Annotated in this window: 85 protein-coding genes and 2 pseudogenes; 56 read left to right on the top strand and 31 right to left on the bottom strand. The window is 63.8% G+C overall.

From position 1 onward, the window contains the following. Positions 1-233 precede the first annotated feature (233 nt). Positions 234-1184, top strand: coding sequence for a LysR family transcriptional regulator (locus tag QTI51_RS37095; protein WP_286518092.1), 951 nt, complete (start codon positions 234-236; stop codon positions 1182-1184). A 3-nt stretch (positions 1185-1187) separates the two neighbouring features. On the opposite strand, the gene QTI51_RS37090 is transcribed toward QTI51_RS37095, so the two are convergent. Beyond that, the gene (locus tag QTI51_RS37090; protein ID WP_286518093.1) at positions 1188-2072 is read right to left on the bottom strand and encodes an SMP-30/gluconolactonase/LRE family protein; all 885 of its coding nucleotides are present in this window, start codon (positions 2070-2072) and stop codon (positions 1188-1190) included. A 397-nt stretch (positions 2073-2469) separates the two neighbouring features. Between QTI51_RS37090 and QTI51_RS37085 the strand changes: the two genes are divergently transcribed. The 8 genes from QTI51_RS37085 to QTI51_RS37050 are packed head-to-tail and all read left to right on the top strand — an operon-like array spanning position 2470 to position 11343. Then, complete coding sequence (locus QTI51_RS37085) at positions 2470-3240, top strand: enoyl-CoA hydratase/isomerase family protein (RefSeq protein ID WP_286518096.1); 771 nt, start codon at positions 2470-2472, stop codon at positions 3238-3240. A 4-nt stretch (positions 3241-3244) separates the two neighbouring features. Beyond that, on the top strand, positions 3245-5386 hold the full coding sequence (locus QTI51_RS37080; RefSeq protein ID WP_286518097.1) for an acetate--CoA ligase family protein: 2142 nt from the start codon (positions 3245-3247) through the stop codon (positions 5384-5386). A gap of 8 nt (positions 5387-5394) precedes the next feature. Beyond that, positions 5395-6603, top strand: a complete 1209-nt coding sequence (locus tag QTI51_RS37075) for an acyl-CoA dehydrogenase family protein (protein WP_286518099.1) — start codon at positions 5395-5397, stop codon at positions 6601-6603. Beyond that, positions 6600-7562, top strand: a complete 963-nt coding sequence (locus QTI51_RS37070) for an acyl-CoA dehydrogenase family protein (RefSeq protein WP_286518102.1) — start codon at positions 6600-6602, stop codon at positions 7560-7562. Before QTI51_RS37075 ends, QTI51_RS37070 begins: the two co-directional genes overlap by 4 nt. A 19-nt stretch (positions 7563-7581) precedes the next feature. After that, the gene (locus QTI51_RS37065) at positions 7582-8343 is read left to right on the top strand and encodes an SDR family NAD(P)-dependent oxidoreductase (RefSeq protein WP_286518104.1); all 762 of its coding nucleotides are present in this window, start codon (positions 7582-7584) and stop codon (positions 8341-8343) included. Positions 8344-8363: 20 nt separating this feature from the next. Beyond that, entirely contained in the window at positions 8364-9590 is a 1227-nt protein-coding gene (locus QTI51_RS37060) for an SDR family oxidoreductase (RefSeq protein WP_286518106.1), read from the top strand. Continuing rightward, positions 9587-10384 (top strand): carboxymuconolactone decarboxylase family protein, encoded by a 798-nt coding sequence (locus QTI51_RS37055; RefSeq protein WP_286518108.1) that lies wholly within the window; start codon positions 9587-9589, stop codon positions 10382-10384. Before QTI51_RS37060 ends, QTI51_RS37055 begins: the two co-directional genes overlap by 4 nt. Before the next feature lie 32 nt (positions 10385-10416). After that, on the top strand, positions 10417-11343 hold the full coding sequence (locus tag QTI51_RS37050; RefSeq protein ID WP_286518110.1) for a tripartite tricarboxylate transporter substrate binding protein: 927 nt from the start codon (positions 10417-10419) through the stop codon (positions 11341-11343). Between the two features lie 379 nt (positions 11344-11722). On the opposite strand, the gene QTI51_RS39040 is transcribed toward QTI51_RS37050, so the two are convergent. From QTI51_RS39040 to QTI51_RS37035, 4 genes are all read right to left on the bottom strand, one after another. Further along, the gene (locus QTI51_RS39040) at positions 11723-12277 is read right to left on the bottom strand and encodes a DUF427 domain-containing protein (protein WP_353506574.1); all 555 of its coding nucleotides are present in this window, start codon (positions 12275-12277) and stop codon (positions 11723-11725) included. Positions 12278-13773: 1496 nt separating this feature from the next. After that, the gene (locus QTI51_RS37045; protein ID WP_286518113.1) at positions 13774-14166 is read right to left on the bottom strand and encodes a hypothetical protein; all 393 of its coding nucleotides are present in this window, start codon (positions 14164-14166) and stop codon (positions 13774-13776) included. A 517-nt stretch (positions 14167-14683) separates the two neighbouring features. Continuing rightward, the gene (locus QTI51_RS37040) at positions 14684-14902 is read right to left on the bottom strand and encodes a hypothetical protein (protein ID WP_286518114.1); all 219 of its coding nucleotides are present in this window, start codon (positions 14900-14902) and stop codon (positions 14684-14686) included. Between the two features lie 79 nt (positions 14903-14981). Beyond that, on the bottom strand, positions 14982-15254 hold the full coding sequence (locus QTI51_RS37035) for a hypothetical protein (RefSeq protein WP_286518116.1): 273 nt from the start codon (positions 15252-15254) through the stop codon (positions 14982-14984). A gap of 1117 nt (positions 15255-16371) precedes the next feature. On the opposite strand from QTI51_RS37035, the gene QTI51_RS37030 reads away from it, so the two are divergent. Next, on the top strand, positions 16372-16608 hold the full coding sequence (locus QTI51_RS37030; RefSeq protein WP_286518117.1) for a hypothetical protein: 237 nt from the start codon (positions 16372-16374) through the stop codon (positions 16606-16608). Here QTI51_RS37030 and QTI51_RS39035 read toward each other — a convergent pair. From QTI51_RS39035 to QTI51_RS37020, 3 genes are all read right to left on the bottom strand, one after another. Beyond that, positions 16597-16878, bottom strand: a complete 282-nt coding sequence (locus QTI51_RS39035) for a DUF3606 domain-containing protein (protein WP_353506573.1) — start codon at positions 16876-16878, stop codon at positions 16597-16599. The two genes, QTI51_RS37030 and QTI51_RS39035, sit on opposite strands and share 12 nt — an antisense overlap. Before the next feature lie 99 nt (positions 16879-16977). After that, positions 16978-17241, bottom strand: coding sequence for a hypothetical protein (locus QTI51_RS37025; RefSeq protein ID WP_286518119.1), 264 nt, complete (start codon positions 17239-17241; stop codon positions 16978-16980). Continuing rightward, complete coding sequence (locus QTI51_RS37020) at positions 17238-17414, bottom strand: DUF3606 domain-containing protein (RefSeq protein ID WP_286518122.1); 177 nt, start codon at positions 17412-17414, stop codon at positions 17238-17240. The genes QTI51_RS37025 and QTI51_RS37020 overlap by 4 nt, the downstream gene beginning before the upstream one ends. A 999-nt stretch (positions 17415-18413) precedes the next feature. Between QTI51_RS37020 and ku the strand changes: the two genes are divergently transcribed. The 3 genes from ku (at position 18414) to QTI51_RS37005 (ending at position 20756) form a co-directional block, all read left to right on the top strand. Further along, positions 18414-19349, top strand: a complete 936-nt coding sequence (gene ku, locus QTI51_RS37015; protein WP_286518123.1) for a non-homologous end joining protein Ku — start codon at positions 18414-18416, stop codon at positions 19347-19349. A gap of 37 nt (positions 19350-19386) precedes the next feature. Continuing rightward, on the top strand, positions 19387-20190 hold the full coding sequence (locus tag QTI51_RS37010) for a tetratricopeptide repeat protein (protein WP_286518125.1): 804 nt from the start codon (positions 19387-19389) through the stop codon (positions 20188-20190). A gap of 332 nt (positions 20191-20522) precedes the next feature. Further along, on the top strand, positions 20523-20756 hold the full coding sequence (locus tag QTI51_RS37005; RefSeq protein WP_286518127.1) for a hypothetical protein: 234 nt from the start codon (positions 20523-20525) through the stop codon (positions 20754-20756). A 127-nt stretch (positions 20757-20883) separates the two neighbouring features. Here the strand turns inward: QTI51_RS37005 and QTI51_RS37000 are convergent. Further along, positions 20884-21071: pseudogene (locus QTI51_RS37000) on the bottom strand (hypothetical protein); the annotation flags it as partial. A 40-nt stretch (positions 21072-21111) separates the two neighbouring features. Here QTI51_RS37000 and QTI51_RS39125 point away from each other — a divergent pair. Beyond that, the gene (locus QTI51_RS39125) at positions 21112-21483 is read left to right on the top strand and encodes an efflux RND transporter permease subunit (RefSeq protein ID WP_503011586.1); all 372 of its coding nucleotides are present in this window, start codon (positions 21112-21114) and stop codon (positions 21481-21483) included. Between the two features lie 8 nt (positions 21484-21491). Here QTI51_RS39125 and chrA read toward each other — a convergent pair whose 3' ends face one another. Both chrA and QTI51_RS36985 read right to left on the bottom strand, forming a co-directional pair. Then, positions 21492-22874, bottom strand: coding sequence for a chromate efflux transporter (gene chrA / locus QTI51_RS36990; RefSeq protein ID WP_286518129.1), 1383 nt, complete (start codon positions 22872-22874; stop codon positions 21492-21494). A 339-nt stretch (positions 22875-23213) separates the two neighbouring features. Then, complete coding sequence (locus QTI51_RS36985) at positions 23214-24608, bottom strand: MFS transporter (protein ID WP_286518130.1); 1395 nt, start codon at positions 24606-24608, stop codon at positions 23214-23216. A gap of 96 nt (positions 24609-24704) precedes the next feature. Here QTI51_RS36985 and QTI51_RS36980 point away from each other — a divergent pair, with 96 nt between their 5' ends. After that, the gene (locus QTI51_RS36980; RefSeq protein WP_286518131.1) at positions 24705-25586 is read left to right on the top strand and encodes a LysR family transcriptional regulator; all 882 of its coding nucleotides are present in this window, start codon (positions 24705-24707) and stop codon (positions 25584-25586) included. 139 nt (positions 25587-25725) lie between these two features. Next, positions 25726-25914 (top strand): hypothetical protein, encoded by a 189-nt coding sequence (locus tag QTI51_RS36975; RefSeq protein WP_286518132.1) that lies wholly within the window; start codon positions 25726-25728, stop codon positions 25912-25914. Positions 25915-26121: 207 nt separating this feature from the next. Here the strand turns inward: QTI51_RS36975 and QTI51_RS36970 are convergent, their stop codons facing one another. Together QTI51_RS36970 and QTI51_RS36965 are read right to left on the bottom strand one after the other, a co-directional pair. Further along, positions 26122-27264 (bottom strand): ParB/RepB/Spo0J family partition protein, encoded by a 1143-nt coding sequence (locus QTI51_RS36970; RefSeq protein WP_286518134.1) that lies wholly within the window; start codon positions 27262-27264, stop codon positions 26122-26124. Between the two features lie 877 nt (positions 27265-28141). Continuing rightward, the gene (locus tag QTI51_RS36965; RefSeq protein WP_286518136.1) at positions 28142-29389 is read right to left on the bottom strand and encodes an AAA family ATPase; all 1248 of its coding nucleotides are present in this window, start codon (positions 29387-29389) and stop codon (positions 28142-28144) included. A 521-nt stretch (positions 29390-29910) separates the two neighbouring features. Here QTI51_RS36965 and QTI51_RS36960 point away from each other — a divergent pair. After that, positions 29911-31245: a replication initiation protein gene (locus QTI51_RS36960; RefSeq protein ID WP_286518137.1), complete on the top strand. Its 1335-nt coding sequence runs from the start codon at positions 29911-29913 to the stop codon at positions 31243-31245. A 740-nt stretch (positions 31246-31985) separates the two neighbouring features. On the opposite strand, the gene QTI51_RS36955 is transcribed toward QTI51_RS36960, so the two are convergent. From QTI51_RS36955 to QTI51_RS36915, 9 genes are all read right to left on the bottom strand, one after another. Continuing rightward, complete coding sequence (locus QTI51_RS36955) at positions 31986-34313, bottom strand: EAL domain-containing protein (RefSeq protein ID WP_286547703.1); 2328 nt, start codon at positions 34311-34313, stop codon at positions 31986-31988. A 524-nt stretch (positions 34314-34837) separates the two neighbouring features. Continuing rightward, entirely contained in the window at positions 34838-35254 is a 417-nt protein-coding gene (locus QTI51_RS36950; RefSeq protein WP_286518140.1) for a BLUF domain-containing protein, read from the bottom strand. A gap of 337 nt (positions 35255-35591) precedes the next feature. Continuing rightward, positions 35592-35795 (bottom strand): hypothetical protein, encoded by a 204-nt coding sequence (locus QTI51_RS36945; RefSeq protein WP_286518142.1) that lies wholly within the window; start codon positions 35793-35795, stop codon positions 35592-35594. Between the two features lie 1006 nt (positions 35796-36801). Beyond that, entirely contained in the window at positions 36802-37194 is a 393-nt protein-coding gene (locus tag QTI51_RS36940; RefSeq protein ID WP_286518143.1) for a helix-turn-helix transcriptional regulator, read from the bottom strand. A 28-nt stretch (positions 37195-37222) separates the two neighbouring features. Further along, positions 37223-37453 carry a hypothetical protein gene (locus QTI51_RS36935; RefSeq protein WP_286518145.1) on the bottom strand — a complete coding sequence of 77 codons (231 nt, stop codon included), beginning with the start codon at positions 37451-37453 and terminating at the stop codon, positions 37223-37225. Positions 37454-37468: 15 nt separating this feature from the next. Then, on the bottom strand, positions 37469-38257 hold the full coding sequence (locus tag QTI51_RS36930; protein ID WP_286518224.1) for a YadA-like family protein: 789 nt from the start codon (positions 38255-38257) through the stop codon (positions 37469-37471). Between the two features lie 11 nt (positions 38258-38268). Beyond that, complete coding sequence (locus QTI51_RS36925) at positions 38269-39435, bottom strand: hypothetical protein (protein ID WP_286518147.1); 1167 nt, start codon at positions 39433-39435, stop codon at positions 38269-38271. A 330-nt stretch (positions 39436-39765) separates the two neighbouring features. Beyond that, entirely contained in the window at positions 39766-40584 is an 819-nt protein-coding gene (locus tag QTI51_RS36920) for a winged helix-turn-helix domain-containing protein (RefSeq protein ID WP_286518149.1), read from the bottom strand. 122 nt (positions 40585-40706) lie between these two features. Continuing rightward, positions 40707-42440 (bottom strand): EAL domain-containing protein, encoded by a 1734-nt coding sequence (locus tag QTI51_RS36915; RefSeq protein ID WP_286518151.1) that lies wholly within the window; start codon positions 42438-42440, stop codon positions 40707-40709. Positions 42441-43642: 1202 nt separating this feature from the next. Here QTI51_RS36915 and QTI51_RS36910 point away from each other — a divergent pair. From QTI51_RS36910 to QTI51_RS36865, 10 genes are all read left to right on the top strand, one after another. Beyond that, positions 43643-44284, top strand: a complete 642-nt coding sequence (locus QTI51_RS36910; RefSeq protein ID WP_286518153.1) for a hypothetical protein — start codon at positions 43643-43645, stop codon at positions 44282-44284. An 867-nt stretch (positions 44285-45151) separates the two neighbouring features. After that, positions 45152-46720: an EAL domain-containing protein gene (locus tag QTI51_RS36905; protein WP_286518155.1), complete on the top strand. Its 1569-nt coding sequence runs from the start codon at positions 45152-45154 to the stop codon at positions 46718-46720. Next, positions 46717-47028, top strand: a complete 312-nt coding sequence (locus QTI51_RS36900; RefSeq protein WP_286518156.1) for a hypothetical protein — start codon at positions 46717-46719, stop codon at positions 47026-47028. Before QTI51_RS36905 ends, QTI51_RS36900 begins: the two co-directional genes overlap by 4 nt. Positions 47029-47070: 42 nt before the next feature. Beyond that, on the top strand, positions 47071-47844 hold the full coding sequence (locus QTI51_RS36895; RefSeq protein ID WP_286518157.1) for a Crp/Fnr family transcriptional regulator: 774 nt from the start codon (positions 47071-47073) through the stop codon (positions 47842-47844). Between the two features lie 53 nt (positions 47845-47897). Next, on the top strand, positions 47898-48494 hold the full coding sequence (locus tag QTI51_RS36890; RefSeq protein WP_286518158.1) for a response regulator transcription factor: 597 nt from the start codon (positions 47898-47900) through the stop codon (positions 48492-48494). A gap of 51 nt (positions 48495-48545) precedes the next feature. After that, positions 48546-49268 (top strand): Crp/Fnr family transcriptional regulator, encoded by a 723-nt coding sequence (locus QTI51_RS36885; RefSeq protein WP_286518160.1) that lies wholly within the window; start codon positions 48546-48548, stop codon positions 49266-49268. A gap of 448 nt (positions 49269-49716) precedes the next feature. Then, positions 49717-50760 carry a LysR family transcriptional regulator gene (locus QTI51_RS36880; RefSeq protein ID WP_286518161.1) on the top strand — a complete coding sequence of 348 codons (1044 nt, stop codon included), beginning with the start codon at positions 49717-49719 and terminating at the stop codon, positions 50758-50760. 137 nt (positions 50761-50897) lie between these two features. After that, a complete protein-coding gene (locus QTI51_RS36875; RefSeq protein WP_286518162.1) occupies positions 50898-52466 on the top strand; it encodes an AMP-binding protein in 1569 nt (522 codons plus the stop codon). A gap of 14 nt (positions 52467-52480) precedes the next feature. After that, complete coding sequence (locus QTI51_RS36870) at positions 52481-53752, top strand: acyl-CoA dehydrogenase family protein (RefSeq protein ID WP_286518163.1); 1272 nt, start codon at positions 52481-52483, stop codon at positions 53750-53752. Positions 53753-53789: 37 nt separating this feature from the next. After that, on the top strand, positions 53790-54782 hold the full coding sequence (locus QTI51_RS36865; protein WP_286518164.1) for a Bug family tripartite tricarboxylate transporter substrate binding protein: 993 nt from the start codon (positions 53790-53792) through the stop codon (positions 54780-54782). Between the two features lie 346 nt (positions 54783-55128). On the opposite strand, the gene QTI51_RS36860 is transcribed toward QTI51_RS36865, so the two are convergent. After that, positions 55129-56112, bottom strand: coding sequence for a helix-turn-helix transcriptional regulator (locus QTI51_RS36860; protein ID WP_286518165.1), 984 nt, complete (start codon positions 56110-56112; stop codon positions 55129-55131). Between the two features lie 210 nt (positions 56113-56322). On the opposite strand from QTI51_RS36860, the gene QTI51_RS36855 reads away from it, so the two are divergent. Continuing rightward, positions 56323-58458: a hypothetical protein gene (locus QTI51_RS36855; RefSeq protein WP_286518167.1), complete on the top strand. Its 2136-nt coding sequence runs from the start codon at positions 56323-56325 to the stop codon at positions 58456-58458. Between the two features lie 527 nt (positions 58459-58985). On the opposite strand, the gene QTI51_RS36850 is transcribed toward QTI51_RS36855, so the two are convergent. Both QTI51_RS36850 and QTI51_RS36845 read right to left on the bottom strand, forming a co-directional pair. Further along, on the bottom strand, positions 58986-59270 hold the full coding sequence (locus tag QTI51_RS36850; protein WP_286518168.1) for a hypothetical protein: 285 nt from the start codon (positions 59268-59270) through the stop codon (positions 58986-58988). Between the two features lie 67 nt (positions 59271-59337). Continuing rightward, positions 59338-61404: an ATP-binding protein gene (locus QTI51_RS36845; protein WP_286518170.1), complete on the bottom strand. Its 2067-nt coding sequence runs from the start codon at positions 61402-61404 to the stop codon at positions 59338-59340. 1209 nt (positions 61405-62613) lie between these two features. Here QTI51_RS36845 and QTI51_RS39120 point away from each other — a divergent pair. The 8 genes and pseudogenes from QTI51_RS39120 to QTI51_RS36810 form a co-directional block, all read left to right on the top strand. Beyond that, positions 62614-62742 (top strand): annotated as a pseudogene (locus tag QTI51_RS39120) (ESPR-type extended signal peptide-containing protein); the annotation flags it as partial. 30 nt (positions 62743-62772) lie between these two features. Continuing rightward, positions 62773-68871 carry an autotransporter outer membrane beta-barrel domain-containing protein gene (locus QTI51_RS36840; RefSeq protein ID WP_503011587.1) on the top strand — a complete coding sequence of 2033 codons (6099 nt, stop codon included), beginning with the start codon at positions 62773-62775 and terminating at the stop codon, positions 68869-68871. Positions 68872-69273: 402 nt separating this feature from the next. Continuing rightward, a complete protein-coding gene (gene gcvA / locus QTI51_RS36835) occupies positions 69274-70179 on the top strand; it encodes a transcriptional regulator GcvA (RefSeq protein ID WP_286518172.1) in 906 nt (301 codons plus the stop codon). Positions 70180-70252: 73 nt separating this feature from the next. Next, positions 70253-71080 (top strand): EamA family transporter, encoded by an 828-nt coding sequence (locus tag QTI51_RS36830; protein ID WP_286518173.1) that lies wholly within the window; start codon positions 70253-70255, stop codon positions 71078-71080. A gap of 47 nt (positions 71081-71127) precedes the next feature. Then, positions 71128-72033 carry an oxidoreductase gene (locus QTI51_RS36825; protein ID WP_286518175.1) on the top strand — a complete coding sequence of 302 codons (906 nt, stop codon included), beginning with the start codon at positions 71128-71130 and terminating at the stop codon, positions 72031-72033. A gap of 524 nt (positions 72034-72557) precedes the next feature. Beyond that, on the top strand, positions 72558-73535 hold the full coding sequence (locus tag QTI51_RS36820) for a ferritin-like domain-containing protein (RefSeq protein ID WP_286518177.1): 978 nt from the start codon (positions 72558-72560) through the stop codon (positions 73533-73535). Positions 73536-74403: 868 nt separating this feature from the next. Continuing rightward, positions 74404-75015 (top strand): TetR/AcrR family transcriptional regulator, encoded by a 612-nt coding sequence (locus tag QTI51_RS36815; RefSeq protein ID WP_286518180.1) that lies wholly within the window; start codon positions 74404-74406, stop codon positions 75013-75015. A 48-nt stretch (positions 75016-75063) separates the two neighbouring features. After that, on the top strand, positions 75064-76032 hold the full coding sequence (locus tag QTI51_RS36810) for a quinone oxidoreductase family protein (protein WP_286547701.1): 969 nt from the start codon (positions 75064-75066) through the stop codon (positions 76030-76032). 149 nt (positions 76033-76181) lie between these two features. On the opposite strand, the gene QTI51_RS36805 is transcribed toward QTI51_RS36810, so the two are convergent. The 5 genes from QTI51_RS36805 to QTI51_RS36785 all read right to left on the bottom strand — a co-directional run bounded on the left by QTI51_RS36805 (position 76182) and on the right by QTI51_RS36785 (position 80726). Beyond that, positions 76182-76583: a hypothetical protein gene (locus QTI51_RS36805; RefSeq protein ID WP_286518183.1), complete on the bottom strand. Its 402-nt coding sequence runs from the start codon at positions 76581-76583 to the stop codon at positions 76182-76184. Positions 76584-76867: 284 nt separating this feature from the next. Then, a complete protein-coding gene (locus QTI51_RS36800) occupies positions 76868-77416 on the bottom strand; it encodes a cytochrome b (protein ID WP_286518186.1) in 549 nt (182 codons plus the stop codon). Then, positions 77413-78483 carry a catalase family peroxidase gene (locus QTI51_RS36795; protein ID WP_286518188.1) on the bottom strand — a complete coding sequence of 357 codons (1071 nt, stop codon included), beginning with the start codon at positions 78481-78483 and terminating at the stop codon, positions 77413-77415. The genes QTI51_RS36800 and QTI51_RS36795 overlap by 4 nt, the downstream gene beginning before the upstream one ends. Before the next feature lie 580 nt (positions 78484-79063). Further along, a complete protein-coding gene (locus QTI51_RS36790) occupies positions 79064-79528 on the bottom strand; it encodes a hypothetical protein (RefSeq protein WP_286518189.1) in 465 nt (154 codons plus the stop codon). 688 nt (positions 79529-80216) lie between these two features. Further along, on the bottom strand, positions 80217-80726 hold the full coding sequence (locus QTI51_RS36785; RefSeq protein ID WP_286518192.1) for a GGDEF domain-containing protein: 510 nt from the start codon (positions 80724-80726) through the stop codon (positions 80217-80219). A 513-nt stretch (positions 80727-81239) separates the two neighbouring features. On the opposite strand from QTI51_RS36785, the gene QTI51_RS36780 reads away from it, so the two are divergent. The 6 genes from QTI51_RS36780 (at position 81240) to QTI51_RS36750 (ending at position 98556) form a co-directional block, all read left to right on the top strand. Next, positions 81240-83414, top strand: coding sequence for a sensor histidine kinase (locus QTI51_RS36780; RefSeq protein ID WP_286518193.1), 2175 nt, complete (start codon positions 81240-81242; stop codon positions 83412-83414). Continuing rightward, positions 83405-84130, top strand: coding sequence for a response regulator transcription factor (locus tag QTI51_RS36775; protein WP_286518196.1), 726 nt, complete (start codon positions 83405-83407; stop codon positions 84128-84130). Before QTI51_RS36780 ends, QTI51_RS36775 begins: the two co-directional genes overlap by 10 nt. A 922-nt stretch (positions 84131-85052) precedes the next feature. After that, positions 85053-95789, top strand: coding sequence for an autotransporter-associated beta strand repeat-containing protein (locus QTI51_RS36770; protein WP_286518197.1), 10737 nt, complete (start codon positions 85053-85055; stop codon positions 95787-95789). Between the two features lie 240 nt (positions 95790-96029). Next, a complete protein-coding gene (locus QTI51_RS36760; RefSeq protein ID WP_503011585.1) occupies positions 96030-96248 on the top strand; it encodes a TetR/AcrR family transcriptional regulator in 219 nt (72 codons plus the stop codon). A gap of 1061 nt (positions 96249-97309) precedes the next feature. Beyond that, complete coding sequence (locus QTI51_RS36755; protein WP_286518198.1) at positions 97310-98047, top strand: hypothetical protein; 738 nt, start codon at positions 97310-97312, stop codon at positions 98045-98047. Positions 98048-98421: 374 nt separating this feature from the next. After that, complete coding sequence (locus QTI51_RS36750) at positions 98422-98556, top strand: hypothetical protein (protein ID WP_286518199.1); 135 nt, start codon at positions 98422-98424, stop codon at positions 98554-98556. A 217-nt stretch (positions 98557-98773) separates the two neighbouring features. On the opposite strand, the gene QTI51_RS36745 is transcribed toward QTI51_RS36750, so the two are convergent. Continuing rightward, positions 98774-99052 (bottom strand): helix-turn-helix domain-containing protein, encoded by a 279-nt coding sequence (locus tag QTI51_RS36745; protein ID WP_286518201.1) that lies wholly within the window; start codon positions 99050-99052, stop codon positions 98774-98776. A 997-nt stretch (positions 99053-100049) separates the two neighbouring features. Between QTI51_RS36745 and QTI51_RS36740 the strand changes: the two genes are divergently transcribed. The 14 genes from QTI51_RS36740 to QTI51_RS36675 all read left to right on the top strand — a co-directional run bounded on the left by QTI51_RS36740 (position 100050) and on the right by QTI51_RS36675 (position 111488). Continuing rightward, positions 100050-100349, top strand: a complete 300-nt coding sequence (locus QTI51_RS36740; RefSeq protein ID WP_286518202.1) for a hypothetical protein — start codon at positions 100050-100052, stop codon at positions 100347-100349. Positions 100350-100672: 323 nt separating this feature from the next. Beyond that, positions 100673-100894, top strand: a complete 222-nt coding sequence (locus QTI51_RS36735; protein WP_286518205.1) for a hypothetical protein — start codon at positions 100673-100675, stop codon at positions 100892-100894. 840 nt (positions 100895-101734) lie between these two features. Continuing rightward, complete coding sequence (locus QTI51_RS36730) at positions 101735-102061, top strand: hypothetical protein (RefSeq protein ID WP_286518206.1); 327 nt, start codon at positions 101735-101737, stop codon at positions 102059-102061. Positions 102062-102380: 319 nt separating this feature from the next. Beyond that, a complete protein-coding gene (locus tag QTI51_RS36725; protein ID WP_286518207.1) occupies positions 102381-103211 on the top strand; it encodes a metallophosphoesterase family protein in 831 nt (276 codons plus the stop codon). Beyond that, entirely contained in the window at positions 103211-103549 is a 339-nt protein-coding gene (locus QTI51_RS36720; RefSeq protein ID WP_286518209.1) for a hypothetical protein, read from the top strand. Before QTI51_RS36725 ends, QTI51_RS36720 begins: the two co-directional genes overlap by 1 nt. Before the next feature lie 75 nt (positions 103550-103624). Continuing rightward, entirely contained in the window at positions 103625-104074 is a 450-nt protein-coding gene (locus tag QTI51_RS36715) for a hypothetical protein (RefSeq protein ID WP_286518211.1), read from the top strand. Between the two features lie 306 nt (positions 104075-104380). After that, on the top strand, positions 104381-104620 hold the full coding sequence (locus QTI51_RS36710) for a hypothetical protein (protein ID WP_286518212.1): 240 nt from the start codon (positions 104381-104383) through the stop codon (positions 104618-104620). After that, positions 104617-105477, top strand: a complete 861-nt coding sequence (locus QTI51_RS36705; protein WP_286518213.1) for a metallophosphoesterase — start codon at positions 104617-104619, stop codon at positions 105475-105477. Before QTI51_RS36710 ends, QTI51_RS36705 begins: the two co-directional genes overlap by 4 nt. Next, on the top strand, positions 105474-106343 hold the full coding sequence (locus tag QTI51_RS36700) for a metallophosphoesterase (protein WP_286518215.1): 870 nt from the start codon (positions 105474-105476) through the stop codon (positions 106341-106343). The genes QTI51_RS36705 and QTI51_RS36700 overlap by 4 nt, the downstream gene beginning before the upstream one ends. 30 nt (positions 106344-106373) lie before the next feature. Beyond that, positions 106374-107042 (top strand): HAD domain-containing protein, encoded by a 669-nt coding sequence (locus QTI51_RS36695; protein WP_286518217.1) that lies wholly within the window; start codon positions 106374-106376, stop codon positions 107040-107042. A gap of 69 nt (positions 107043-107111) precedes the next feature. Next, positions 107112-107537 carry a hypothetical protein gene (locus tag QTI51_RS36690; protein ID WP_286518218.1) on the top strand — a complete coding sequence of 142 codons (426 nt, stop codon included), beginning with the start codon at positions 107112-107114 and terminating at the stop codon, positions 107535-107537. 60 nt (positions 107538-107597) lie between these two features. Further along, on the top strand, positions 107598-107969 hold the full coding sequence (locus QTI51_RS36685; RefSeq protein WP_286518220.1) for a hypothetical protein: 372 nt from the start codon (positions 107598-107600) through the stop codon (positions 107967-107969). Positions 107970-108238: 269 nt separating this feature from the next. Continuing rightward, on the top strand, positions 108239-109792 hold the full coding sequence (locus tag QTI51_RS36680; protein WP_286518222.1) for a Fic family protein: 1554 nt from the start codon (positions 108239-108241) through the stop codon (positions 109790-109792). A 451-nt stretch (positions 109793-110243) separates the two neighbouring features. Further along, positions 110244-111488, top strand: a complete 1245-nt coding sequence (locus QTI51_RS36675; RefSeq protein ID WP_286518223.1) for a type II toxin-antitoxin system HipA family toxin — start codon at positions 110244-110246, stop codon at positions 111486-111488. Positions 111489-111864 lie beyond the last annotated feature (376 nt).

Here is a 111864-nt window from a genome sequence, read left to right as displayed (position 1 = left end):
CCAGGCGTTGTTGAATCCCGCCTGTTCCGCCACCACGGTCTGTTCAATGGAATTATTGATGACCTGCTGTGAAGTCTGGTGATAGCCGCGCTGCTGGGCCAGAATGAAGACTCCGAATTCCATGTATTGCTCCACAAAAGTTTCTGCCCACGAGGGTTGCCAAATTCTAGGCAGCGGCCGTGATTTGGCCTTCGCGAAAACTGCAGATCTGAACTGCAGGAACTGGAGGATTCATGGATAAATTGCGCGCCATGGAGCTGTTTCAATCCATTGCACAAACCCGGAATTTTTCCGAGACAGCGCGGCGCTTCGGCATCTCGGCAACGGGCGTGTCGCGCATGATCACCGAGATCGAGGAAGAGCTGAAGGTCAAACTGCTGCTGCGCTCCACGCGCCAGGTGGCGCTGACGGAGTCGGGCCAGGAGTATGCGCGCCAGCTCGACGACATCCTGTGGCGCATCAACGAGCTGAAGGACAACATCACCGCCATCAGCACCGCACCGCAGGGCGCGCTGCGCGTGCATTCGCGCATGATGTTTGGCTTGGGCGTGCTTCCGCCGCTGATCGCGGCCTTCCGCAAGCTCTACCCGGCGATCCATATCGAGCTGACGCTGGCCGAAGCGCCCGTGGACCTGCGGCGCAGCCAGGTGGACATCGACTTCCGCATCTCGCCGCCAGTGGAAGCCGGCGTGAAGCGGCGCATGCTCTTCCAGAGCGACCGGCACTTGGTGGCCTCGCCGTCCTACCTGGCCGGCAAGCCCGCGCTGCGGATGCCCGAGGACCTCCTGGCGCATGACCTGCTGGCCTACCAACTGCCCGGCGACATCTATGTATGGCACTACCAGCAGCCCGCCCAGCTGCGCGAGATTGCCTTCAAGCCGCGCCATGCCAGCAACAACGGCATCGCGCTGCTGGAGCTGGCCCGCCTGGGTGAAGGCATTGCGCTGCTGGACGACTACACCGTGCACAACGACATCCGCCAAGGCCGGCTCCTGAGGGTGTTGAGCGACTACCGCATCAGCAACAAGGGCTTCGATGAGGGGATGTACGCCACCATCCTCGATACGCCCATCATTCCCGCCAAGATCCGGCTGTTCCTCGATTTCGTGGCTGAGCATGTGGCAGGGCCTGAACTGCGTTTCGCGGCCCATGGCAAGGCCGCCGGGCTCGACGCCACGCCCTAGCCTTCAGGCCCGAGGCAGCGGGATGCGGCACTCGGGGCGGGCCACCCCGCGAAAGCCCAGCCCGGTCAGCTTGAGCACGGCGCCATCGAGCGGCCCGGCGGCGCGCAGGCGACCACTGTCGCTGATGGTCGTGACGAAGAGCGTGTCCATGTGCGCGCCGCCGAAGCACAGGGCGCTCGGGTGCGCGACCGGCAGCTCGATCCTGTGGCTCAACTCGCCGCGCGTGTCGAAGCGGGCCAGCGCGCCCACGCGCACCAGCGCGGTCCACAACCCGCCCGCGTCGTCGAAGCAGCAGCCGTCCGGCCCGGACCCCAGGGCCTCGGTGCTGACGAACAGTTGCTTGTCCGCCAGCGTGCCGTCCGGTTGCATGGCATAGGAATAGATGCGCCGCGCCTCGCTGTCGGCCACGTGCAGACGGCCATCGAGCGGGTTCACGCACGGGCCATTGGCAATGCCCAGCCCGTCGTCGAGCTTGTGCAGGCGCAATTGCGTGTCCAGCCGGTACAGGCCGCCCAGCGGCGCCTCGCCGGGCCGACGGAACACATGCATGGTGCCGACCACGAAGCTGCCGTCGGCCAGCGAGATGCCGTCGTTCAAGCGCAGGTCCGGATGGCTGTGCTCGATGCGCGCCAGCGTGTGCAGCCTGCCGCTGCGCAGGTCGAGTGCCGCGATCTCTTCCTTCAATGCCAGCACGATGCGGTCGCTCCCGTTGAAAGCGAACGATCCGAGCGGCGCCGGCACGTCGTGGAGGGCCGTGACCTCGCCCGTCTCGGGGTCCAGCGCATGGACGTGGCCCTTGCGGCAGTCCAGCAGCCAGAGCTGCCCCCCGTGCCAGACCGGGCACTCGCCCAACGCAGTGGTCAGTTCGCCGAGGCGCTCGATTTTCATCTTTTCGACTTCCAATGCAGAAAAAATCAATTCAATTCAAATGGACGCCGATGAATACCGTCAATTCGATTGATTTCAACAAATGCGAATTCACCGCCCTCGACTCAATGCCGGAAAACGGGCTCGGCCCATGGTAGCCACTCCGTAGCAGAGCGGCCGCCGGCGAATGCTTCATTTTTTGCAGAACACTCCGGCGGATTATTGAGAGATCAATTGCAATGTGATTTCTATAATTTATCCAGCATATTGAAATGGCGACAAACAGGTAAGCGCTCATTCGGCCTCCTGGATAAAACAGAAGCTCCCCGGCGTGGGAATGGCTGCTTGCCGCCAAGCGAATGCTTCTTCTTTTATCTGGTCCGTGCCGCAGCAAGCCGGCTTCTTACAGAGGTGGTGTATGAGTGATAAATGGGTTCGTCTGGAAGTCTCCGACGGTGTGGGCTTGGTCACCATGGACCGCAAGCCGGTCAATGCGCTGAGCCGCGAAATGCGCCGCGAACTCGTGGCCACCTTCGACGCCATCTCCGAGCGCGAGGACGTGCGTTGCGCGGTGCTGACCGGCGCCGGCAACGTGTTCTGCGCGGGCGCCGACCTGAAGGACCGCCCCGACGCCGAAGTGGCCGGCGACTTTCTCGAGCACAACCGCATCACCCGCGAAACCGGCAACGCGATCCGCGAGTGCGCCAAGCCGGTGATTGCCGCCATCAACGGCGCCGCGCTGGGCGCGGGCTTCGGGCTGGCCGCGGCGTGCGACATCCTGTACGCCTCGGAGAGCGCCACGGTGGGCATGCCCGAGATCAATGTGGGCCTGGCCGGCGGCGCGTCCATGCTCAAGACGATGTTCGGCCGCTCGACCCTGCGGCGCATGTTCTTCACCGGCCAGCGCCTGAGTGCGCAGGACCTGCTCCAGCGCAACGTGATCGAAGACGTGCTCGCCGAAAAAGACCTGCTGCCCGTGACGATGGCGCTGGCCCGCGAGATCGCGGCCAAGGCGCCGCTGGCCATTGCCTATGCCAAGCGCGCGGCCAACATGGTGGACGTCATGCCCCAGCGCGACGCCTACCGCTTCGAGCAGGAATTCACCATGGCCCTGTCCAGGACGGAGGACGCGCGCGAAGCCCGCATGGCCTTCCTGGAAAAGCGCGCCCCGGTCTTCAAGGGACGCTGAGCCCATGTCGACCCTGGTTCAAGCCGCCCCGGGCGCCGGGCTGGACGCCTTCTTCAAGGCCGACGGCGTGGCCGTGATCGGCGCCTCCGAAGACATCACCAAGATCGGTGGCCGACCGGTCCAGCTGCTGCGCAAGTACGGCTACGCGGGCGCCATCTACCCCGTCAACCCCAAGGGCGGCACCGTGCAGGGGCTGCAGGCCTACGCCTCGGTGCTGGACACGCCCACGGCGCCCGAGCTGGCCATCGTGGCGGTGCCCGCACCGGCCACGCTGCAGGCCGTGCGCGAGTGCGCGCGCCGCGGCGTGCGCGGCGTGGTCGTGCTGTCCACCGGCTTTGCCGAGAGTGGGCCCGAGGGCGCGGCGCTGCAGGCCGAGCTGGTGAACGTGGCGCGCGCGCACGGCATGCGGCTGCTGGGCCCCAACTGCCTCGGCGCGGTGAATGTGGTGGACAAGGTGGTGGCCTCGTTTTCCATCGCGCTCGAACAGAGCCTGCCGCCGGCCGGCCAGGTGGGCATCGTCTCGCAGTCGGGCAACATCGGCAGCTTCACCATGCGCAACATGGCCGAACGCGGCATGGGCGTGAGCCGCTTCATCGCCACCGGCAACGAAGCCGACGTGGACGTGGCCGACGGCATCGCTGCGCTCGCCAGCGACGCCGGTACCCGCATCATCCTGTGCTGCATGGAGACCTGCCGCGATGCCGGGCGTCTGGTCGAGGCGCTGGACATGGCCCGTCGCCAGCACAAGCCGGTGATCGTGCTCAAGATCGGCGCCACCGCGCAAGGGCAGGCCGCGGCCGCCTCCCACACCGGCGCGTTGATGGGTTCCGACGCCGTGTTCGACGCCGTCTTTCGCCGCCATGGCGTGCTGCGCGTGCGCTCGTTCGAGGAACTGCTCGACGTGGGCCACGCGGCCGTCCTGATCGGTGCGCAGCGCCTGCCCGCCACCGACGCCGTGACGCTGGTGGCCGCTTCGGGTGGCTTCGGCATCATGATGGCCGACGCCATGGTGCAGGCCGGCATGACGCTGCCGCCGCTGGCCGAGCGGACCCGGGCCCGGATCCGCGAAGCCGTACCCACCGCCGGCACCAACAACCCCGTCGACGCTTCTGCGCAGATGTCGGCGCGCCCGGACATCCTGCTGAAGATGCTCAGCGCGCTGCAGGAAGACGCCAACGGCAGCACGCTGGTGCTGCTGCTGGCCCTCTCGCTGTACAACCCGCGCCTGCGCGGCGTGTACCTCGAGGCGCTGTCGAAGGTGCGCGCCAGCCATCCCGACCGCTTGCTGGTCATCATCAGCCAGGGCCCCGCCGACGCGGTGGCCGAGATCAATGCACTGGGCATCCCGGTGTTCCCCAGCATTCCCGCGGCGGCCACGGGGCTGGCCGGGCTGGTGCGCCTCGGCCAGCTCGCGAGCCTGGCCGCCGCGCCCACGTACACGGGCCCGGTCGACCGGGTCGACGCGGCGGTGTTCCGCAACGAGCTGCACGCTAAGAAGGCACTGCAGGCCGCCGGCATCAGCGTACCGCGCGAAGAGGTCGTGGCTTCGGCCGATGAGGCCGTGCGCAGCGCGCGCGCCACGGGCTATCCGGTGGTGTTGAAGATCGCCTCGGAGGACATCTCCCACAAGACCGAGATCGGCGGCGTGGCGCTCGGCCTGAAGGACGACGACGCCGTGCGCCAGGCCTATGGCCGCCTCATGGACAACGCCCGGCAGCATGCGCCCCGGGCACGCCTGGACGGCGTGCTCGTGGCGCCGATGGCCAGCGGCGGCGTCGAGTTGATTGCGGGGGTGTCGCGCGACCCGGTGTTCGGCCCGGTGGTCATGGTGGGTTTCGGCGGCATCTACGCGGAGATCCTGAAGGACGTCGCGGTGCAGGTCGCCCCCGTGTCGGAAGACGAGGCGATGCGCATGATTCGCGGCCTGCGCATGTTCCCGCTGCTGGACGGGCCCCGGGGCCAGCCCAAGGCCGACGTGGCCGCCGCTGCGCGCACGGTGGCCCGGCTGTCGGAGTTCGCATGCCGCCATGCCGCGGACGTGGCCGACATCGACCTGAACCCCATCCTGGTCAGGCCGCGCGGCGAGGGTGTCCTCGTGCTCGACGCCCTGATGGTTGCAAACCCCGGCAGCCGCGCTGCCCACTGAAGACGATCATGCACATCGACAAACACCCGGGCGCTCCGGACGCCGCGGCGGGCCCCGCCGCCTACCGCAACTACGCGCGCCAATGGCTCGGCGCCCACCTGCCCGAGCACATGCGCGCCGACAGCCTCGACTACCGCGCGCCCACGCTGGACGAGTGCCGCGACTGGGAGGCCTCCATGTACGACGCCGGCCTGGCCGGCATGACCTGGCCCAAGGCCTATGGCGGCCTGGGCCTCACGCTGCGCGAGCACCTGGTCGTGAACAAGGAAGTGGGCGCGCTGCCCATGCCCGAGAGCGTGAGCTCGATCGGCAAAGAACTGGCCGGCCCGATCATCCAGACGGTGGGCACCGAGGAACAGAAGCAACTCTTCCTGCCGCGCATCCTCGCCATGCGCGACTACTGGTGCCAGGGGTTCTCCGAGCCCGACGCCGGGTCCGACCTCGCGCGCCTGCGGACCAAGGCCGTGCCCGAGGGCGACACCTGGCGCATCAACGGCCAGAAGATCTGGACCAGCGGCGCCGCCAAGGCGCGCTACTGCCTGCTGCTGACACGCACCGGCACGGTCGCCGACAAACACCGCGGCCTGCTGATGTTCGCGGTGCCCATGGACACGCCCGGCATCCGCGTGGTGACCATCAAGTCGATCGACGGCAAGGACTCGTTCGCCGAGGTGTTCTTCGACAACGTGGTCGTGCCCGACAGCGCCCGCCTGGGCGCGCCGGACGAAGGCTGGAACGCGGCGATCCGCGTGCTGTCGATCGAGCGTGCCACCAACCGCATGTACCGCGCATGGCGCTTCGACTGCGAGCTGCGCCAGCTTGTCGCCGCCTGCAAGTCGGACCCGCAGCTCGCCAGGCTGCTGGACGACGGCATCTACCAGCGGCGCATCGGCGACGTGGTCGGCGAGATCGACGCGCTCAAGGGGCTGGTCGAGCGCACCGTGGAGCAAATGGTGGCGGGCGACCGCATCGGGGCGCGCGGCTCGCTCACCAAGCTGTACTGGTCGGAGTGCCACCAGGCCTTCGCGGGCATGGCGCTGTCGCTGGTGGCGCACGTGACGCCGCGCTCGAGCGCGCTGGCCCGGCGTGCGCGCAAGCACTTCACCACGGCCTATTTCTACGCGCGCGCCGAAACCATCTACGCCGGCACCACCGAAGTGCAGCTGGACATCATTGCGCAACGCATCATGAATTTGCCGAAGGACCTCGAGAAATGAGCACGCCAGACCACACCAGCGAGATCGAGGCATTCGCCCAGGCGGCGGCCGAGGCGATCAAGGACGCACAGACCCGCGGCATGCGCGACGCGGCCAAGGTGCTGGCCCATGCAGGCCTGTGCGGCGTTTGCGCCCAAGAGGAGGCCGGCGGCCTGGGGCTGGACATCGGCTTTGCTCTGCCCGTCGTGACCGAGGCCGGCAAGCTGCGGCTCCAGTGGCCGCTGCTCGAAATCATCTTGGTCGCCAAGGCGCTGGGCGACTCGCCCCTTGCGGCCGAACTGGTCAGCGGCGAGCGCATGGCCACGTGGGCGCTGCAGGGCAGCCTGCAGGAAAAGGTGGCGGGCCATGCGCGCCATGCCATGGACTGCGACTGGGTGCTCGTGGCGGACGGCGATGGCGGCGGGGCCTTGCTCGACGTGGCCTCGCTCGAGCTGCAGCGCGACGACGCGCTGGACCCCGAACATCCGCAGTGGTGGCTGGGCCTCGAGGGCGCCACGGTGCTGGCCGTGCTGGACGCCGCGCGCTTCGCGACTCTGCAGCGCGACAGCCACATCCTGATTGCGGGCCTCGTCAACGGCGCCGCCGAATCCGCCCTGCTCACCACGGCCGAGTACATGTCGACTCGCGTGCAGTTCGGGCGCCCGCTGTCGGCCAAGCAGGCGGTGCGCCACTTGCTGGCGCGCATGCGCCTGCTGCAGGAGGCCTCGCATGCGGGCATCCAGCGCCTGCTGGCCACCGACGAGTTCGGCGGCGTGCGCGACACCCGCCCGGTGCTGGCCAATGCCCTGGGCAACGCGGCCTTCGTGCTGGAGAAGTCCATCCACCTGCACGGCGGCATGGGCTTCACCTGGGAGGTGCCGCTGCACCACGCCTTGCGCGAAGTGCACAAGTTCGATGCCGCCTTCGGCGCCGGCGCGCTCGCCAGCGAGATCGGTCGCGACTTCATCCGCTCGGTGTGACATGAACCAAGGAACAGCAATGAACAACAAGGATCTTCTCGGCCGCGTGGCCCTCATCACCGGCGCGGGCGCCGGCATCGGCCGCGAGACCGCCCTGCAGATGGCGGCGCGCGGCGCCACCGTCTGCGTGAACGACCTCAAGGAGGAACTGGTCGCCCCCGTGGTCGAGGACATCAGGTCGCGCGGCGGCCAGGCGGCGGCCATCGTGCAGAACATCGCCAGCCGCGAAGGCATCCGCGCGGCCATCCAGGCGTCCTTCGCGCACGGCAAGCGCTTCGACATCCTGGTGAACAACGCCGCCTGGGTGCGCTACCAGGCCATTCCCGAGATCATGTCCGAGACCGTCGAGCGCATGCTGGACGTGGGCTTCAAGTCGGTCATCTGGAGCCTGCAGGAGGCCGTGGCGGTGATGGACCCGCAGTGCGGCGGCTCGATCGTGAACGTGGCCTCGGTGGCTGCGATGCGCTCGGCCGCGAACTCGGTGGTCTATTCCGGCATCAAGTCCGGCATCCTGGGAATCACGCGCGCAGCGGCGGCTGAGCTTGGCGCGCGGAACATCCGCGTGAACGCCGTGTGCCCCTCGGCGGTTCCCACCGAAGGCACGCAGCGCAACCGCAACGCCGAGCGGGACGCCAACCGCATCGCCCGCACGCCGCTGGGTCGCCTGGGGACGGTGGAGGACATCGCGCGCAGCATCTGCTTTCTGGCCAGCGACGAAGCGGGCTTTCTCACCGCACAGTCGCTGGTGGTGGACGGCGGCATCACGTTCACCAACATCTGAGCTTTGCCGAAGGCGCACGCATGCAAACCGTTCTGATCACCGGCGCCGCGAGCGGCATCGGGCGCGACACCGCACGCCGGTTCGCCAGCGCTGGCTGGCAATGCGTGCTGGTCGACCACAACGCGCAGGCACTGGGCCAGTTGGGGGCAAGCCTGCCCGCGCCGGCCTCGGCACCGCATGTGTTGCGGTGCATCGACCTGACCGATGCGACGCAGGTCGCATCGCTGGGCGAGGGCATGCCCGCGCTGGACGCCGTGCTCAACAACGCCGGCATGTCGGATGCGTCGAACACGCCCCTTGCCGAGCAGGGGCCGGCGCACACTGCGCGCCTGCTTGCGCTCAACCTCGCCGCGCCCGCGGCCGTGGTCGATGCCTGCGCGCGGTGGCTCAAGCCCGGTGCGCGCGTGGTGAACGTGGCGTCCGGCGCCGGGCTGCATGCCATTCCCTGGCGCGGTGCCTACAGCCCGAGCAAGGCCGGGCTCATCGCGCAGACCCGGGCCTTGGCGCGCGCACGGCCCGACTGGTGCGTGACGGTGCTTTGCCCAGGCTTCGTTCGCACCGAATTGGTCGCGGGCCTGATCGAGGCCGGCCGCCTCAAGCCCGAGGGCGCGCTGGCCAAGATCCCGCTTGGGCGCATGGCGGCACCCGAGGAGATGGCACGCGCGCTCCAGTTCCTGGCCAGCGCCGACGCGGCCCCCCTGCACGGCCAGATGCTGGCGCTGAACGGCGGCTCGTCGGTCTATGGCGGCAGCCAGCCGTTGCCTGCGGCCACGCTGGCGCCACTCCCCCTGGACACGCCGATGGAACTCGAAGTCCGCGGCGGGGATGACAGGGCGTGGCGCGCCATCGCGCAGCCACAGCCGACGGCGCAACCGCGCTACGACGCCCGCCTCGACCTGTCGCCGCTGCATGCGCCTGCGGCTGGCTTGCTGGAGGCGGTGCATGCGTCTGCGGTCCGCTTCGCCGCACGCCACGCGCAGCAGGCGAGCCTGACGCTGCTGCTGCCCGCGGTGGGCGTGGGGCGCTGGCAGGACGCCGGGGATGGCGCGGCGGCGCGCATGCTGGTCGCCACCCTGGCTTGCGAATGGGGCAGCCGCGCGCTGCGCATCAACGCGCTGGAGGTGCAGCCCTCGTTCGACGCGCAGACGCTGCACTCGCTGCTGCGCTACGTCTGCGGGGCTGAAGCCCAGTTCCTCACTGGCCAGGTGCTCATGTGCGCCGGCAATGCACCGGAGGCATCGCGATGAGCACGACCGACAACGCCACCGAAGAGGAGCAAGCGCGGATCAAGGCATTCTTCATCGCGCAACGCGGCTACTGGCGCCCCTGGACCGACACGATGCTCCAGGCTTGCCCGGGCTTCGTGGCGCAGTACGCGCGCTACGCCGGCTACCCTGCGCGCACGGGCCCGTTGAGCGAGCGCATGGTGGAGCTCGTGTACGTGGCGCTCGATGCCTCCGGCTCGCACCTGTTCGAGGCGGGCCTGAACACCCACATGAAACGGGCGATCGAGGTTGGGGCATCGCAGGCCGACATCTTCGACGTGCTGCACCTGGTTGCCGTGCAGGGGATAGCCAGCGCATGCCAGGCCACCGACATCCTGGCAGAGCTCACCAGCCCGCGCGAGGCTGCGCAGGTTGAAAAGGCGCTGCAGGCCCGCATCGACAGCCTGGGCCCTGCCCATGCGCTCTCCCTGGCTTCCGTGGCGCAACTCGACGCAGGCTATGCCGACGTGCTCCTGGACTTCGTCGAGCAAGGTCGACCCGAAGCGGGCCTCACGCCGGCCGAACGCAGCATCGTGCAACTCGCATTGCATGCCTGCTTCACCGCCTTCAACCCCGCGGCGGTTCGGCAAATCGTGTCCACAGGGCTGTCGCAAGGCAGTTCGCCTGCCGAGTTGCTGCAGGCGATCCAGCTCGGGGCCCATCTGGCGGTGCACGGCAGCGCGCTGGGCGCCAATGCGTACCGGCACTTGCACGACACAGGGGTGACGGCGCAACAGGCCGCGAAGACCGCACCCGTTCGCCCGGAGTTGCCTTAAAGAAAAATTTCCGCCGTCTGTGCGCCATCGCCATGGTCCTCGCCGGACCCCACGTGCAGGCGCAAGAGCCGTTTCCGAAGCGCAGCGTCACCATCGTGGTTCCTTACTCAGCGGGGGGCGTGACGGACTACTTCGCGCGCCAGATCGCATTCAAGCTATCGAAGACATGGGGCCAACCGGTGATCGTCGACAACCGCGCGGGTGCCGGGACCATCATCGGCACGCAGATGGTGAGCCGAGCCCCGGCCGATGGCTACACGCTGCTTTTCACCAGCGATGGCTTCACAGCCAACGCAGTCCTGCGCAAGAACCTTCCCTTTTCGGCCGCGTCGTTTCGCCCTGTGGCGATGCTGGGCTCCAGCCACAACGTGCTCCTCGTCACCAACCGCCTGAGGGGCAAGTCGCTGAAGGAGTTGCTGGAAGACGCCAAGTCGCGGCCCGGCAGCCTGAAGCTGGCTTCGTCGGGCCTGGGCTCCAGTCCGCACATTGGCGCCGAACTGTTTGCGAAGCAAGTGGGCATCGACTTCGTCCACGTCCCTTACAAGGGCCAGGGCCCCGCCATGTCGGACCTGATCGCGGGCTCGGTGGACGGAATGTTGGACGGAATGTCTTCGTACTCGCAGGTCAAGGGCGGCCGCGTGGCTGCCGTCGCCATCGCGGCGTACAAACGACATCCCGCCGCGCCGGAGATACCGACCTTCCGCGAGCTGGGTGTGGATTTCGTGTCGGGTACATGGTTCGGCCTCATGGCGCCGGCCAGCACTCCCTACGCCATCGTGACCAAGATCAACGCCGACATGCGAGAGGGCTTGAAGGACAGCTTTATACGAGCACAGATCGAGAAAACAGGATTGAGCCTCTCGGCGTCTTCGCCTGAGGCGTTCGCTGACTTTCTGAATCATGAAGCACTGAAGCTCCAGAGCCTGGTCAACCAAGGTGTCAACATCGATCTGAACTGAGGTCGGAGTGGGCTCTCAGTCGGGCACGCCTTCCCCGTGAAGCCCGACGATCAGCGAACGAGGCGATGTGACAGTCGGATCCTTGTGACAGCGGCCATGCCAGAACAGGTTGATCGCGATTTCCGGCAGCTTGGCCCGATTGCGGATAGAGGCCAGTCCGAACGGCCCTGCTTCCCGCCGAGATCACGATGACGTGATCGGCCGAGGAGAACTCGCTCGATGACACCGTCTTCTTTTGTCCAGGGGATGCGAAGGGACATCACTCCGTTGAAGAAGGCTCACAGGAAGGGCCGCTAAGCAGCGATAGCGATCGGTCATAGGTCAGCTCGTCCATGGCGCTTTCTGGCGCGGAGGCGCTCGGGTTACCGAGACCGACCAGCTACCAACCTCCGCTACCGGGTCCGCCTTTGAAGGGCCCGGCCAAATCGGCGGTGATCCAGCCCCCATAGAAGGGACCCGCCTGTGGCCGGGCCTTCGATCCGCCGACACGGCAGTCAAGGTTGTGGGCATAGAAGGCTACACAGCGGGCGAGCGGCTCTGTACCAGACAAGGGATGGGGGTAACTCCAAGCGACCTGGTCCAAGCGGCGTGCGCCGTCGACCAGATTCCAATAGCGCGCCGGACCCTTCCACTCACAGAACGAACCATTGCCAGCAGGCTGCAACAGTCCAGGCCGTACGTCGGCCAGCGGCAGGTAGAAGGTAGGTGGGTGGGCCGTTTCTCGGACTGCCCAGGCGGCGCAGGTCCGCGCGACCTCGAGATGGCCCCAGAGCACGACGATCTCACGTGCCTCGCGTACAAGCTCTGGCGGCCTCGGAAAATCCCAGACCGAAACCTGCCCTGACGCAGGGACATCGGCGAACGGGGGGCGCTTCTCCCCTCGCCAAAGCCACTGCGCGCGGGCGCTATCAAGCCAGTTGGAATCGCTGCTCATGATGGATTGGAAGATACATGACGACGCCCAGTGCCGGTTGAACGCCGACAAACCAGGGTAGTTCGGAACAACGAGCTTTTGGCAGAGACCATGATGCGCGATCAGCGTGGTCCGCTCGGCGCGGAAGTTCAAAGAGTGCCCATCATCGGGGGATGGAAGGACTTGTGCTCATTCTTCGAAACGTATCATGCCGCAACGAGTGGCGGCATCATCCATCAACGTCCTTCGCCGATGTTGAAGCTGTCTGAGGAAACTGATAAAGGCCGTCAGGTTCCCTGCAAACTTTGGGCGACTGCGGGCAGACATCGAAGCTGAAGGTACGTGTGCTGTCGAATGTGGAGCACTCAACTTCTCTGCATGTCGAACGGGCATTGGGTGGAACGCACGCGCATGCTTTTCCCCGAGCTTGCGGAACACCTCTCGGGTCCAGAACATCTTGTCATCGATCTCGAGGCCCAGACGCGTTGGCATCCGGCAGCACGGTCGCCTCTGCCGCAAACGGATGTGAAGGACGTGTTGCTGATGGGCTGTGCGGTGGGCCCCGGGAAACAAACGCCAATGCGCCGAAGGTGATCGGATGCCTGCTCGGATCGCTGCTTCTCAGCGACATCTCTCGTGGGCTCGACACGCGGCGCGAGCGGCTTGCAGGTAGCCATGGGTGGCAGCTCCGAGGAGGCACGTGACCTGTTGCATCGGGTGCCGACCCCGCGCATGGGTAGCGCGTGAGTCCGCGAGGGGCCGGCGACGACGCCCCTTCCCGGCATGGCGCACACCTCACACAGCAATGCGGGGATGCCCACTCCGCCGCAAAGCGCATCATGCAGCAGTGCCGGGTCGCTGGCCACGACCGCCGGATGACCCGATTCAGGCAGGAGGGCGACCGAGTGAACGCCCGGGCTCGTGGCGTCAGCAAGCACATGAGCCATCAAGGCATCGTGGAGCGGTACGAGAAGCAGAGGGCCCAGTTCAGAACCGCCGCATTACGGACGTCCAAGTGGCACTTGGACGCCTACAAAGGCATGCTGCTGACTGTGGAACGGATTGAGGGTGCGAAGCTCGCGGACAGCATTCGGCGTCCACCGACGTGGAGCCGTGGAAATCTATGCGAACGAGCTCGTGGCTGACGAATAGCGTCAGCCGCCCGAAACTCAAAACGCGCTGAAAATCGAGCGGGATAGGCCTTGGTCGATGCCCGAGCACCAGAAGTACACGGCCGAATGGCTTCGCATTCAAAAGATGTGGGGTGCACCAGGCCGAAATGCGACAGAGGCCGAATTGAACGCGGCGGCGCAGGCGAGCCAGCTGCGCAACGCCCTAACTTTGCACTACGCGGATTCGACTTCGCGGTTACGCTGGTGGACGAGGCCTTCCCCAGGGTCACGGCCAGTTTGCCGCGGCCTGTGCGTCAACCGGGCCTTCAAAGGCTTGCGCGGGCCAAGCAGTCAGGATTTCACGAGCACCCATCGCAAGTGTCGTGGTTGATCCGGCGTCGATCCTCAGTGACGGGGCTCATCCTGCATGAGAAGGAAGACTTCGAAGTGCACGTCCAAATCGCCCTCAGGCAGCTTCACCATATCGGTGACGCATTGGAAGACTTTCAGGGCCAGGTTTTCATTCATGGACTCACAGAAGGCTGTCTCGGAAGCGAACCGTGCACGCTTGCTTCCGACGAACTTGAAATTCAGGTCAGCCGACACCGTTTCAGGCCGGACCTCGTCAAGGCGGATGTGATCGTTCGTGAGAACGATGGGGTTTACCACCTGTCCCAGCATGCCCATCAAGGCCTCAAACCGGCTGGAGATAGTGTCCTTGTCGATGTCTGAAATGCTGATGGACATGGCCCCTGTGGTTGTCTCAACCCGGGCAACGAATGTGCTGGGAGCGGTCATGGTCGAGCCTCCTTCACCTTGATATGCAGCATACTGTACAAAAATACAGTATAGCCAAAGCTCTCATGAATGGAAGCAGGGATGGGAGCCTTGCATGGTCGCCAGCGCCTTCGCAGCTCCAACTTGCACCCAGGCTCCTTCACAGCTCAAGGTGCGTCAATCAGCAATGCCGGGACTGCGCTGTCGCGGCGTTGCCTGCGAGCCGGTGCTTCGCTGGCTCGCCACCTTCGGGCTCCATCGTGGCGCCTCCGCGCGGCGTTCCGCGCTGCACGCTGCACGCTGCGCTTGCGACGGTGTCTTGAGAGAGTCATTCGCTCCAGGCATAGGCCAAGCTCGCAGGTGCAAAGCACCATAGGCGACTTCGCGAGAAAGCGGATATGGTGCAGCAGCGCTCATGACCGAGGGTTGGACAGGGCGAGTGCCGCTGACGAACTCGCCGAAGCCTGGCGGCCAGGCCTTCTTATCTTCGCTCCTTAAGACGGCTTCGGTCATCGAGAGATACAGCGATGCCAGCGCGTCAGGCCTTCGCACGCTCGCGGATGATCTCGACCGGCCCGATGCCGTCGTAGATCACCTCGTTTGTCTTCAGGGACGTGACGGTCCAGCGGTCGCCAGGCGTCACCTTGTAGTCGCCAGGGCTCAGCGGAATCGGGCGGTCTTCGCTCACGTCCCGGCCCAGCCAAGACGGCGCACGCAGGATCGTGATTTGATCTTTGAAAAAGTCAGGTCGGCTCATGGAACGATTGTCGTCGGCGGACGGAAGTGGTCGTCTGCGGCGCGCGAAGAGCACTCGCGCGTCGCGAACTGTTTTGCCCCTATGCGGGAAGCGGCTGACCAGTCGACGTCGCGGCCGGATGCAACTGGAAGCGAAATGTCTGCTGCATGGGATTACTGAGCCATGCTCGTCCCGCGTGTTCCGCTGCGTTGTGCGTCTTTTGCCACCTCAGCGAACGGTCGGATTCGACGTAAGAATAGCCGTCTCGATGCGGGCGCTCTTCCTGCTGCCAGGCGCAGAAGCATGCGATCAGTTCGGCGGCGTCGGGAAACGCTTCCTCCAGGTGCCCGACATAAACGCTGGCAGCCACCATCGTGTCTCGGAGGGTCGGACGCGGCCCTTCAACCGTGCGGAGAAGAGGCGTCCGCTGCCAGCCTGAATGTTCCGCATAACGCTGTGCTTGCGCTTCCGGTCGTGTTGCACAGCGACTAGGGGCGGTGTGCGAGATTGGGTGAGATGCCACTCGAAAATGAGAATCGAGGTACGAACACGGTGCTCATGAAAACGGCGCAAGCCGCGAAAAGCAGCATCTCGACGCCGACCCTAGTTGTTTCAGCGTGTTTCCACTGTAAGCAAAAGGCCGCAAAACCCTAATTGTCGAAAACGGAACCTGTGGGCTGCGGTTGCCTCAGCTTGCTCAGCCGCTCAAAGCCGCTCAGGTGCACGAGTCTCCTCAATTCCCTAACCCACCACATCCCACCAGACGTGATCCGGACCAACGCGGCGAATTGAAGTGCGCTGTTCGATGCAGAGTGCTGGGGAGGCAGGACGTTGCGCCACCGTCCTACCTAGAGAGCGTGAAAAAGTAGTACGTTGGTTTCTATGGGTAAAAAGAAACCAGACAATCTGACGTCGATTCGCGCCAAGTTCGGCGTCCCTGCCCGGCGAGGCGGCGTCGTCCAGATCAACGGCCGTTCAGGGAACATTACAGGCATGAGCGGGGACTTGGTTCGCGTCAGGCTCGCAGGGAATGATGCAGGACTTCCCTTTCATCCTCTTGAAATTGTTTACTGCCAACCCACCGGCGCGCATTGAAGCGCGGCGTGTCGCCTTCGGCGGGATAGGACGGTAGGGAAGCCAGCGCTTTCACCCTGTTTCCTTCCACCGAAGCTGTGCGTTTGCACACGCGACTTTTGAAGTCCGGAAGTGCTGTTGTCGTCGCGGAATCCCCCTTCGCGGGTGAGGCGCGGATCAAAAAGAAGCCCCGCCGGAGCGGGGCCAAGGAGGCAGGCTTGTGGTCAAGGGAGGTTCGGAAGCGCTGCCCCACGCGCAGTCTAGGAAAGGCAAAGAAGCGTAATTTGTAGGTCAACTGCTCAACTCTCCGCGTTACGTCAGCAGGTTGCGGTTTTGATTTGGGACATTGACACTCCATTGGGAGCGGCATACAAAACTTCGTGCCGTACCAAACGACGAGGAGTGATGTAGTGCCCATGAATTTCCTGCGACGCATCGAGCACGCGTCGTTTCCGCTGGCAGTCCACGAGGAGGGCGACATTCAGTGCGCGGCCGTTTTGGCCGCGGCTCAACTTGTTGAGGCGAACCTTCCGGACCCTGGCGCTGTTCCTGGGAAAAGCGGTGTTGTGCTTCGGATCACACCCATGGGGCGGGCAGAATTGAGCCGACTCAGTGAACAAGGAAAAAGTGGCGTTGATTTCTCAGGAATTTGACGGCCATGCAGGCGGCAAAGGCGGCGGAGTCGTCTCGATCGACTGGGATGCCGCTACGCTGGCAACTGCTTGTTGGGCTGAAGCAGGTCCTTGCGTTCGCGCATCGCCACCTAAGGCGTCAAGGTAAGCTCGGACGTTCTCGGCCGAGTTTCCAACTGCGCGCATTGCAATGCGCAACTCTGCGACGCTGCAGCCAAGGTGCTTTGCCCAAGCTTTTGCTTCGCTCGCAGTTCCTGCAAAAATGTTTTGCGTTCTGGTACGGGGCCGCATAGTAAAACAGCGCGAAAAAGGTTAGGCGAGCGGCCCTCTGCGCCAATGCCGTGCCATCTTTCGCCAGCCGCACAACAAGGCGTAGAGAGCCATTTCGAATCACGTCAAAGGTAGGCCTACGGGCGCCGCATCTTCATCGTCGCTGCTCTCCTCACGCGGGCCGATGCGTTCGTCTGGCGCATACCTGACGAGTGCAGTTGTCCCGGCCTGCAGCGCGTCAAGCCACATGTCGTAGCCCTCGGGCGCCGACTCTAGTTCGCGCCACTGCGAAGCGTCGTCACCTTCTTCCATGAGCACCCAGTAGAAGCGCCCCGGGTCGGGCTCGTCGACGTGGACAGCGATGCGTCGGATGTGCGAATTCATTTTTTCTTCAGGTAGACGCGCACGGCTTCTGCTGAGTTGCCTACGGCTCTAACAGCTTCTCGGAGTTGCGCCTCCGTGCAGCCAAGGGACTTGGTCCACGAGAGAACCTCGTGCGGCTCATTCAGGGCGATGAGCTTCCTGTCGAGGCCGGTCTTTTTCGGGTCGTCGGTCATGGTGTTCCTCTGATGTTCGGCACGGCGCCGAGCCATGAACATGGGACCGCGGCAGGGCCCTGCCTATCGTCGAAAAGCGATTCCGGCTGACAGCGGGTCTCCTACGCGCCCACGAATTTGCAGCCATGCCGCACCTTGCCGGCTGTCCGCCCATGCTGCGAACGGCCCCTCGACTTCGAGGAGCCAGGGTGAATCTACGAGATCAAGTGCGACGGCTACAGGCGACGGCAGAGTTCAACCGCGGCACGGTGCAGCTGCGCAAGCGCAACGGGTCGGACGCCACAAGATGGTTCTCTGAAACAACCCAGGCGATGGGCGGCGTGAAGGGCGGTTCGGCGCCGCGCCCTCACGCTGGGCGCTGACGCGACGTTCGACAAGTCCACCGAGGTGGACAGCCTGCTTGATTTCCTGGAGCGCCTTTCGCCTCCGAGCCAGAGGTCGGGGGGCCGTTCCCGGCGAGCGCGGCATGCCCTTCAGGGGTCATTCGAAGGACGATGGCGCAAGCTGCTTCGGGGTCACCATCCACCGCGTCAACCGTCTCTGCCTAGACCAGTCCGGCCGCCCGAAGGGCGGCCACACGGTTGACGTCAGCGAACTCTTCGACCGTCAACGGGAAGTCCGCCTTCTCGATCCTGCAAAAAAAAGTCCGTTGGCATTTTTCTGGCTTCCTCATTTTTTTGAACCGACGCGAGATGGGGACCTCTCGACGCGCTACAAGGTGCGAACAATGATGTCCCATGTCCGAGTTCGCCCAGCCAGCCGGCACCCAGCTGCCACCAACAAAGAGGCTCTGCCCTGCCCTCCGGGCCTGGCCGAAAGAGCGCTCGATCTGAAACGCGACGGTGCGTTGCCCCCCTCTTCGCCAGGCTGACCGTCCGGGGAGCTTTGTAACGGCATGGGCCATGCTGCCCGCCGGGACGCCGCAAGGAGGGGAATCCCGCCTCTTTCCGGGCGCTTCGAAAAGTGGCATGTTGTTATTCCCAGCACAAGGAGCACAACATGGCCGCCCCTCGCTCGATCGCTTCGCTTTCTCTCGGCTTCGGTCTCGTGTCGATCCCGGTGCGCCTCTACACCGCAACGGAGAGCTCAGCCGCAGTCCACTTCAACATGCTTTCCAAGGAAGGCTCAAGGGTCAAGCAGCAGTACGTCGCCGCGAACAACCCAAAGAAGATCGTGCCGCGCGCGGAGATGGTCAAGGGTTATGAATTCGAGGAAGACCGCTTCGTGATCTTCAAGCCGGAAGAATTGAAAGCGCTCGAGGAAGGCGCGAGCCATCTCATCGATATCGTGGCCTTCATCCCTGCAGATGCAGTCGATCCGATCTACTACGACAAACCCTACTTCCTGGCGCCGGACAAGCGCGGCGGCAAGCCGTACAACCTGCTCAAGAAGGCCATGCAGGAAAGTGGCCGTTGCGCGCTGGCGAAGTGGGCATGGAAGTCCAAGCAGTACGTGGTACAGGTGCGTGCCGAGGAAGACGGCCTGGTGCTCCAGCAGCTGCTGTACGCAGAAGAGGTGCGCTCGCTGAAAGACCTCAACATCGAAAAGCTCGAGCCCTCTGCGGCTGAGCTCAAGTTGGCGCTGCAGCTGATCGACCAGATTTCGCAGGACGCCTACGACCCGACGATGTTCGAGGACGAGGAAAAGAGGCGCATCCTCGAGGCGATCGACGCGAAGATTGCCGGTGAAGAAATCATCGCCGCGGAGCACACCGAGGATGGGGGATCGGCCCAGATCATCGACCTCACGCAGATGCTGATGGCCAGCCTGGAGAAGCAGTCCAAACCGGCACCGAAAAAACTACGAGCTGCGCAGGCGGCCTCGAGCCAGGTGGTCACACCGATCCGGCGCCCCGCGGCCAAGGCGCAGCGGGCACCCAAAGCGGTGGCGCCGACAAAGCCAACGCCCACCGCCCGCGCGAAGATGGAGCGGTGACCCGCACAAGACTTCCTCCACCGCTGCGAAGCACGCTGTGAGCCAATTCTTTGGCCTCTCAAGGCACGTCGTGCTCCGGCTCATCGAATTGGGGTTTGTCGCGCCCGAAAAGGAAGAAGGCAAGGGCTGGCGCTTTTCCTTTCAAGACCAGGTCCTTTTGCGCTCTGCCAACGAGCTGCGAGCAGCGCGCATTCCGACTAGGCAGATCCTGCGTTCATTGCGTCTCCTCAAGGCTTCGATGCCGCTGGAATTTCCTCTGGCAGGCATTCGCATCACCGCCGAGGGAGACAGGGTGACAGTGCGCTCTGCAGAAGCGCACTGGGAGCCTGAAACAGGTCAGCTGATCCTGGACCTGCAGCTTGCTGCCGCCGGCGGCTCCGTCAGCCGTCTGCCGGCGCCTCCGCTGCCCACGCAGAGCGGCGTCGACCTCGGTGACCTGTTCGCCCGGGCCGAAGCGTTGGAAGAGAGCGCACCGGATGCTGCCGAGGACATATACCGGCAGATCCTGGTGGAGGAGCCAACCCACGCGCATGCTTACCTGAATCTCGGATTCATCCTCTGTGAAGCAGGACGTTGCCACTCTGCGGTCGAGCTGTACGAGGATGGAGTTCGGTTTTGCCCCGACGATCCGTTGATGCATTTCAATCGCGCCGTCGCGCATGAAGGCACGGGCGACGTCGAAGGCGCGCTGGTGAGCTATGAGGAGGCGCTCCGGTTGCAACCGGATCTTCTTGATGCTCACCGCAATGCTGCCTTGCTCTACGCGGATGTCGGGGAGAAGCAAAAGGCCATCCGGCATTTCAGTGCGTTTCGGCGTCTTCAAGCTGGGCAGGCTCTCTAGCCAAGTGACGCCCCGCCACCCAGTGATTACTCACCATCATTTTTAGCGGTATGAAAGAAAACCATCAGCACGCTTTGAATCTCACTGCGCCTGTACTAGACGCACGAGGGCGGGCTGGAAAGCGGCGCGTGCAAAACCCGAAGCGAAAAATCCTGGTGATCGACTATCAGACCTGGCTTTCGCTCACCGAGCACCTGATTACCGGGCTGCCTTCGGAGCGCATCGCTAAGAGGCGGTGAGGCGGGAGTGCGCGGCCACGACCAAACAGGCCAGCGTCCGACATCATGGCATCTAGTGTGGGTAGAGGGTCGAAGTTTTCAGGATAAACACCTATGACCAATCGTTCGAAGCCCGAATCCGACCATGCGCTTCCCGCGCAGAAGGCGATGAAGCAGACAGCGAAGACTTCAAGCGAACGAGGTGAAGGGCCGGACGAGCAGGCCGGCACACCAGAGCCGTCGCAACCTGTGCGCAAAGGGGATGCTGGCGTAGGGACGACCGAGAACGTAGGCAGTTCTCCTTATTCCGATCGCTCGCGCAAGGAAAAGCCGCAGCGCGACGAGTGAGCGTGATTGGAAGCCGTCCACCTTGATTCGAATTCACTGACATAAGGCGACCATCTCCTGTGTGTTGGCGACTGCTTGTGCGCCGAATAGGCGCTATCGATAGCGCTTGGAGCGCCTAACCTCCCCTAATTGCTTCTTCGCCCGCGCGCCGGCGGAGGTAAGGGTGGACCCTCGGCCCTGGATCGTGCCCGGCCGGACAATGGCCATCACCTTAAATATCAGGTCATAGAAACGAACCGATTTCATGCGCGGGAGCATCGCCATATGCGCCCGGCTTTCGATCTGGAAAACGCCCACCGTGTCGGCGCGTTGAATAACTGACAGATCGGCGTGTCCTAGGCCGGGACGCGCGAACATGATGGTCATCGTGCTGTTCGCATCCCTGCGATCGGCGCGCATCAGTGTCATTTCGCGGGTTGCGATTCCGCTGTCACTGGCGGTCACCGCGCTGGCATTCAAGGTGCTCGGGCAACCGTTCAACGCGATGACGCTCGGCGACCTGTCCATTGCCGTCGGGGAGCTGGTCAGCGATGCCGTGGTCGACGTCGAGAGGCTCGTGCGAAAGCCTCAAGCCGAACCATGCGGCGCGGGCCGCTTCTTGTTCACGATGGACGTGGTGCGCCAGCCCGTAGAGCCACGCGTGGGCGCGCGATCGAGGAGGTGCTCATCGAACGGGGTTCAGCCCTGTCTGCGTCAACCTGCGAGGCTTGAATTCGAGCATCCATGACCACCCGATCAGCGCAGTTGGGGAAGCAACACCGTAACCGCCAACCCGATGGTCGCGCAGGCACCGAGCAGCGTCATCACGCCGACTTTGAAGCGGAACAGGGCCACCGCGGCCGCCACGGCAATCACCGCTGAGACCCTGTCGAAATGGCCGCCGAAGCCCTGAGGCCAGAGCACGTGGTACGCGAAGAAAAGCGCCAGGTTCAGGATCACGCCCACCACCGCCGCGGTGATGGCCGACAGCGGGGCCGTGAAGCCCAGCTTGCCGTGTGTGGCTTCGATGGCGGGCCCGCCAGCAAGAATGAAGATGAATGACGGCAGGAAGGTGAAGAAGGTCACGATGGTTGCGGCCAGCGCGCCCGCCAGGAACGCCGAGTCCGGCCCCAGCAACTGTTGGAGCCATCCACCGACAAAGCCGACGAAGGCCACGACCATGATGAGCGGACCTGGCGTCGTCTCGCCAAGCGCAAGGCCATCGATCATCTGCGCGCCGGAGAGCCAGTGATGGTGTTCGACGGCGCCCTGGTAGACGTAGGGCAGCACGGCATAGGCGCCGCCGAAGGTCAGCAAGGCCGCCTTGGTGAAGAACCAGCCCATCTGCGTGAGTGTGCCCTGCAGTCCCTGCGTGACGATCAGCACGCCCATGGAGAGCAGCCAAAGGCCCACGCCGATCGCGAGGATATTGATCAGGTGCGAACGTGAGAAGCGCGCGTGCGGTGGTGTCGGCGTGTCGTCGTCGATCAGCGCCGGGCCGTAGCTTTGGGCGGCGCCCCCATGCCCGCCGCCGAGTGCGAAAACCCCAGGAGCCCAGCGCGCCCCGACATGGCCGATCAGGCCGGCTGCCAGCACGATCGCCGGAAACTTCGTGTCGAACGCGAAGATCGCCACGAACGCAGCGGCAGCGATGCCCCACATCCACCGGTTTTTCAGCGCGCGGCTGCCGATGCGATGCGCCGCGTGCAGCACCAGCGCAGTGACGGCAGGCTTGATGCCGTAAAAGATGCCGGCTACCACCGGCACGTTGCCAAAACGCAGGTAAATCCAGGATAGCGCGATCAGGATGAACAGCGACGGCAACACGAACAGTGCGCCCGCAACGATGCCGCCGCGCGTGCGGTGCATGAGCCAGCCGATGTACGTGGCCAGTTGCTGCGCCTCGGGACCAGGCAGCAGCATGCAGAAATTCAGTGCGTGAAGAAAGCGCTTTTCGCTGATCCAGCGCCGCCGCTCGACGAGCTCGGTGTGCATGATCGCGATCTGCCCGGCGGGACCGCCGAAGCTGATGAAGCCAAGCTTGAGCCAGAAGCGAAGTGCTTCAACGAAGGAAACGGGCTGAGGGTGCACAGAAGGTGCGGGGGATGCGGAATGTGCGTCAGGCGATGCGGTGTCCACGGATAGCTCCGTTATGAGTGACCAGCGCTTGGACGGGACACCGTCTACTTTTTGCAGACCGGGACGCTGTATTCCCGATGCTTTTATCGTAGCACCGCTTGAATCAATCGCCCTACGGGCGGGCAGATCGGCGCTGGCGCGTGAGTCGAGAATGCAAGCGTTTGGAAGAAAGACTTCTTTCCGCCTTAGCAGTCGTTCCTACGGGAAGCCCTCAACGGCAGCGCAGCTTTTGCGAGATTGGAGGGAACGGCAGCTTCAGAGGAATCTGGATGGCGGCTTTGGGCCGATTCTGTTGAAAACTCGGGCGTCGGCCGGCAGCCGACGGTCGTTTTTGCCGGTTCAACCATGCTGCGCCGTCGTGTCTGCAAGGTTAGGCTTTTTCAACCCAAAGTAGCTGAGGATGCCACCCGCAGACAAGAGAACGACGGCCAAGGCAAGCGACACATGCATGCCGTGCAGAAAGATGCCTGGTTCAGTGTCGCGCACGAAGAACCCGCACACGGCCACCCCCAGCATTCCTCCAATCTGACGGGCCGAATTGAGGACACCGGACGCGATGCCCGCATGCGCTGCGTCGACTGATGACAAAGTCGCGTTGGTCATGGTTGGAACCACCAACGCGATGCCGCTTGCTGCAAGCAGCATCGGTAGCACCAGTGTCAGATACGCGCGGTCTGCGTCGACCCGAAGCAGCAGCAGATACCCGAGGGAGGCGAGCGCCAGTCCGGCGACCATCAAGGCTCGCGTACCTGCGCGGGTCACCAACCTTCCGGCGACGATGTTCATGACCATCAGGATGGCCGTCATAGGCAAGAAGGCCAACCCGGTCTGTTGCGGAGAGAGCTGCTGGACCGCTTGGAAGAACAGGCTGAAGACGAACACCAGCCCGTAGTAGGCAAAATTCACCACCACGCCCACCGCAGTCGCTATCGAGAAGGTCGTGCTGCGGAACAACGAGAGCGGAAGCATGGGTTCCTTGCTGTGCCGCTCCAGCCAGTAGAACGCGGTTGCGCTGATGAGTGATATTGCTATTCCCCCACAGACCAGGGGATGGAACCACCCCAGCCGACTCGCTTCTGTCAAAGCGGCGGTCAAGGAAGCGAGTGCAAGCATGGCCGCAAGCTGACCTGGCAGGTCAAGTCCACGGCTTGGCTTCGCAGCTGCGGTGGGTGCGTAGCACAGCGTTAGCGCCAATCCGAGCGCGCCAATCGGCAGGTTGATGAGAAAGATGCCACGCCATCCCACATGCGCAATGAGCAGTCCGCCCAGCACCGGTCCGGCTGCCAGGGCGATACCTCCGGCAGCTCCCCACCAACCTACCGCACGGCTGCGTTGAGCAGGATTGGGAAATGCCTGCTGCAGCAGCATCAGGGAGCTGGGAACCAGGAGAGCCGCCCCCATGCCCTGGACGACGCGCGAAACCACCAGCAACGCCAAGCTCGGCGCGAGACCGCAAGCGAGAGAGGCCAGTGTAAAAACGGCGAAGCCCGCCATGAAGACCCGCTTGGCCCCCATCCGGTCACCAAGCGCTCCGGAGGTCAAGAGCAGTGCCGCGAAGACCAGCGTGTATGCATTGACCACCCACTGCAGGCCGGCGACATCGGTGCCGAAGCTGACACGCAGGGTCTCGAGTGCGACGTTGACGACGCTGACATCCAGCAGCACCACGACGAATCCAAGGCCTGCTGCAACCAGGGTTCCGCGCTGGCGGTGACTCAAGGAAATGGTTTCCATCAAACTGTCCCGTGAAATAGCAAACTCGGATGCTAGGGGGGGAGTTCTGTGCGTAAACTCCATAAAACTGCAATCCATCCTGGAGAAAATGCACAGATGTTCGACTGGGAAGACCTGAGGCATTTCGTCGCTGTCGGCCGCATGGGCACCCTGTCGGGCGCGGCCCGCGAGTTGAAGGTTGACCATGCAACTATCAGCCGTCGATTGACCTCCCTGGAACGCGATCTGCAGGTGCGCCTCGTGGAGCGGCTGCCGCGAGCCTGTCGTCTGACCGATGTGGGGTCGCACGTGTTCACGCTGGCGCTGGCCTTGGAAGACGACGCGTTCACCATCGAGCGGGCCGTCCGTGCCAGCCAATCGCCACTCACCGGTAAGGTTTCTCTCAGCGTGCCGCCTGTCTTGGTTGCAAGCTTCCTGGCGCAGCATCTGACGGAGTTCCGCAAAAGGTTTCCCGGCATCCAGTTGTCCGTGTCCGGCCAAGCTCAGCACGTGTCGCTGGGTCGGCGCGAGGCGGACATTGCGGTGCGGCTGGTGCGTCCAACGGAACCGGGCAGCGTCGTGCGGAAGTTGGGAACAATGCCCTTCGCCCTGTACGCGAGCCGGAGCTACGAGGCGCTTCCGCACCCGGAGCTTTGGGAGTTCATTGCCTACGATGCGCGATTTGAAGATATGCCGCAGCAAAAATGGCTTCGTAGCGTTGCGGGCAAGCGCCCGATCGCCTGCGAACTCAGCGAGATAAATGGCCACCACGCGGCAGTTCGTGCGGGCGCAGGTGTGGGCGGGCTTCCCTGCTTCTTGGGCGAAGCTGACGAGACATTGCTTCGTGTCGCCAACAACGAGTCATCTTTTTCGCGAGACATCTGGCTGGTGGTCCATAGGGACGTGAAAAACGCGGGCCCGGTCCGGGCTGCCATGGACTTTCTCGTTGAGGTGATGGAACGAAGCTCCGCGTTCAACGCAGCCTTAACGCACGGCTGAGCGGGACGTCCGCTATCGACAGATGCGCCAAGGTTCATTGGCGCTCCGCCACAGCGGAGCGGGCCGACCGCAGGCCTCGACCCGCTCTGCCCTATCCCACTCCGCCCGGTTCAACATAAGCGAAGGGTGCCGGCATGGAGTGAAGGAAGATGCCGGCTTGGTGTTCAGCCGTCTGATCGCGGCCCTGAAAGAAATACCGTCCGAAATCCGCGCGGTGCCCAAACGGTGGAGCACCCTCTGGTTTTCGCAGGCGCAAGCGGCCAAGCCGCCGATGCAATTCGTCGGGCGTGGAGGCGCACTGCAGACACTTTTGCGGACCTGCGCCTGAGGGCGGGACAACTGCCATCTCGTAAAAATAATCATCTATGCGATAAATGGGTGCCAAACCGCCGATTTTCGTCGCATCCCCTCGTCAGCTGATAGAAGCAACCCGTGGGGTTCAGCAAGCATGCGCAATACGTTGATAGTAAGCGCAAACAAACAACAAGGCGAGCTCGTAGCGCGCCTGGCGCACGCCGACCGAGGCCCTGGCGCGCTACTCCGACTTGACCCCAAGAAAACCATCCAGGAGCTTGATCAAGCGCCGTAGTTGCCCCTCCTCAAGGCGGTCAACAGAAACGGTCACCCTCCCCTTTCGATCCGTGCTCATTGTGGCGATCTGATGGCCTTCACCATTGAGCCAAGTCGCCGAACCCAGTGGCCGCGCCTTGCCGGTCGACCTTTGGATCAGCGTCTTCAACGCCTCGGTGGACGACGGCCGCGGCGTTTGCGCAGCGACGATCCTGGCTCGCTCAAGCACCCCTTCAGGGTCTCGTTGCAGGGCCTCGGTGAGCAGCTTGCCCCAGCGGAACTGGAGGTCGAGCGGTGAGGCGAATGCATCGAGCACCTCCCGCGGGAGCGCGCTGAGCGTCCTTGCTTTCGAGACGGTGCCCATGTCGACGCCCAGCGCCGCCGCAAGCTGTTTGGCAGAAGGGAACAAACCCTCCTCCAGGGCGCGCGTGTACATCACGCCCTGCTCCCAAGGTGACAAATCCTCGCGCTCGCGATTCTCACGGTCCATCTCGACAAAAAGCTGGGCATCTTTCATGCCCTCCTCAACAAGCGCGAGAACCGGAATGCCGAGTTCAAGGCATGCTTGGTGCCGACGGTGCCCATACACAATCTCGAACTGTGGCGCTCCCTGGGCCGGACTGGCAATGGTGCGTACTTTAATGGGTTGAATGTTTCCGCCAGCGCTGTCGATTTCAGCCTTGAGTCTGGCAAACGCTTCTGTCGCGAAGTGCGCGCGATCCCGGTTCGCCCACTGGGAGACTGACACCAGCGCAGGATCAAGACGTCTCACCACGTCAGCGCCATCGAAAGCATTCAGTCGCTGACGCAGTTCCACAACTTCCTTGTGCACTTCGGACTGCTCCGCCATGAACGCGAGCATGGAACCCGGGCTCGTACGCGGCCCCGCGCTCTGTCGTTGGGCATGAGGGGTCTCCGCAGGCGCGGCGACCGATTCGAGGAGCCGCATCGGTCGTTCCTCGGACGCGGGCGCGTCTGGCGCGGGCACCGTTTGGCGGGCAATCGGCTCAAGCATTGCCGATCCAGTAGGGAGCGGCCCTTCAGCACGTTGCGAAGGGAGGTTGGCGGTGACGCTGAACGCACGCTTGATAAGGTTCTTGTTTGCCATCGATCAATCCTTTAAAAGCCCTGGCCTGTTTGCCGGTCCAGCGAGGCAGCCAGAAGGTCGGTTTGGTGCGTGCTCGCCAATTCTGGCGTCGAGCAACGCATGCCGCTGTGCGCTGCGGATGGCCGACATGTCACGGCATCCACGAGATACGTTCTAATCCATCCCCAGGGTTTGAACCGTTCAAACCCCCTGCCTCCTGAATACAAGAGGCCGCTGCTGACTGCACCTCGGCCTGCCATTTCATATTCAAACCGCAACCCTTCGTTGCTCCCCATTTTGGCGGGTGCTAGTTCTGTAAGCGCCAAAATTTGCGTCTTAGACGAGCACGAACCACCAAAGGCCGACCAGGGTTTGAACCGTTCAAACCCTCTGCCATCTGCGTACCACATGCCCTTGCTTGTCGCGCCCCGAGTCGCATTTTTGCCATCGAACTGCAGCCTTTCATGGCTCCCAATTTTGGCGGGTGCGGGCTCAGTGGGCGCCAGGGATCGCGTGTCATACAAAAACGAGCGATGAACCGCCGCCCAGGGTTTGAACCGTTCAAACCCCCTGCCTTCCGCGTACAAACTGCCGATACCTGCAGCGCCTCGAGTCGCGCCCTTACCGTCCCACCGCTGCCGTTCATCGCTCCCAATTTTGGCGATTACCGGCCCAGCGGGCGCTAAAAATTGCGCCTCACACGAGAACGAACCGTGAACTGGCGTCCAAGGTTTGAACCGTTCAAACCCCCAGCGCCGGAGCTTCGTGAATGGACTGAACTGCCTGCGCACTGACGTGGGAACGACGTGTTTACGATGACCAAACGCGTGCGACCGCAGCAATGAGGCGCGCATCGATACGCCTTGTCGGGAGCCACCAACCCCATAATCAGACGCCGTCAAACCGCCAACTCCTGGGGGTTTGAACGGTTCAAACCTGCCGAGACATCATCGGCCAGCAACTGCCGGTTCCATGCATTCCGCACTGACACCTCGACATGCTGCACAAAAAGGTCGTACGCATCCCGAGCCCGCTTGTACGTCTTGTCCTTAGCGTCACTCGCTTCGCTGTCGTAGACCGTGCCGAACCCGGACGATTTTTGAGACGCAATGGAGGTGCGCGGAATCTCCAGCGGAAGGACCTTTTCTTTATAGGTGGCTGAGATCCATTCGCGCACTGCGTCAGCGGTCGTAGACGCCCCTCTACCTGCTTTCGGCGGCACGCGGGAAAGTAGAACGTTGATGAAATCAAAACTTTTGGTTTGCCCTCTCGACTCCAGCATGCTTTCGGTCAAATCCGAGAACAGGGACCAGAACTGGGTCGACGATGCGAAGTCAAGCGTCTCAGGCGGAAGCGGCATGATGATGCCGTTCGCAGCCATCAATGCATTGATGGTGAGGTACGACAGGGCAGGGGGGCTGTCGATGATGATCACATCGTAGTCGGCGCGGACGTCATCGATTCCGAGGTCGAGAACTTTATAGAACTCAAAACCAGAAAGACCTTCCTTGCCCTGGCGCGAAGGCAGCATGAACTCCGCATCGAACAGCGAAGAAGCAGCTGGCACCAGGTCCAGGCCGTCCCAATACGTGCTTCGGATCAGCGGGCGCACGGTCGTGAGTGATCCATCTGCCAGTGACATGATGGTGTCCTTGGCATCGATCTCCACGTCAGGAAGGATCCCGAACAGGGTGGTGAGCGATGCTTGCGGGTCTGTGTCGATCACCAGGACCTTGTGCCCCATCAGGCTCAGTCCCTGTGCCAAGGTCATTGCCGTTGTCGTCTTTGTGGTGCCACCCTTGAAGTTCGCGATCGAGATCGTGACGGCTTCTGCACCTTCCGGTCGGAGCATGTCCTTGCGATACTCACGCACCCACTGGCGAGCCTCCGCCAATTCGAAGATCCGCTTGCGTCCATTGGAAACGAGGGTCCCCGCGGGCATGTCCTTGCGGCTGCCCAGTTTGTGCGCGAACGAGCCGCGTGAGGATGCTTCGCACATCGTGGCCACCTGGTCAGCGCTGAAGGTGGGTGAGGCCTTGCGAACCATGGGCGCCAACATCGCCGAGCGAATGCTGGCCAACATCTCGGCAGCTTCCTCCGCCTGTTGATGAACCCCTGCTAGCGTGATTTGCGGTCGTATTTCCATTGTTAAGCCGTTTCTTGTTTGATGGCGTGATTGTGCGGGTTGGACGTGTTTTGCGCAAACCAACCAAATCTCGTCCAACGTGGAGTGCAACTTTCCTGAAAAAGCTCCAAAGACCCCGCGCGCGGGTATTTCTAAGTCATATCCTTCAAATCCTTTATCTCTTTAAGCCGAAAAAGTTGTTCTTTATCAACAACTTACATGATCTACCGGAGCTTTTACAGTGAGCATCGGAGCCAATCCAGTAAGGAGCGGAGTGGATACGGCTTCAACTGGAGCCTGCACAGGGAGATCCAGCGGTGGATACGGTGAACGCCAAGAAGCGCCAAAAAACGCGCCCAGCGGCCCTGCAAGTGACCGTAAGAGCGCTGCCACGGAGCTTTTACAGTCAATATCGCTTGGCAAATTGCCCGTGAGGCGGGGTCGAAGTGGAGCTTTTTCAGTAGACAGGGGTGGGCTTGTCATCCAACGACAGGTGAATCGCCGATTCACCTGTCGGGCAGGGTGCGGTAAAGTTCCTGGCAATGAATCAAGGTGCGCGCGAACTCACATCGGTGGCCCGGGTGGCAGGACCCCTGCGCAAACCGGTGTTCTCGCTCGCGTTGGTGCCTCAGAACAGCAAGATCACCGCTCTGGGGCGCCGAACATGGAACGTGCTCCTTCACCTGGCGCAGAACCAGGGCCTCGAGCAGGAAACCTTTCGCGCCGCGTTGACCGATATCGTCCGCGGGCTGGACTACAACTCAGGGGACATGAAGATCATCAAGACGCATTTGCGCGCGATGGTTTCGACCTTGGTCGAGTGGCAGTCGCCGACCAGTGGAGAGTGGCAGACATGGGACGTGTGCGGGATGTTGTCGCACGCCCGTCTGAGCAAGGAACGCGGTCAGGTCTTCGTGGAATGGTCGTACGCGGTGAACATGCGCCACGAGCTGCTGGACCCGGAGATATTCGCCAAGCTCTCGCTGGATGTCATCTCACAGCTGGGGTCGCATCCGGCCGTGGCTTTGTATGAGATCTGCTCACGCTATATCGGCGTCGGCCAGACAGCCCGCAAGGCTTGGGGCTGGTGGCGGCCGGTGTTGCTAGGACGCCCCGATGACGAGCGGCTGCAGAAACTTGAGTACCGCATTTTCAAGCGTGACACCCTGCGCCCCGCAGTGGCCGAGATCAACGCCGTGGCGGACATCGAGATCGAGATGCTCGAATTCAAGTCCGGTCGCTTCGTGTCGGACTTGCAGTTCACGGTACGAAAGAAACCGCAAAAGGCGCTGGCGTTGCAGCAAAGGAGCGCAACAGAACCGGTCAATGTCAGCGTCCTGGCCAGCGCCCAACGCCTGGGGATCGACCACGCCCGCGTCGAGCGCCTCATCGACGAATTCGGCGAGGCAGCGGTCACCACCGGGCTTGAGGCCGTTGAGAAGCGCGCGGCCAGCGCATTTCCGGAACCGCTGCGCGATCCGCTGCGCTATTTGAAGAGCGTCTTGCCCGGGCACGCGGCCGAGCAGCTGCAGGTCCAGGAGGCGCAGGCCGAGGTCCACGCTTCCGTGCCAACGGCCTTGCCGCCCAGCGAGAGGCTGGCGCAATGGGAGAAGCGGTGGCTCGCCGAGCGCATTGAGCAGATCGTGCGGGAAATCGGCGCGTTGGCGCCCGCGCGCCAGTCCGAACTTGTCGAAGGCCTGCGAGAAGCGCTGGTGCACCGCAATGCGCATCCCGCTGTGATCCAGCGGCTCGCTGCCAAGGGATGGACGCACGGCATGGTGCGCCATGAGATGGTGAGCTTCTACGCGACGGCCGCGTATGGCGAGAACTGGGACAAGCCCACGGACCGCGACCTGTTGATGATCGCCACAGCGTAGGGGAGGGCGTCTGCAGGGCCCACATCACGGGCATGCATCGCCAAAACACGGTCCTCCAACGGTTCCCAAATCTGCTCACAACTGGCGGGCACCGCAGCCAGGGCTCGCGTATCGTATGGGCCGAAAGGCGTTGCGTCGCCCAGCTGGTCAATGCCGTCACAACTACGTGCTGATCGGTCCAGGTCACCAGCAAGCTGCCCGCGAACCGGCAGGTGCTGGACCGGCTCTCAAGCGCGAGAGCAGCCTCGTCCCCGGCTGGGTGGTGCTGCATGAACAGACCTTCGACAACCTTGGCGGCAGCGGCCAGGCTGGCCCGACCGAGCGGCAGGTAGTCGCAGACGTGTCAGGCAGCTTCGATGTCTGAGAGACGGAGTTCCGCCGTATCCCGCAAACCAGCAGCCGCGGCAGCTCGAGGACTACTGAAATCACGGACCATGTGCACTGGGCAGCACCGTGATGTTGGTTGCCACGGAAAGTTGCCGTGTATATCTATCGATCAGTCGCACGCAAGCGATAAAGCGTTGATCATGCGCATGAAAGCGATCGCCCAGACACGCGTGCACTACGACGACAGTGCGTGTGCACGTGAGGCTGCGGCGCGAGGACTTCAATGACCACAGGAGGATTTGTCGCCCTTACAGGGAGCAAGGGCTGGCGCTGCGCCGCATGCGGCCCAAGCGCAACAGGGCCGCAAGGCTGAGGCCAACCTCCACCAGACAGTGCAGCCAGATTTTTCCCAGCTACTGCTCCTTTTCACCGCCAAGCAGTTGTACGCCGATTGTTTGAGGGGTGGCAGGGTCGGAAAGGATCGCGTCCACCCGGTGTCTTGCCATCAAATGCTGTGCCTGCTCGGCATTGGTGGCCTCGAGCACCTGCCAGCCGTCGGTGAGCAGATGCCGACGCAGCGCTGCGGCGTTGGTTTCATCGTTGCAAACCAACAGCAGGGTGCGCTGCTCGGGGTTGGAGCGCTGTCCGAGCAGCGCCGCATCAACCCGACGTCCCTCGCGCAGCATGGTCTCCACCTCGGAGGCCGTCACCGCGGCGCTGAACCAATATCCCTGCATTTGGTCGCATCGGTTGGCGGCCAGCAGGATCGCCTGGCCTTCACTCTCGACACCTTCGGCAACCACCTTCATCTGCAGCCGGTGCGCCATGGTGATGATGGCCCGCGTGATCGACACATCTTCAGCCGGCGCAGCGACGTCCGGCACCAGAGAGCGGTCAATCTTCACCACGTCCACCGGCAGACGGCGTAGATAGCCCAGGCTTGAATAGCCCGTGCCGAAGTCGTCGAGCGAGACCTCGACGCCCAGCGCGCGCAGTGCCTGCAGGTGTTGCACCGCTTGATTGAAGTTGACGATCAGCGTGCTCTCGGTGACCTCGACACCGAAGAGTCGCGGGTTCAACCCGGCCGCGGCGAGCAGGTCTTCGATTCGCTGTGCCAGGTCATGCTGCAGCAACTGGCGCGCAGACAGGTTCACCGCCATGCGCAGGGGCGGCAGCCCGGCACGTTGCCAGGCCGCGGCCTGTTCTATCGCGCAACGCAATACCCAATCGCCGATGGCGACAATCAGACCGGACTCTTCTGCGATGGGGATGAAACGATCCGGGGCGATGGTGCCCAACGTGGGGTGATGCCAGCGTAGCAGGGCCTCGACGCCTACGATGCTTCCGTGTTTCAAGTCGATTTGCGGCTGGTAGTGCAGTTCTAACTGCTCGTCGCGCAGCGCATAGCGCAGCGCAGTCTCCAGCGTCAACCGTTCGGGATCGTCATCCTGTGCCGCGTCGGCATAGACGCAGAACTGATTGCGGCCCAGGCGCTGGGCCTGTTGCAGCGCGGCACTCGCGCGGCGCATCAATGGATCGACGCCGTCGCTGTCTTCTGGCGCCGTTGCGACGCCGATGCTGCAAGTCAGGTGGATTTCGTGGCCTTCGATCCTCAAGGGCTGGGCGATGGCCCCAAGCAGGGCCTGGGCCGTAGCAAATACCGAATCCGAAGGAGCGGGCATCACGATCACGAATTCATCGCTGCCCCTGCGCGCGACCAGGTCGACGTTGCGCACGGTCGAAACGATTCGCTGTGCCAATTCACGCAACGCCGCGTCGCCGATTTGGAGGCCGAGGCCATCGTTGACGCGCTTGAAGCGGTCGATTTCCAAGATCAGGACCGCCGTTTGGGCGCTGGTCTGCAAAGTGGCGACCAGGCTTTCATAGAGGCCCTGGCGGTTCGGAAGACCGGTCAGCTCGTCAAAGCGCAGCAGTTGCCGGATGCGGCGTTCGGCCGTACGGCGCTCCCGCAAGTCGTCCATGCAGACATGAGCGAATGTCTCGCCGTCACTCGTCACAAGGCTGACGGAGACAGAGACAGGTATCTCATGCCCCTCGTTGTGGCGAATGCTGGTCTCGAACCGCAGCGCACCCTGCTCGCACAACTGGCGCCAGCACTGAGGCCATGTCGTCCCCTCCATTTGGGTGTCGACGTCCGCCACGCGCAATCGCAGCACCTGTCGGCGATCAAGGCCCAGCAGTCGGCAGGCGGCTGCGTTGGCATCGTGAAATGCACTGTCGGGCCCCACCAGGAACAGCGCATCGTTGGCCTGTTCAACGGCATGGCGGGTCAGCAGCAATTGCCGCTGGGCATGCTCCCGTTCGCTGACGTCGAATGCGGAAGGGATCAGCCACACCACGCGTCCGTCAGGACCATACAGAGGCAGTAATGAGAAATCCATGACGAGTGTGTGAGCACCGTCCGTGACGACGCGCGCATCGAAGCGCGAGGCCTCCCCGCGCAGGGCGCTTGCCAATGCCCCCTTCAGACGTCGCCGGGACAGTTCGCACCCTTGCCACCATGGCGTGGTGTCGAAGCGCTGGCCGATCACCTGCTCAGGCGTGCAGCCGATGGCGCGCAGCGCCGCATGGTTGGCATACCGCAGAACACCCTCGCTGTCGAGGAGGCCCGCGAACACCGATGGCCCGAGCCGATCCAGCACGTCGTGGAGCGCGCGCTCGGCAGCGGGTGGGACGCGGCTGGCCGCAGACAGGGGCACGGCGTCGTCGCTGCCAAACATTTGCTGATCCGGGGCATGTTCCATTCGGGAAGTCTGCCCGGCAAACTGCATCGCCTGTGTGATCAGTTGCGGGCCTGAAGGACCAGATCAGATCGAGGGTTGCCGCCGGAATCAGCTCGCATGTCGGCGTTGTACGCATGAGGGGCTCCGGAGTGATGGGCTGGAGGTTCATGCTTGGCGCATCTGCGCGATGGCGCAACTGCCAGATCCGGCAGGGTCTGCAAGATCCTGAGATCAAGCGCCGGCACCCTGATTCGACCGTGTTCTTGTGCCCTGTACTTGCCCAAGTCGCGCACGAGCAAGCCTGTCGGCGAGCTGAGACAAGGCGCTTCGTCACAACGCGCTGACAGCAGCGTGTCGGGATGGCAGCGTTTCGCTGCGCTGAAGATCCGGCGCGTCAATGGCAGCGCGCGCATGAAGTCTGCACCCCGAGCTTCAGCCGTGCGCCGCCCCGGCTCGGTCCCTCCGCTGCTGGAGCAGTGACGGGGCCTGCGCCTGAATGCAACTGTCAGCGGTGGGCTGCTTCAGCCTGCGCAGCGCGCCCATTGCGCCGTCGACGCGAGTGCACGCACCGCCGGCGCCGCGCTGCTCGCCTGGATACCGAACAAACCCATGTCCCGCAGGGCGCCAAGCGATGCATTGATTTCGTCATCCGATTCCAATGCCGCCATTGACCACTGCGGAAATGCGCGCACTGCGATGAGGCGGTACTCCAGCACCACAAGCTGGCAATGTCTGGGATCGCGCCCGATGCGACCGAGCAGATGCTCCAGCGATGCCTCCTCCCCCTCGAGATACTGCATGAATGCGCCGCGGAGATGGCAGAGCGCGCCGGTGATCCCGAGCGAGGCGTTGTTCCTTCTGGAAGTGCGAAGAATGGCCGCGATGTCGTTGGGCGAAGGACTTTTCGAGATGCTGCGGTAGATGATGCGTGCCAGCATCTGGGCATTATCTTGCGGGGCGAATGGTCGATGCAAGATTCGACCTTATCGGTGTCGTCGCCTTCTCACCGCGCCTGCATCGCTCGATGAGGAAGGGGTCGCTGTCCTGCGAGCCCAGACTGCAATCCATCTCGTTTGATGAAATGGAAAATCGGCAAGCATTGCTCGATCACGGTGCGCGTGGGCAAGAAGCCCAGTGAGCTTTCGCAGGCCTCGCACGTGACGTTCTCGAAAAAACACGGCTTCCGCAATGGGTACAGCTGGACAGCTTCATGGAGGTCGTCCGGATGGCCTGTGATGTTGGCCGCTCGCTGGAATGCGCGCTCGCTCGGTGACTTCAGCGTGCGGCGGCCCTGCTTGGAAAGCTGCCGAGCACTTTCGAGAATGACTGGCTTTCGATCAGGCCAATCCCCGCTTCGCGCTCGCGCTGCACCGCCAAATGAAGCAAGCCAAGCATTGCAATCAGAAGCAGGACGAAAGCCAGCAGCCACAGCTCGCTGCGAGGCGGTCGCTGGCGGTTTCTTGGATCTTGCCTGTGCATGGAGTCCTCCTGACGAAGATTTGAAATCTTCCAGTGCCGCACAGTGGCTGCTGTCGGCCAGATTTGCGACGCGATGTACAGCGCCGTCCGACTTGCCTCACTTCATTGGGTTAGTTGCATGGGCGACAGTTCCAGCACAGCGGGGTCGCCCACCGCTGCGCACGCGGCTGAGTGAGCAGCGCTGCGCGCCACGGCCGCGGACGACCGAGGGCACTTCCCTTGCAGTGCCTCGGTCGCACGCTGCTGATTCGCCTCGAGGACGATGGAAAAAATCCAAATGGCTGAGGTGAAAGCCGGGACAGGGGATGTGACAGCGCTGCAGCGCCCTCGAGTTTGCGGTTCCGGAGACCTTGAAACTGGCGACTGCCATCCGTAAATTAGCCGGCGCGGGACGTGCATCAATGTCCCGATTGAAGAAAGGAGTGACCATGTCTTCTGGATCGGGCTCTTCCTTGCCCGCGAATGACCAATCGTCTTCCAAAGCCTCGCACCGGCGCGGTCCGGTCGTCTTGGGAGAAAGGCAGATCGAAGCGTATCTCGTGGCGCGCGAAGCGCTGCGGCGGGTGAAAGCGGCTGCGGCATCCATGCCGCTGGCGTCCTGCCAGCGCCCGGCTGGCCGCATGGCCTCAGGTGGGGGATAGCTCGGAGGCGACGGGTTGCCAGGTCGTAGACGCGGCGGCCAGAGATTCGATCGCGGCCTCCACGGCGCGGGCAGGCGCACCGAGGCTGCACGTCGCTCGTACATCAGTTCGCGCGCAACGGCTTGGACTGGTTGAAAGGCGTGCTTCGGTGTGCGAGACCGCAGTCGGCCCCAATCCGGTACACGAGAGTTCATGAGCGGCGCTGGGCCCCGGTCCTTGAAGAGCGGGGCAGTCAGTGGCACAGCTGGAAGTCACTGTTTCCCGGAACGGCGACCGGGGGCTCGTGCTCGCACCTCAGCCGGGCAGGCGAACGCACTGCGTCACTCCAGCAAACGATGCTGCACTGCGGCCCTTCCTTGCGGATTTCAAAGTAGCCGCTGCCCAGGATACGTCGGAAGTTCACCGACCAGCCAGAGGTACAACTCGACGCGCTCTGCATGGGTCAGGCTGGATCGGCCAAAGCCCTTTTCTTCCAACAACGCCAGCACCTCCCCGACAGTAGGCTGCACCTTCTTCCAGAGTTCCATCGAAGGACCGGACCATTTGGCCCCTTCCCCGGTCGCGAGCCATCTCGCATCGACTCGAAAATAATCGGCGATCGCGAACAGGTAAGTGGACTCGACGCCTTTGTTGCGGCCCGACAGCCAGTGCGTGATCGCCGGGCGGGTCACGCCGCAGTGACGGGCCAGGTCGGCTTGGCAACCACGGCCCTTTTCGGCAATGAGTTCCTGCAAGCGCTCGGAAAGCGTGCCGCTCATCGGATTGGACTTCCTGTCGCTCTCGACATCACTTGTGTTGCTGCTTTTCTGCCATGGAGCGAGCGGCGGCACGCTCCTCCTGCACGGCATGTTGAGAAAGCAGCTGGGCCTTGCCGCAAAAAGCGCAGCGATAGAGGCGTCGCGCAGGCAACAGGCGCATCCATGCCGTCCTCGGCACCCGCACGAGCAGCCCTATGTCGCAACGGCAAGCGGAAAATAGATGAGCCATGACAACGATAGACAGGCGCAGGTGGTTCAATTAGGTTGCCGGGTGCTACCAGGCGAAGCCCACTTGCACGCGCGTGGCTAGCCGAGTGGTTCCGCCGCCCACCGCTCCAGACACGCCCACACCGACGTTGAGCGCTTCGTTGATCTGATAGCCCCAGGAAACGCCCAATGCGTTTTCGCCTGCGTAGTTGCCTGCGGCGGCACCTGTCCACTGCTTGCCCGGCGCCAACGCCGGCATCTGCGGCATGGCCAGGGCAGCGGCCACTCCCCGGGCGGCGAACTGGCGTGCCGCGGTGGATGCGGCATCAACGGCCTGCTGCAGCTGAGATACGTTCGCGGCGTCGGTGGGCTGTGTGCCCGGCGCGACGTTGGTGACCTGACGAATGAGGCCCGTCGTGGAATCGCCCACTGACACCGTGTTGTCGCGTGTCGAGACCGACCCTTGCCCCAGTGCCACGGAATTTGTGCCGCTTGCCAACGTATTTGCACCCACGGCCACCGAGTTGTTGCCCGCCGCCACCGCATTGCTTCCGATGGCTGTGGTTGGATCGGCCAATGCACGTGCACCTGCACCAATCGCGACGGAGCCCTCGAAGCGCGCCTCTGCACCGGTACCCACGGCGGTCGTGCGGTCACCGACAGCCTGGGCTCCGTTGCCGATGGCCGTGGCGCCGTTGCCCTGAACGATGCTGCTCGTGCCGCAGCTCACGCTGCCGTTGCTGAAACTGCAAAGCCCGTTCTGGAAGGCCTGGTTCATGACCGCCTGGAGCGCTCGAACCTGCTGGTTTGAAAAACTGTTGGCGCTGCTCAAGGTGGCCTGATCGGCCTGCTGCATCTGTGCCACGTTCACCGCGTCTGTAGAGGCCTGCCCGGCGCGGACGTTGCTGACCGTGGTGCCGGCACCGCCATTGCCGTTGAGCGCCAGCGCTTGCCGTCCGAGGTGTACTGCGCAGCGTTCTGCGCCAGACCCAGCGCTGTCGTCGCAGTTCCTTGCGCGCCGTCGGCAGTATGTTGCGCAGCGGCGGCCGCAGACACCGCGACGTTGGCGGTGCCTTGCGCTGCAGCGGCAGCCGTGACCGCCGTGTTGGCGGTGCTCTGCGCGGCGCCTGCGGCAACGTGGGCCAAGTTCGCGCTGGTCTGGGCCGTGTCCGCAGCCGAAAGCGCCGAATCCGCCGTGCTTTGCGCCGCCCCGGCGGTGTGGTTCGCGGAATTGGCCGCGCCCAGGGCGGTGCCTGCCAGACTATGGGCAGCGTTGGCGGACTGCTGGGCCGCGTTGGCTCCGCTGTAGGCGGCCGACGCAAGCCCCATCGCGCCGTCGGCGGTGCTTTGGGCCGCGCCCGCGGAACTGGCTGCGGTGTTGGCCGTGCTCAGTGCCGTGTTGGCTGTCCCCTGTGCGGCGCCGGCGGCCGACTGGGCGGAGTCCGCGGTGTTTTGTGCAGCGCCTGCGGCGAGGTTGACTGTGTACGCATAGCTCATTGCAGCGTTGGCACTGGCCTGCGCATTGTCCGCGGACCTTTGTGCGCGAGTCGCACCGGTGTAAGCCGCCGAGGCCAGGCCCATGGCGCCATCGGCCGTGCTTTGCGACGTGCCAGCTGCGCTCAATGCCGAGTTCGCCGTGTTCTGTGCGCTGTCGGCTGAGCTCTGTGCAGCGCCCGCGCTCGACAGCGCGGCGTTGGCCGTGGACTGCGCCGCGCCAGCAGCGAGGTTGACCGTGTACGCATAGTTTATTGCGTTGTTCGCACTGACCTGGGCGTTGTCCGCGGCCATCTGTGCGCGAATGCCGCCGGTATAGGCCGCCGTGGCCAAGCCCGTGGCTCCGTCGGCTGTGCTCAGGGCAGTCTGCGCCGTCGTCTGGATCTGGTAGGCCTGCGCACCATTGATCGCATCCGTGCTGCCCTCGGCAATGTTCCCGGGGGCGACGTTGGTGACGGGTTGCGTGCCGTTGCCGGCGTATGCGGGACGACTGAGCACGAGCAGGGGCATCGCGGACATCACGCCGGCAAGCTTCAGCAAAGCGAGCAGGCGGGCGGGCGGACGTCGGTTTGGAGCCCTCGAGCTTGGCAGGAAAGTCACAGGCTTGTCTCCATTTGTAAAACAAAAGGAAACTTTATCTTTTGATGCATCTTTCACTAAAGCTCAGTGCATCTACCTGTGATTCCCGTCACACCATGCGCTTTTCGACGTATGAATTATGCGAAGGGGTCTCCGTCCGACGACGCGAGTCGGCTTCGGGAAGCCTGCCGTGCGCTGCCGCGCGACATGGCCGTTCGCGCGCTGCGAGCGTCACACGCGTTGAAGCAGGCTTGCCCCGTTCAGCCGCTGCGGCGCTGCGGCGTGTTCCCGTCAGCCATTTGTTGGCTCTCCAACCGGGCGCGGCGGCTTCGAGGTGCCGATCGCGACGACTGGAGCGGATGCGCCATCCTGGAGCGAGTGAGGGATGATGAAATCACCATGGGCTGACGTGGCAGCCACCAATTTGTAGCCACGGCCGTAGACCGGCAGCAGCTCAAATCCATTCTCTTTGCGCAACGCGAGACGTGTTCGCACCCGCGCGACGCAGACATCCAGAGCCCGGGACCGGCTGCTGTGCGTGGAGCCTTTCCACAATGAGCGCATGAGCAGATCACGCGAAACCACATGCCCCACATTGCCGAAGAGGGTGATGGCCAGATCGAACTGGAGCGGTTGGAGCTGGATTTCCAGACGCCTGTGAATCACGACGTGGCGGCCATCCATGACGAAGCGGTAGTCGCCCCAGGTCACCTCTCGCTCGGCGTCGCCGCGCTTTGCATGAAACCCCGATTGGTGCAGGAGTGCTTCGATCCTCCATTCAAGTTCGTCATCGCTCAGCGCCGCGAAACCAATCACGGTGGCACCGAAGAAATCGTCGCTGCGCGGCAGCGATCTCCATTGCAGCGCCTCCAGGCAGAGAAGGACGGGGACATCCTTTGCACGGCAGATGGCGGACACGCCCAACCACTCGGCATGACGGGTGACAGCCATGATCAGGACATCGCACGGATGATTGCGGGCCAACTGCTCGAGAAATTCGTTGGTGTCCCGGAACTCGCGCACCGATGGCCCGATCCGTCGGAGCCGCGAGCTCAGCTCATGTCTGCGACTTTCGCTGTGATCGACAAGTGCGGCCCTGATTGTCTTCAAGAGTCATCTCCCGTGTGCGTGAAAGACAGTTGCCCCGTTGCTGTCGGATCCATCTTTGGATTGCGCAGCGGGTTCCCTCTTGTGCGTGGCACTGCAGGCATCGTGGGGCGGGCGGCGTGGGATCAGACGAACGCCGGCGCGGCGGTGTGGAGGGTGTTCGGCGATCGGCGAGGATGGCTCGCTGCCACGCTCCGTGGAGCCTGCAACGCGTGGATCAGCTCCGCCGGCGGCAGCGGTCGACCATAGAACCAGCCTTGCATCAGGTGCACGCCGCGCTCTCGAAAGTATTTGACCTGCTCGTGGTTTTCGACACCTTCCACGATGATCTCCACACCCAGTTCCTTGGCCAATTCGATGACGGAGGGGACGATTCTCTCCCTCAACGTTCCCGTCCCTACGGTGTCGGTGAACTTCTTGTCCAGCTTGATCTTGTCGACCTTCAAGTCGCTGAGGTAAGACAGGTTGGCGTACCCCGTGCCGAAGTCATCGATGCAGATCTCGTGGCCACGGCCGCCCAACTCCACCATCACGGTCACTGCAGATTCAAGCTTTGCAGACGTGCGTTCCGTGAGTTCAAAAGCCAGTTGCGTGGGGGCAATGCCCTGCGCTTCGAAATGTAGCTGCAGCGACCGATGGAAGTTGTCGTCCACCATGTCTGCGGGAACGACGTTCACGCTGATCTTGAAGTTTGGGTGGCTGCGAAGAAAGGCGCCGAAGTCTTCAGAGACACGTTGAAGCGCCAGACGGGTTAACTCGCCAATCAGGTCGTTCGCCTCGGCGATCGGAATGAAGACCACTGGCGAGATGCTTTCCCCGCTGGGCAGCGTCCAGCGCATCAGCGCTTCGGCCGACACCATCTCGCCGGTCCGGTTGTCGACGATGGGCTGGTAATGCATGAACAGCTCCTGATTGCGAACGGCTTCGCGCAGCAGCGCATCAATGGTGTGCGTCTTGAATTGACGGGCGGACCATGAGGCAAAGCCGAGCGCCGTGCCGACGCCGGCGAGGAGTGCGGTGAAGACGAGCAGCATCAGGTTGCTCATCAGCACGGAAGCTCCATGTGCCTTCAGCACGTAGCACGTGATCTGCCCGGGCAAACAAGCGACCGACACCAGGTCGCCCCGAAGCCAACGTGTCGCACCGGAGACAAGCAGTGGTTGATCGATTCCCGGATCCGATCCGCGTACCACAAGTATGCTGTTGTTGGCTCTGTTCAGAAGAACCACACTCAGGGCGTAGTAACCGTGCTCCGCCGTCGCAGGCTGACTCTCCGGCGCAATCAGGAGTTCATAACCTCGTTCCTGGACCAGCGTGGATTTGACGCCGGGCGAGAGCGGCAGATCGACATTGCGCCATATCTGGCGGCCGGTCTCCGAGGTGAAGTCGGGGCTTTTCGAAGGCAGCGCGGAAGCGGCGGCGCCCAGATTCCCACTGCACCGTTGACCAGGGTGTTCTCCCTGGAAGATCACGTCACGAATGATTGCAGACCGAAAGGCGATCGACCGCAACGCAGCAAGATGCATCGGTGAGCATGCTGGAACGTCCAGCGCATGCAGCTCCTGGAACGCCGCATTCACCTCTGCGACCCGCTCGAGCGGTTTTGCAATCACCGTGGCTGCTGCACTGCGGATCTTGTTTTGCTCATGTGCAATCAGGAACCCGCCGACGGCAGCGAGCGCCACCAGCATGCCGAGGATCGACCAAAGGCTCGTCCTGTGCCGCCTGGACATCAGCTGCCCCATCACCGTCGCCTCGGGATGACTGTCGCGCCGCGAGATGGGCGATCCGACTGGATGAAAGTCCGCAAACCGCATCACGCCACTTTCATTCGGAAAAGAGCATGAACGATATTGCATTCATGTCTGCTCGGGTGCGTGTCAGAGGAAGCAAGGGGAAATATTCTCCGGGCGTGGCTTTTATCCGGCTTCAGGTGTGATCTGCATCACAACTGCGATCAGGAACATTCGCTGGGCGGCAGCGGGCGGTCAAAATCTGTGGGCGAATTTTTCGCGGCCGACAAATTGAGCACGGCGTCCGGCCAAGAAGCAATACGTCAGCGTTCAACGGTCGCACAAAAACGGGGCAGGTGTGAAACGACCTGCTCGTGGCGCGCCGCCCGATCACGGTGCGTCTGGCCAGGCAGAGACAAGTGCACCCTCACATACCTTTCCAACTGCGGCATTGACGCAAGGCCTGAGCTTGTTTGCTGTAAGTGCTGATCGAGAGGGACGTGAATTCAGTTCCATTGCCGGACATGCTCGATGTGAGACCGACAACACTTTGCTGGTGTCTCCCCGGTGCATCGACTTCAGGATTTCCGACCTCCTGAGCGCTGGAGCGTCTGGGCAGTCTCTGCGGCTGCATGCAGCGTGCAGCGTGCAGCGTGCAGCATGCTGCCGCATCGGACCGGGAATGTGTTGCTTTGGTCGTCAGAATCCCGGCCTCGAGACCCGCCACCTCCCGTGTGTTGCTGAGGGGTGTCCTCGGGGCAAGGAATGACGTCTGCGGCGGCGCATCGAGTTGCCACCCGACGTGGATGCAAGATCCTGTCGAGTGTTCGCCGGCTTGCTCGCCATCCGGTCCGTTTGCTTTGCGGCGCCCGTCAGGAGTCGACCTCTGATGTCGCATGGATCGGCGCTCCGCGCCGGGCCAAGCGGCCCAATCACTCGACGGGCAAGGGTCATCTGGGTAGCATGCTTTTGCCTGAGGCGCCGAAGCGACGTAACAGGGGCGTTGGCTGACGCGTCGTTCTGAGTTTGCCGACAGCATGTGGGGTTGCAACATCGCAAAGTATGCGCTGTCCGTTTGTAAGCCATTGGCGCAACCGACAGCGAGGGGCACGTCAGGGGGCGAGCTCCGCTCTTCTTGACGGAATGGGACCGATCAAATGCCTGAATCGACTTCGGACTGGGCGCTCCATGCTGCAGGAGCAAGGCTGCAACCTGCCCGCCAGCCGCTATCAACCGTTCCAGCAGTGGGGCGGCCAGCCGCTCGGGAAGATGTGCTCGCTTGGGTGGCGAGCGCCTGGACGGCGAGGCGACACACTGCCGATCCTTCCTTGGACGAGTTGGCAGACGCGGCAGTGCATGGCATGCGCAACTCGCTCTCCGCAGTCCTGCTGGGCACCGAGCTGCTGGGGCGGCGCGACTCAACCCAAGGTGTGCGGGAGATGCCCGGCGTGCTCGAACATATTGCAAATGCGGCCGCGCGCGCTGAAGAGCAAGCCGAGGAACTCGCCGATCTGGGTCGTCTGGCGGCAGGTCGCTCGATCGGTGCCGCGATGCGGCCATTTCCATTGCATTCGACTGTGGCGCAAATGCTCGCGGACGCGCTGGGAGGCCGGTGCGTCGGTGCCATCGAGCACGACCGTCTGGGCCAAGGCGACGCTCACGGCGATGTGGCGCGCATTGCGCAGTTCATTCGGCTCGCGCTCGAGGAGGTGGGTTCGATGCAAGCCGGGGCTTTGGGCCGCATTGTTGTCAGCGAAGTTGCGGGCATGCGCTTTCGTATCGCGGTGTATAGCGTCGCCTCGGTTTCCGGAGCATCGTCTGTGGAAGCATTACCGCAGTTGGCAAGCGCCAGCCGGCGTGCGCGGATACGGGGCATCGCGCAGGCGCACCGCGGCAGCGTCAGGTTTGGCCCGGCCTTGGCTGGCGCGGCGCCCTTTGTCGAGGGCTGGTTCCACGGACCGACCGTCTGAGTGCGGGCTCAACGCGCACAGGTCATCGCAGTGGCGACGATTTCGTGGGGACGCGTGCAACCATGGAAGCACCCGCGGGTAAAGCGCGGCACGGAGCATGTTACCAGCGGTGAAACGTCGTTCCGTTTTGTACGAGCCCTGTCTTCTTTTCGTTTGCCCCTGCACGATTTCACGATAGATTGAACCGCGTGCCTTCAGAAGCACGATGAGTGCCTCTTCATCGCCATTGACGCGCCGCGTTCCCTGAAGTTTGCGGCTTGGGAGCTTCGCGCCGCCCTTGCGAGAGCAAGTCATAGCCGAGCCCGAGGACGTACTTCGACTGGAGCGGGCGGTGGCTTGATCGATTTGCGTGCTCGTTCAGATTGCTGGCCAATCCCTGTCAGGGGTCCTCACTCAAGCAGGCCCCGTCGCCGAATCCACTCACAGCAAGCACCTTCATCGTGGGCGCGCTCTTGCATTTGGGGGGCGCCCGCACCAGCACCGTATGCAGGGATGACAAAGGGTGCTTCAGACGAGGTCTGCGCACGCTGCCTCATGGCAAGGAAGTCGGAGAGACGGGGAACGCTGCGCATGCGAACTGTGTTTGCGCGTGCTGATAACTACAACGTGTAGCTAAGAGCTCGATCTCGCTTGCGCCGTGTTGTCCCGCTGTCGGCGCGGGCACATTCTGCAATCGCATTTGACGTATTCACCTCGACGTCGCGCGTCCCTGGACAAGCAGCTCGATGTCGACGAGGGCGTGTGCAGCTCAGAGCGAAAAAACGCACTGAAGCGGAGCGCGTCCAGCGAGATGTGTGACAAGGAACACAGTTAGGCAGAGAAAGGCGCGCGCTTGCTACGGCAATCCGTAGTATTCAAATGTCTGAGATGTCGCTGCATCAACAGCGCGACCACTTCGTTCAGCACGATCTATGGACTGTTGCGGAGGGACCCGACGCTTCATTCGAGCGCACGAAACGGTCCGCCACTCCCCGGGAGTTCAAACAACGAGTTTCATGTAAGAAGGATCCGATGCTCACCCTCTCAAAGACTGAAGCGCCGTGTGCGCCGACGGCGGTAGTGTCTGCATGCCGCGACGTCCGGGCGTACGCCGGGCAAGACGTGCGCGGCGCGGCGCCCGTTGCGTTTGAGCGCTGGCCTGAACTGCGTGCTGCGGCACCCCGGGCCTGTGCCTATGTGTTCATCTCGAACCTGCCGCACCTCGCCCAGGCCTACGGGCAGGACTTCGCATCGGCTGCCAGCCTCGAGGTGCAGCGCAGGCTGTGCGCCCACTTCATCACGTCGGCGGCCCATGACATGGCCCGCTTGCGCGACGACTGCTTCCTGCTGTGGGCAAACGATGCCTTCGTGTGCGGCGCGAGCAACATCCGCGAGCTGCCGCAGGCCGTGCGCAGCGCCAGCCAGCCCATCGAGACGCTGCTCGCCGTGCTGGGCGCCGAGCCGGTGCGTGCGATGGGCATCGTGGCGCTGGTGCAGTTGCACGTCGACTGGATCGAGATGCGCGCGCCCGGGCAGCTCGGCACGTCGGAGATCGAGCTCGCGCTGTGGACCGCGCAACCGTTCCCTGACTCGCGCGAGAGCCGGGCCGATGGCTGGTGCCAGCGCTACCGCGCCGACATGGACGTCGCCCTGCGCGTGAGCGAAGCCCTGCGCACCGAGGCGCTCTCCTTCGCATGGCAACCGGTGGTGCACGCGGGCAGCAACCATGGCACGCTGTACCACGCGGGGCGCGTGCGTCTTCCGGCAAGCCGCAGCGAGCCGGCCCTGTTGGCGCAGGAGGTGTTCCTGCCCTGCCTGCAACGCCTGGGGCTGGCCCGCGCGTTCGATCGCATCGCGGTGCGCCAGGCGCTGGCGGCGCTGCGGCGGCAACCCGCCATGCACATCGGCGTGGGGATCTGCGCGCAAAGCGTCAGGCTCGATCACTGGTGGGCGTCATTGTGCGCGGCGCTCGACGAGGAGCCCTCGCTGGCTTCGCGGCTGGTGATCGAGATCGTTGGCAGCGCCACGCTGACCGAGCACGAGGCCGCGCGCGACTTCTGCGTGCAGATGCAACTGCGCGGTTGCCGCATCGGCTTGCGCGACATCGGCGGAGGCAACGATAACCTTGCTGCGTTGCAGTCCTGCGGGCCCGACATCGTGAAGCTCGACGCCTCGCTGCTGCGCCGCGCGCGCGGTGGCGCCTTTGGCGTCGAGTGCCTGCGCGGCATGATCTCCCTGTGCACGCACGTCGCGACCCAAGTGGTGGTGGACGGCATCGAGCGTGAAGAAGACATGCACATCGCTTCACGCGTGGGCGCGCAGTGGCTGCAAGGCTACGGCGTGCGGGCCACCGAAGCAGCAGGGGCAAGGGCCACCGCCGACGCCGACGCACACGACGGCAGCTCCGGTGCCACTTCCGGTGCCGCTTGCGTGGATCCCCTGGCGGGGTGCCTGTGAAACTTTCGCCCGATTTCGAACTGCGACTGCCCCGCCTTAGCAAGGACCTGAACCAATTGCAACGCTCGGTCCAGGAACTGCTCGCCACCTTCGAGCAGCCGCGGGTAGACAGGCGCGCGCGCAACCCCGTCGAAGCCGCGCAGTACGCGATGCTTGAAGCGGCACTGCGCACACCGGAAGCCAAGCTGGTCGCGCTGCTCGATAGGGTTAGTGATGGCAGCTCGTGCTGCCCACAGCCAGTGGACTCCGTGCGCGCGGCCTGTAGAGCGCGGGCAGTGCCCCCGACGAGCCTCTCGCCCATCGCGTGAGTCGGCGTTGACCTTATCGATGGCACCGCGTGTCCTTCAGCCATGTACCTGAATCCTATTTTCGCGAGCGTTCCTCAGGAAGAGCGCGAGGCCCTGGTGCGCAGCAGCGAACTGCGCTCCTACCGACGCAACGAAGTGGTGCTCGCTGCACGAAGTTCGACGGACTGCATCTACTGCGTTTCCAGCGGGCTCCTGCGCGTGGTGGGTCATGGTGGCGGCCGTGCGCAACCCATTGATGTCACGACAGACTTCATCCGCCAGGACGAGTTCTTCATCGGACCGTCGCTGGCTGAAGACACTGTCCAGTCTCGGCAGACGCTGGTGGCGGCCTTGCCTTCGTCCGTGCACTTGATTCCCATCGCGGCGTTTCGCAGGCTGTGCGAGCTGTACCCTGATGTGGCCACCGGCCTGCTGGACCTCGCCATCAAGCGCATGGCCCTCATGCGCAACCAGTTGCGGCGCATGTCGGCGCTGTCCACCGGAGACGTGGTGAGTCGCGTCTTGCATAAGCTTACCGTGCTGGCGCCAGCGAGCACGGGGGCCTTCGACAAGCGCATCTCCCAATCGGTGATCGCCTCGTATGCGGGGCTCTCGCGAGAGGTGGTCAACAAGACCATGCGAGACATGGAGCAGCGTGGCCTCGTGCGGCGCGACGACCAAGGCGTGCACGTGCCTGCGGAATTCGCTTCCACCGACTTCGGCAGCCTGCTTCCCGTCGAACGCAGCCTGGCACAGGTCGCGCCGAACCAGCTCGATCCAGTCTACCTCCGTCGCGCCCTGCCGCCGGCGGCGAACTCACGCGGACGCAAGCTCTAGCGCGCATCTGACAGAGCGCCGGCAACTCTCATTTCCAGCTACGCAAGGCATCGATGTCCATCTCCAACCGCGACCCGATCCATGCACTGTCTATGCGCGGCACCACAACGCCTCTTAGCACAGCACGCGGCGAGTTGGCCCGGCGCTGGCGTCCCGACGACGAGTACCCGGTCGATGGGATGGCGAGCGCGACCGCGCACGGCCCGCCCCGCACGACGGCGCCCACGCTGGCGCTGCAGTTCATCGAAGCCGCACAGCAGGATCTGGCGCGCTTGATGCGGCTGATCGCCGAGGGCAACTCGGCCGCGGCGACGCGTGTCGCATGGTGCATTGTGGAGAAGGGCCGCGCGGTTCTCGAGTTCGGCGCACAGTCATCCCCGCGCGCCGAGTCTTTACCGAATGGAGAGGATGGAGCGGAACCAGGAGCAGGAGAAGCGGCCCCGAGGCTGTCGCGTCGCGAACTCGATGTGCTGCGCATGATCTCGCAGGGCCTGAGCAACCGGCAGATTGCCGAGTCGAGTCATCGCTCGCTGCACACGGTGGATGCGCATGTGAAGAACATCTATCGCAAGCTGGCAGTGAAGTCGAGGGCACGGGCGGTGCGCGATGCGATGCAAAAGGGCTTGATCGATCTGAGTGCGCGGGAATAGCCGCTGGCATGGCGGAATCGACGCATGCGACAGCCAAAACCCCCTGTTCCAGTGATTGCCGCCAGCGGCGCTGTCTTCCATCATCGCGTTGTGAACCTGCATCCCTCGCTTGCCCGTCTGCCGTCGCTGGAACGCCTGGCGTTCCGGGAGCTTTGCGAATTGCGTGCCTACGCGCGCAACGAAACCATCCTGGCGCCGAACGAATGGACGTGTGCGTTCTATTGTGTGGAAAGCGGCTTGGTGCGGGTGGTGGTCGAGGGGCGCGAGGGTGCTCAGGAGGAGGCCGGCGTCACCACCGATTTCATTCGTCGTCACGACTTCTACCTGGGGGGCTCGCTCAGCGAGCCGCAGTATCGCGCAGCTCACAGGTTGGTCGCCGTGCTTCCCTCCACCCTTTATCTTGTGCCGGTATCAGCGATGCGAACGTTGTGCGCGCGGCATCAAAACATAGCGTTGGAACTGGTCGAGGGGGTGTCCGCACGGATGAATGTGCTGCGTCGGCAGCTCCAGCGCGTCTCCTCGTTGTCGTCCGAAGAGATGGTGGGGCGCGTGCTTTACAAGATGACGCAGATCGCGCCCGCAGGCCACGAGGTCTACGACAAGCGTGTCACGCAGGGCGTCATCGCGTCGTACGCGGGTCTGTCTCGCGAGGTTGTCAATCGCACGATGCGAGAGATGGAACGGCGCGGCGTGCTGCTGCGTGATGCGCAGGGGGTGCATGTTTCTCAGGACTTTGCGGGAACCGACTTCGGCGCGCTGCCTCCCGAAGTTTGACAGCGCCGGCTGCGATGCCCGGCCAACACATGTGTTGCCGAATCGTCGTCGCTTCAGCGCGACAAGCTGTGTAGCAGGTTGGGCTGTGGCCCCCGCGTTTTGAATCAACGGCTTGGGCGCTGCAGCCATGCGTCAGGACGACCGCTCGTCAACCGGTCGCCGTAGACCTGTGCCGGGAGGCTGGCGTAAGGGCTACGAACTGCACCTCGTGCGCTGGATCTTGGACGATCCAACGGGAGCCGACGCCGCCGCGCAGTCGGGGCGGCGGTCAGCCGGCTTCAGGTAGGGGCGGTTCGACCGCCCATGGTGCAATCGGCAGGAGACACAAAGGGGCGGTGCAAGGTCAGTGGACCGGCCGGCGTGCCTGGGCGTCGCCGGCACGTCTCCGCTGCGCGAGCATTTGATCTCGCCGGCAGCGGCAGCGCGCGGGGACGAAAATGCCCCACCTATGGAACTCCGGTCGCTTCGCTATTTCATCGCCGTGCTGGAAGCAGGCAGTCTTTCGCGCGCCGCAGGTGCGTTGTATGTGGCGCAACCCGCGCTGACTGCGCAGATCAAGAAGCTCGAGGGAGAGCTTGGCACGCCGCTGTTCGAGCGTTCGCACGTCGGTGTCACGCCCACGGCGGCGGGGCTACAGTTTTACCAGGACGCACGCAAGCTGCTGTCGGATGCCAGCGCGATGCGCGAGCGGCTGCAGCGCGGGCCAGGCGGGCTCGAAGGCTCCGTCACCGTGGCGGTGCCGTTCCTTTTGGCATCACTGCTGCTGGGGCCCGTGCTGGCGCGGCTGAAGCAGTCGCATCCGCGCATCCGCGTGTTCGTCATCGATGACCTGAGCCTGATGGTGCGCAAGGCCATGGTCGAGCGTCGCGCGGACATCGGCATCCTGGTGGACAGCGAGGACGTGAATGGGCTCGACGTGAAGGCGTTCGTGCGAGAAGCGATGTTCGTGTGCGGCCACGACGCCGGAGGCGAGGTCGCGGCCATGACTGCGCAGCCTGTCGCCGGCGCGTCGAAGCGGAGCAAGGCGCGCAACGCGCACAGGGCTGCCCCTGTGGCGCGGCCGGAGATTCCCTTCGCCCGTGCGGCGGGCTTGCCGCTGGTGCTCCAATCGCGCCGCTTCAACATCCGTGCGCAGGTGGAGCGCGCCGCGATGGATCTGGGCTTGGAACTCAACATCGCACACGAGCACGACTCCGCACGCGTGATCCGTTCGCTGTACCTCGCGGGCGCAGGGTTCACTTTTTCACCCGCATGTGCCATCGGCGACGCGCCGCCAAGAGGCAAGCAATGGCTCGTAGCGCGCGTGGTGCAGCCCGAGCTGGCACGCAATTATTTCCTTGCGACCGCGTCCGCGCGCAAGCTGGACGACGCGACGCAGGCAGTGATGGACGTCTTGGTGGACGAAACGCGCCGCCTGATCGCGTCCGGTCGATGGGAGGCGGAATTGCTCTTGCGGGATGAAGCGCTGCCCAAAACCCGCGGCAGGCCATAGGGCAGGGTGCCGGGGCTCGCGCAGGCTATCAATTGTTTTGATGCCCGTGCATCAGCAATCCGTATTTGTTGTTGTGCGCCCTGTGCTGCCAAAGTCGTCTCCATCCCGTGCCATGGCGCCGGACATCAGGAGACAACTTGCAAACCACATCCCCCGCGATCGCCAACGTCGGCGAGCTCGCATCGCGTGCCGCGCGCATCCACGCGAAGCGCTTGGCCGTCACGAGCGCGTCGCGCTCGGTCACCTACGAAGAACTCGAGCAGCGCTCCAACCGCCTGGCCAACGCGCTGTGCGGCCTGGGCCTGCAGCGCGGCGACCGTGTGGGCGTGTACCTGCCCAACTGCGTCGAGATCGTCGAGCTGGAGCTGGCCTGCTACAAGGCCGCGCTGGTGAAGGCGCCCATCAACGCGCGGCTCGCGCCGCTTGAGGTGGCCGAGGTCGTCGCCAACAGCGAGGCGGCGCTGATCGTCACCACCGCCGAACGCGCGGAGAGCTTTCTGTCGCACCTCAAGGCTGCGCCGCGCCTGCTGCTGCTCGATGCCGTTGAAGACTCGCCCACGTCGTACGAAGGCGCGCTTGCGCACGCCAGCGACCGTTTTCTGCCGGCGCGGGTACAAGCGGATGACCTTGCAGTGCTGCACTACACCTCAGGCTCCAGCGGCGTGCTCAAGGCTGCGATGCAGACCTTCGGCAACCGCCTTGCGCAACTGCGCAAGTTCCTGATGCGCGCCGACAACCTGCAGCCTGGCGATCTCCTGGGCCTGGTGGGCCCGATCACGCACGCCTCGGGCATGCAGTTGGTGCCGGCGCTGTGCAGTGGCGCCACGATCCGACTTTTCAGCGGCTTCGATCCAGGCCGGTTCATTGCCGAGATGAAGCGCGAGCGCGTGACGCACACCTTCATGGTGCCCACGATGATCAACATGCTGCTGGCTGAGGTGCAGGGCCGCTACCGCCCGCTGCCCGACTTGCGGCGCCTGGGTTATGGCGCCGCGCCGATGGCGCCTGCGCGCATCATGCAGGCAATGGACGTGTTCGGCCCGGTGCTCTCGCAGGGCTACGGCGCAGGCGAAACGACCTCGGGCGTGTGCGGCCTCAGCGTGGAAGACCACCTGTTCGCACGCGCCGCGATGCCCGAGCGGCTGGCCTCCTGTGGCAGGCCGTTTCTGGAGTCGGTGATGGAGATCGTGGACGACGAAGGACTCCCGGTGGCCGGGGGCGCGATCGGCGAGATCGTGGTCGGCGGACCCGACATCTTCGCGGGCTACTGGCGCGCACCCGAGCTTACGGCTGAGGTGCTGAAGAATGGCCGTTACCACACGGGCGACCTCGCGCGCGCTGACGACGAGGGCTACATCTACATCGTCGACCGAAAGAAGGACATGGTCATCAGCGGCGGCTTCAACGTGTACCCCTCGGAGGTGGAGGCGGTGCTGTACCAGCACTCTGCCGTTGACGAGGCCTGCGTGTTCAGCGTACCTGACGACAAGTGGGGCGAGGCTGTGGCCGCGCACATCGTCTTGAAGCCCGGCGTTGTCGCGGACGCGGCCGCGCTCGACGCCTTCTGCGCGCAGCGGCTTGCGGGCTTCAAGCGGCCGCGCCGCATCGAGTTCGTCGAGTCGCTGCAGAAGAACGCCAACGGAAAGATCGCGCGCAAGGTCATCCAGTCGCCGTATTGGGCAGGCCACGATCGCCGCGTCAACTGAGGAGACGTACCGCCATGACCACGCAAGCCATTGCCTCCAAGTTCTCGGACGACACCACTGCCAGCGCCACCACGGCTTCCAGCGTGCGCGCGCCGCTGTTCGACGGGCCGTTCGAAGGCTCGGAACGCGCAGCCGAGCTGATCGCGCGCATCGCTGACTTCCTGCACGGCGAGTTGGCCGCGCTTGTGCGAGAGGAAGGGATTGACCACGAACACAGTCCCGACAAGCCAACGCTTCAGCGCGTGTGGCGCCGCTCGCACGAACTGGGCTTCTACGGCATGACGTTGCCCACAGCCATGGGCGGCCTGGGGCTCTCGCTGCTCGATCATGTGTTGATCAAGGAATCGATCTACGCGAGCGGGTCGCCCCTCGCGCCGCACGTGTTCGGCGAACTCAGCGGCCCACCGCGGGTGGGGGCGCTGGCGCGCCACGCTACGCCGATGCAGCTTGCCAAATTCATCGTGCCGGTAGCGCAGGCCGAAAAGGCCATCTGCTTCGCCCTCACCGAGGCCGAGGCCGGCTCCGACCCCGGCGCGCTGCAGACGCAAGCGCGCCTGGACGGCGACACCTACATTCTCAACGGGCGCAAGCGCTTCATCTCGGGCTCGCCCTTTGCGGACTACGCGGTGTTGATGGCGTCTACCTCCGACAGCCCCGATCGCCGCCAGATCTCGGCCTTCTTCGTGGACCTGCGCCAAAGCGGCGTCGAGGTGGTCTCGGGCTACAAGACCATGGCAGGCCAGTCCACCACGGGCGACATCTTGTTGAACGACTGCCGTGTGCCCGCGGCCAACCTCATCGGCGAGCCAGGCCGAGGGCTGGCGCTGGCGCTGGGGCGCATCACTGTCAACCGTCTGCTGCATTGCCCCGCCATGGTGGGCTTGGCCACCGTGGCGTTGAAGGATGCCCGCGACTACGCGCGCAAGCGGCGCCAGTTCGGCCAGCCGATTGCGGGGTTCCAGGCCATCCAGCATTCGCTCGCCGACATGGCCACGCAGCTCGCGGCGGCGCGCGCGTTGATGATCTCGACCGCGCGCCAGCTGGATGCGGGCGGCGACGCGCGCGCGGACGCCTCGATGGCCAAGCTGTTCTGTTCGGAGTCAGCGTTCCGCATCGCCGATGCGGCGGTGCAGATCCACGGCGGCGAGGGCATCGTGCAGGGTCGCCGCGTGGAGTTCCTGTTTCGCATGCTGCGGATGTACCGCGTGCTCACCGGCACCAGCGAGATCCAGAAGAACATCATCGCACGCGAGTTGCTTGGCGAAGCGCCTCAAGCGGGCGCCTGAAAAACAGAGCTACATAAGAGATCCGGAGACAAGTGAAATGAACAACGACTTCGACGCGTCGCGTCGCGTGCTGTGCCGCGCCTTGGCTGCGGCGCCACTGCTGCCATTCGCGCGCGTTGCGCGGGCAGCCGACCCTTGGCCCAGCCGTCCCATCAAATGGGTCGTACCTTACTTGGCTGGCACTGGGCCCGACACCGGGGCACGCATCCTCGCCGAGGCCGCTGGCCGCCTGCTCGGACAGGCGATCATCATCGAGAACAAGGGCGGCGCTGCCGGCAACATTGGCGCGCGCCAGGTGGCCCGAGCCGCGCCGGATGGGTACACCTGGATCTACTCCGCGGCGCCCATGGCCGCGAACGTGCTGATGTACCGCAGCCCCGGGTACGACGTGATGAAGGACTTTCGTCATTTGATGCGGCTCACGACGTCAGACGTGCTGCTCGTTGTCAGCCCCGCATCGGGTATCGGGACGCTGCAGGAGCTCGTCGAAAAAGCGCGCGCCAACCCCGGCAAGCTTGATTACGCGTCGGGCGGGGTGGGCACACCCTCGCACCTCGGCGTCGAGCTGTTCCTCCATGCTGCTGGCATCAGCGCAACGCATGTGCCGTACAAGGGAGCGTCGGAACTGGTGAACGCCGTGCTCGGCGGGCAGGTGAGCTTCGGCATGCCGATTTTCGCAGTGGCGTACCCCCACGTGAAGGCCGGCAAGCTCAAGGCCTTGGGCGTGGCGGCCACTCGACGCAATGCCAACTTGCTGGACGTGCCCACGCTGGCCGAGCAGGGATTGCAGGGCGTGGAGTTGACTTCATGGGGCGGGCTTTCCCTGCCCGCAGGCACACCCGATCCTATCGCCGCGCGCATCTATGAGGTCTTTAGCCGGATGGTGAAAGATCCGCAGGTGATCGCGGCCATGACTGAGCTTGGCAGCCAGGTCACGCCTTCGACCCCGGAGGGCTATCTGCAGGTGATACGGCACGAGATCGAACTGACCCGGCAGATGATGAAGAGCGCCAGGATCACGCCGCTCTGAAGAGTGCCCTGAAGGCGCCCTGCCATCTGGCGATCCGCACCAGAATTCGGCTCTGGAGCCAATTTGCGTTGTCCGTGGGCCTCTGCGTTCCTTAGTTGATCGCGCCGAGCGCGGAATGAGAGATTGCCCGCGGATCGCTCCTGGCAGTGGAGTCCATCGGCGTCAGGCCGTGAGCGTGATCGCGGCATCGTTGGACGGGCAACGGTACGCGGGCACGAGCGGGACCTGTTTGGCGACCGTGCAACGAATTGGCTGCAATGACTTGTGATTGAGTGTCGCGCTGCGAGCTGCTGCATCGTTGCGGACGGGGACGCCGCCAGGCTTGACTCTGGCGCGAGCACGGTGTTCAAGCCGCGAGGCGCAACGCCTTGATCAGTCCGGCGACGTTGCCCACCTGCAGTTTGTCGTAGATGGCCTGAATGTGGTTGCGCACGGTGGCCGGCGAGCGGCTCAGGATGGCGGCGATGTCCTTGTGCGTGTCGCCGCGTGCCAGCAGTTCGGCCACGGTGCGCTCGCGCGGCGTGAGGCCGTCGGCGGCGCAGCGCTTGCGTACGCCCAGGAACAAAAGACGCTGCTCCAGCCGCGACGACACCGCGATATGCCGCCCTAAAAAGGCGGACTGCACCGTCATGAAGTGCTCCAGCAGCGAGGTCGGCAGCCTTTGACGCGGCCAGTCCTCGAACTCTTCCTGCATCAGCGCCACGAAGCTCACGTCGCAGTGGTAAATGGCGCCCTTCAGGTCCGCAATGGCCGAGCCCCGCGGCTGCAGGGCAGCGGCGGGCGATTGCGTTCGGTCCAGATGCATCACGCGGTTGAGCGCAAGCGCTTGCATCATGTGCGGCGACAGGCTCGCCAGCAGGCTCACTTCCTCTGGCTTGCAGTGCGCGTCGGGGTCGGCGCGAAACAGCGAGAACCAGTGCATGAAGTTCGACTGCGGGTTGCTGTCCATCGTGATGAAGATGTTGTTCTGGTCGTAGCGCCGCACATAGTCCAAGAACGGCGCATACCGGGGCCCGCTCCACCAGCTTGCCGAGTTGAAGCCCTGGGTGCCCTGTCCCTTGCCGAAAAAGCTCGCGGCCGCGGAGTCGAGGTGCTTGAAGTCGTCGTACTCCCGCATCATGTCGGGCGTCTTGCGGTAGAGGTGCAGCGTGTGAACGTCGATGCCCTCTTCGGCGGTTGTGGCCGTGCCCCACATCGAGGCGTCGAAGGGCAGAACCGGCTTGACGAGTTCGAGCGCGGCGTCCTGAAACGCCTGCATTGGCAGTTCGTGCGAGAGCCGGTACAGCTGCAGCAGGAGGGTGCCGATGTCGTGCGACGCTGGTGGGGTCATGGGCCCAGTCTTGCCGCGCCCGCGGGATAACGCATCCCCTGTTTCCGTGATTCGCAAGGGCCGACTTTGTGCTCCGCCCTGGAAAACCCTGGCACCCACCGGACCGTTTCAAGAATGGTGCATTTGCATCATTTCATTTCCGTAAGTGACCGCTAAGGTTCACAAAACGCCGGGAGGTCCGGAGTTTTTCAACCTTTGGACAAGCCCAAGATGCCCTCATCGACCTTGAAGATTCCCCATGTCCTGTCCATCGTGACGCTGGCGTTGCTGGCCGCCTGTGGAGGTGGAGGCGGAGGCGGCGGGGCTTCCTACTTTCCGGTCGGCGCCGCGCCCGCGCCCTCGCCAACCCCGGCACCGGCGCCAGAGCCCGGCCCTGCCGCAGCCGTCACGTCGATCGACGGCACGGTCGCCACGGGCGCCGCGCTCGCCGGCGCCGAGGTGCGCATTCTCGACAGGAACGGCGCCGACAGCTGCACCGTGACCCCGCTGGTGGCCGACGACAAGGGTGCCTTCACGTGCGAGCTGAAGAGCACCGCGGCCGTGCCGCTCGTGCTGGTGGCCACCGACCCCTCGGGCCTGCGCAACCCCATGGTCAGCCTGGTGACCACACTGCCGGCGGCGGGCAGCAACGCCACGGCCAACATCAGCCCGCTGACCACCGCCATCGCCGCGCAGTTGGCACCCAACAAGGACCCGCTGGCCCTGGTGAACGACCCGGCCGCGCTGGCAGCGGTGGACGCCGGCGTCCTGCAGGCGGTGCGCGCCAACGTCGCCAAGCAACTCGCCGACGTGCTCGCCAGCGTCGGGCTCGACCCGGCCACCTTCGACCCCATCTCCACCCCCTTTGTCGGCGGCTCCAACACGGGCGCCGACAGGATGCTCGACCAGGTGCGCGTGACCTTCGAGAACGGCTCGCCGGTGCTGTCGAACACACTCAACCCCGATGCGCCGTCGGTGCCGCTGGCCGATGCCACCACCACCGCGCCCGCGACCGTGGCAGCCTCGACCGCCGGCGATTTCTCGGTGACCGAGCTCGACTTTCTGCAGACCGGCTTCACGGCCTGCTTTGCCGTGGCCTCGGCACCGCGCAGTTCGTCGCCCGCATGCGACGGCTTGGTGGTCGACGATGCCCCGGGCCAGCAGACCGGCAGCGCAAGCTACCTGCACAGCGGCCTCGATGCCGCCGCCTCCTTCGGCGGCCTGATCGCCTCGCCCGACATGGACGGCGCGCGATTCAACCGCCCCGAGCTGCTGCGCTACACCAAGCAGCAGGACAGCCGCGACGAAGCCGTCGTGAACCTGCGCTTCACCGACAAGAACGGCGTGCCGGACAACCGCATCCTGGTGGTGAAGAAGTTCGCCAACACCGCCACCACCGCGCGCAACACGAACTGGTGGCTGTACGGAAACCACCGCGCGGTGAACGCCTATGTGCGCGCCTCCATACGGCGCCAGGAGCAACTTCTGCCCGCGGCCTTCCAGGAGCAGTACGCCACGGGACCGTCGCGCTTCCAGAGCGGACTGGAAATCTACGTCGCCCGCCCCGGCTACGGACCGAGCCTGCCCAACCTGCGCTATGCGCGCGTGAAGGGCCCGGGCCTGCCCGATGCGGGCCTGGTGCTAGCCGACCCCGGGGAACTGCCGCAAAGCTGGCTGTCGATCCTGAACACTTCGGGAACGATCCCGGCCGGCCCGCAGCAGTTCGTCGCCAACTCCATCAACCTCTTCAACCTGCAGCGCAGCCGCGACATCACGGGCCCCGACGCCTTCGCGCTGCGGCCGAATCCGTCGATCGCGCAAGCCACGCCCGCTTACACCAACTGGGCGCACCCGGCCATGTATGGCGAGCCGCCCAGCGCCAACTGGAAGTTCGACCTGAGCAAGGTGCCGGGCTGGTCGCGCTACGAGTTCGAGCTGTTCACTGCTGTAGACGCCGACCCGGCCACGCCGACCACGCTGACCCCCGCGCTGAGCTTCTCGCTGCGCATGGTGACCCCCGTGGTGCCCGCCGCCCATGCGGCCACGCAGCAATGGCACACCATTCCCCAGAGCACCCAGGCGCTGGCGAGCAACGGTGCGCCGGAGGCCACCACCTTGACGCTCGAATGGCTCGTGAACCCGTACGCGGAGCGCATCGAATCGGTCAACGTGTACAGCAACGACGGCACGCGCGCCGTCAACTCTGCCTCGACCTCGGTGCCCAAGGGCGCGAGCAGCCGGTCGGTGGTGGCGGTGGGCGGCAGCTTTGCGGCACTGACCACGTCGCAGTACGTGTCGCGCACGCTGCAGTGGCGCTACAAGATGCTCGACGGCTCGTACAAGGACCAGACGGAAGGCTTCAACTGACAGGGCTGTCACGGGCCAGCGGGAGCGTGCGGTTCACGAGCCGGCGCGTGGTGTGGTCGCCTGTGTTTGACAGCAAGAGCAAGCGTCTGGCTCAGCGACCCCGCAACCAGTCCTTCAAGCTGTACGTCGTGCGTTCGACGGGGTCCGGTGCAAGCAGTCAGCAGGGCGGTGAGCGAGACGGGCGGTGGTCGACGACGCCGCGGTGGGACTGGCCGCATCTCATGGGGGCCCCTGGTTTTGCCGGACCAGCCTTGCGCTCTGGGCTCTGGGCTCTGGGCTCTGGGCGCTGATGCGGCGCTGAACAGTTGGCACCCTAGCGCCCGAGCCGTGCCTCACGTGCGCAGAGCTGCCCTTCCCTGGAAAGAGCGAGCGCTTGCCCTGCCGGGGCGAAGCCCCCTTGCTGCCGCGCCAACTAGGGTCGGCATTTTCATGAAGATCTTTTGGTTCGTGCGATGTGCAGTCAGCGCGAAGGCAGGTTCGCCGTGTGCAACGCACGCATGCGCAGCGCGAGCAACCGTGTCCCGCAGTCATTGGCCGGGTTGCAGTTCCTCGTACCAGCGCTTGTAGGACGTATGGGTCACCATGTGCCTGTTGAGGTCCGGGGCTCCGTCGGTCCACCATACCGGGCCGCGCTCGCCCAGCGCGCGCTTGGCGGCGTCGACCGCCGCACGTGCCGCTTTCAGCGCCACAATGTCACCCGATTTCAACGCAAGTCCCACCTGGCGCCGAGCTGCCATCAACTTGGCAATCCAGGCTTCTCGGGCGTGTTCGCTCAGATTCGGATCGCTCGTCCGCCACAGCCGGCCATTCACGACGAAATACCGTCCGTCGGGGGTAACTGGATGGTTTTTTGCTCTTGTCACGCGAGGCGAAGGACGGTCAAGGCGAAGACGCGCGGCCCATGACCGCTTCGATCGCGCGAAGAAGCGCGTCAGGCTGCACCGGCTTGACGAGATGCGCGTCGAACCCTGCAGCACGTGTGCGCTCCTGGTCCCGGCCCGCCCCCCAACCCGTCAGCGCCATGATGGCCATTCGCTCAGGCGGATGGCGCGCTCGCAGGGCCTGTGCCACCGCATACCCGTCCATGCCCGGAAGGCCGAGATCCAGCAGCACGATCTCCGGCCGGTGCTGCTCAGCGAGCTTCAGGGCCTGCAAGCCTTCGCTGGCCGCCTCCACCTCGACGCCCACGCCTTGCAGGAATGCGACCAGCCCCTCACGACCGTCTTCGTTGTCCTCCACGACCAGAACTCGTGCGCCTTGCAGCGGTGCCCCACGGCCTCCGGGCCGAGCCCGATCGGCACTGCCGCCTGCGCCGTTCATGTCGTCCGTAGTGTCCGTGACCCTCGCCAGTTCAGGCGCAGTCCTTTCCACTGATAGCGGCGAAGGATCTGCCAGGGGCAGCTCCAACCTGAAAGTGCTTCCCTGGTCCACACCCGGACTGCTCACCTGGGCGGTGCCGCCATGCAGTTCCATCAGCTTGCGCACCAACGACAGTCCGAGCCCAAGACCACCTTGTGCATGCGCTTTGGTGTGCGGCAACTGCGTGAACATGTCGAACACCCTGCTCGCGTCGCTTAACGACATCCCATAGCCTGAATCGGTCACCGAGACGACAGCCTGATGCCCCCTTGTGTACGCCTCGACGACGATGCTGCCGCCTACAGGGGTGTACTTCGCGGCATTGGTGAGGAGATTGCCGATCACCTGGACCATTCTGGCCGGATCCGCGTAGACGTCCATGCCAGGCGCCACGCGCATTTCGACCCGATGGCCCTGCCGTTCCAGCAGCACCTGCGCGGTTTCGAGCGCATTCGACACCAGCATGTCCAGCGGGACGATCTGGCGTCGCAGTTCGATCACGCCGCGGCTGATCCGCGAGATGTCCAGCAGATCGTCAATGAGTCGGGCCATGAGGCTCGCCTGGCGATCGATCATCGCGAGCTTCGATGCGACCACGTCGTCGTTTGCGCGACGACTCGCGATGGCTACGGCGTACTTGATCGGGGCAAGGGGGTTGCGCAGCTCATGGGCCAAGGTCGCGATGAACTCGTCCTTCCTTGCGTCCTGGTCCCTGAGGAGGGCGGCGTCTCGCGTACGTTCGATGTGGGCCCAGCACCTGTCAACGACTTCGGAGACGACGAGGACTTCGGCGTCGGTCCATCGACGCGAGGTGGCCTGATGGACGGCCATCATCGCCACCAGCCGGTTCTCTTTCACCAGTCCGGCGCAGATGATGGCCTTGATGCCGATGGCGTTGAACATGCGTGCGCCACCTTCGTCCCCAAGTTCTGCGTCCACATCGTTCACGATGAGATGAAGGCCTTGGCGGAGGTTGGACGTGGCTTGCGGACCGAACAGCTCCAACGAGTAGACGCCGGCACTGCTTGGCACACCCTCGACTGCCCAATCGCTTCGAATGGTGAACCGGTTGCTGTCACTGTCCACGTCTGCATAGGCACATCGGGTCGCGCCAAGCGCTTTGCCCAGAACACGGGCGGTCGACGCCATGATGTCGTCCGCGTTCTGGAGATGACGCGTCGCCTGACCGATCTCGTCGAGCACACGAAGGCGATCCTCGCTCGCCTGGCGCTCAGCTTGCGCGCGGATGCCCTCGCTTGTGTCGACGACGAAGCCAACCCACTGCTTAAGGGTCCCTGCGTCGTGTACCGGTGCGCCCTGAGCCACAACCTCGCGGTACTCGCCATTCGCGCGCAGGAGCCGATAGTTCACGGTGAACGCTTGACCGGCCTCCAGGGCTTCGGCCCACCGTTGGCGCACCGTCGCCCTGTCGTCGGCATGAATGGCTTGAAGCCAGCCCCAGCCTTTGTAGTCTTCGAACCGCTGCCCGGTGAACTCTTGCCACAGCGGGTTGGCGACATTGACGCAACCATCAGCGCCCGCGTACCACACCAATGTCTGAGGGGACCCGGCCATCTTCGAATTCATGAATGCTCGCTTGAAATTAAGTGGAATGGAACTGTCAGCTCGATGCTAGACGCAGGCTCGTGCGCGCGCGTGAGGTGCGGGCGCGGTCACTCGTAGGCCGCGTCATACCAATGCGCCCGACAGGCGGCTGTCTGCAGGGCCTGCGATGAGACTGCCGATCGATCCAAGCTATTTCGCGGGCGGATCGCCCCAACCAAGACCGCGCCAGCGTATTCGCCACGACGATGTGCGCGGCAGCGCAATTGCTTGGTCAGGTGCGTGAGGCGGCAACCTTTGCGCTAAAGGCCGGTTGATTTCCGCCGGTATGTAGCCGCCAAGACGGCACGGTGCGCGCCTCATCGAGGGGCGCCTGCCCGTCTTGCAGGCGGGCACGTGGGCACCGATCTGCTGGCGAGCCAGGTTGGGGGTGGCTGCAGCAAAGGTGGGGCAGCGTGACGCTTACGACCCGCCTTGTTTGGGTGTAGAAAACGAGCTTCCGGGAGCAGCTGTCGATTCGAGCGGGCAACATTGAGAGGGATTGGCGCGCCGTGCAGATGCGCCAGGGGCTGCACGAGACTGCGTGAGCGTCGATGGATGTCAGCGCCATCCAGAGCACCGATACACGTTTGAGCGCGCCGGCGCTGCGACTCTGCAAGACACTGGTGCCGGCCCCTGGCTGAGCTGTAAAAAGCCACGCCCGCGATACCGACACCGCGACGATGCGCGCGACTCGGTCCGGCTCGGCGCACCTCAGGTGCGGCGTGCAACTCGGGGAATAGATCGCTGTTGCCTGGTGCCATCTCGAAGCGCAAGTCGCGCGAGAGGTATAAATTTTCAATGACCCGCATCGAGCATTCGCTGACGATGAAGTCTTCCACGCGCCGCGCTCCGACGATCGTGCCGCGGGTTTCTGTTCCACACGCTCATCGTCTTGCAGTCGTACACCTGCAGCCGGAAATTGTTTTTGCGGCCGATGCGGGGCGGTACGACGGAGGGCACCGCCGACGGGCACATAGGCCATCGCAATACTGCGCCCGTTGAGCTTCAGCTGCTTCAGCTGCTTCAGCACCTCTCGCGGCAGTGTTTAGAACTTTGGATCTGCCTTCCAAAGACCGCGTTTGATTTGTCTCTCGAGGTGTGATGCGTGACACCAACAGAGGCGCGTAAAAGTGATGTCGCGGCAAACATTGCCTCAAATAATCCGCGCTCCAAGGACCGAGAGGAGGCCTGATGAACCGCATTCACCGTGTGGTGTTCAATCGCAACCTGGGACAAGCCCAGGTCGTTTCCGAAGCTGCGCGTGCGAGTCGCGGTAGCGGTACGAGTTCGTCCGGCTCGCGGCGGCGTAAGCCAGCCACCGCTGCTTCGTTGATTGGACTGGCCGCGCTCGTGACGCTCCAGTTGCACAGCGGCGATGCGGACGCAGCCTGCTCGCCCGCGGTGCCTGCCGATGGCGACGCGGTGAGCTGCACCGGCGTGCCGATCCTCCTGCCGCCGAACCCGAACAGCTTTCTCAGCAATGCCAACAACCTGGGCGTGACGGTACAGGCAGGCGCCATCATGAGCACACTGCCGGGCGGCTCAGCGATGACCTTGGGCGGCATCGGCGTCAGGCTCACCAACAAAGGCAGCATTGACGCGAACGCTGCGGGCTCTCTCGTGCTCGCGCGCGCGCTCACCATCGGCAACCTGATTGCGCCCACGAGCGGCAACATCGTGGTCAACAACCAGGGCGCGATCGAAGGCACGTTCGACGGCACCTTCGGGCTGCAGGGCGCGGCGGTGGTCATCGCCAACAGCGGGGCCATGTCGTTCAACAACAGCGGCACCATCGGCATGGCCGCGCTGGGCTTGTTCGATCCGTTCAACTCGATTGCCGTGGCCGTCTACGGTGGGGGCAACGTCAACTTCACGAACACCGGAACGATCACCGGCCGCGTGGCTTTCGAGAGCCCCACCGCCGGTGGCAATACCTTCACCAACGCGGGCACGGTCAACGGCAGCGTCACGCTGGGCACCGGCACCAGCAGCGACACTTTCACGGCGGTGACCGGCTCGTCGATCAACGGCGGGGCGACGCCGCTGCCTGGCATCACCATTCCCACGCCCACGCTGCCGCCGGGCTCCCTGACTTTCGCGGCGGGGGGCACGGTCGATGCGGGCGTTGGCGGCACCGACACGCTGGTGCTGCAGAACACCGTCAACCCGCCCGGTTCAGGCAACAGCGGCACCGGGAGCATCTCTGCCCTGCAGTACCTCAATTTCGAGAATCTCATCGTCAACAGCGGCATCTGGACGCTCACCGGCGCGGTGGTGAGCGGCAACACCTTCCTGAACGGCGGCACCGCGATCTTCGACAACGCGCTGTCTTTCGGCACCGGCACGATGACCGGGAACGGCGGCGCCATCGAGGCCTCGGTCAGCGGCATCACGCTCGCACAGAACATCAACGTGACCACTGGCCTGACTGTGCAAGGCGCCAACGACCTGACGCTGGGCGGCACGATCAGCGGCGGCGGCGGCGTGGTCAAGCAGGGCGCCGGCACCCTCACCCTGTCGGGGAACAACGATTTCAGCGGGGGGCTCGCGCTCAATGCGGGCGGCCTCACGCTCGGCTCGGCCGCCTCGCTGGGCACGGGCCTGTTCATCGTGGGCGGCCCGTCGTCGCTCAACACCGCCTTCACCGGCACGGTCACCAACCCGGTGCAGTTGAACGGCGTGCTCACGCTCAACGGCGCGGGCACCCTGACGCTGGGCGGCAACATCGCCGGCGCGGGCAGCCTCACGCTCGCCAACGGCAACCTGTCGCTGACTGGCAGCAACAACTACGGCGGCGGCACCACGTTGCAGGCCGGCGCGATCGATGTAGGCAGCAGCGGCGCGCTCGGCACAGGCGACCTGACCGTCGACGGCGCCGGGTCGCTGACCGGCGCGGCCGGCGTTGCGCTGGGCAACAACATCGTGCTCAACAGCACGCTGAACTTCGGCGCGGGCGGCAGCGGCGGCGCGCTCACGATCAACGGCGAGATCAGCGGCGCGGGCGGCATCAGCCTGGCCGGCGCGCCGGGCCTCACGCTCAACGGCGCAAACACCTTCACCGGCGGCATGAACCTGGGCGGTGGCGCGCTCACCGTCGGCAACGACACCGCGCTCGGCCAGGGGGCGGTGACGGTCAGCGGCGCCAGTTCGCTCCTGGCGAACACGCCGGTAAGCGCAGCCAACAAATTTAGTCTCAACGCCCAGCTGACTGTCGGAGGCAGCAGCGACCTGGCAATGAACGGCGCGATGAGCGGCCTCGGCGGCATCGTGAAGACCGGCAGCTCGCGGCTCACGCTGGGCAATGCGAACAACTTCTCGGGCGGCGTGAACCTGCAGGCCGGCAGCGTGCGCCTGGGCACCGACACGTCGCTGGGCGTGGGCGCGCTCACGGTCAACGGCAATGCGGCGCTGGACAGCAGCGCCAACGTGGCCGTGGGCAACGCGATGGTGCTCAATGCCGGCCTGGCCATCGGCGGCGCCAGCAACATCGCGCTCGGCGGGATCGTGTCTGGCACCGGCGCGCTCGGCTACGACGGCACGGCCACGCTGGCCCTGAACGGCGCCAACACGTTCAAAGGCGGCGTCAACCTGGGCAGCGGCACGCTCAGCGTAGGCAACAACGGCGCACTGGGCACCGGCGGGCTCGCCGTCGGTGCCAATGCGACCCTGACCGCAGGCGCGCCGGGCATCGCGCTCGGGAACAGCGTCGGACTGGGCGGGAGCGCCACGCTGAGCCTGCCGGGCCCGAACGCGCTTGCGCTAAACGGCGGCATCGGCGGCGCGGGCAAGCTCGCGATCAGCGGCGCGGACGTCACCCTGGGCAGCGCCAACAACTTCGGCGGCGGTGTGACGCTGGCGGGCGGCAAGCTGTCGCTGGGCACCAGCACATCGCTGGGCACCGGCACGCTTGGCGTGACCGGCAATGCCACGCTCGCGAGCACTGGCGGTGCGCTCACGCTGGCGAACGCCGTCTCGCTGGGCGCCACGCTCACGGTGGGCGGCGCACCGGACATCGCGTTCGACGGCGCGGTGACCGGCGGCGGCTCGCTCGTCAAGAACGGCACCGGTACGCTGGCGCTGAACAACGTCAACAACTTCGGCGGCGGCATCGACCTGCAGGCCGGCACGCTCAGCGTCGGCAACAACGCGGCGCTGGGCACCGGCGCGCTGACGGTGGGCGGCACCTCGACGCTCGCCGCCAGCACCGACGTGACGCTCGCGAACGACGTCGTGCTCAACGCCAACCTGGGCATCGCAGGCGCCAGGAACATCACCTTGGGCGGCACGATCAACGGCACCGGCGGGATCTCGATGGGCAGCACCGGCACCCTCGCGCTGAATGGCGCCAGCAACTACACGGGGCCGACGGTGGTTAGCAGCGGCACGCTGCAGGTGGGCAACGTGGCTGGCAGCGCGACCGGGAATGGCGCGGTCACGATACAGAACGGCGGCACCCTGTCGGGCAACGGCCGCATCGGCGGCGACGTCACGCTCAACGCCACGGCCGTGCTGGCGCCGGGCATTGGAGCCGGCGCGATGGGCACGCTCACCATCGGCGGCAAGCTGTCGCTGGCCAACGGCAGCGTGTTCGACTACCAGTTCGGCGCGCCCGGCCCCGACTTCGCCACGTCCGGCCAGGGCGACAGCGTGAGCGTGGGCGGCGACCTGCTCATCGCGGGCAACACCACCCTGAACGTGACGAATGCCGGCGGCTTCGGCCCCGGCGTGTACCGGCTCGTGGACTACGGCGGCGCGCTCACCGGCGGCGGCACGCTGACGCTGGGCGGCGTGCCGGGCGGCAGCGCCCTTTCTCTGCAGAACCTGGCCGCCGACAAGCGCTTCATGCTCGTCAACAGCACCGGCATGACGCTGAACTTCTGGAACGCGAACGGCCTGGCGAGCCCGACGCAATCGGGCGGCGGCACCGGCACCTGGTCGAGCACCGCGCCGGTGTGGACCGACACCGTGGGCACCGTCAGTGCGCCGATGCTGCCGCAGCCGGGCTTCGCGATCTTCACCGGCGCGCCGGGCACGGTGACGGTGGACAACACCGGCAGCGCGGTACAGGCCACCGGCATGCAGTTCGCGAGCAGCGGATACACGCTGGCCGGCGATACCCTCACGCTGACCGGCGCGGGCGGCGGCGCCCGTGCCGAGATTCGCGTGGGCGACGGCGGCGCGGGTTCGGCCGGCTACACCGCCACGGTGAACAACCCCATCGCCGGCGCCGCAGGCATCGCGAAGACCGGCGACGGCACGCTGGTGCTGGGCGGGGCCAACACTTATACAGGCGGCACCGCGGTGCAGGCGGGCGTGCTCTCCGTGTCCGCGGACAGCAACCTCGGCGCGGCCGCCGGCAACGTCGTGCTGGAAAGCGGCGGGCGCCTGCAGGTCTCGGGCACCGGATTCACCGGCACCGCGCGCAACCTGGACATCGGCGCGGGCGGCGGCAGCGTCGAGATCGCCGACGCGGGCCTGGACCTTGTCGCCAGCGGCGCCCTCAGCGGCAGCGGCAACCTGGTTAAGTCGGGCGCGGGCACGCTCACGCTCGCAGGCACGAGCACCCGCACCGGCGCCACCGTCATCGCCGAGGGCACGCTGCGCCTGGGCGCGCCGGGCCTGCTGAACGCGGCGGCACCGATCGCACTGGCCGACAAGGCCGGCGCCACGCTCTACCTGGACGGCTTCGACCAGCGGATCGGTTCGCTCGCGGGTGGTGGCAGCGCGGGCGGCGAGGTCAAGCTCGGCAGCGCCACGCTCACGACCGGCGGCGACAACACCAGCACCTCCTTCGCGGGCGCCGTGACGGGTGCCGGCGGCGTGGTCAAGCAGGGCACGGGCAGTTTCAAGCTGACGGGCGCCAACACCTATGCGGGCGCGACCCAGGTGAACGCCGGCACGCTGAGCGCGGGCGGGACCAACGCACTGAGCGCGGCCTCGGCGCACAGCGTGGCGGCCGGCGCCACGCTCGACCTGGGCGGCTTCAACCAGACCGTAGCCTCGCTTTCGAACAGCGGCACCGTCTCGCTGGCAGGCGCCGCACCGGGCACCACGCTCACCGTCAACGGGCCGTACAGCGGCCAGAACGGCATTGTGCGGCTGGCCACGGTGCTCAATGCTGCAGGCCCCTCCGACCGGCTGGTGCTCGACGGCGCCGGCGCCACGGCGAGCGGTCACACCACGGTGCAGATCATCAACCTGGGCGGCCTGGGCGCGCTCACGAGCGGCAACGGCATCGAGGTGATCAGCGCGCTCAACGGCGCGAGCACCACCGCGCAGACCACCAAGGACGCCTTCGCGCTGGCCGGCGGGCACGTCGATGCAGGCGCCTACGAATACCGGCTGCACGCTGCAGACGCCAGCGGCGCCGGCGAGAATTGGTACCTGCGCTCCACCACCGGCAGCGGCGGCACACCGGGCGGCCCCGGCAACCCCGGTGGCCCGAGCGTTCCCGGCGGCCTGCCGACCTACCGCATCGAAGTGCCTATGTACGCCGCCCTCGCGCAGCAGCTGCGCCAGGGCAATTTCGCGATGCTGGGCAACCTGCAAACGCGCGGCGGAGAGGATGCGCGAAGCGTACCGAGCGACGCCGCCGACCGCCTCGAAGGCACGGCCCCGCGCGGCCGCCGCGCCTGGGGGCGCGTGATCAGCACCGACATCGACGTGAGCCAGCGCGGCACTGCGAACGCACGCAGCGATGGGCGCCTGAACGGCTTCCAGGCCGGCACCGACCTGTGGGCCGATGCGGACTGGCGCGCCGGCGTCTACGTCGGCCAGCTCCAGGGCAACATCCGCGTGAGCGGTTTTGCGCGTGGCATCCAGGGGCTGGACGCGGGCACCAACGACCTGCGCAGCCGCTACATCGGCGCATACGCCACATGGAGCGGTGACAGTGGCTGGCACGCTGATGGCGTGCTGCAGGCTGGCGAGCACCGCTACAGCGTGCAGCCGATCGCGAGCTTCGGCAGTTCGGGCAAGGGCAGGAGCCTGCTGGCCTCGCTGGAGGTGGGCAAGGCCTTCGGCGTCGGCGGCGGGTGGACCGTGGAGCCGCAGCTGCAGCTCGTCCACCAGAGCCTGCGCATGGACGATGCGGGCATCGCGGGTGCGCTGGTCACACAGGACTCGAACGACGGCCTCATCGTGCGCGCGGGCGTGCGCGTGAAGGGCGAGATCGCCACCGGCGCCGGCACGCTGCAGCCCTACGGCCGCATCAACGTGCTGCACGCGTCGGGCGGGGCAGACGTGGCGCAGTTCCTGAGCCTGGGCGGCAGCACGGCCATCCGTAGCGAGACCGGATCGACCAGCACCGAAGTGGCCGGCGGCTTAACGCTCGCGCTCGGCGAGCGCACCGCGATCTACGGCGAGCTTGGCAAGCTGTGGGCCTCGGGCGGTGCGGCGCGCGTCAAGAGCTCGGTCAACGCGTCGGTGGGCGTGCGGGTGCGCTGGTAGGGGTGGGGGGAGGTGAGTGTCGCAGGCAGGACACGACGCCAAGATCGATCAGGTCCAAGACTCGACGACGAACCGCTGAAGGCGAGCGTCTGTACAGCGTTGTTCGAATTCGTTCCGTTCGAGCCTGAGATCGTCGCGAACTATTCGATAGTCATCTCTCAGAGTGCATTTCATCGACGATCGTTATCAAGCACTTCATCGACCAAGCTCGTAGGAAAATCCGCAAGATGCTGCCCCGGCACTTGATGGCTTAGTGCCAATAGTCGGTACTTTAGGATCGCGCGCGTCTGCTCTGATTTTTCTGAGTCAACAAGGATGGCACTTTGGCCGAGGTCGAACGAACCTCTTATCATGAGTTTTCATTCATGAAATTCTCTCTGAATCTTTCAAAGAAACAACTCCATGAGAGATTTGCCTCCTACCGCTACTTTGCGAGCCTTTGAGGTTGCGACGCGGCACGCCACATTCACCTCTGCTTCGGAAGAATTGCACGTCACTCAAAGTGCCGTCAGTCACCAGTTGAGAAATCTCGAAGAGATCTGGGGGTTGCAGCTGTTCCAGCGAGGGAAGTCGTTGAGACTGACACCCGAAGGTGCGGCGCTCGCGCCGATCGTGCGTGAATTCTTCACGAGCCTGAACACAACGCTCGCTGATCTAAGAGGGGGAAAAGGCAGGGTCCGGCTCCGAGTCAGTACGACCTACTCATTCGCCTTGAAATGGCTGCTCCCGAGATTGCCGAGCCTGTCGCGCCAGCATCCGGAAATCCTGTTGACGCTGGAAACGACCGACAAGGCTATCCATTTTTCAAGCGCGGAGTCGGACGTTGCAATCCGTCTGGGCAATGGCAACTATGCAGCTTTGTACTCAGAACTTCTGTTCAGGGAACAGATTTTTCCGGTCGCCAGCCCCGATTTCCTCGAGCGCTTCGGGGCGCCGGGCGAGCCGGCAGAATTGTTGCGCTATCCATTGCTGACACGCGACGGCGCGGATCTGGTGCCGAAGTGGGAACTGTGGTTGCAACAAGTCGGCGTAGGTCTCTCCACGCTCAGGGAAAATGTCAGGTTCGCTGACACCAACATGACCATCGAAGCGGCATTGCTGGGCCAGGGCATTGCGCTGGCCCGTAGCGGCCATGTCGAATCCGAGATCAACGACGGCCGTCTGGTGAGGCTGTTTGACTTGCCGTTCCCATCCCCGGTTGCCTACTACTTTGTCTGCCCCAAGGGCATCGAGTCGCAGTCACATGTCATTTACTTTCGCGATTGGCTGCTTGCGGAATCGGGCAAGGCTCAGCAGGCCTATCGATGATTCATGAGGATTTGCTCATTGTGCAATGAGGATGTTTCGCCTTGATCGAGGCGCTGCGCCGCTAGCATGAAGCATGTCCGTTTCAATTGTCATGCTGGTGCTTCTTGCTGCGTTGTTGCATGCGGGCTGGAATGCATTGCTGCGCAGCGGAGCCGACAGACTGTGGTCGATGACCATCATGTGCCTGGCGGTGGCGCTGGCCAGCGGAGCAGTGGCTTTGTTCTTGACGCCTCCGGCCAGACCCAGCTGGATGTACGCGGCCCTTTCGGCGGGACTGCATGTTGGCTACAACCTGTTTCTCGTGCGCAGCTATCGCGTCGGCGATCTCGGGCAGACCTATCCGATCGCACGCGGCACTTCTCCCCTGCTGATCACGATGGCGGCCTCCTTCTTCGCCGGAGAGCGGGTGGGAACAGGCGCGCTGCTGGGGATTGCGCTGGTATCCGGCGGGATCGTGTTTCTGGCCTTCAAGGGACGCAGGCTTGTCGTTCCGAGCCTGCCGTATGCGCTGGGCACCGGCTGTTTCATTGCCGCCTACAGCTTGGTCGACGGGATCGGTGTGCGACTGTCGGGGGCTCCGCTGGCCTACACGGCGTGGATGTGTGCCTTGTGGGGCATCCTGATGCCTGTGGTGTTCTGCGCGCTGCGTGGCGTTGGCAGTCTGTTCACGATGCGCCCGGGGTTCATCACGGCGCTCGTGGGCGGGCTGGTCTCGCTTGGGGCCTACGGGCTCGTGGTCTATGCCATGTCCAAGGCGCCCATGGGAGCGGTATCTGCGTTGCGTGAGACCAGCGTGGTGTTTGCGACGCTGATCGGCTACTTTTTCCTCGGCGAGGCACTGACGGCCCGCAAGTTGCTGGCTTGCTCGGTCATCGCCATCGGCACGATCGCCATCGGCTGACGGTGACGCGAGCATCGGTAGCCCATGACAACCATCAAAGGGTCTTCATGACGACCAGTCCCGAAAACCGCCATCCGTCCGTTGCCCTTGTGGGTCCAGGTGCAATTGGTACCACTGTGGCAGCGGCGCTTCATGAGGTCGGGCGAACGCCCGTGATTTGCGGTCGTTCGGCGCTTGAGCGTCTGGAGCTGCGTTTCGATGGCGGCCACATCGTCGTTCCCGGACCTGTGCGGATCAATCCGTCCGAGATCCCGAGCCCGTTCGACCTGGTGTTTGTCGCGGTGAAGGCAACACAGATTGAGGCCGCGGCGCCGTGGCTTTCGGTGCTGGGCAGCGCGAAGACGGTGGTCTGCATACTGCAAAACGGCGTCGAGCAGAAAGCGCTGTTCGCACCCTACCTGGCCGGCGGATCCGTCCTGGCGTCGGTGGTGTGGTTCCCCGCTCAACGCGAACCGGATGCCTCGGTGTGGCTGCGCCGCAAGGCGCGCCTCACTTTGCCCGACGTGCCGGCGTCCAGGGTGGTTTTGGCAGCTTTGAGCGATACACGCTGTTCGGTTGACGTGTCGGCCGACTTCACGTCCGTGGCGTGGCGAAAGCTGATGCAGAACGCGGTGGCCGGTCTGCAGGTTCTTACAGGCCGTCGTGCCGGCATGTTTTCCCGGGACGACATTGGCCGTCTTTCGTTGGCCTATCTGCGCGAATGCCTTGAAGTGGCCAGTGCGGAAGGCGCGGCGTTGGGCGACCATGTGCCGCAAGAGATCGTCGACCAACTTCAGACCTCGCCGAGCGACATGGGAACTTCTATCCTTGCGGACCGCCAAGCGGGCCGCCCCCTCGAATGGGACATCCGCAACGGGGTGGTGCAGCGACGGGCTCGCGTTCACGGCATCCCAACGCCGATCAGTGATCTGGTAGTGCCACTTCTGGCGGCTGCCAGCGATGGGCCGGGCTGATAGGCGCGGCATGCAATGTCTCGCAGTGCCTTGAGCGCTCCAGGCGCCTGAACGCCAGGGTTCATTGGCCTCCATACGTTGGAAGCTCAGCCGCCTCTTCACGCCATGAAGGATGACCTTGACCGCCCTGTCGCCCCGTCTTCACCTGTGCCGCCTTACAGCAGTCAACCGCACGCGGCCGTTCTTTGCGACCTGCTCGGTACCAGATCGATCTCAAACATGACATGTTCGACGTGACTGCGCATCTTGGAGTTTGCAATATCGCAATCCCGCTCGACAAGTGCATCTAACAACTGCGGCACATCGCCGCCTGCGTGGGAAGACCGGCTCATCGGCACCTTGCGGAGCGGGTCTCGAGAGTCGCACCTATTGTGGCCTGGCGATAGGCTCAGGCAGGTCCGCCAACGCCTACACGAAGCCCGTCGGATCGCTGACGCGTCGGGCACGGCCAAGTGCGCACATTGCAGTCACCTCTTTGTTTCGAAGAGCTCGCGAACAGTCAACACGCACTTCAGGAGACCCCTATGGCAACCCCCAACGACTCGAATGACGCAGGATCGCCCAACCGTGATCCACTCACCGGCACGCCGGGTGCGCACCCTGTTGGCACTGGTGTCGGCGCAACAGGCGGTGCGATTGCAGGTGCGGCCGCGGGATCGGTCGCCGGTCCCGTCGGCACCGTGGTCGGCTTGGTGGCCGGTGCCGTCGTCGGCGGACTGGGCGGCAAGGCCGTGGCTGAAGGCGTCAACCCAACACTCGAAGACGCATACTGGCGCGAGCACTACGCGACAGAGCCCTACCGCGATGCCGCGCTGACCTACGATGACTATGGCCCGGCCTATGAACTGGGTTGGTCAGGCCGTGTCAATCGGGGCTCGGACTTCGAGGGTGCGGAGCGTGAACTGGCATCCGAATGGGCCACCCGGCGCGGCGCCTCGCGCCTCGAATGGGAACAGGCCCGCCCGGCGACCTTGGCGGCATGGAACCGAGCCGACGAAACCTACTACGCCAAGCAGGCCAATGGCAGCGATATCGTCAGCCACGAAGATCTGTCCAATGAGGACGTGGTGGATGTCCTGAACGACCTCCTGGAGAACGCGCGCGATGGCGAGTACGGCTTTCGCACCTGCGGAGAGCAGGTCGATTCGGCCAATGCGAAGCAGCTTTTCTTCAGCCGCGCTGAAGGCTGCCGCCAGGCGGGGGAAGAACTGAGTCAGCTTGTGCGTCGCTACGGTGGCGAACCGGCTTCCGGCGGTACGGCCGCGGGCGCAATGCATCGCGGCTGGCTCCAAGTCAAGGGCAGCGTCGGCGCTGACAGCGAATTGTCAATCCTCGAGTCCTGCGAGCGCGGCGAAGACACGGGCATCGCGCGCTACCGCAAGGCGCTCAAGCAGAGCCTTCCGGCTGATGTGCGTTCGGTGGTCCAGCGACAAGCAGACGGTGCCCAGAAAAACCATGATCAGATCCGGGATCTGCGCAACGCGGAAAGAGCGCGAAACTGATGCGCCTCGGTTCTGAGGCGGCTCGCGGCATAGGGCCCACCGCGGCACCTTTCGCGGGCCAAGCTCTGCGCGCCACCCGATCGACGCAACGGATTCGCATTGGCGCGGTGGACAATCGCCACCGCTGCCATCGACATAACCTGACCCATGCAACCCGCCACGGCGTTTGCCGGCTTGTTGACCCGGGATGAGTGCTGAAAGCAGGCCTCTGTGGTTGGGCCCCTGCCTCTGTTTCAGTTCCTTTTTTGGACCAGGGAATGGGATTCCAGCGCCTGCACCATCGCGTGCACCTGCGCCGCGTCGATATCCACGCAGGCGGCGGGCCGAGGGGCTCTGGGCCGGATCCTCATCGCTCATGAGTTCGTGCAGCATGTCGCTCTCCACGATGCCGCAACACCGTTCTCCTCGAGGCATGGGGTGGCCTTGCTGCGCAAGGTCGTTGAGACGTGAGCAGGAGCGCCCTCGGACTTGATGCTTGTCCCGTCCATTGCGTCCTGGTGCGGAACGCCAGTGGACCTTATCGGCTAGAACTTCAGGCCCTCATTTGTTGCACCGCTGGTGCATCCGATCTTCGCGCGGCGCGCCGTTGAACCTTCGCAAAATTTCGATTTTGCGCCATTGAATCCGCGTGTGTGTGCCGTTCTCGCACCGATCTGGGCTCGCGGCCGGCTGCTTCGGGCGAGGTCCAATGTCTCCAATGAGAGACGCTGCTATGGGCTCCCGATATGGGGTGCATTGCGGTCCTTAGGGCGCACTGGAGCCGGCTCCTAGCGCCATTCTCGTGCTGACAGCAGGTTCGCAAACGCCAAGTTATGGCGGGCTTATGTTGGCCCGTGCAGGTCGGCTCCAGCCTAGGCAGGCTAGGTTATTGAACAAACAGTACAAAACAGCGTATAGTTGCTGCATGGCTCGGCCCAGACAATTTGACCGCGATGAAGTCCTCGACGCAGCGCTAGGTGTGTTCCGCGAGCACGGCTACGCGGGGTCTTCCGCAGACATGCTGGCGGGTGCCATGCAGATAGGTAAGCAGAGTCTGTACAACGCGTTCGGCGACAAGTGGGCCCTGTACTGCACTACGCTGGAGCGCTATTCGTCCGCTGAGACTGCAGCGCACGTTGCTGAGCTCAAGGCCGGCGCAAGCGCCTTGACTGGCATCGAAATGTTGTTGGCACGTGTTGTGAAAGAAGCCGCTCTCCCATGCCTGGGCGTCGGCTCCGTCAGCGAATTCGGTGCCGAAAGAGAAGGCAGCGAGGAGTTGGCGAATATCCGCAAGGTGGCAGGGCGGCAACTGAGCACTGCTTTGGTCAAGGCCATCGGGCAGGCCGTGGCCGACGGCGACCTGTCCGCTGAACTCGATGAGCGTCACGCTGCCGCCTTTTTGCTCGCAAACGTCGCTGCAATAAGGCTGGCAGCGCGTAGCGGCGCTGGAAACGCTGAACTGCATCCTTTGGCGAGGCTGGCGCTGCGGGCTTTGAGGTGATCTTTTTTCTTCCTGTTATTGAATGATCGTTCAAGTAAAGGTCTGATGGTGAAAGCGATCGTCGTGGCACGTCCGGGCGGCCCGGAAGTGATTGAGTATGTTGAGCGCCCGGATCCGATTCCTGGACCGGGGCAGGTGTTGGTTGCCGTGGCGGTGGCAGGCGTTAACTTCATGGACATGGGCGTCCGGCAAGGAAAGTTCTGGGATGAGTTCGCCTATCCAAGGCCGCTGGGTGTGGAGGGTGCAGGGCGCGTTCTGGAAGTTGGAAGCGACGTGAGTCACTTTGTCCCGGGCCAACGGGTCGCCTGGGTCTACGCGCCGGGCAGCTACGCCGACAAAGTGCTTATTCCGGCAGCGGCTTTGGTTCCTTTGCCTGACGGCATCGACGACCGGACGGCTGCTGCTTTGATGATGCAGGGGCTCACTGCTAGCCATTTCGCGACGGACTTCTATCCGGTGCAGGCAGGTGATATCGCTCTGGTCCACGCGGCAGCCGGTGGTCTGGGCCTGTTGTTGACACAGATCATCAAGATGCGCGGCGGCACGGTCATCGGCAGGGTGTCTTCCGCCGACAAGGTCGCGGCGACAAAGGAGGCCGGCGCGGACTATGTGATCGTGGACGTCGATGGCCAGTTTGCCGAGGAGGCGATTCGCCTGTCTGGCGGGGAGGGCGTGCACGTGGTGTACGACGGCTCGGGCCCTGCGACTTTCGAAGGATCGCTCGATGCGCTGCGCGTGAGCGGAACCTTTGCTTGGTATGGCCCGGTCCTGGGCGGCCCCGGCGCGCTCGAAATCACCAGTCTGCCCAAGAGCATTAAGCTGGGTTACGCGGTATACGGCCACCACGTGCGCACGCCGCAACTGCTGCGCGCTCATGCGGCCAAGCTTTTCGAATGGGTGCTGTCAGGTCAATTGCGAGTTCGGATCAGCGCTGAGTACGGGCTTGAAGATGCGGCGGCAGCCCATACCGCCATGGAGAGCCGTACCACGATCGGCAAGTTGCTTCTGATTCCTTGACTAACGTCGCGCGCATCGATCTTCCTTCGCGCACGTGATAGCGCCACCGCTCCAGCGTCTACTGAACGTCGCGCATGGGCGATCCCAGCCGTCGGAGACCAGCGCTTTGGCGATGGCCATTTGGTCGATGCTAGAGATGGCCGCGGTGTTCATTCAGCCTCTCGACTTCGACCCTGCGACGCCCCGGGGATCACCCAGCAGATGCGCACGCCTGCGGCGAGGCTCTCATAAAACGGAATGGAGAAGATGACAAGGCTCTCGGTGTTGTAGCGCTTGAGCGTAGTTTGCGGTCGGTCTCCACTTGGTGACTCAGCCTTCGCGCCGCCAAATGCCTGCTTTGTCCTGGGCGCCGTTGGCCGGTACTTGAAATCGAAAGGACGGCAATCAGCCAAGAAGCGGTTATAGCCGTGAAGGCAGGGAACAACTCGTTCCTGGCCGACTCCGGCCTGTCGCATTTTGTCGTGGTCGGAAGGCACGGCTTCGCGATGCAGCGGGGCGACCTCGCGTGCCGCGTGTCTCACCCACGTAGATTCGATGTCGGACTGACGCAAGATCAGTGTCGTTCCGCACCTGAAACCAGAGGTCCAGCGCATAGCTGGAGAAGCTGACGTTGAAATGTTTCCAGAACAAGGGCCTGCTGCGGGTCCCCTTGAGGAAATGCAGGTACAGGAGCGCCTGACATCGGGGCGTCATGGCGATCGCGTCGAGATTGTTCTTGGGTTGGTATCCCAATGCGGTTGGCCATTCGCCTGCAGCGCGCACGTCTGACCGCCGTGGGCGCTGGCAGGGCGCCAGGTCAACTAAAAAAGCTTTTGCTGCGCGTCCGATCACTTGACTATCGGCGCATTCGCTCGCGGCCAAATGTCATGGCCTCGAACACGCCATCCCTTCGAATCCAAGCATGAAGAAGTGCGGCGGCGAGGTGCAGCAAAAACAACGCGAACAAAATGAAGGCAAGCGCCCTGTGGGCGGCCCACAGCAGGCTGTGCAACTCGGCGCTGGGTGGAGCGATCGAGGGTAGCCGAATCCCGGCCAGGAAAACGGGATAGTCCGCCGCGGACAACATGGACCAACCCAGCAGCGGCATCGCGATCATCAGCACATAGAACGCCACGTGCGACAACTTTGCCGCGAGCTTCATCGGCTCACTCATGCTCGCCGGCAACGGCGGTGCCCCACTGCGCCAGCGCACGGCAAGACGCAGCAGCGACAGCGCAAGGATCACAACGCCCAGCGGCTTGTGGATGCTCACAAGTACCAGATAAGCGCTATCGACTGTGGACATCATGCCCACACCGATGAACAGCATCGCTAGGATGCCAACCGCCATGGCCCAGTGGAGCACACGCTGCAAAATGGAAAATTTCATGCTGGAACGGCTCATGGCTTGCCTCCGGTCTGGGTACGCGGATAGTGTTCCGACTCAGCAGTGCGGCGGTCATAGGACACTGCATACGCAGCCGATCGCGCTGCCGGGAACGGATCGTCGGAGGTGTGAATTCCCTCAGGTAACACCGTAGGGTCGAAATTGATGTCGCGACATGCTCCGTCGGCCTCGGGAACAATCGTTGTGACCACCAGCATGCCCGCATCTATTTGACGACGATCTTCAGGCCAAACCTGAGTCGGATCAGCGGTGGGATCGCCTGGATTGGAAAGGGTCAGGACCAGCTTCCATTTTTGGGGTGCGGCAGCGGTCCTTTCAGTAATTTCCTTGAAGAGGAAGTCAGCGTCACGCTTCTTCAATTCTTCCGGGGGCACCGGCACCACGGCAGCAGTGGGAATGAACGACCAGCGAACAGCCTGAGTACGACCCTGCGCATTCGTGTACACGAAGCTGTTGAGGCTGTTGAAGCGATCTTGTGCGTAGGATTCGGCATAAGGAGCCGTACTTGCCCATGCCCCGAATGCGCGCAACGCCGGATGACTGGCCGCGAATTGCTTGGCCGCAGAAGGATCCTGTTTGTTCGCGTTGGCCCGCTGAAGCGCATAGAAATCGCTGGGCGTGGCGACCGGAAAAAGCGGTGCGTTGATCATTGCAGTGCGCCACTCCTGGCCATCCGCCGCTCGTATCCGCAGGCTCAGGCCACGCACACGGCCGGTGCCATCCGCCATGGACGGAATCGGGCCGGCCAGATTGAAGCGTCCGGTGACAGGATAGGTGCCGACCTTGAACATGGGGGCCCGGGAAATGGCAACGGCCTCGCCATTGGCTTCAAAACTTCCGGCGAAACAGATGCCTTTGGCATGGTTGCGCCGATATCCCTTGATGGGTCCGCCGGCCGGCGCGAGCGAGTCAACCATCCTTGTTGGTGTCAGGCGCGCAGGCGTCAACCAACCGGCCGTATAGGCGAAGGCGCAAAAAGCAGTCAGGACCAAGATGATGATCGCTGCAAGACGAACGCTGATCGGCAGCTCCGCCAGTGAATTGTTTTTGTGTTTGTTTTTCATCGGTTGTTCCATGGGCACGACGGAGGCAGATTTCTAATCACATGACCGTTGATGGATCTGCGCATGCGAGCACTTGACGCGTCGGAAGTAGTTCGCGAGCCTGTCCCCCCGGGTTACACCATCCTGAAAATCCGTCGACGGAATGCTCGAACGGTGAAGACCGGTACTTCGAATCAAGCCACGCACGAGGCGTCTCGAAGACAGCGCACTCGCGATAGGTGCCTTCTGCGACAGCGCGCGGTCGATGTGCATGAGTCGCGGCACCGAAGGTGGCCTGAACGGCGCGATGGCGTCCTGCAGTACGGCGATGAAGCCCAGCAGTTCAAGCCGCCGTTGCCTGCCATGCGCGACAAGCGATGCTCCACCGCGCCGGCCCCATCGCTCGGATCGCCGCCGGGCTGGTAGCGAAACGCTTGCGGTAAAGCCAAAGGGATTGACCAGGCCGCTCACGCATCTTGTGAGGACAATGCGTCTTGTTTGGCAAAGAGAATCGAAGAACTCATCCTGAATATCCCGCCGAGATGGGTAGGTCTTCTTCGACAGGAACACCGCGGTCTCGGTGTAAATCTCGGCATCGCGGTCAAACCAAGCGCTGTTTCAGCACAGTTGGCTCAAGCGGGGAACCCAGCCAGAGCTGAACAAGGTAATGATCATTGCCCTCAAGCCCTTCTGCCGACAGCGTATTCAGACCCGAACATGACAGCCTGACTCTGTAGGTGCCGGGCTCCAACGCAAAGCGCTCGGCATCAGGAAAATAGTCGGTGCAGCCGGCGAGCACCAGAGAGCCGGTGGTGACGACCAACGCCCCTTCAACGACGTGATCGAAGTCTGGGAGATTCTGCAGAGGCTCTGCATCATGGAACTCAAGCGTGACAGGGACTTCCATGTTGCGCGCGGTGCCGATGCCGATCATCCCGGTTGTGACTGCAAACATGCGCTGCGTTGCTGCCTCATCCCAGGCCTCCCCCAAGTTTGCCTCCGCAGCCTCGTCCTGTAGATAGAGCTGGAAATAGTCGGCAAAAAGTTCGCGTTGATAGGATTTCATTGAGCGCCCGCATTGACGGAAATGTGCCTGGAGCGTTAGACGTCAGGCTTGGCTGATTTTGACTCACACGCGCCGCGCGGAATCTCAGGGCTGCGCGAGCCGCTGCTCGAGGTCGCCGTCGCCTCCCTGGTGAGTCCTCCAGAGATCGGCCAAACGGTGTATCTCATTGGGGACTCTCAAGGAGCGATGCACGGCTCCCGGCCGACGTCCTCAGCAGCCAGTACGCAGTGCTCAGAAACATCAATCTGCATCGAATTCCTTCATTGACAGCGTGGTCTACGAGACCGCTCTGGCCGATGAAGCCATTCACTTGAGAACCGCAGCCTGTTGTTCATCGGAGGGCGGCTGCTAGGGCCTGCCTAAGTACGCGGCAAGCATCGCGCCCGGTGTTCGCAAAAAATAAGTGCGAGGCTCGTGATGTGCGATGCAATCTCGCACCAGGTCGGTCGGCTTTGGCGCGTCTCAATGTCCCACACCGCAGACCCACGAGGTCGCATGCTCAGGAGCGCTTGTGTCTGCCTCAGTTCCGCGAGCGCGAGCAGCGATTGCGATCACGACCATCCATCGAAGCGGCGCACGCGGTTGCAGCCGTCTCGCTTGGCAACGTAGGGTGCGCGGTCTGCGCGCGTGGGCATCACGTTGGGAGAACCATCTTCGTCTGCTGCAGAGGTCGCGACGATACCGGCAGTCACTTCGATATCAGGCCAGGACGCCTACTCGAGCGCGCGACGCAGTTGCTCGGCGCGTCGCTGCGCCATCCCGGCATCCATGCCTGGCAGCACGATGCAGAATTCCTCGCCCCCGAAACGGGCGGCGGGCCGTCGTGGCCGATCTGGTCGCGAATGATGGCCGCGGCATGCACCGGCACCCGATCGCCGGCAGGATGAATGTGGGCGTCGTTGACGAGCTTGAAATGGTCCAGGTCGATCATCAGCAGACTCAGCGGTGAGCGCTCGCGGGCATGAAGATCCCAGGCTGCATACAGTCGCCGGTCCAGACTGCGCCGGCCCCACAGTGTGCTCAGCGGATAGGTCACGCTCTCGAGCTCCAAGCCAGCCATGGCCCGGCGCAGCTCGCGCTGCGCGACGACCTGCCGGGCGAGCGACTGCGGCGCCCTGCGTTCAGACGCCGACAAGGCGCGCGGCTCGCTATCGATCACGCATACGGTCTCGATCGGGAGCCGGTCCGCGGTGACCAACGTTGCACCCGCATAGAAACGGATGCCGGGTTCGCCTGTAACGAGGGGACTTCCGGAAAACAAGGATCAAGGTGGGCATCCTGTACCTCGAACACGGCGGCGTACCTCTAGCCTTTAGCTCCAGCTCCTCAGAATCTATCGACTCACCACTTTTTTTCGACGATCTGCAGTGGGGTGCGTGCCATGCACGGTCTGCATGCCGCACCCACGCACAGCCTCGAGATGAAGTGCAGCTACACGAATTCGAGGTCGGCACGCTTCGCCAAACTGCAATGGCCATCGAAAGGAGCTTTAAGCCTAAAGTCTTCTACTGCGCCGATGCAAGAATTTGCAAGGTGCGTCCGCAAAGCAATCGCTGGAGAATTCGCGTCAATGCCACCCGGGATGCCGTGGTCGCGCTCCGGCCAATCGCGCGACCGAATTCGAGCGTATGGCCGAGAAATGTGACTGCCGGGACAAAAGCAAGGGAGCCAATTTCAAGATGGAAGCTTGTGACGCGGAGCTGCGGCCGACGTGACCGAACTCACGGCGCATCCGCGCTGCAGTGACATGTTCAATCGGCACAGAGGTGTGTTGTCGAGCTGCTCGCGTCTGATGCGCGCGGTGAGTGGCTTCGCCGTGATGCTGCTATTGTTGATTGGCACCAACAGTGAGTCGCAAGCCTCCGTGCTTCACCTCGATTCAAGGTCACCGGCCGCAGAACGCGCCTTCGACAGTCATCTTGAGGTCTACCACGACGCTTCGGGCAAACTCACTCAGCAGGAGGTTGCAGCGTCAGCGCAAGCCAGGCTTTTCCAGCCAGTTCGAGGTGGCTTCAACGGCGGATTTTCCCGCGGGGCTTGGTGGGTTCGGTTTCAGATCCAGACGTCTCAGGAAGAAATCGCCCATCCGATCGAAGGCGGCTGGTGGCTTAGGTTGAGTTCTCCCTACGTGGACGCCATGGATGTGTGGCTGCCTGCTACAGGCAGCCCTGGAGAAGCCGGCTTGATCCATCGCGAACTCGGCGGTCTGCGACCGAATCTCTCACGCGAGTGGCCTGGCACCTTACCTGCCGTGCGCCTGCCGGAGCTTCGCGACGATCAGCCCCGCTGGGTATGGATCCGCTTGGCCGGAGACCGCGCGTTGAGCCTCATCGGTGGCGTGTCGTCGTTGCGCGAACTGGCGGGCGCGCAGCAGAAAATCACCTTCGGAAGCGCAGCGGTCATCGGCATGGTGCTGCTGCTGGCATCGGTGAGCTTGCTGATGGGCATTGCCGTGCCGGATCGCCGGTTCATCGCCTACGCCGGCTATCTCTCGACACTTGGTCTGCTGTTCGCTGCCGCGGAGAATCTGCCGATTGCTCTGGGTCTGCTCGAGAGTCCGGTCGTGGCGGTGCGATTGCATAGCTTTTCCGTCTGCCTGCACACCGCTGCAGCCTTTGCCTTCGCTCGCAGCATGCTCGATATGGGGCGCCAGTTTCCGCGCATGGACCTTGTTTTCAAGGCGCTGACCGTGGTGTGCGGGGTTGCGTGCGTCGCAGCAGCTGCAGGGGGGTATAGGTACATTGGGTTGCCGCTGAACTTGCTCTGGGTTGCTTTCTCTGTGTGCGTCGTATCGCTGTGCGCGGTGCTGGTGCGTCGCAAAGTCGAGGCTTGGCCGAGCCTGGTGGGATATTCCGTGTATCTCGCGATCGGCGTGCAGCACTTCGCGAAGAACCTGCAATGGTTGCCCTATACGACAGCGACGCAGTACAGCTACGCCATCGGCGCCATCATTCACATCCTGGCCTTCTTCTTTGCCCTGGGTTGGCGCGTGCGGCACCGCGAGCGACGCGCGCTCGCGCTGTCCCTACGGCATGGAGAACGACTGGAGCAGCGGGTGAACGAACGCACCGAAGACCTGCGCCAGGAAATTGACCAGCACCACCAGACGCACAACCAATTGGCCATGGCAATGCGCGAGCAGCGGGCAATGCTGGCGATGGTGTCCCACGAGTTCCGCACACCGCTTGGCACCATCGGCGGTGCAGCACAGATTCTTTCGGAGGAGCGCCTCGGCCTTGCGCGCGAAGACGTCAAGCGGGAGGCGGAGAAGATCGCTCGCACGGTGTTGCGCATGAGTGACCTGATGGACACCCTGCTCGCGGACCAGTGGTTGGAGGCGTCCAGCGAGGCAATGAGTCGCCATCCGATCCGGTTAGCGGAATTGCTCCACGAGAAAGTGGATGAGCACAACGAGGGCAACGCCCATGACCGGATCGACTTGAAGCTTGAGGCGCTGGACGTCGTGGTGCTGGCGGATGAGACGCTCTTGCATATTGCGTTGGACAATCTCCTGACGAACGCCCTCAAGTACGCCCCGGCCACCTCGCGCGTGGAGGTTCGTACGCGCCTTGCGGATGTGGGGACGCGCGTGGACATCCAGGTCCTGGACACGGGACTTGGCTTCAGGCCGCAGGACCTGCCCCACGTATTCGACCGCTTCTATCGCGCGGAAGGTGTGCGACGCGTGCCCGGCATCGGATTGGGTCTGCACATGGTGCAGCGCATTGCCGGGCTTCATGGCGGCAACGTCGTGGCGGCGAATCGGCGTGAGGGCGGGGCCATCGTGACAATGACGCTGCCTCGTGCAGGTTGCGCAAAAGGCGGCGGCAACTCTGACCCTGTGCTGGCCGCGTCCGTGTTGAAGGGACAGGGCCTATGCCGATGAATCGCGTGCTTGTTGTTGAGGATGACGAGGACTTGCGCGACACGGTCTTGCGCTACCTGAACGGTGTCGGCATGCTTGCGCGTGGTGTTGCCAGCGCGGAGGAAGTGGACGCCCAACTGGCACGCCACGACTTTGATGCAGTTGTGTGCGATGTCAACCTGCCGGGCGAAGACGGCTTCGCCGTATTGGCCCGCCTGCGCGCGCGAAGCGCGATGCGCATTGTGATGTTGACGGCCCGAGGCATTGCCAACGATCGCTTGAGAGGCCTGAGCCTGGGCGCGGACTACTACCTGGTCAAGCCAGTCAACTTGCGTGAGTTGGAGATGGTGCTGAACAACCTCATGCAGCGAAGCCATGAGACGCCAGTCGCCACGGCGTCGATCGAGGCTCCGTCGAGCGCAGGTGGCCAGGCAGCCTGGCGCTATCAGAGCACGCAGTGGATGCTTCATGCACCTGAAGGCGCCTCCGTGCAACTGTCGAGTTCAGAGGCGCGGCTCGTTTTTTGCCTGGTGCAACGCCCACGTGAGGTTGTTGGTCGAACCACCTTGCTCATGGCGATGGGACGGCCTGGGCTGGAAGCCTACGAACGCAATCTCGATGTCACCGTGTCGCGGCTGCGTCGCAAGGCCGAACAGGCTTGCGGACAAAAGCTGCCTGTAGTCGCAGTGCGCGGCGAGGGCTATAGCTTTCAGGCGCCTGTGAGCATCGAGTCGTGAGGAACCGGTTGTTGCCCGTTGCAGCAGGTCAGTCTGTAGAACGCAGTAGCGACAGGAGCAGGTCGCCTTCGCGGCGCGAAAGCAAGTCACGTGATCCAAGCAATCTACCGGGTCGAAGTTGCCATTCCTAGGCGCGTCATAGAGGACTTCGGCAGGGACGGTGATTTTACTTTCGAGCTGATTCAATCGACCAGCGTCGCACCGCAGCTGGTCGTGGACGAGAGCCGCTCGATGGGTCGCCTTATGAGTGGGCTGAATTCCTCAGCAGAGACGACGCGCTGCGGTGCGAACAGCAACTGCATGAAACCGTCGCCAAGTTCACGCGGAGGTTGTCTGCCACATTGGACTGACATCGCGCCGCGGAGTCTGCTACCTCGCGTGCGCAGCGCCCACTGGGCGCCGTTGCTGTTGCTCATCCGACATCAATTCGGCAACGCCTGCTGTAGCTCTGCATCGACACGGATATCGATGGTCGCCTGCGCGTAGGTCGCACTGCGGCGGCGCTGATGGATCGTGCGCGCAACGCTCTTTAGGAAGCAAGAAAAAGTAAGGTGCAAAGTTCATGGCATCAAACCACAATCCGCCCGACGTGTTGAATGCGGGGCAACGTTAAGTTGTGAAGTCGGACAAGCCGATTTCTATTCTTCATTGGTTTTGGAGCTGCATTATTCGTATGCAGACCCTGTGACTTGCTAGCTCCTGTCGCGGTCATCGCTTCGAATGGGAAAGAGCTGGTTCGAGGAAATGTTCCGTGTCAATCAAACACGAAGATTCGTTGTCTTTGGAATGTTGTTAGCGCGATCCGTCCGAATGCCGTCCGTCTAAATTACCCATTTTTAATCGGATCGAGAAATCGAATCGCCACAGAATTCGAATCGAATACGACACGCTTTGTGTGTACGCCGCCCAGGGAGAAATTTCAATGAATACCGCTTACAAGACGATCTGGAACGCAGCCATTGGCGCATGGGTGGCTGTCTCCGAGGCCACTCGCGCGCGGGGCAAACGCTGCACCGGTGTGCGCGCCGGTCGCGCTCTGCGCTTTGCAGGTCCGTTGATCGCCGCAAGCGGCTTCGCGATGACATTGCCCGCCTGGGCCGCATGCGTGTTGACCGGTACGACGCTCGATTGCACTGGTGTCAACGGGGGCTATCAAGGGGTGGCCAATGGCGGGACCATCAACAACCACGGCAGCATTGCTACGCTCGGCGATGGCACATGGGGCATTTACGTCGGCGCGGACGTCACCGTCAACAACTATGGCGCGATCAGCGGCAAGTCCGGCATCGTCGGCGGCGCCGGGCTGGTTGTGAACAACATTGGCGGCACGATCATTGCCGACGAGCGCGGAATCCAGTCGACCAATGGAGCCATCAACCTGGTGAACTCCCAGGGCGGCCTCATCCAGGGCTTTGGCGGCGCTTTGATCTACGCTGGCGGCACGATCCTGAACACGGGCAACAGCGTCATTGACGGCACTGGCTATTTCGGTCTTGGATTCTCGAGCTCCAGCGCGAGCATCACCAATACCGCGGGTTCGACGATCAGAGGCGCGTACAGCATCTACGCGCAGGACACCAAGATCACGCTCGACAACGCAGGCCTGATCCAGGGCAATGTGTTGCTGACCACCAACGTTGAGAACCGTATCACGCTTCGTACGGGCGGCCAGATCCAGGGCGGTCTGTCCGTGGGCGGCGCCCCCGGCTCAACACTCACGCTGGCGGGCAGCGGCACGCAACTCTATTCGCAAGCCGTCACCGGCGGCACCGACTTCGGTGGAACTCTCTTCAAGGAAGAACTTGGCGATTGGTTGCTGGACCGCAGCTTCGCGCCCGCCGGCGCGTTTGTGAACGCAGGTTCGCTGGGCTTCGCTGCTGGGGGTTCGTTCGATGGTGGCACGGCCGTGAGCTTGACTGCCGGCACGATGCTCTACACGACCGCAGGCGCGGCCCCGATCATCGGCCACCTCGATGGGGCAGCGGGTAGCACGGTCTCGCTGGCTGGCGGTTCCTCGCTGGACATGCGCGACAACCTCGACGCGACCATCGCCAGCGACATCGGCGGCGCGGGCGCCCTGATCCACAGGGGTAGCGGCGTGTTGGCGCTCAGTGGCAATAACGGCGGCTTTGCCGGCAGCATCCTGGCCTATGCGGGCACGCTGCAGCTGGCGAACCAGCAGGCGCTCGGCGACGCTTCATTGGGCATCGGCGGACCGGTCACGCTGACAAGCCCGACTGCGCTGACGCTGGGCAGCGTGAACCTCTTCGCGCCCGCCGGCCAATTGTCCGTGTCGGTGCCCGGTTCGGTCACGTTCAATGGCCTGGTCTCGGGAACAGGCACGCTGGATCTGCGCAATATCGCCGGCACCGTTTCGCTGCTGGGCAACAACAATTACAGCGGAGGCACGCGGTTGGCGAACAACACGGTCGCGCTCGGCACCAACGGCGCGCTGGGCCAGGGCGTCGTGTCCGTCGAAGGCGCCACCACGCTCACGAACGCCGCGACACGCTCGCTGGCCAACGCGTTCGTCATCGGCAATGCAGGCACCCTCACGGTCGGCGGCAACGCGGGGATTGCCATCACTGGTGAGGTGTCGGGCGATGGTGGCTTGGTCAAAGTGGGCGCCGACGAGCTCGTGATCAATCGGGGCAACATCTACGCGGGCGGCACCCACGTCGCGCAAGGCACGTTGCGCATCGCCAATGTCGCCGGCAGTGCCACAGGGCAGGGCGCCGTGACGGTGGACGGCGGGGCTACACTGGTGGGCACCGGCTCGATCGCGGGGCCCGTGAGCGTGGCTGCGGGCGGGAGCCTGTCGGTGGGCAGCGGCACAGGTACCATGAATACCGGCGCGCTGACGCTGGCGGCAGGTTCATCGCTCGACATGGAGCTTGGACAGGCCGGCGTGGCGGGCGGGTCGCTCAACGACCTGCTCAACGTCAACGGCGACCTGTCGCTGCGCGGCACGCTCAACGTGAGCCAGTCGGCTGGCGGCAACTTCGGCGCGGGCATCTACCGGCTCATTAACTACACGGGTGCGCTCACGGCCAACGCGATGAGCATCGGAAGCGCGCCAACGCCGCCGGGATACCTGGCGCTGCAGACGGGCATCGCCAACCAGATCAACCTGGTCAACACCGGCGGCTTCGCGCTGAACATGTGGGACGGCGGCGATCCGGCCAACTTCAACGACGGCAAGATTGCCGGCGGCAACGGTATCTGGCGCGCGGGCAGCCCCGGCGACAACTGGACCGACATCAACGGTGTGGCGAACGCGGGCTGGGTGCAGAACGGCTTCGCGGTCTTCGGCGGCGCGGCTGGCGCTGTCACTGTGGACAACAAGGGCACCGATGGTGCGGTGCGCATCGGTGGTGCGCAGTTCGCGGTCGACGGCTATAGCCTGGGTGGCGATGCATTGACGATCAACGCACCCGCGACGGTAGTTCGTGTGGGCGACGGCACTGCTGCAAGCGCCGGCATGACTGCCAGCATCAATGCGGCCATTGGCGGCACGGGCGGGCTCGTGAAAGACGACAGTGGCACTCTGGTGCTGGGCGGAGCCAACAGCTACACGGGCGGCACCACTGTCAAGGGCGGCACGCTGCAGATCTCGGCTGACAACAACCTGGGCGCCGCAGGCACAAGCCTGTCGCTCGACGGCGGCACGCTGCGCGTGGCGGTCGGCGCGCCGACGGTAAGCTCTGCCCGCGCCATCACGCTGGGTGCGGGCGGTGGCACTGTGGATGTGGCGAATTCGCAGTTCGATGCGAACGGCTCCATCGGCGGCGTCGGCGGCCTCTCGGTCAAAGGTGCCCTGGGCTCGATGACGCTGAATGCCGCGAACACTTACGGCGGCGGCACGACGGTGCAGGACGGCGGAGTGGTCGTTGCCCACGTGGACGGTGCGTTTGGCAGTGGCGACGTGCACCTGCAGACCCAGAACACGCGGGTGGTGTTCGACGGCACCGCCAGCGCCGGCTCCAACAACTTCATCCTGGGGCGCGCCGGCACCGCCGACGCCAACAACACGCTGGTGTTCACGCAGTCGGCTTCGGCGGGCACGGCCAGGATCACCTCCAATGGCCAGGGCTACCAGAGTCTCATCGGCAATACCGCGCTGTTCGCCAACGCCAGCAACGCCGGCAGCGCGACCATCGACGTGCAGGGCGGGGGCGTTCTTTTCAACGACCAGTCGAGCGCGGGCGCCTCGGCGATCACCAACGTCGGCAACGGTGCGGTGGCATTCGCCGGCAATTCTTCCGCTGGCACAGCGAAGATCGGCAACCTTGACGGGCTGCTGTATTTCTCAGGCGGCGCTGACGCGGCCACTGCGTCGGTCAGCAATGGCGCGGGTGCCACAGTCGATGTCAGCGGCATCATCTCGCCGACGGGCCTTGCAATCGGCTCGCTCTCGGGAGACGGCGCCGTACTGCTCGGCGCCACACAGCTCACGCTGGGCGGCCTGAACACCAACGACCTGATCTCCGGCACCGTCTCCGATACCGGCAGCCTTTTTCCCCAGCCCGGTGCGGGTGTCGGCGGATCGATTGTCAAGGTGGGTAGCGGCACACTGACCCTGGGCGGTGCGAACACCTACACGGGCGGCACCACGGTGGCGAGCGGCACGCTTGCGGTGAACAACGCCGTTGGCAGCGCGACAGGCACCGGCGCGGTACAAGTGCAAAGCGGCGCGACTCTGACGGGCACCGGCACCATTGCCGGCGATGTCACGCTGGCCAAGGGTGGCGTCGTGTCTGCGGGCAACGCTGGCGTGGCTGGCGGCGTCGGCACGCTCACCACCGGCAACCTCAGCTTGGCCAATGGCTCCGTGCTGAACTACGACCTGGGCCAGGCCGGCGTGGCGGGCGGCACGCTGAACGACCTGATCAACGTCAACGGCAACCTGCAGCTGGACGGCACCTTGAACGTGGCGCAGACGACGGGCGGCAAATTCGGCGCGGGTCTGTATCGGCTCATCAACTACACCGGGACGCTGACCGACAACGGCCTGGACATCGGCATAGCGCCGACGGATGCGAAGAACCTGCAGGTGCAGACCTCCGTCGCCCACCAGGTCAATCTGGTGAACTCCGATGGCGTTGCGCTCAACTTGTGGGATGGCGCCAGCAGCGCCAATTTCAACGACGGCAAGATCGCCGGCGGCTCAGGCACCTGGCGCGCAGGCAGCCCCGGCGACAACTGGACCGATGTGGGCGGGGTGGCCAACGGCACCTGGAAGCAGGACGGCTTCGCGATCTTCAGCGGTACCCCTGGCACCGTCACGGTGGATAAAACCGGCACAGCCGGCACGGTGCGAATCGGCGGCGCGCAGTTCGCGGTCGACGGCTACACGGTCGAGGGCGACGCGTTGACCCTCGCCGCGGCGAGCACGGTGGTGCGCGTGGGCGACGGCACCGCCGCCAGCGCCGGCATGACCGCAACCCTGAACGCGCCGTTGGCCGGCGCTGGCGGCCTGGTGAAGGACGACGGGGGCACGCTGGTGCTGGGTTCGGCGAACTCGTACACGGGAGGCACCACCGTCAAGGGTGGCGTGCTGCAGATCTCCACGGACAGCAACCTGGGCGCGCTCGGCACGGGCCTGGCGCTGAACGGCGGTACGTTACGCATCGCACCAGGCTCCGCACCATTCGCCAGCTCGCGTGCGCTTGCGCTCGGGGCGGGCGGCGGCACCGTCGACCTGTCGAACAGCCAGTATGGCGTGGGCGGTCCGATCACCGGCGATGGCCTGCTGACTGTCACTGGCAAGGGCGGCACGCTGGGCCTGGTCTCAGCGAACAGTTACAGCGGCGGCACCATTCTCAAAGACGGCGCGAGCATCACGACCACCGTGAGCGGCGTGCTGGGCACAGGCGCGGTGCAGCAGCAAGGCAACGCCACGGTCTTGTCTCTGCTCGGCACGGCGAGCGCGGGCAACAACGCCTACACCGTGGGTCGCGCGGCCAGCGCGGACAGCAGCAACACGCTGTCGTTCTCGCAGGACGCCACGGCTGGCAACGCGACCCTCACTGTCAATGGCACGGGTTGGTCGACGACAGGTTCGAACGCGCTGCAGTTCGGCGACAACGCCAGCGCGGGTGCGGCCACCATTGTCAACCAGGGCGGCGCGATCAATGTGTTCGACAACGCGAGCGCGGGCACCGCAACGATCACCAACGCCGGCACGGGCCTGCTGGCCTTCGGCCTGGCCGCGTCTGCGGGCAGCGCCACCATCGTCAACCAGGCAGGCGGCCTGGTGCGCTTTGCCGACAGTGCGACGGGCGCGCAGGCGTCACTCGCCAACGCGGCGGGCGGCACGCTGGACGTGTCGGGCGCCACAGCGGTCGGCGGCACTGCAGTGGGGTCGCTGTCGGGCGCGGGCGCGGTGGTGCTCGGCGCCACGCGGCTCACTCTGGGTGGGCTGAACACCAACGACATGCTCTCGGGCACCGTGAGCGACAAGGGCAGCGTCTTCGTGCAGCCGGGCACCGGCACCGGCGGCTCGCTCGTGAAGGTGGGCAGCGGCACGCTCACGCTCGCCGGGGCCAACAGCTACACGGGCGGCACCACGGTGGCGGCCGGCACGCTGAGCGTGAACAACGCGAGTGGCAGCGCGACCGGCACCGGCGCCGTGCAGGTGCTGGCCGGCGCCACGCTGGCCGGCAGCGGCGCCATCGCGGGCGCGGTGAACATCGCCAAGGGCGGCATCCTTGCGGTGGGCAACAGCCCCGGCACGCTGACGCTCGGCGGCCTGAGCCTGGCCGCAGGCGCGGTGATGAATTACGAACTCGGCCAGGCCGGCACTGTGGGCGGCGCGCTGAATGACCTCGTCAACGTGAACGGCAACCTGCAGCTGGACGGCACGCTCAATATCGCGCAGTCGGCGGGCGGTACCTTCGGCCCGGGGCTGTACCGCCTCATCGGCTACACCGGTACGCTGACGGATAACGGCCTCGACATCGGCACTGCGCCCGGCGCAGCGGCCGACCTGCAGCTGCAGACCTCGGTGGCCCAACAGATCAACCTGGTCAACCGCGCAGGCCTGTCGCTCAACTTCTGGGACGGCGGCGACAGCAGCAAGTACAACGACGGCAACGTGGCGGGCGGCAGCGGCACCTGGCGTGTGGGCAATCCACAGCCTTCGCTGGACGGCTGGAGTGACGTGGATGGCAAGCTCAACGCCAACTGGGCCCAAGACCAGTTCGCAGTGTTCGGTGGCAACACCGGCACGGTGACGGTGGATGGCGGCGGCGGTACTGTGCGCATCGCAGGCGCGCAGTTCGCCACTGGCGGCTACCTGGTGCGTGGCGATGCCATCGAGCTCGGCAACGCAAGCACGGTGGTCCGCGTGGGCGACGGCACGGCCGCTGGCGCGGGCATGACTGCAACCATCGACGCCGCGCTCACGGGAACGGGCGGTCTGGCGAAAGAAGACGCCGGCACGTTGGTGCTCGGCGCCGCCAATACCTACAGCGGTGGAACCAGCGTGACCGGGGGCGTGCTGCAGATCGCCGCAGACAGCAACCTGGGCGGGGCAAGCGGCACGCTGTTGCTCGACGGCGGCACACTGCGCGTAACGGGCGAGACTGCCAGTGCGCGCAGCATCACGCTTGGCAAAGCCGGCGGCGGCTTCGACATCGATGCGGCACGCACCGTGGCGTTGACCGGCACGCTCAGCGGCTCCGGCAGCCTTCGCAAGGCTGGCGCGGGCACATTGCAGCTGGGTGCAGCCAATAGCTACGCGGGTGGCACCGAGGTCGCTGCGGGCTCACTCGAGGCGATGGTGAGCGGGGCGCTCGGCGCTGGGCCCGTGTCTGTTGCCGACAACGCGTCGCTTGCCTTCGCCGACGCGGCCGACGCAGGCAAGCTGTCCATCAACGTGGCTGCGCGCGGCAGTGCACCGACCGATAACGGCGGTTTCGTCGCATTCCGCGACGCGAGTTCCGCGGGAAGCGCGAACGTCACAACCAACGACGGCGCGACAGTGGAGTTTCGTGACAAGTCGAGTGCAGGCAACACTGTGATCGACAACCGCGGCGGCCTTACCAACTTTCTGTTCGATGCATCGGCAGGCCAAGCGCAGATTACCAACCATGCCAAGGGCCAGATCAACCTGATGAACGACGCGAGTGCCGGGCAGGCGCGCTTCGTCAATGAGAGCGGCGGCCTTATCGACTTCTACGACCGAGCGAGCGCCGACCAGGCCACGGTAGTGAACAACGCGGGCGCGCGGCTGCGCATCGTCGACCTGGGCACAGCCGGCCTGAGTATCGGCTCACTCGAAGGCGCGGGCGATGTGCTGCTCGGGGCCAAGGCGCTCACGCTCGGCGGCCTCGGCAACAACGACACGCTCTCGGGCTCCATCGGGGGCGCGGGCGGCTCGATCGTGAAGGTAGGCGCAGGCAAACTCACGCTCACTGGCGCCAGCAGCTACACAGGAGGCACCACTGTCAACGCGGGGACGCTGAGCGTGAACAACATAAGTGGCAGCGCTACCGGCAGCGGTGCTGTTCTGGTGCAGAGCGGAGCCACGCTGGCAGGCAGCGGCACCGTCTCGGGTGCGGTCACCATCGCCAAGGGCGGCGTTCTGGCCGCGGGCAACAGCCCCGGGACCTTGACGCTGGGCGCGCTCACGCTTGCCGCGGGCGCCGCGTTGAACTACGAGCTCGGCCAAGCGGGTGTGCCCGGCGGCGCGCTGAACGACCTGATCGATGTAGCCGGCAATCTGCAACTCGATGGCACCCTCAACGTCGCGCAGTCGGCCGGCGGCAGCTTTGGGCCCGGGCTGTACCGCCTCATGAGCTACGGCGGCTCGTTGACCAACAACGGATTGGACGTCGGCGGCGTGCCGGCCGGCACCAAGCTGGCCGATTTGCAGGTGCAGACATCGGTGGCCAATCAGGTCAACCTGGTCAACCGGGCAGGTCTGTCGCTCAACTTCTGGGACGGTGGCGACAGCAGCAAGTACAACGATGGTCAGGTCGCGGGCGGCAGCGGCACGTGGCGCGCAGGCAATCCGCAGCCTTCGCTGGACGGCTGGACCGACGCAGATGGCAAGCTCAATGCCAATTGGGCGCAGGACCAGTTCGCGGTGTTCGCCGGAAAGGGCGGGACCGTCACCGTGGACGGTGCCGGCGGCGCGGTCCGCATCGCAGGCGCGCAGTTTGCGGTCGATGGCTACGTGGTGCAGGGCGACGGCATCACCATGAACGGCGCCAGCACGGTGGTGCGCGTGGGCGATGGGACTGCGGGGGGCGCGGGCATGACCGCCTCGCTGAACGTAGCACTCGCAGGCACCGGTGGGCTGTCCAAGGAAGACGCGGGCAGGCTGATCCTTGGCGGCGCTAACACCTACAGCGGCGGCACCACCGTGAAGGGCGGCGTACTGCAAGGCAGCGCAACCAGCCTGCAAGGCGACATCGTGAACAACGCTGAGGTGGCCTTCGATCAGGACAAGGCCGCCGGCACGTATGCCGGCACGCTGAGCGGCACTGGCCGGGTGCGCAAAATAGGCACGGGTACGTTGGAGCTCAGTGGCGTGAACAGCTACTCGGGCGGCACACTGGTCGATGCCGGCGTGCTGGCCACCAGCGTCACCGGCGCGTTGGGCAGTGGCCCGGTGAGCGTGGCGGCTGATGCAGGGCTGCAGTTCGGCGGTGCGGCCAACGCGGGCACCCTGGTGTACACGCTGGCAAGTCCTGGCGCTGGGCCGGCCAGCGCGGGAGGCAGCTTGCAGTTCGCCGGCACCAGCACTGCCGCTGGCGCTGCCATTGACAACAGGGGCGGCAGCGTTCGCTTCCAGGACAGCGCCAGCGCGGGCACTGCCAGCATCGTCAACGGCGCGCGCAGCGTGATCGCTTTTGCCGACAAGGCCAGCGCGGACAAGGCCAGTGTCACCATACAGACCGGCGCGCAGCTGCGCATCGATCAGGCCGCCACTGGCGTGGCCATTGGTTCATTGCGCGGCGCGGGCGACATCGTGCTTGGCGCCAAGGCGCTCACGCTCGGCGGACTGAACGGCGACGCGGTGCTCTCGGGCGCGATCAGCGGCGCAGGCGGGTCGTTGGTGAAGACGGGGACGGGCACGCTCACGCTCGCCGGTTCCGCGACCCACAGCGGCGAAACGCGCGTGGCAATGGGCGCGCTGAAAGCCGGCGCCGCCGACGCCTTCAGCGCGGCCTCGGCTGGCGTGGTCACGGGCGGCGCCACGCTCGACCTTGTGGGCTTCAGCCAGCGGATGGCGGGCCTGTCGAATGCGGGCACCGTCTCTCTGCTGGGCAGCGCTCCCGGCACGACGCTCACGCTGAGCGGCCCTTACGTCGGCAACGACGGTGTGCTGCGCCTGGGCGCCAAGCTGGACAACCCTGGTATCGCCGACCGCCTGGTGCTCGACGGCCCCGCTGCCTCGGTCAGCGGACGCACCACGGTGCAGGTGTCCAATCTGGGCGGCCTGGGCGCGCCCACCATCGGCGCGGGCATCGAACTGATCAGCGCGCGCAACGGGGCTACCACCACTGCCCAGACCACCAAGGACGCCTTCGTGCTGTCGGGTGGACACGTCGATGCCGGCGCGTTCGAGTACCGGCTGTATGCGGGCGACGCGGGCGGACGCGGCGAAGACTGGTACCTGCGTGCCGACGCCCCACCGAGCGGGTCTGGAGCGTTTGGCGTGCCGCTGCCGGCCTATCGCGCGGAGGCATCGCTGTTCGCGGCACTGCCGAGCCAACTGCGCCAGAGCGATCTGGGCATGCTGGGCAACCTGCGACAGCGCATCGGCGACGACGATGTGCGCGGCAGCGCAGGTGTCTCGCCGAGTGCGGAAGGCGGCAATCGCCGTGCCTGGGGGCGGTTGATTTCCACGGACATGAACATCCGCCAAGGCGGCACCGTGTCGCCCCGAAGCGAAGGTCGCGTGACGGGCCTGCAGGCGGGCACGGACCTGCTGGCCACGCCCGACTGGCGCGCTGGCATCTATGTCGGTCAACTCGAGGGCGATACCAGCGTGAGTGGATTCGCCAGCGGGCTGCTCGACACCGCCGCCGGGCGTAACAACCTGCGCAGTCAATACCTGGGCCTGTACGGCACCTACACGAGCGAAGACGGTTTCTACGCCGACATGGTGCTTCAGGCAGGGCGCCACCGCTACACCTTGCAGCCGCAGTTGAGTGTCGGCGTCTCCGGCAAGGGGAACAGCCTGCTGGCCTCGCTCGAGGTGGGCAAAGCCTTTGCCCTGGGAAGCAGCGGCTGGTCGATCGAGCCGCAGCTGCAGCTTATTCATCGCCGCCAGCGGCTCGACGATGCACAGATCGCCGGCGCCCTCGTGCAGCAGGACGCCGACAGCGGCTGGATCGGCCGAGCGGGCGTGCGTGTGAAGGGCAGCTTCGCCACCGGCATCGGCACGCTGCAGCCCTACGGCCGCGTGAACGTGTACCGAAGTTCGAGAGGCAACGATGTGTCCCGCTTCGTGAACCCGGCGGCCATCACCCCGATCGGTACGGCCATCGGCGGCACCAGCACCGAACTGGCCGCGGGCTTCACGCTGGCATTAAGCGAGCGTACCAGTATCTACGGGGAGCTTGGCAAGCTGTGGGCATCGGGCGGCGCCACGCGCGTAGGCAGTTCGATTAATGCGGCGATGGGTGTACGGGTGAAGTGGTGAGGAGAAGGTGCCAGCCTTGCTCTGTCAGGACGTGCGGGGTGTAAATCGTGAGACCGCTGCCGATGCAGCATGCGTTGGGGGAAGCCCTCGACCAATTCGACCCTGAGTCTGCTCCCTGTTCTCTCATGGGAGAGGCTGGCGGATGGATAGCTTTAGCGGCTTGCGGGAGCCACGGCCGCGCCCTCGATTGCGTGTCGCGCCAGCGCCTGCGCCACGAAGTCCGAGGCCTTCATCTCCTCGATGAAACCGCTGAGCCAAGCCTGCGCTGCCGTTCCGCCTTGGGCACGCCCAGTCCGCCGGGAAAATCTGCGGGCCGCTGAGACTCTGCTTGCAAGTCATGGCATCGAGAAGGCGTCCTTGCGCGACGTCACGATGCTCGCGGGCGTCAACGTCGCGTCGGTGAACTACCACTTCGGCTCGAAAAACATCCTCGTTAAGGCCGTCTTCCAAGCTCGCTGAAAGGGTGAGCGCGTCGCGCACTGCAGCGCTTGAGGCCGTGCGCACTCAGGCGACGCGCGCAGACCTGCCCGCGAGCGTCGAGCAGATCCTGCACGTGTTCTTGGCGACCAATCTCGCTCCTAACGAGCAGATGCATGGCGAGTTGCTGGCTCAGTTCCGATACACCGGTGCAGACGCTTTACTGGCGCTACAACTTCATGAACGACCGTGTTCAAGTCGGTCATAGACAAGGCCCGCGAAGCCGTTTCGCTCGATTGTCTGAAGGCAGTGCAGGCCCAGGCAACCGCGAGGAACTGGAAGTGACACTCATGGATTTTCTGGGAGCCTCCATGCGCGGTGCCTCCAGTTTGCCGGCTTCACCACCTGCCCCGCAATCCGCCCAAAGCCCCTCAAAGCGACCCTGACTCGCTCCGCACCGGTTCGGCCTGTGCGTAAAGCAAGCCGCGAGGCGGGATCGGGCGGGAGCTTGCAGGTCGGCGACGCGGTTTACGCATGGGAGTTCTAGGTAAGCCAATGTCGAACTGTCATGTTCGGCCCTCCTGCTGTGTGGACCTGTCGGACATTCACGCCGCGCGCGTTAGCCACTCGCACGCATATCGCCTCGCGCCCCTGTTCTCTCATACGGTTTTCTGGATTGGGCGATCACGGAGCAATTTCCCACACCCGTTGTGGGAGAACGAGTCACGGCGCGTTGCGCGCTGGCCTCGAAGCTACGTGGTTTGATGCCTCTTGGGGGCTTCGGGTGAAATTTGCCCAAACAGGGTGACTTTTCGCCTGAGATTCATGGTCCACGACTCCCAAAAGTTCTCCGCTTTCCCGCGCTCGCTTTAGGAAGTTTTAATCTCTTTTATCTCTTTAATACCTTTAGGGGCGAAAAAACCAATATGAATCAATGACTTAGATGCGTTTCCGGAGAGGTTTTGGGAGTTTCCGGAGAAGTTTTGGGAGTTTCCGGAGTGGATATGGGACTTTGTGGAGAAGTTTTGGGGCAAAACCGGAGTGGATATGGGATTCTGAGTGAAGCTGTTGAGCGCCAGCATCTGAGCGGAAGCGGAGAACTTTTGGGAGTCTCCCTCACCTTCCAGTTCATTTTTGGAGCCGCGCTGCCGCAAACACTCATGGACAGTTCGCATGCCTCCAGCTCCACCATCTTCCCCCTGAAGGACCGGTTCACGGTTCTGATTTTTCGCTGGTGGGCCGCCAGGCTTTTTCGGTCTGAAAACAGGGGGACCCCGGGTGTTTTTGCCCCTGCGAACGAGGCCTTCAGCCCCACAACCTTCCGCAAGGTGCACCTCCTGGGCGCTCGGATCGACGAACGCGCCATGTTCGGCACGATCGCCGACCTGTATTGGCGGTTGAATACCGACTCCAAGTTCTGGGATCCGAAGTACTCCAAAGAGGTTCGCGGGCACTTGGACAACCACCTTAAGCCGCACCTGTTGTGGAAGACGCCCATGTGCACTACCAGCGTGCCCGTCGCCATGGGGTCGATCGAGCGGTGCGCGCAGGACTTCGTCTCGATTGCGTACAAGGTGCTGTCCCTGGTGCGGGCCACGGCGAATCATGCAATCGAGATCGGTTGCATCGATGCCACGCCGCTGACCTCGTTACGGCCCAATTCCCGTATCCGCAAGTACCGTCTGGATAGCAAAATGGGCAAGAGGACCTACCCGCCATCCTTGAAATTGTGCGCCTGGCCATCATCGTGCGCGACGACTCGCCGGCATGCTTCTAAGTGTGGTTGTGCCATGTCGTTCTCGCCCATACCGGCTTGCGAGTATCCAACGCGGTCGCGCTGAAGTGGGCGTATGTACCTGGAGAACGCGGTCGTGCCCTTCCCGCGCGACATGATGAAGCCGATGGTCGCCGACCCTAGGCCAGTGACCGGGGCTGGCGCGCCTTCCATGACGTTCCCCTGGCCCCGCAATTGGCGGCGATGCTGCACAAGCTCGAGCGGCAAAGCGACTACGTCTTCTTCGGCCCTTACAACTAGGCGACCCACATCACCGCCGAGACCATGTAATGGCACTTTCGCGAAGGCCTGGGCCTGGCCGGGCTGCACAGCCCTCACAGCTGGCGCAGCGCGTTTTCGACGTGGGCCGATGCCCAAACGACAGCGCAGGGGCACCGTGAGTTCGACCGCGATGACATTGAACTCGTCCTGGACCACACGGTGGGTTCTTCGCTGATCGAGACCTACAACCGCGGCGTGGCCATCGAGCGCCTCCGCCCGATCCTTTGCGCCTGGGCCGATGCCTTGGAAGTGTCGCAAGCGGCGTCATCGCCCGCGCTGCCCAAGAGAACTTGATCATCGACGCGGCGAAGATCTTATCAAGGGCATCGAGGTGACGCCGGTTCCGAAGGGCAATGCTGTGGCGGGAGAGGGCGGCACCCTGCGCAACTGCGCTCGTGGCGGTGCGCGCCGGCTGGCTCGCAAGGGTGCACGGCATCCCTCGCAGCGCGCGCACGGGAAGCGGCGTGACGCGACCTGACGTCACCTGTCGGGTGGCGTGCCAGACGAAGCGCTACTTGGCTTTGGGGGGGTGGGTGAGTCCCATGCGCTCGACTCGGGATGCAAACTCGGCCTCGAAGCTCGCGACGTCGAAATCGGTGGCAGCCAGCCATTGGCGCAGCTCGAGGTAGTCGATCTGGCGCACGCCGGTCTCGATCTTCGAGACGTCGCTTTGGCGCATTTGCGCCCGAGCCGCGAGATCGATCTGGTTGAGGCCGACATTGAGGCGCAGTTCCTTGAGGATGGCCGCGAGGATCCTGTTTTCGCGGCGATGGGGTGAGTTCTTTTGCATGGAGCCACTTGTTTCAGTGGCCGAACCTTGCGGGCGAGCAAAAATTATGCGAAAACCGAATTCATGCTGGTAACCCCTTGCCGCTCGAATGACGCTTCATTCGGCAGAACGTTTGTTAGCGGGCATGACGGCAGTCCACGACTTTGTGGCAAAAAGCCAAAAAGGCCTCGCAGTCTATCTGCAGCACCGGATCCGTTGCATCTTCGCCAGCGTCGCACTGGCGATGACTTTGCACTTCACGCGATGGCACGTCGCTTGGCGGGGCTGACCGGGTGCGCAGGCACGCGCAGCAGCTCGGGGCAACCTTGCGCGCAATTCGTGCACGCGCACACTGGAAAGGCGCAGATGGCCTGGCGAGCGAGTTTCGAGCCCGCGCCGCGGGGATCCAGAGCCACAGCGCGTACGCAGCGCCAATGCCGCCAGCGAACGGCTGCGGGTGCACAGCCTTGCAATCGCGGCGCCATGGGCAGCCGCTGGTTGCTCAGGGTAAGGATCGCTCGCATCCATCGTCTTCAAGAGGGGCTCACCACCAGTGACGGATTGCAGTACTTCAAGAAATCTCACTCGACGTGGAAGCCGCCCTGGTACGCCAGGACCTCCTCGCGGCTCGCGCACGCTCGACAGAACTCGATGGGCCATGGGGGGCCTTGTCGAGCGGCTCTTTGCGAACAGAGAAGGGCGTAACAAGAAGGGGATGATGTGGGCGAGGCCCGCATGTGGCTGGACGTGCTGCGTGGCGCTTTGGAGGACCTGCACCAGTTCTGGACGACGCTGGAGCACGCACGTCTTCTCTCGGAGCCTCACGACCTTCTGACGTCGATCCAGGCGCGCTTGTGTGTTTGGCTGCGCCTCCGGCGATGCGGCCCGTCCATGTCGCGGCCGGGCCATCGTTGGATCCCGGGACGTTTAGGCCGCGTAGCAGCGCCGCGTTCACCAAGGCCGTGAGGGCCGTGCACTAGTCAATGAGGTCTCGGCTTCCAGGGCTGCGGAATTTGCCATGCACTACGGCTACGGCGGTTGCGGAGAGTTCGAGCAGGCGATGTCGCTCAAAGGTGTGGAAGGCCCGTATACCCACACATGGCCAAACGACCTGGAGACGCCGCTGTTCGGCTTCGCGCAACGCAATCAGTCATTGTTTGATGTGCGTGCGCACAGGGTGGTACGCGCCACCGAACTGCTGCACGGAAAGCCGTGGCGCATGCTCTCGCGGCGCCATCGCCAGATGAAGAACTTGTTGCTGTTCGATCCGCCGGAGCGGCTGATCGCATCGTTCGTCGCGGTCGATCAGCAGATCTGACGAGAAGACGAGACGGCAAACGTTGCGCAACGGTCGTGCGCATGGGCCAGGCGGTGACCGAAACAATGCGCCATGCGGTTCTTGCTCGGCGCGCGAGCGCACGCATATGAAAATCCTCATCGCCTCGGATCTGCACCTCGAATGCGCTGCATTCGAGCCGCCACGCGACGTCGAGTTCGATGTTGCCGTGCTTGCCGGAGACGTTCATTCACCCGCTCAACGCGCAGTCGAGTGGGCGGGCGCGCGCTTCGGCGACGAACTCGTCGTTAATGTGCCGAGCAACCATGAGTTCTATCGTGGCCCTATGGACACGGTTCCGGACGATGCGCGCCGCAACCAGCGACGGGCGTGTGCATCTGCTGGATGCAGGCGAGGCGCTGATTGGCGGGGTGCGGTTCCTCGGAGCCACCCTGCGGACCGGTTTCGCCTTGGCACTCGATACTCCGCAGGGCCGGCGCAGCGATCCAGCGGCGCACAAAAAGACAACCACCAGACTGTTAGTCGACTACGCGATGATCCTAATCACGGATTTGGAGGTCGCCTGAAAAGCCAGGCGTAACCCGCCGGTGCGCGTTCTCACGGCTGAGGACACCTGCGCCATCCATCGTTTCCAGTGCGCCTGGTTGCTCGACAGGCTGCGCCAGCCGTTCAGCGGCCCTACCGTGGTCGTCACTCACCATGCACCACATCGACGCTCACTCGCTGCGCGCTTTGCCGATGACTGGACTTCTTGCGCCTTCGTGAACGAACTGCCAGACGCTCTCTTCGATGTGCCGGTACCGTGGATTCACGGCCACACCCACGAGTGCTTCGAATACAACGTGCGCCGCTGCCGCGTGGTGTGGAATCCGCGAGGCTACGGGGCGACACGCAACTGAGCTGGCAACGCGCATATCCCCGGCTCGTGATCGAGATCGCGACATGCCCGTAGCGTCGGCGACGCTTTGTCGTTTCCACAAGTCGCATGCGCACCATTGCGCGATGTCTAAGCATCGCGCTAGTTGCCAGGGCGGACGCAGCCTGAAAATGCGATTGGAGGGCCAGATGATGCTGCTCGGTCCACGCCGGCCGGTCACGCGCTGCGCCAGCGAGTGAATGGAATTTCCTCGCTCGCGCGTGCCACCTGACCAGATAGATGACGTGTGCAGGCCGTACTTCGCCAACACCAGCGTGAGGTCGGTAGGTGCGGGAAACACACTTCGGCCTGCCACGAAGAGTCACGTCGTCACAGGCGCTCGAATCGCTGCCTGAGTCGGCGTGGGCGGCGCCTGCCTCCATCGCCTGCCGAGCGACGAGTTGCCCGCGCAATCCGCGACCCGTGGGAGGACTAGCGAATTCAAGACTGGATCTAGAGAACAACGCGTTGGCGCGCCGCGGCCTATCGCATGAAATTCATGCTCACCGGATCCGAAAATTCGCGCACTTCACTCGTAGCTACCAGCTTGGCCGCGCCCACCATCCCGAAACTGCCAATCCTCATTCGTGGCGTGGTTCAACTGCTTTCACATCGGCTGTTGAACCCCGGCGAATTGTATGCGAAAATCGAATTAAGCTTCGTTCTCCGCGCGGTTGTAGATGTCCGTGAAGGCGGCTTCCCGCTGTTCGTCGAGAGCGCAACCCATTTGCGGTCGATCCGATCGTCTCTTGCCGAAGATCAAGAGTTTTTCGTGACCTGTCCCTTCTGTAGTGAGCAAGATCGTTCATGTTTCTGAAATCGGATTGCAAAGAAGCAGAAGCCTTGGTTGGACGTTCGGCACGCATCGTCATCCCTCAAGATCGATGCACGGTTCGCTTGCGTCCAGTCGCAAGCCGTTTTGTTGCCACGTCCTTTGGACAGACGGAAGCGCGAAATCTCTTCGACGACAAGTTGCAGTCGAATCTCGAGAGCGAATGGGACCAGCCCAACGGGTGGCACTCGAGCGAATCATCGGGGCAGCCTGGAGTTATCCGGCCGAAAGGCTCGTCCACTCGCTTCACAGCTAGAGGGTTGCTTTTTCAACCAACGCAACGGCCGCTGAAACCCTTGACGCTATGACCTTTCGCTCTCACTTTTACACCTCTTCGCCCGCGGCGATGGGGAAGTCTTCTGACGAACGCCGAAATCCAGAGCATCAGGGAAATTCCCCGAGCGGCTACAGGGAAGGCCTCATTTTCTGTGGTGACCCGCATGGCGAGTTCTTGTCCGTTGTTGAGACGGTAAAACGTTTTCTGCCTGTGGCCATCGTGCTGCTGGGCGACCTGCAGCCACGCCAACCACTGCACGTCGAGTTATCTTCCATTCTCGACCAGACGCAGGTGTGGTTCATCCACGGCAACCATGACACCGACAGCGACCAAGACTTCGATCACCTGTTTGGATCGAAGCTCGGTGACCGAAATCTGCATGGCCGTGTCGAGACGATCGCAGGCTACAGGATTGCTGGACTAGGAGGTGTCTTCAGGAAAAAAATCTGGGATCCGGCCCATCCGACGTCCCGAGCGCGTTTTATTTCGCGCGAGGCATTGCTCGCGCACGCGCGTCGAGGCAAAGCCGGCGCTGTGGATCAGTGGCGCGGCGGCTATGCGCGAAAGCACTTCTCAAGCATCTTTCCTGAGGAGGTCGAAGCGCTGTCTTCCATGCAAGCAGACATCCTCGTGACGCACGAGGCCCCTTCTGCGCATCCACGCGGATTCCAGGTGCTTGATGACTTGGCGGTCGCGCTCGGCGCCAAGCTTCTCGTGCATGGGCATCATCACGAAGACATCGACTATGTGCGCGACGGATTGATGGGCGCGTCGTCACCGTTTGCGGCATTCGGCGTCGACATGGGGTCGTTTTTTGCTTGGCCACCGGCTTTCAACAGAGAGCAGGAGACCCAGTGATGCGAGCATTTATCCGGAGCCTGCAGAACAAGCGACAGGACATCGGGAAAGCGCTTGCCCGCCAGGACTTTCTTTCTCCAAAGTGGTATGCCTACGAACTTGGCATTCAGGTCGAAGACACAGAACGAGAATTTGAGCTGTATCGCCGTAGCGTGCCTGCATTTCCGGCGGCGAGTGACGCGAATAAACGCATCGAGAACCTGTTCAGTGCGATCCGCGGCGAACTAGAGCGGCTGAGGAACGGTCTTGTCGAGCAGAAGCTGGAAGCAGCTGAAGAATCGCTCGTCACGCTTTGCTCACTGCTGGCGCAACTCGACGTATGTTTGGAAGACGCGTGACATGTCACGACTGCACCGACAGCGTTCCGAAACTCTCGACCTGAGCAGTACCGTCGCCATCCTGATTAACAGAAGATGATTACTCAAAAATATCAGCCCGGATTTGTGCTGGCCAAGATGAGATTTCACGGACTCTCGGAAGATGGGGAGTTCAACGTAAGAATGATTGAGCTACCTCGTGATTTTGGAATCGCCATAGTCCAGACAAGAGATCGAGGTACTGATGTTGAGAGAACCTATCTGATGTTGGATCGAGGCATGCTCCACGAGCTTCTTGTAGACGAGAGCCACGAGGTAATGGACATCACTATCGCGCGTAGGGTTGGGCAAGATGAGTGGGGTTGGAATCCTGAGAGCGTGCAGCAGGCGTGGCTTTGCAAGCCATCTGGGGCAACTGGGGCAAATCCCTGGCGTGTTGTTCTCCAAGCGGAAGACGGCTCGATTGACAATGAGGACCTAGAGTTTCTCAGCGAGGCGCTGGAAAGGCGCATTCAGTGGATACGGCCTGAGCTTCCTGTTCTTTGAAAGCTCGGAAACTCGCGGGACTCACGTGCGCTTTCGTCAAAAGGTCTCGTTGCTTAACTTGTCCTGGATTTTTTGGAAGCAGCGATGAATGCCGATGACTGAAGCAATCTCCAATCGGTACCCAAGCCCACAAGGCCTGTGGGTAGATGACAGAACTCGAGGTTTGGCATGAAGCGTACGTGTGAGAGAGACGCCATAGACAACTTCGCTTGCCTGCGATGTGCTTGCCGCTGCTCGAAGGGAGAACTCTTGCCAACACATCAGCGCCAAAAAACACAGTCCCGAGGCCGCGGGGAGGCAGTCTTCATGACTGATGCCCTCCGTGCTCTGCATCGTCTGAGCACGTACCCCTTACTGGAAGACCTTGCACGTCAGCACACAGAGGCGACGAGGCTGGACGGTCGCGCGATCGCGGCCATCTACAAGAAACACTTGGGGAACATCGACGAGCGAGTGCTGCAGCATCATGAAAGAAGTCTGATGCGTGCGCTTGGCATTGCAGTTGACACCAACAGCTCCGCTGCGTCTGAAAGCAGTGGGCCATGAAGCTTTTGGTCTTGTCAGACTTGCATCTCGAATTCGGAACCTTCGCGGTGCCCGAGGTCCAGTTCGATGCTGTTGTGCTGGCGGGAGACGTAGCTGTTCCGGCGATCAAAGCGGTCCACTGGGCGCGTCGTACTGCCAACTTCGGCGTCACCCGGCCGGTCATCTATGTGCCGGGCAACCACGAGTTTTATGCCGACGTGCTGTCCAGCGGCCTGGCCAACCTTCAGATGGCCGTGCAGGGCACCAACGTCCACGCATTGAACTGCGGCGAGGTGGTGCTTGACGGAGTGCGCTTCCTGGGTTGCACCTTCTGGACGGATTTCGCCCTGCGCATCGACACCAAAGACGGCGCTCGGTCAGATGTTCCACGGTCGGTGTCCGAGTCGAAGCGGGTTCTTACGGACTACCGCGCCATTAGGGTGCACGAGGATCGAGCACCGGCTGGAGCAAGAGGCAGCGAGCGGCCGTCGAAGCGGCTGCTGACGCCGGCGGACACGCTGGCTCTGCACCAGGTTCACCGCGCATGGCTTGCCGCAAAGCTCGAAGAGCCATTTGCCGGGCCAACGGTCGTGGTGACGCACCATGCTCCGCACCGCAATTCTCTGGCCCCCATCTACGCAACGGATTGGGTGTCGGGAGCGTTTGCGAGCGAGCTGCCCGAGGAGTTCTTCAAGGTCCCCGTGCTGTGGGTGCATGGCCACACACATACGAGTTTCGATTACAGGATCGGGCACTGCCGCGTCGTCTGCAACCCCCGTGGCTACATGCTCGGCATGAGCAAGCGAGTGCCTGAGAACGACGATTTCAACCCCGCGTTTGTCGTCGACATCCCAACCGATCGGGCGAGCGTGCGATGAAGCTGCTGATCCTTTCTGACCTCCATGCTGAGTTCAACACGTTCCAGGTTCCCGAAAACTTAGAGTATGACGTCGTCGTTTTGGCAGGCGACATCCTGGAGCCAGGTAGCGCCGCTGCAGCCTTGCTTCGCGGGTCGATGGGTTTCGGCGACCAACCCATCGTGCAAGTCGCCGGCAACCACGAGTACTACGAAGCCGTCCTCGGGTCGGAACAGACGAGGATGCGCGACAAGGCAAAAGAGCACGACATCCACTTCTTGGACTGCGACGAGACGGTCATCGGCGGTGTTCGGTTTCTGGGGTGCACGCTGTGGACCGACTTCGGCCTGCATATCGTCGATCCTGGCTTCCCGGGCGGCGCGCCGAGACTTTTGTCAGATCGATTTCGTGCCATGGCCGAGAGTCAGCGCTATGTGGTCGACTACACCGCCATCCGTGTTGCCGCGCAGCCCGGAACGAGCACGTTCACCAGCCGGCGAATCCAGCCCATCGACACCTTGCTCATTCATCGGCGGCATCGTTCTTGGCTGCGCAGGAAGCTTTCTGAGCACTTCGGTGGCCCCACGGTCGTTGTAACTCACCATGCGCCGCACCGCAACTCACTGGCGCCGAAGTACGCCGAGGAATGGACGTCCGCGGCCTATGTGACCGAACTCAGAGATGAGTTCTTCGACGTGCCGGCGCTTTGGGTCCACGGCCACACGCATACGAGCTTTGACTACCAGGTCGACAGCTGCCGGGTGGTGTGCAACCCGCGAGGCTATGTCGACTGGAACGGAAACTTCGAGAACGGAGACTTCAATCCCGCTTTCGTAGTTGAGATCCAGCATGCGGGCTCTGTCGCCCCGCCAGCTCGCCGCGGATGACCGTGCTTTCAACTTGCGCAATTTCCAGTCATGCGACCCATCCTCTTTCTTGACCTGGACGATGTCCTCTGCCTCAACGATCCATACGGCGGTTATGACGTGCTCGCAGGAGGCGTGCCCGACGGTCTCTGGGAGACGCTCTTTCATGCACCTGCGGTCAAAACACTGCTGCGTGTCATCGACGCGTACCAGCCGGCGGTGGTCCTGACCACCAGTTGGCTGAGGTTCTTGGATCGCCGAGGTTTTGAAGAGTTATTTATGAGAACCGGGTTGGCCAAGGTCGCAGCTGCACTGCATCCAACGGCGTGGGAGGCACCCCAGAACAGAGGCAGGTCTCGACTGGAGGCAATCGAAGCCTGGATGTCTGCACACCACAACGGCGAGCCGTTCGTCATCCTGGACGACACGCTGTCCGGCACGGGATTGGCACGATCCCGTTTTGACAGATGCGGGGCTGTGGTGCTGTGTGAGGTCGGCGTTGGCCTGACGGAGGCGCACTTCGAAGCCGTTCGGCGTGCGCTGGGCGCTGGCTCCAGAGCGTCGGACCAATCTGAGCAAGTCGTTCCGGAAGCCCAGACATTGTCAGTTCTCGATGGGATGCCCCTGGCGTTCGAACCGGCTCGGCATCGTGGCGAAGCAATGGCCGACGAGTCGGTGGACGCAATGCTGCTGGCCGACAAGAAGACGCTTGACTCTTAGTCCTCGAACCCGCCTGTGTACGTTAGTACCTCAAGGCCGGGCTTTCCAACCTCACTACCAACTTGAACCATGAATCCTCCAGAATCTATCGCAAGCCGAACCGAGAAGGTGGCCCATCAACGGCTCGTCGATGCAGTCCTCGGCGGGACAGAGTGGATTCCTGTCGCTGAGTTGGGACGCAGACTCGACCCCCAGTCAGAAACTCCTCACGAGGTGCCGGAGCAATGGCTGCGCAGCGGGCAAATCTTGAGCATCGAGCATGAAGGGGTGCTCTTGGTCCCGGTGTACCTGTTCGACGCGCAGTGGCAACCATTGCCCGGTGTCGCAGAGATTCTTCAGATCTTCGATGGCTATTTCGGATGGTATGTGGCGGGATGGTTTGAGTCAAAGAACTCCTATCTGGGCGGGCCGAGCCCAAGAGAGGTGCTGGCGCTCAGACCGGATGCTGTTGTGGGTGCCGCCAAGGACAGTTTGGAGCCTGTCTCGAATGGATGACCTGCTTGCTGCGGGTTCACCTCGGCTCGCTTTGCAAAAAACAAAAAACCAGTCGAACCCATGAGTCATCGACGTTTGTTCAAACGCTTTCTCATCGTTGAATTCACCAACCTGAGGCCTGCGCCGGTGGTGGATGAACAGCCAAGCGTTACGTCGCGCGCCTGGAGAGTGTTCGAGTGGTTGGGTGAACTGCGAATCGTGGCAGTCATGGACGACGACGCGATTCGTCTGACCTCGCCGGTCGTTGCGTTCAATGCGCAGGCGAGGGCATTGATCACCTCCTCCGGACGCGTCTACTCGTTCGACGTCCCACCGACCGAGCGGCTAAGCCTCAGACGACTTTTCGAGGCGCGACTCTTGCATAGCGGGTTGGACGGGGCGCAGGACGTGAGTGACCACCTGTGGGAAAGCTTCAAAGCTGCGGAGCAATGATGCAGCGCGGGCGAGCCTTCGATGGAAAACCGAAAACGCGTCGACAGGAGGATGCGCATGGTCCCTGATCGTGCCATTTTCGATTCTTGTCATTGTGGCGAGAAAGCCCTATCGCTCCTTCGCTGTTCATGAGCGCGGCTCGTGATGCCTGTTCCCTTTCGACCAGCGCTGCAGCACCGTCGCCGAGGCCATCTGGGGGCAGAGGCAAGCGGCCGCGCGACGCCGCATCATGACTTCAGCACTGACGGCCATCAAAACCGTGATTGCGAATGTCCATGCAGGACAAGTCGGTCATTGCAGCCAAGGCTGAGCAGGTAGCGATGAAGCAACAAGCCGAACGCCTCTTTCTTGATGCAGAACTCACGCCCACGGAGCAGCGTGTGGTGCAGCGCCGGGTCGCCTCCGGCGAGTTGAACCAAGTGCACAGCGGCATCGCCACGCCTTTGCCTGCCGCCGACTGGCCAGCGCTGTTCCAGCGGGAGAAGATCCGAATCCTGGCGGCGCTTTTCCCCAAGACCGTCGTCGCCTACCGGAGTGCGTTCGATGGAATGGTGGGCAGCACGATTTACCTCGCCGGCAGCAGTCAAGCACGCGTGGTGGAACTCCCGGGTCTGAGGGTTGCGCTATCGAGTGGCCCGGGGCCCGTCGAGGGTGATACCCCGATGCAAGGTCGCGAACTCTACTTCCCGAGCCCAGCCCGGATGCTGCTCGATGCCGTGGCACCGGCCCCGAGCGACGACGATCCGGGATACGACCGAAAGGTCAGCGCCGAGGAGCTTGAGCAGCGACTGATCTCTGTTTGCCATTACCGCGGAGAGCAGGCCTTCATCGACCTGCGAGAGCGCGTGAAGGCTGTCGGCGCGCAATTGAACGCACCCCGTTCGCATCTGCAGCAGCTCGATCGATTGATGGGCGCAATCCTCGGTGCATTCCCCGATCAGAAGATGGCCAGCGCAAGCGGCAGCGGCCGTGCGAGGGGCTACGACGCCGCGCGGATGGACCTGTTCCACACGCTGGTCCAGGCCTTGAAGATGAGCGAGCTGCAGGAAATCGCTTATGTCGCCAGCTCGCCGTTTGCGGCCACCAACTTCGCCTTCCTCGAGTCGTACTTCAGCAATTTCATAGAGGGTATCGAGTTCGAGACCGAAGAGGCCCGCGCAATCGCCCTTGAAGGCAAGATCAGCGCGCCTTGGCCTCAGGATGCCCACGACATTAAAAGCGTCTTCGATCAGGCCAAGGGTCCGTGGCGGGGGAGGGCGATCACTGATGCCAAGGCCTTCGAGGAAGCCCTGCGAGAGCGCCACGGACTGATGATGGCGGCGCGGCCCGAGGTATCGCCTGGCAAATTCAAGTCTTCGCGCAGCGCGGCGGGCAATACGACGTTTGTCGACCCCCGCCTGGTCCTGGGCACGCTGCGAGAGGCAGGGCTGCTCTTGCACGACGTGGACGCTGGCATGCCCCGCGCGCTGCTTGCGATGTTCATCGTGTCAGAGGTGCATCCATTCAACGACGGCAATGGACGTCTGGCGCGGCTGGTCATGAACTCGGAGCTGAGTGCTGCGGGTGAGGCGCGAATCATCGTGCCGACGCTCTTTCGCGACGAATACCTCGACTGCCTGCGAGAGATGACGCGCGCAGCGCGGACCAAGCCGTACCTGGACGCGATGGCGAACATTCGGCGTTGGACCGCGGCGTTCAACTACGACGACCTCGACGCGACCATCGACCTCATGAAGCGGTGCAACGCGTTCGAGAACTCCTTGGTCAGACACCAGCTGCTGTGGCCTAAGAATCTGAAGGAGCAAGATGATGCAAAAACTTAGGTACCGTCCGGACCTTGATCGCCGGTCGGACACCGTCGATTCGCTATCCCGTCAATACGGACAGTCGATGAGCCTCATGCGCTGCGCCTTCTCGCGCGAAAACCAACTCATGTGTTCGAGCGTGCAGCGACCCGATCGGACACTTTCGATATTCCTCCGCCGTCATTCGCGCCTGAAGGCCCAGAGTTCAGCCTCATACACAAGTCCGATGTCGAGCACACGGCGCTCGCGCTGTTGGCACGCTTGCGAGGAAGTTGCGTTCTCGGATGACATGACGGACCTTTCGGCGCATGGTGTCACGACGATTGGAGGGTTGCAAGCCTTCGAGCGAAGGACCTTGATCGAGGTCGGACCATATTCGCATCGAGCTGCCTCTGAACGCGGCGGCACGGTGCGGTGGCGGCCGTTACGTGGCCGCAGCTCTGTCGGTCGATGAACGGGGTGCTGGATCATGAAACTAACCAATGACCTCGGCGCAGGCGAACTGGAGGTTTGGCTGGACAGCGATCTCGGTGCGCCGCAAGCGGTGGGCATGCTTGCCAAAGATCATGGCCACATCCGCTTTCAGTACACGGATTCGTGGCTCGCAGATCGACAGGCCTTTGCCCTCGGGCCCGATCTGCCGCTGAGCACGCAGGTGTTCTTCGCGCCGAGCGAAGGCGGAGTCTTCGGGGCGCTGAGAGACATCTGTCCGGACCGATGGGGACAGTCGATCCTGGCGCAATGGGAGGCGCGTCAGGCGCGAGACGAGCAGCGCAGTACGCGAGAGCTGCGGACTTGGGATCTTCTGTGCGCGGTACAGGACTTGGCGCGTCAAGGCGCACTGCGGCTTCGCGCGCCTGGTGAGGCGCAGTATCTGAACGAAGGCACACTTCCGACGTCAGCGCCCATCGACTTGCACAGCCTCGCAGGTGTCGCGCAAAACTTCGATTTTCATGAGGCCCTCGGAAACGTTGCATCGCGAGATGTGCTGACGACAATGCGCCTGAGGGGGGCGTCTTTGGGTGGCGCGCGGCCCAAGATCAGCTATTTGGATCAGGAACTTGGAGAGCATTGGATTGCCAAGCTACCCATGCTGACTGACAAGCGAGACGTCGGCGCCTGGGAGTTCGTGGCGCACCGCCTCGCTGAGCGCGCAGGGATCGACGTTCCACAGGCAAGGCTGTTGCCGCTCGGCAGCGTGCATCGCACGTTTTGCGTTAAGCGCTTCGACCGCACGGGCGAGACGCGGCGCCTGTATGCATCAGCGATGACGCTGCTGGAAAAGAAGCGGGGCGAGAGCGCAAGCTACCTCGAGCTCGCCCAATTTCTCGAATCCCAGGGTCGTCAGCACATCGGCGATGACCTGACGCAACTGTTTCGTCGGGTCGTCTTCAACGTCGCGCTGGGCAATCGCGACGACCATCTGCGGAATCACGGCTTCCTTCGCGAAAGGAATGCGTGGCGGTTGGCTCCCGCCTTCGATGTAAACCCGAACATCGACAAGGCGTCTCATGTCCTGAGCCTCGATGATTCGGACAATCGGCCGAACCTAGACACCGTGCTTTCCACCGCAGCGTTCTATGGATTGACCGAGGCAAAAGCCGGACACGTTGTGTGGGACGTACTGGATGTAGTGCGCGAGTGGGAGCAAGAAGCCGCAACGCTAGGCATTTCGAGGCCAGAATTCGAGCGACCGCCCCCTCCTTCAGTGTGATTGACTGCAAGATGCATTGAAGCTACACAAATTCCTCGCGCTTCACGCCAAACTTGAGGACTCGGCACCGGTACATATCGTTTGACCTTCCGGCATGACTTGCGCAAGCTTTCCAGCGACAACCGATTGAATTGCATTCAGCTCGGTTCCCCAACTCTCGCAAACGCTGCAAGGCGATGCTACAAGCCGGAGCAGCAAAGGGCCCACGGCACTACTAGCCCAGCCTGTTGATTGCCACCGAAAATTGACCCTCTAAACGCAGTAAGGGGGTGCGGACGAAAACTTGGACTACCAGGAGGTAGTTCGTGTATTCCTACGAAGATCGGATTCGAGCGGTTGAGCTCTACGTCAAGCTGGGCAAACGCGTCAGACCGAC

Source organism: Variovorax sp. J22G73 (assembly GCF_030317035.1).
Taxonomy (GTDB): domain Bacteria; phylum Pseudomonadota; class Gammaproteobacteria; order Burkholderiales; family Burkholderiaceae_C; genus Variovorax.
Note: the sequence above shows the minus strand (reverse complement) of the source record. Positions and strands in the feature narration are given on the sequence as shown.

Coding starts and splice junctions, on each gene's coding strand:
- QTI51_RS36905 (WP_286518155.1), top strand. CDS start 45,152: ATGTCGCTGCATCAACAGCGCGACCACTTCGTTCAGCACGATCTATGG.
- QTI51_RS37065 (WP_286518104.1), top strand. CDS start 7,582: ATGAACAACAAGGATCTTCTCGGCCGCGTGGCCCTCATCACCGGCGCG.
- QTI51_RS36930 (WP_286518224.1), bottom strand. CDS start 38,257: ATGCAGCAGGCCGATCAGGCCACCTTGAGCAGCGCCAACAGTTTTTCA.
- QTI51_RS36870 (WP_286518163.1), top strand. CDS start 52,481: ATGACCACGCAAGCCATTGCCTCCAAGTTCTCGGACGACACCACTGCC.
- QTI51_RS37030 (WP_286518117.1), top strand. CDS start 16,372: ATGAATTTCCTGCGACGCATCGAGCACGCGTCGTTTCCGCTGGCAGTC.
- QTI51_RS36945 (WP_286518142.1), bottom strand. CDS start 35,795: ATGCACAGGCAAGATCCAAGAAACCGCCAGCGACCGCCTCGCAGCGAG.
- QTI51_RS36965 (WP_286518136.1), bottom strand. CDS start 29,389: ATGGAAATACGACCGCAAATCACGCTAGCAGGGGTTCATCAACAGGCG.
- QTI51_RS39035 (WP_353506573.1), bottom strand. CDS start 16,878: ATGCGGCCCCGTACCAGAACGCAAAACATTTTTGCAGGAACTGCGAGC.
- QTI51_RS36790 (WP_286518189.1), bottom strand. CDS start 79,528: ATGAAATCCTATCAACGCGAACTTTTTGCCGACTATTTCCAGCTCTAT.
- QTI51_RS36690 (WP_286518218.1), top strand. CDS start 107,112: ATGAATCCTCCAGAATCTATCGCAAGCCGAACCGAGAAGGTGGCCCAT.
- QTI51_RS36915 (WP_286518151.1), bottom strand. CDS start 42,440: ATGCAATATCGTTCATGCTCTTTTCCGAATGAAAGTGGCGTGATGCGG.
- QTI51_RS36735 (WP_286518205.1), top strand. CDS start 100,673: ATGCGCGCCGCAACCAGCGACGGGCGTGTGCATCTGCTGGATGCAGGC.
- QTI51_RS36895 (WP_286518157.1), top strand. CDS start 47,071: ATGTACCTGAATCCTATTTTCGCGAGCGTTCCTCAGGAAGAGCGCGAG.
- QTI51_RS36760 (WP_503011585.1), top strand. CDS start 96,030: ATGAAACCGCTGAGCCAAGCCTGCGCTGCCGTTCCGCCTTGGGCACGC.
- QTI51_RS36705 (WP_286518213.1), top strand. CDS start 104,617: ATGAAGCTTTTGGTCTTGTCAGACTTGCATCTCGAATTCGGAACCTTC.
- QTI51_RS37070 (WP_286518102.1), top strand. CDS start 6,600: ATGAGCACGCCAGACCACACCAGCGAGATCGAGGCATTCGCCCAGGCG.
- gcvA (WP_286518172.1), top strand. CDS start 69,274: ATGAGAGATTTGCCTCCTACCGCTACTTTGCGAGCCTTTGAGGTTGCG.
- QTI51_RS36985 (WP_286518130.1), bottom strand. CDS start 24,608: ATGGAAACCATTTCCTTGAGTCACCGCCAGCGCGGAACCCTGGTTGCA.
- QTI51_RS37075 (WP_286518099.1), top strand. CDS start 5,395: ATGCACATCGACAAACACCCGGGCGCTCCGGACGCCGCGGCGGGCCCC.
- QTI51_RS36745 (WP_286518201.1), bottom strand. CDS start 99,052: ATGCAAAAGAACTCACCCCATCGCCGCGAAAACAGGATCCTCGCGGCC.
- QTI51_RS37050 (WP_286518110.1), top strand. CDS start 10,417: ATGGTCCTCGCCGGACCCCACGTGCAGGCGCAAGAGCCGTTTCCGAAG.
- QTI51_RS36940 (WP_286518143.1), bottom strand. CDS start 37,194: ATGAGCGGCACGCTTTCCGAGCGCTTGCAGGAACTCATTGCCGAAAAG.
- QTI51_RS37080 (WP_286518097.1), top strand. CDS start 3,245: ATGTCGACCCTGGTTCAAGCCGCCCCGGGCGCCGGGCTGGACGCCTTC.
- QTI51_RS36830 (WP_286518173.1), top strand. CDS start 70,253: ATGTCCGTTTCAATTGTCATGCTGGTGCTTCTTGCTGCGTTGTTGCAT.
- QTI51_RS39125 (WP_503011586.1), top strand. CDS start 21,112: ATGATGGTCATCGTGCTGTTCGCATCCCTGCGATCGGCGCGCATCAGT.
- QTI51_RS36950 (WP_286518140.1), bottom strand. CDS start 35,254: ATGCTGGCACGCATCATCTACCGCAGCATCTCGAAAAGTCCTTCGCCC.
- QTI51_RS36980 (WP_286518131.1), top strand. CDS start 24,705: ATGTTCGACTGGGAAGACCTGAGGCATTTCGTCGCTGTCGGCCGCATG.
- QTI51_RS37020 (WP_286518122.1), bottom strand. CDS start 17,414: ATGACCGACGACCCGAAAAAGACCGGCCTCGACAGGAAGCTCATCGCC.
- QTI51_RS37060 (WP_286518106.1), top strand. CDS start 8,364: ATGCAAACCGTTCTGATCACCGGCGCCGCGAGCGGCATCGGGCGCGAC.
- QTI51_RS37040 (WP_286518114.1), bottom strand. CDS start 14,902: ATGAGCCGACCTGACTTTTTCAAAGATCAAATCACGATCCTGCGTGCG.
- QTI51_RS36725 (WP_286518207.1), top strand. CDS start 102,381: ATGACCTTTCGCTCTCACTTTTACACCTCTTCGCCCGCGGCGATGGGG.
- QTI51_RS36890 (WP_286518158.1), top strand. CDS start 47,898: ATGTCCATCTCCAACCGCGACCCGATCCATGCACTGTCTATGCGCGGC.
- QTI51_RS36955 (WP_286547703.1), bottom strand. CDS start 34,313: ATGTTTGGCAGCGACGACGCCGTGCCCCTGTCTGCGGCCAGCCGCGTC.
- QTI51_RS36865 (WP_286518164.1), top strand. CDS start 53,790: ATGAACAACGACTTCGACGCGTCGCGTCGCGTGCTGTGCCGCGCCTTG.
- QTI51_RS36710 (WP_286518212.1), top strand. CDS start 104,381: ATGACTGATGCCCTCCGTGCTCTGCATCGTCTGAGCACGTACCCCTTA.
- QTI51_RS36720 (WP_286518209.1), top strand. CDS start 103,211: ATGCGAGCATTTATCCGGAGCCTGCAGAACAAGCGACAGGACATCGGG.
- QTI51_RS36675 (WP_286518223.1), top strand. CDS start 110,244: ATGAAACTAACCAATGACCTCGGCGCAGGCGAACTGGAGGTTTGGCTG.
- QTI51_RS37045 (WP_286518113.1), bottom strand. CDS start 14,166: ATGACCGCTCCCAGCACATTCGTTGCCCGGGTTGAGACAACCACAGGG.
- QTI51_RS36860 (WP_286518165.1), bottom strand. CDS start 56,112: ATGACCCCACCAGCGTCGCACGACATCGGCACCCTCCTGCTGCAGCTG.
- QTI51_RS36715 (WP_286518211.1), top strand. CDS start 103,625: ATGATTACTCAAAAATATCAGCCCGGATTTGTGCTGGCCAAGATGAGA.
- QTI51_RS36880 (WP_286518161.1), top strand. CDS start 49,717: ATGGAACTCCGGTCGCTTCGCTATTTCATCGCCGTGCTGGAAGCAGGC.
- QTI51_RS36960 (WP_286518137.1), top strand. CDS start 29,911: ATGAATCAAGGTGCGCGCGAACTCACATCGGTGGCCCGGGTGGCAGGA.
- QTI51_RS37095 (WP_286518092.1), top strand. CDS start 234: ATGGATAAATTGCGCGCCATGGAGCTGTTTCAATCCATTGCACAAACC.
- QTI51_RS36855 (WP_286518167.1), top strand. CDS start 56,323: ATGCCCTCATCGACCTTGAAGATTCCCCATGTCCTGTCCATCGTGACG.
- QTI51_RS36730 (WP_286518206.1), top strand. CDS start 101,735: ATGAAATTCATGCTCACCGGATCCGAAAATTCGCGCACTTCACTCGTA.
- QTI51_RS36970 (WP_286518134.1), bottom strand. CDS start 27,264: ATGGCAAACAAGAACCTTATCAAGCGTGCGTTCAGCGTCACCGCCAAC.
- QTI51_RS36820 (WP_286518177.1), top strand. CDS start 72,558: ATGGCAACCCCCAACGACTCGAATGACGCAGGATCGCCCAACCGTGAT.
- QTI51_RS36700 (WP_286518215.1), top strand. CDS start 105,474: ATGAAGCTGCTGATCCTTTCTGACCTCCATGCTGAGTTCAACACGTTC.
- QTI51_RS37025 (WP_286518119.1), bottom strand. CDS start 17,241: ATGAATTCGCACATCCGACGCATCGCTGTCCACGTCGACGAGCCCGAC.
- QTI51_RS36680 (WP_286518222.1), top strand. CDS start 108,239: ATGTCCATGCAGGACAAGTCGGTCATTGCAGCCAAGGCTGAGCAGGTA.
- QTI51_RS36845 (WP_286518170.1), bottom strand. CDS start 61,404: ATGAATTCGAAGATGGCCGGGTCCCCTCAGACATTGGTGTGGTACGCG.
- QTI51_RS37085 (WP_286518096.1), top strand. CDS start 2,470: ATGAGTGATAAATGGGTTCGTCTGGAAGTCTCCGACGGTGTGGGCTTG.
- QTI51_RS36740 (WP_286518202.1), top strand. CDS start 100,050: ATGCACTACGGCTACGGCGGTTGCGGAGAGTTCGAGCAGGCGATGTCG.
- QTI51_RS37090 (WP_286518093.1), bottom strand. CDS start 2,072: ATGAAAATCGAGCGCCTCGGCGAACTGACCACTGCGTTGGGCGAGTGC.
- QTI51_RS36800 (WP_286518186.1), bottom strand. CDS start 77,416: ATGAGCCGTTCCAGCATGAAATTTTCCATTTTGCAGCGTGTGCTCCAC.
- QTI51_RS36795 (WP_286518188.1), bottom strand. CDS start 78,483: ATGAAAAACAAACACAAAAACAATTCACTGGCGGAGCTGCCGATCAGC.
- QTI51_RS36825 (WP_286518175.1), top strand. CDS start 71,128: ATGACGACCAGTCCCGAAAACCGCCATCCGTCCGTTGCCCTTGTGGGT.
- QTI51_RS37005 (WP_286518127.1), top strand. CDS start 20,523: ATGACCAATCGTTCGAAGCCCGAATCCGACCATGCGCTTCCCGCGCAG.
- QTI51_RS36775 (WP_286518196.1), top strand. CDS start 83,405: ATGCCGATGAATCGCGTGCTTGTTGTTGAGGATGACGAGGACTTGCGC.
- QTI51_RS39040 (WP_353506574.1), bottom strand. CDS start 12,277: ATGAGCAGCGATTCCAACTGGCTTGATAGCGCCCGCGCGCAGTGGCTT.
- QTI51_RS36695 (WP_286518217.1), top strand. CDS start 106,374: ATGCGACCCATCCTCTTTCTTGACCTGGACGATGTCCTCTGCCTCAAC.
- QTI51_RS36770 (WP_286518197.1), top strand. CDS start 85,053: ATGAATACCGCTTACAAGACGATCTGGAACGCAGCCATTGGCGCATGG.
- QTI51_RS37055 (WP_286518108.1), top strand. CDS start 9,587: ATGAGCACGACCGACAACGCCACCGAAGAGGAGCAAGCGCGGATCAAG.
- ku (WP_286518123.1), top strand. CDS start 18,414: ATGGCCGCCCCTCGCTCGATCGCTTCGCTTTCTCTCGGCTTCGGTCTC.
- QTI51_RS37035 (WP_286518116.1), bottom strand. CDS start 15,254: ATGGTGGCTGCCAGCGTTTATGTCGGGCACCTGGAGGAAGCGTTTCCC.
- QTI51_RS36685 (WP_286518220.1), top strand. CDS start 107,598: ATGAGTCATCGACGTTTGTTCAAACGCTTTCTCATCGTTGAATTCACC.